Below are 114,849 nucleotides of genomic sequence, written 5' to 3' on the forward strand. Positions count from 1 at the left end.
TCGATCAACGCGATCACCTGGTTCGTCCGGGTCGCCTTCTTCGTCGCGCCCGCGCTCGCCTACGTCGTCACGAAGCGGATCTGCCTGGGCCTGCAGCGCCGCGACCGCGACAAGGTGCTGCACGGGCGCGAGTCCGGCCTCATCAAACGGCTCCCGCACGGCGAGTACGTCGAGGTCCACGAACCGCTCACGCAGGCACAGCGGTTCACCCTCACCCAGCACGAGCAGGCGCCGCCGTACGAGGTGGGGCCGCTCGTCGACGCGAACGGCGTGGTCCGCCGGGTGGGCCCCTCACGCCGGCTGCGCGCCCGGCTGGCGCGCGCCCTGTACGGACCCGGCACGCAGATCCCGAAGCCCACGGTCGAGGAGTACCGGGAGCTCACGAGCGGGGACCACCACCACTGAGGACCGCGGCCCGGCACTGGGCGGGCGTGCCCCACGCCGTCCGCAGGGCGCGGGCCTTGGTCAGCCACAGGGACAGGTCGTACTCCGCCGTGTAGCCGATCGCGCCGTGCAACTGGAGCGCCGTACGGGCCGTGGCGTACGCCGCCTCACAGGCCGTGACCTTGGCGGCGGCCACGTCCGCCGGTGTCATCGACAGAGCGGCGCCGAACAGCAGCGGCCGCGCGAACTCCAGGCCGATCAGCGCGTCGGCGAGCCGATGCTTGACGGCCTGGAACGAGCCGACCGGCACCCCGAACTGGCTGCGCCGCTTGACGTGGTCGACGGTCCGGTCGAGGAGGGCCAGCCCCACCCCGAGGGCTTGAGCGGCGGTGGCGAGCCGGGCCCAGGCGAGGGCGTGGGCGGCGGCGCGGGTGACGCGGGGGCCGGTGGCGAGGATCTCACCGCCCGGCAGGGGGCGGGTGAGACGGCGGGCGGGGTCGAGGGAGGGGCGGGGGGTGAGCGGCGGCGCGGTGCGGCTGGGGCGGGGGGTGAGCGGCGGCGCGGTGCGGGGCGGGCCGGGGACAGGCGGAGGCCCAGCGTGACCGGATGCTCCCACGCCCGTTCTGCCGCTGCCGCTGCCGCTGCCGCTGCCGCTGCCGCTGCCGCTGCCGCTGCCGCTGCCGCTGCCGCTGCCGCTGCCGCTGCCGCTGCCGCTGCCACCTGGTGGTGGGGTGGTCGGTGTGGTCGGTGTGGGTGTGTGTGCCGGCGTGCGCGTCAGGGTGAGTTCCGCCGTCTCGGCGGTGATCCCCCGTACCGTCAGGTGGACGTCCGCCGCGCCCCCGTCGAGCACGTACGGCCCCCCGCCCGGCAGGGCCACCGTCGCGATCGCCTCGCCCGAGACGAGCATGGGCAGGAGCCGCTTGGCGGGGCCCGACTCGTCGAGCCCGGAGAGCAGCGCGGCCGCCGCGACCGACTCCACCAGCGGTCCCGGCACGCCGTGGCGGCCCAACTCGACGAAAGCGATGGCGAGTTCGACGGGCAGGGCGCCCGCCCCCTCGTACGCCTCCGGTATCGCCAGCGCGAAGACGCCGGCGTCGGCCAGGCGGGACCACAGGGCACGGCCCGGGGTGTGGTCGTCCTCGGCCCAGGCGCGGATGACCGAGGGGGTGTGCGCGGAGGTCAGCATCGCGTCCAGGGAGGCGGCGAAGGCGCGCTGCTCGGTGTCGAGGAGGAAGCGCATCAGCGGCGTCCCTTCGGCAGGCCGAGCAGCCGCTCGGCGATGATGTCCCGCTGGATCTCGTTGGTGCCCGCGTAGATGGGCCCGGCGAGCGAGAAGACGTATCCCTCGGCCCAGTCCGTGTCCGCCGACTCGCCCGCCGGGCCCAGGAGATCGAGCGCGGTCTCGTGCACCGCGATGTCGTACTCGGACCAGAAGACCTTGTTCAGGCTGGACTCCGGGCCGATGCTCTCGCCGTCGAGGAAGCGGGAGGCGTTGGCGTAGGTGAAGAGCTGGTAGGCGCGGGCGCCGATCACCGCGTCGGCCACCCGGTCGCGCAGAGCGGTGTCCGAGGGGTCGGCGTGGGCGCGCCAGAGGTCCACCAGCCGGTCGGCGGCGGCGAGGAAGCGGCCCGGCGAGCGCAGCGTCAGCCCGCGTTCGTTGCCCGCCGTCGACATGGCGACCCGCCAGCCCCCGCCCGGCTCGCCGATCACGTCCTCGTCCGGGACGAACACCTCGTCCAGGAAGAGTTCGGCGAAGGCCGGTTTGCCGTCCAGGCGGCCGATCGGGCGGACCGTCACCCCCGGCGCGCGCAGGTCGAACATCAGGTAGGTCAGGCCCTGATGGGGTTTCGGTGTGTCCGGCTCGCTGCGGAACAGGCCGAACGCGCGGTCGGCGAACGCGGCCCGCGACGACCAGGTCTTCTGCCCGCTCAGCAGCCAGCCGCCGTCCGTGCGCACCGCGCGGGACGTCAGTGACGCCAGGTCGGAGCCCGCCTCCGGCTCGGACCAGGCCTGCGCCCAGATCACTTCGCCCGAGGCCATCGACGGCAGCACGCGCGCGCGTTGCTCCGGTGTTCCGTGGTCGAAGAGTGTCGGCGCGAGCAGGTTGATGCCGTTCTGGCCGACTCGGCCCGGGGCGCCTGCCGCGTAGTACTCCTCCTCGAAGACCAGCCACCGCACGATGTCCGCGTCCCGGCCGCCGTACGCCACCGGCCACGACACCACCGACCAGCGGTCCGCGGACAGTTCGGCCTCCCACGCGCGGTGCGCGGCGAAGCCCTCCTCGGTCTCCAGGGAGGGGAGGGGCGCCGGTGGCACATGGGCGGCGAGCCAGGCGCGCGCCTCGGCACGGAAGGTCCGCTCCTGCGGCGTGAAGTCAAGATCCATCAGCGACGATCCTTCCCTAACAAGTGTTTGGTAGGTTAGCGTGGAGCCATGACAGACGTCGAGGGTCCGGAGTACGTACCCGGGCACGGGCTGCTGGAAGGGCGCACCGCAGTCGTCACCGCCGCCGCGGGTGCCGGGATCGGCGGAGCCACGGCCCGTCGCTTCCTGGAGGAGGGCGCGCGCGTGCTGATCAGCGACGCGCACGCGCGGCGGCTGAAGGAGCACGAGGCGGCGCTGGCCGACGAGTTCGGGGCCGAGCGCGTCGCGGCGCGGCCCTGCGACGTCACCGACGAGGCACAGGTGACGGCGCTCTTCGACGCCGCGACACGGACGCACGGCCGACTCGACATCGTGGTCAACAACGCCGGACTCGGCGGTACCGCCGACCTCGTCGACATGACCGACGAGCAGTGGTCCAAGGTCCTGGACATCACGTTGAACGGCACCTTCCGGTGCACCCGGGCCGCTCTGCGCAGACTCAAGGAGCAGGCCCGCGGGGGAGTCCTCGTCAACAACGCCTCCGTGATCGGCTGGCGCGCCCAGGTCGGCCAGGCCCACTACGCCGCCGCGAAGGCCGGTGTCATGGCGCTCACCCGGTGCGCCGCGATCGAGGCCGCCGCGTACGGGGTGCGGGTCAACGCCGTCTCGCCCAGCCTCGCCATGCACCCGCACCTCGCCAAGGTCACCACGCCCGAGCTCCTGGAGGAGCTGACCGCCCGCGAGGCCTACGGGAGGTACGCCGAGCCGTGGGAGGTCGCCAACGTGATCGTGTTCCTGGCATCCGGCTACTCCTCGTACATGACGGGCGAGGTCGTCTCCGTCAGCAGCCAGCATGCGTAGGGGCGGGGTGGTGACCGGCGTGTGCGGTGACCGGGCGGCGGCCGGTGGGGTTCGCGGCCTGGCGGTGTGCGGCGTGCGTCGGGGCTTGGCGGTGGCCGGCGCGCGGGGCGGACGGGCGGTGGGCGGTGTGCGGGGCTGCCTGGCAGTGGCCGGCGCGCGAGGGGGGCCGGGGGCGCCCGGCATGCGGGGCCCGGAGGGCCGCGGGACCACAATGGACCCGTGCCTACCAAGAAGAAGCCCCAGGTGACCGCCTCCCCGGAGCGGCGCCGTGAACTGCTCGGCACCGCCGCCGAGGTCTTCGCCGAGCAGGGCTACAACGCCACCACCGTACGCAAGATCGCGGACGAGGCCGGGATGCTCGCGGGCAGCCTCTACTACCACTTCGACTCCAAGGAATCGATGCTGGAGGAGATCCTGCGGACCTTCCTCGACGAGCTGTGGGACGGCTACGACGCCGTCCTCGGCGCCGAGCTCGGTCCCCGGGAGACCCTGGAGGCCCTGGTCACCGAGTCCTTCCGGGAGATCGACCGGCACCGCGCCGCCGTCGCGATCTACCAGAAGGAGTCCAAGCACCTCGCGGCCCAGCAGCGCTTCGCGTTCCTCGCCGAGTCGCAGCGCAACTTCGAGAAGGCGTGGCTGAGCACGCTGGAGCGCGGGGTCGCCGCCGAGGTCTTCCGGGCCGACCTCGACATCCGGCTCACCTACCGGTTCGTGCGCGACACGGTGTGGGTCGCCGCGTCCTGGTACCGGCCCGGCGGACAGCACAGCCCGGAGGAGATCGCCCGCCAGTACCTGTCGATGGTCCTCGACGGGATCTCCGTACGCGAACAGCCCATGTCCGCGACAGCCCATGTGCGATAGCCCATGTCTGTGAGGGAGTTGTCATGGCCGAGGCCTACATCGTCGAAGCGGTCCGCACGCCCGTAGGGCGGCGCCGGGGAGGGCTGAGCGGGGTCCACCCCGCCGACCTCGGCGCGCATGTACTGAAGGCACTGGTCGAGCGGTCCGGGGTGGACCCGGCCGCCGTCGAGGACGTGGTCTTCGGCTGTCTGGACACGGTGGGGCCGCAGGCCGGGGACATCGCCCGCACCTGCTGGCTGGCGGCCGGGCTCCCCGAGGAAGTGCCCGGCGTCACCGTCGACCGGCAGTGCGGATCCTCCCAGCAGGCCGTGCACTTCGCCGCCCAGGCGGTCCTGTCCGGCACCCAGGACCTGGTGGTCGCCGGCGGAGTCCAGAACATGTCGCAGATACCCATCGCCTTCGCCTCCCGCCAGGCGGCGGAGCCCCTCGGGCTGACGGCCGGCCCCTTCGCGGGCAGCGAAGGCTGGCGGGCGCGCTACGGCGACCGGCCCGTCAACCAGTTCCACGGCGCCGAGCTGATCGCGGCCAAGTGGAGCATCACCCGCCGCGACCAGGAGGAGTTCGCGCTCCGCTCCCACCAGCGGGCGGTCCGCGCCCTCGACGAGGGCCGCTTCGCGCGCGAGACCGTCGCCTACGGGGAGGTCACGGCCGACGAGGGGCCGCGCCGGGACACCTCCCTGGCGAAGATGGCGGGCCTGAAGCCGGTGCTCGACGGTGGCACCATCACCGCGGCCTGCTCCTCGCAGGTCTCCGACGGCGCCGCCGCGATGCTGCTTGCCTCCGAGCGGGCGGTACGGGAGCACGGGCTGAGGCCGCGGGCGCGCGTCCACCATCTCTCCGTACGCGGCGAGGACCCCATCCGGATGCTGTCCGCGCCCATTCCGGCCACCGCGCACGCCCTGAAGAAGACCGGCATGTCCATCGGCGACATCGACCTCGTCGAGATCAACGAGGCCTTCGCGCCGGTCGTCCTCGCCTGGCTCAAGGAGACCGGCGCCGACCCGGAGAAGGTCAACGTCAACGGCGGCGCGATCGCGCTGGGGCATCCGCTCGGCGCCACGGGTGTGAAGCTGATGACGACGCTGTTGCATGAGCTGGAGCGCACCGGTGGGCGATTCGGCCTCCAGACCATGTGCGAGGGCGGCGGCCAGGCGAACGTGACGATCATCGAGCGGCTCTGAGGAGGCCGGGGGAGGGTGAGTTCCTTCGCCCCCGCCGCCCCTGGCCTCGCCCGTACCTGGGGCTCCGCCCCAGACCCCGTTCGCGCAGTTCCCCGCGTCCCTTGTCAGGGGCGCGGGGAACTGCGCGGTCTTTCAGCGGGGCTGGGCAGGGGCGGCGGGGCGAACGCATCGGGCGACGGCAGGGCCCCCAGCGTCTCGTCGGCCTCCGCCATCACGCGGTCGATCAGCTCCGCGCACGACGGCAGATCTTCGATCACACCCGCCACCTGCCCCGACGCCATCACCCCCAGGTCCGTGCGCCCGTCCACCATCGAGGACTTGAGGAGCATCGGCGTGTTGGCGGCGAGCAGGACCTGGCTCCAGGAGAGGTCCTTGCCGTGCTTCATCGCCAGACCGTCGCGGACCATCTGTGGCCAGGTGAGGCCGGATATCTTCCGGAAACCGGCCGCTTGGCGCACGGCCCGCACGAGGGCCTTCGTCCGGCCGGACTTCTCGAGCGAGTCGACGAGTTCGCTGCGCAGCATGCGGTGCGGGAGTCCGTCGACGGCGGTCGTCACCGTGACGTCCTTGACCGTCGCCGCCAGGTACTTGGCCTTCACCGCGTCCGGGACGGTGGAGTCGGAGGTCAGCAGGAAGCGTGTCCCCATGGCGATGCCCGCCGCCCCATAAGCCAGCGCCGCCACCAGCCCCCGCCCGTCGTGGAAACCCCCCGCCGCCACCACCGGGATGTCCACCGCGTCCACCACCTGCGGCAGCAGCACCGTCGTCGCCACCTCGCCGGTGTGGCCGCCGCCCTCACCGCCCTGCACGATCACCGCGTCCGCGCCCCAGGCGGCCACCTTCTCGGCGTGCCGCCGCGCCCCGACGGACGGGACGACGACCACGCCCGCCTCCTTCAACTCGGCGATCAGCTCGCGCGAGGGGGCGAGCGCGAACGACGCGACGCGCACCCCCTCGTCGATGATGATCCGCACCCGGTCGCCCGCGTCCCCGGCGTCCGCGCGCAGATTTACGCCGAACGGCTCGTCCGTACGGGACTTGACCTCCCGTACGGCGTCCCGCAGCTGGTCGAGCGTCATCGTCGCGGAGGCCAGGATGCCCAGCGCGCCCGCGTTCGCCGCGGCGGAGACCAGGCGCGGGCCCGCGACCCAGCCCATACCGGTCTGCACGACGGGGTGACGGACTCCGACGAGCCGGGTCAGCGCGGTCTCCACCAGCGCCCCGCCTCGCCGGCGCCGGGGGCCTCGCGATCCAGGCCGCCCCTGCCGACGCCCACTCCGGGGGCCTCGCGCTTTCGGCCGCCCGTGCCGACGCCACTTTCGGGGACCTCGCGCTCTCGTATGCCCTTCGGGTCGACGACCTCGCGTATCAACCGCAACTCGCCCGGGGTCGGTGCGCGGGTGTACGGCACCTCGTCCGGGACGGTCAGCTCGAAGCCCGTCGCCGCCCTCACCTGGTCGAGCGTGACGCCCGGGTGCATGGAGGCGAGGCGCATCGCGTGGTCGGGGGTGGCGAAGTCGAGGACGGCGAGGTCGGTCACCACGCGGGGGATGCGGTGGAAGCGGGTGGCGCTCGGCCCCGCCGCGGCGGCGCGGTCGTAACCCACTCCGCACACCATGTCGACGTGCTCGACGAACACGCGCGGGGAGTGCTTCGGGATCCAGTAACTGGTGGGGTTGTTGAGGGTGTTGACCGGTGCTCCGCGTACGCCCAGCAGCTGGCGTGTGGGTCTGGCCCAGTCGCCGATGCAGGAGATGTTCTGGTTGCCGAAGCGGTCGATCTGGCTCGCGCCCATCATCACGTGCCGCCGCCCGCCGGTGACCATGGCCAGATGCCGGCGGTACGGCAGCCAGCCCTCGGGTGTGCCGTCGAGGCCGACGAGCATCGCCTCGCCGTCGGTCAGCAGCAGGTCGGGCGAGAAGGTGCGCTTGGCGAGGCGGGCGCCTATGGACGGGATCACGCCCATCGGACTGGCGAGCACCTCGCCGTTGTCCCGCCAGGCCTCGGCGCAGGCGATCACGCAGTACTCGGCACGGGTGACCGAGGTGGTGGGGCTCATCGCTGCTCCTTGTGCCAGGCCCGCACGGCGGACTGATAGGTCTGCTCGTCACCGCCGAGGAAGCGCTCGGCGAACTCGGCGTACGGCGTGGTCGCGTACAGCTTCTGGAAGGCCTCGTCGCGCCCGTAGTCGGGGACGCACGACGTGAAGTGCGCGCCGTTCGGCGTCTCGGCGACGCCCGTCACGCTCGACCGATTGAGCAGCAGCGTCTGCGGCGCGGCCTCCTTGGTCAGCTCCGCCGTGTCCACGATCCGCTCGCAGGAGACGTACGCCGTGTCCGCCGCCTCGCAGAACAGGTCGTCGAAGTACGGGTCCGGGCCGAGGTACTGGCCGTTGCCCGAGCGGTCCGCGCGGTTCATGTGGACCAGGGCCGCGTCCAGGCGCAGGGCGGGCATGGCGACGAACTCCTCCCGTATTCCTGGGGAGTCCTCCTTCCGTAACCCCGAGGAGTCCTCCTTCCCTGTTCCCGAGGAGCCGGAGCCCTCCTTCCCCTTCCCCGTCCCCGGCGACGCGTCGGCATACGGCGAAGTGACCGTACGCAGGCCGGGGTTGACCCGCATCACGTCCGAGCCGATGCCCGCCCGCACCGGCAGGAACGGCAGCCGGTTCGCGGCGGCGTGCAACCCCCACATGAACATCGCCTCGTCAACGTCCATCAGCTCGAAGGCACCGCTCTCGCGCGCCGCGCGGTAGTGCGGTTCGAGCGGGATCGAGTCGAGGGTGGCGAAGGCGGTGACGAGCTTGCGGATCCGTCCGGCGGCGGCCAGCAGGCCCACGTCCGGGCCGCCGTACGACACCACGGTGAGATCGGTGATCTCGGTGCGGAGCAGTGCTCTCACCAGGGCCATCGGCTTGCGGCGCGAGCCCCAGCCGCCGATGCCGAGGGTCATCCCGCTCTCCAGACGGGCGACGGCTTCCTCGGCCGACATGTTCTTGTCGCTCACTGCGCGGCCTCCTTTCCGAAGGTGTCGCGGACGCGGTCGGCCACCCCGCTGAGGTTCGCCTCGAAGGTGAAGCCCTGCTCGAAGCGGTAGCTGCGGCGCACGTCAACCGGGTCGATTCCGTTGATGGCGGCCTTCGCGAGGCGGAGGAGGTGGCCGTCCTTGGCGGCTATCTCGCGGGCCAACTCCAGGGCCGCCGCGTGCAGTTCCTCGCGCGGTACGACCTTCCACACCGAGCCGTGCGCGTGCAGCTCGGCGGCGGTCGCCGTGCGCGCGGTGTAGTAAAGGACGCGCATCAGGTGCTGGGGGACCAGCCGGGCCAGATGCGTGGCCGCGCCGAGTGCGCCCCGGTCCAGCTCGGGCAGCCCGAAGGTCGCGTCCTCGCTCGCCACGATCGCGTCCGCGTTCCCCACGAGCCCGATTCCGCCGCCCAGGCAGAAGCCCTGCACCGCCGCGACGACGGGCACCTCGCACTCGTACACCGCGGCGAAGGCCTCGAAGCAGCCGCGGTTGGCGCCTATGAGCGCGCGATGCCCGTCCGTCTCACGAAGCCCCTCCCTCTCGCGCTGTATCTCCTTGATGTCCACGCCCGCGTTGAAACCGCGCCCCTCCGCCGTCAGCACGACACAGCGGATCTCGGGGTCGCGGCCCGCCGCGCGGACGGTGTCGGCCAGGTCGAACCAGCCCCGCACCGGCAGTGCGTTCACCGGTGGGAAGTCGACCGTGATGACGGAAATCCCCTTTTCCGGGGACGAGGTGGAGACACCCATGGGCGCATCAGCTACCTTTCCACCAAACGTTTGTTAGGCACATCTCGAAGCTAGCAGCGAACGCATCCGCGCGGGAGGCCCTGTGGAAAACGCGGACACCATGGATCTCGGCGGCAGGACCGTCGTCGTCACGGGCGGCACCCGTGGGGTCGGGGCCGGGATCACGCGGGCGTTCACGCGAGCGGGCGCACACGTCGTCGTCTGTGCGCGCCGGCCGCCCGAAGTTCCCCTGCAGGACGCCGACTTCGTCTCCGTCGACTTGCGTGACCCCACCGCCGTGCACGCCTTCTTCGAGGCGCTGCCCCGGCTCGACGTCCTGGTCAACAACGCGGGCGGCGCGCCCTACCGTCCGCTGGCACGGTCGTCCCCCGAGCGGCACGCACGTGTCATCGAGCTCAACCTCACCGCGCCGCTGACCGCCTCGATCGCCGCGTACGAGCACCTCAAGCGGGCCAAGGGGTCGGTCGTGATGATCGGCAGCGTGAGCGGGACGCGGCCCTCGCCCGGCTCGGCGGCCTACGGGGCGGCCAAGGCGGGCCTGGAGAACCTGGCCCGTTCGATGGCGGTCGAATGGGCCCCCGACATCCGGGTCAACACCCTCGTCGTCGGCATGGTCCGCACCGAGCTGGCGCATCTGCACTACGGCGGCGAGGACGGCGTCGCCGCCGTGGCGCGGACCGTCCCGCTGGGCCGCCTCGCCCAGCCGTCCGACATCGGTGAGGCAGCGGTCTTCCTCGCTTCGGACGCCGCCGCGTACATCAGCGGAGCCTCGCTGCTCGTCCACGGAGGCGGGGAGCGGCCCGCCTTCCTCGATGCCGCGACGGCCAACAAGGACCACAAGGACCAAGAGGACCGAGAGGGAGGCATGGGATGAGCGCAGGGTTGCTGTGCGAGGGACGGGTCGTGATCGTCACGGGCGCGGGCCGTGGGCTCGGCCGGGCGCACGCGCTGGCGTACGCCGCCGAGGGCGCGCGGGTGGTCGTGAACGACCTCGGCGTCGGTCTCGACGGCACGCCGGAGGAGGGAGGCCCGGCCCGGCGGGTGGCCGAGGAGATCCGCGCGGCGGGCGGCGAAGCGGTGGCCCACGGCGGCGACATCGCGACGACCGAGGGCGCCGCGTCGCTCGTACGCACCGCCCTGGCGACGTACGGCCGCCTCGACACTCTCGTCAACAACGCCGGATTCCTGCGCGACCGGATGCTGGTCAACCTCGACGAGGACGACTGGGACGCGGTGCTGCGCGTCCATCTGAAGGGGCACTTCCTGCCGCTCAAGCACGCGGCGGCGTACTGGCGGGCCGAGGCGAAGACGGGGCGGACGCCCGTCGCCCGGGTCGTCAACACCAGTAGCGGAGCGGGGCTGTTGGGGTCGGTCGGGCAGGGGAACTACAGCGCGGCCAAGGCCGGGATCGTCGGCCTGACGCTGGTCGCCGCCGCCGAGCTCGGACGGTACGGCGTCGGGGTCAACGCGGTCGCCCCCGCGGCCCGCACCCGGATGACCGAGCGGACCTTCGCTGACACCATGGCGGCACCCGACGGCGGCTTCGACGCGATGGCCCCCGAGAACGTGTCACCGCTGGTGGTGTGGCTGGGGTCGGCCGCGAGCGCCGGCGTCACCGGCCGCGTCTTCGAGGCCGAGGGCGGCCGCATCACCGTCATGGAAGGCTGGCGTCCGGGCCCGACCGCGGACAAGGGGGCGCGCTGGACACCGACGGAGGCGGGCGAGGCGACCGCGAAACTCCTGGCGGAGGCAGAGGCTCCGGCGGCGGCCTACGGAACGTAGCCACACGCCTCAAGGGCGCGGCGAACTGCGCGACCTTCGAGGAGCGCTGCGAACTGCGCGATCTTCCAGGGGCGCGGGGAACTGCGCGGTCTTTTAGCGGGGGTCTGGGGGCGCAGCCCCCAGGTACGGGAAGGGTAGGGGCGGCGGGGGCGAAAACGTCCTGACCACCCCGCCGCTCAGCGAGCCGTACCCAGGGCCGCCTCCAGCAGCCCGGCTATCTCGGCGTGGCCGGTCTGCTGATCGTCCCCGGCGAAGGGCCGCCCCTCGGCGTCGAGGAGCAGGACCTCGACGGTGATGCCGCCGGCCCCGTCGGCCCCGTCGGCCCCGTCGGTCCCGTCGGCGCCGTCGTCCGCCGGGTAGCGGCGGGTGGAGGAGGGGTGGCCGGCCCCATGGGCCCGGGCCAGGGAGGCACGGAGCTCGGCCTCCACGTCGAGGGCCAGCCAGCGCCGCGCCTCCGCGAGAGCCTCGGGCTTCGCCCCGGCCCCGTACGCGAGGAGCGCCCGTACGCAGCCCGGCGAGCCCCGGCGCGCGGCCGCCACCAGCGGGGGCTCGCCGGTCGGTCCGGGGCGGTCCGGGTCCGCGCCGGCGGCGAGGAGGGCCTCCGTCACCTGAGTGTGCCCCCGCCGCAACGCCCAGGTCAGGGCCGTGAAGCCGAACTCCTCCACGATGTCGGGCCCGGCCCCGGCCGCGAGCAGGGCGCGCACCACCGCCGTATGACCGCCGCAGACCGCCCCGCACAGCGGGGCATCCGTGCCCTGGCTGAGCCGGTCGGGCGCGGCCCCGGTCGCCAGCAGCAGCCGTACGATGCCGGGCTGGTCGCTCACCGCCGCCAGATACAGCGCGGTCTGGCCGTCCGCGTCCACCGACTCCGGACTCGCGCCGGAGCGCAGCAGCCGTACGACCGCGTCCTCGTCACCTTCGTACACGGCGGTGAGGAGACGCGTGGCGTGGTCGTTCGGGCTCATCCTTCGACCCTCGCTCGCGAAGTGCGCGTGAGGCAAAGTCTTTTGGGGTGTTCTGTCTCACCTCTTACGCCGTGCCACGCACACCTGGTCTCTCAGGTGTCGCACTCCAGCACCGTCCGGCAGAGCGCGCAGCGTGCCCGTACCCGGCCGCGCACCGGCACCCTGATCCGCTGGTGGCAGGTCGGGCAGGGGAAGGAGACGCGCAGCGGGCCGCGGCTGTCGGGGGTGAAGGCGTACGGGACGCCGGGGGGCGGGGCGGGGGAGTGGTGGTCCTGGGCGTGGCGGCGGTCCTTCGCGTAGCGGCGGCGGCCCGCCCAGCCGGCCGCGGTCAGCGGGGGCTGCTGCTCGTCGCGGCGGGCCTGCGCCATGCCCTTGGCGTACGCGGTGTACGCCTGCGGGCTGGTGAACCAGATGGAGGGGTCCTCGCCGAAGACGAGGGCGCGCTTGGCGAGGACGTACCCGAACTCCTCAGGTGTGAGGTAGCCGAGCTTCTGTGAGGACGCCCCGTCCTCGCGGAAGGCGTCGAGGAGCAGCCAGCCCGCGCCGAGGTACGTCGCCGCCGTGTCCGTGAGGATCTCGGTGTCGCGGGTGCCGGGGAAGGAGAGGTCGAGGCGGTGCAGATAGACGTGCATCACCTCGTGGGCGAGGGCGGCGCCGATGTCCCGGCGGTGGGTGCGGAAGCGGTCGTTGAGTTCGATGAAGTACTCGGGGCCCGCGGCGAGTTCGACGTTCGCGGCGTGGGTCATCTCGCGGAAGCCGACGATCATCCGGGCGTCCGGCAGCCGGTAGTGCCGCACCATCTCGCGGGCCACGCGCTGCGCGCCCAGATGCAGGTCGTCGGTGTCGGCGAAGGCCACGTCGGCGGGGGCCACGCTGGTCGCGAAGGTGTGGATGGTGTCGTACGAGAGCCGCTTGTAGAGCGCGGTGATCGAGGCCCGCACCGTGTTCAGATGCGGGTAGCCGTGCTCGACGGGTCCGCCGTTCGCCACGTCCGCACCCCCTGAAGACGCCAGCTCTGAATTCCACTCTAAGCGGGGTTTCTCCCGGCCGCGGGAGGTGCGCGGGCGCGCCGGGCCCCCTCTGGCCGGAATGTGGCCCTTGCCCGGAGTGCGTGTCGGTCCCCATAATCCGCTCCAGCTTGGCATGGGCATGTCAGTAAGCGTCTCTCCCCGTCCCCTGCCTCGCGTTCAACCCCCCACGAAAGGAAGCGCGTTGAAGTCTCTCAAGAAGTTCGGCGTGATCAGAAGACTGCTCGCTGTCAGTGCGGTCGCGCTCGCCGCGATCTCTCTCCAGCCGCTGTCCGCGCAGGCCGCGCCCGCGCCCGTCGTCGGCGGGACCCGGGCCGCGCAGGGCGAGTTCCCGTTCATGGTGCGGCTGTCCATGGGCTGCGGCGGCGCCCTCTACGCCAAGAACATCGTCCTGACCGCCGCGCACTGTGTGAACGGCTCGGGCACCAACACCTCCATCACCGCCACCGCCGGCGTGGTCGACCTGCAGAGCAGCAGTGCGATCAAGGTCAAGTCGACGAAGGTGCTCCAGGCGCCCGGCTACAACGGCAAGGGCAAGGACTGGGCGCTCATCAAGCTCGCCGCACCGATCAACCAGCCCACCCTGAAGATCGCCACCACCACCGCGTACAACAACGGGAACTTCACCGTCGCCGGCTGGGGCGCCGCACGCGAGGGCGGCGCCCAGCAGCGCTACCTGCTCAAGGCCACCGTCCCCTTCGTCGACGACGCCACCTGTCAGCAGGCGTACGGCAGTGATCTCGTCCCCGGTGACGAGATCTGCGCCGGGTTCGTCGCGCAGGGCGGGGTCGACACCTGCCAGGGCGACTCCGGCGGCCCGATGTTCCGCAAGGACGACACGGGCGCCTACATCCAGGTCGGGATCGTCAGCTGGGGCCAGGGCTGCGCGGAGCCCGGCTACCCCGGCGTGTACAGCGAGGTCTCGACGTTCGCGGCCGACATAGCGCGGGCGGCGTCGGGGCTGTAGGCCGGCGCCCGTCGCACGCGTCCCGGTCTTTCGCGTGTGGGTGCGGGCGCCCGTCCCCCCGGTCGGGGGCGCCCCGCTGTGAGTGGCGCCCGGCGGAGTGTGCGTCGTGTGGTGGGGCGGCACCCGGCCCGAAATCCGTCACACAGTGCCCGTGTGCCCAGCGCGAAGTGGCACCGGCCCGGCCCATGAGCCGCCGGCTACTTCCACAAGGCGCCGGAGCCCCAGCTCCGTTAGTCCAACTGCTGTCCCTCCTTTGTCCATGGGCGCGTTCGCCTCGTCCGACGCATGGTGGCCCCATCGAACGCCGCCCCCAGGAGGAGTGCCTTGCAGCCCTCAGACACGTTCGCCCCCAGCCGCCGCGCCGTCGTCGTGGCGGGAGCCGCGGCCGGGATCGGCGCCGCCCTCGGTGCGCCCGGCACGGCCACGGCGGCTCCGGCCGAGGAAGCCGTCATCCGCTCCGCCGCCCTCGACGTCCGCGTCGCCACCGCCTTCCCCCGCATCGTCTCCTACACCGACCGCGCCACCGGCGCCGTCCTGTACGGCCAGGAGGACGAGGTCACCTCCGTCCTCGTCGACGGCATCGAGCGCACCCCGACGGTCACGGCCACGGCGGGCGACACCGCGGTCGCGTACCGTCTCGCCTTCGACGGCGGCACCACGATCGACGTCGAGATCGCGGTGACGGGTCATCAAGTGACCTGGCGTGTCATGGAGATCGCCGAAACCTCGGCTCTCCCCGTCGGCACCCTGCGTATCCCCGGCCTCGCACTCCTGTCCGTCCGCAGTGATCAACCGGGAGCTCACCTCCTCGCCGCCCGGATCCAGTTGGACAAGTCCAAGAGCGGCGACACGCTCGTCGTCCCGACGGCCGACAGCCCGGCCGACGCCGCCACCGGATGCGCGTACGCCGTCGTCGCACACCACGGGCTCGCGGGTGCCGTGGAGACCAACACGGTCTACGACAAGCCAGACAGCACCAGCTCGTGGGAGAACGGCAGGCTCTGGCGCCAGACCATCCGCAGGGACGTCAAGGACGCCAAGGACGCCAAGGACGGAGCGGATGGAGCGGATGGAGCGGGTGGAGCGGGTGGAGCTGGCGGAGCGGGCGGCTACGTCAAGGCGCAGCTCGCCCCCGGTCAGTGGACCCACCGCGCGGCGACCGCGACCGACACCGAGCCCCTCCCGTACGCCACGATCGTCGTCACCGGCGACCGCAACGGCGACGGCGTGATCGACTGGCAGGACGCGGCGATCGCCTTCCGCGACATCATGGTCACCCCGCTCGGCGCCGACGAGACGTATCTGCGCGTCGTCCCGCACATCCCCTTCAACTTCGCCTCGCAGGCCACCAATCCGTTCCTCGCCACCCTCGACAACGTCAAGCGGATCTCACTGGCGACCGACGGGCTGCGGCAGTTCACGCTCCTCAAGGGCTACCAGTCCGAGGGGCACGACTCCGCGCATCCCGACTACGCGGGCAACTACAACCAGCGCGCCGGCGGCCTCGACGACCTCAACACCCTGGTCCGCGAGGGCAAGAAGTGGAACAGCGACTTCGCCGTCCACGTGAACGCCACCGAGTCCTACCCCGTCGCGCACGCCTTCTCCGAGACCCTCGTCGACAAGACCGACGAGCAGTGGGACTGGCTGGACCAGTCGTACCGGATCGACCAGCGCCGTGACCTCGTCTCCGGCGACATCGTCCGCCGCTTCGCCGACCTGCGCCGCGACGCCGACCCGGCCCTCAACTCCCTCTACATCGATGTCTTCCGCGAGTCGGGCTGGACCTCCGACCGCCTGCAGCGCGCCCTGCGCGACCAGGGCTGGCACGTCACCTCCGAGTGGGGCCACGGCCTGGAGCGCTCGTCGCTGTGGTCGCACTGGGCGACCGAGACGGACTACGGCCCCGACACCTCCCGGGGCATCAACTCCCAGCTCATCCGCTTCATCCGCAACCATCAGAAGGACGTCTTCGCCGACAAGTGGCCCACCCTGCTCGGCATCGCCCGGATGGGCAACTTCGAGGGCTGGACCGGCAAGACCGACTGGAGCTACTTCTACGACCTGATCTGGGCGCACTCGCTGCCCGCCAAGTACCTCCAGGCGTACCCGGTCAGGACCTGGGGCGAGCACGAGATCACCTTCGACGGGTCCACGTCCGTCTCCGACGCGGACGGCACCCGCCGCATCACCACCGACGGACGGCTCGTCTACGACGGGGGCCGCTACCTCCTCCCCTGGGACCCGAAGAAGGCCACGAAGCTCTACCACTACAACCCCCGGGGCGGCAGCAGCACCTGGCGGCTCCCGCGCGCGTGGGAGGGCCTGTCCCGGGTCGCCCTGTACCGGCTCACCGACCAGGGCCGGGTGTTCGTCATGTACGTCCCCGTACGCGGCGGCAAGGTCACCCTCGACGCCGCGCCCAAGCAGCCGTACGTCCTCTACCGCACCCTCCCTCAGTCTCGGCTTCGCTCGACCGGCGGGACCCCCGCCTCCGACGCCGCCGACCCCGTCTGGGGGCAGGCCACTCCGCTCCACGACCCCGGCTTCAACTCCGGCTCCCTGAAGGGCTGGACGGTCACCGGCCCCGCCTCCGTCGAGCTCAGCCACCTCGGTGACTACGAGCTGGTGATCGCATCCGGCGGCGCCGCAGCCGTCTCCCAGCGGCTCGGCCGCCTCCAGCCCGGCTCGTACGCCGCCTCCGTCCAGGTCGAGGTCGGCGACAACGCGGACGACATCCGCAAGGCGTCCCTCCAGGTGCGTACCGCGGACGGTGTCACGGCCGTCAACTGGACACGGACGTCCACCGCGGGCAACCACGTCGCCGCCGACCGCAAGCACGGCACCCGCTTCCAGCGGATGTTCACGTACTTCACCGTGCCCGAGGGCGGCGGCCGGGTCGATCTCACGCTGCGCGCCGACGCCGGGCACGCGCGCGTGCGGTTCGACAACGTCCGGGTCGTGCCGGCGCGGCGCAGCGCCAGGCAGGGAACGCTCGTGTTCGAGGACTTCGAGAACGTCCCCCAGGGCTGGGGACCCTTCGTGAAGGGCGACGCGGGCGGTGCCACCGACCCGCGCACCCATATCGCGCAGCGGCACGCGCCGTTCACCCGGCGCGGCTGGAACGGCAAGGCGATCGACGACGTCGTCGACGGCTCCCAGTCCCTCAAGTCACGCGGTGAGAACGACGGCCTGGTCTACCGGACCGTGCCGCACACCGTCCGCTTCGAGCCCGGCCGCCGCTACCGCGTCACCTTCCGCCACGAGAACGAGAAGGCCGGCCAGTACGCCTGGATCACCGGCGTCGATCAAGGGGCGACGACCACGGAACTCTCCCGCACCGACCTTCCCGCGGCCACCGAACCGACCGAACTTGCCTATGAGTTCACCGCGCCGGGTGAGGGGGAGGCCTGGGTGGGGCTCCGCAAGACCGGCGACGACGGCACGGCGGAGTTCGCGCTGGACTCCTTCGAGGTGAGAGAGGTCTCCTGAGACCTGCGGCCCTGCTGGAGCTCCGGAGCTTCCTCAAGCTCCGGGGCCTCCTCAAGCTCCAGGGCCTCCTTGATTTCCGGGGCTTCCTGAAGCTCCAGGGTCTCGTCAAGCTCCGGAGCTTCCTGAAGCTCCAGTACCCACACCTCGTTGGCGCCCTCACGCAGGACGGGACCGGGGACGTACAGCGAACGCTGTGGGCCCACGGACCAGTAGCGTCCGAGGTTGAATCCGTTGATCCACACGAACCCCCTGGTCCAGCCGGGGAGTTCGAGGAGGGCGTCCCCGGCGCCGCGCACCTCGACGGTGCCGTGGTACAGGCCGGGGGCGCCGTCCTCCGGAAGCTCCCCGAAGGGAACACCCCCGACGCCGGTCCCGACGCCGGTCCCGACGCCGGTCCCGAGGCCGGTCCCGATGCCGGTTCCGCCGTCGGTCCCGGCATCGGCCAGCGCGTCCAGCCGCAACCCCCGCGCCCGCACCCCGTGCAGATACTGCCGCTCGTGCAGCACACCACCCGTGACGCCCTTCGCCTCGCCGGTGCGCGGCCCGTAGTTGACCCTCCCCAGGGACTCCACCCACAGCTCCACGCGCGCGTGCCCCGCGACAAGCTCCTTGAGCGTCGGCTCGTCCTCGGTGAGCACCCCGGCCCGCGCGCCGTCGACGTACACCACCGCCAGATCACGCAGCCCGCGCACGGTCAGCGGGTACGGCTGCCGGGGACCGGGCACGGTCACCTCGTACTTGACCAGCCCCTGGTCCACGTCAAGTTCCTCGAACGTGGGCGGCATAGGGTACTCGCCTCCGGGGCCGCCCAGTGTCTCCAGTACGGCGTCCAGGGAGGCCCATTCCCGAAGGGTGACCGGTGTGGCAGAGCCGAGTTGCGCAAGCGGCGGCGGTACGTCGGGCAGCGGCCCGTCCGCGTACGCGGCCAGGATCTCCCTGAAGCGCCAGAACTTCTCGGTGGGGCGGCCGAGTTCATCGATCGGCGCGTCGTAGTCGTACGAGGTGACGTCCGGCTCCAGCGGCCCGTCGTGCAGCGCGCCGCCGCCCCGGTTGGCACCCGCCCAGCCCGCGAAACTGGTGCCCCCGTGCGCCATGTAGAGGTTGACCGACGCCCCGCACTCCAGGATCTCCCGCAGCGCGTCCGCCGCGTCGCCGGGATCGCGTACGACGTGGCCGGCGCCCCAGTGGTCGAACCAGCCGCACCAGAACTCCATGCACATCAGCGGGCCCTCGGGCCGGTGCCGGCGCAGCGTCTCGAAGGCCACGCGCGCGTGGGAGCCGAAATTGGCGGTCGCCAGGACGCCCGGGACCGAGCCGCCGGTGAGCATGTTGTCCTCGGGTCCGTCCGAGGTGAACAGCGGCACGCTCACCCCCTCGGCGCGCAGCAGGTCGGCAAGGCGGCGCAGATACACCTGGTCGGAGCCGTAGCTGCCGTACTCGTTCTCGACCTGCACCATGAGCACCGGCCCGCCGCGGTCGATCTGCCGCGGCACGATCTCGCGCAGCAGCCGCCGGAACCAGCGCTCCACATGCCGCAGATACTCCTCGTCGCGGGTGCGGAGCGTTCCCGTCAGCCAGTGCGGCAGCCCGCCGTTGTCCCACTCCGCGCAGATGTACGGGCCCGGGCGCACGATCGCCCACAGCCCCGCCGCGCGGGCCGCCTCCAGGAAACGGCCCAGTTGCCCGACGTCCCGGAAGCCGCCGGGCCGCGGCTCGTGGAGATTCCACGGGACGTACGTCTCCACACAGTTCAGCCCCATCGCCCGCAGCATCCCGAGCCGGTGCGCCCACTGCTCCTCGTGCACCCGGAAGTAGTGCAGCGCGCCGGACAGCAGCCGCACCGGGCGTCCGTCCAGCAGAAAATCCGTGTCCCCCACCGTGAACTCGCTCATGGGCACACGATCACCCCTGGCGGTGGCCCGGTCCATGGACAAAGATCAGCGCTGATTGGACGCAAGAGCCGCGTGGACACGTGCGAAAGCACGTCAGGGACGCCGAGCGGGCGGGAGGAAAGCGGATGTACCACACCTGGATGCGCTATTTCACCCCCGGGCCCGCCCACCACCGGCTCGGCCTCGTCTGCCTCGGCGTCGGCCTCCAGCACGGCGAACTGCCCGTCGTCGGACCGCGCACCCTCGACCACCACGTCGCCGTCGTGATCAGTGCCGGCGGCGGCTGGTACCGCACCCCCGACGGACACCGCCACCCCGTCACCGCACCCGCCCTCATCTGGCTCACCCCCGACACACCCCACCACTACGGGCCCGACCCGAGCTGGGACGAGTGCTTCGTCGACTTCACCGGGCCCGCGACGGCCCCGTACACCGAACTCGGCTACATCGAACCCGGGCGGCCCGTCGTCCCCCTCGCCGACGCGGGCGCCGCCCGCGCCGTCGTCGGCCGCATCGCCCGCGCCGCCCGCCGCGGCAACCCCCTCCTGGAGGTGGAGACCGGCGCGGCCGTCCACGAACTGCTCGTCGCCCTGCGCCGTGCCCGCGCCGACCTCGCCCCCGACGGCGACGAGGTCCTCCAGGCCCTCGCCCGCGACGCCTTCCAGCCCCTGTCCGTCGCCGAACACGCGGCCCGGCACGGCATGACCCCCGCCGAACTGCGCACCGCCGTCCGCCGCGGCGCCGGATGCAGCCCCAAGGACTACCTCCTCGGCATCCGCCTGGGCCGCGCCAAGGAACTCCTCGCCGCCACCGAACTCCCCGTCGCCGCCGTCGCCCGCCGCGTCGGCTACGACGACCCCGCCTACTTCTCCCGCCTGTTCACCCGCCGCGTCGGCATGGCCCCCGTCCGCTTCCGCGCCCAGCAGGGCCGAACCGTCCCCGGCGGCTGGAGCAACCAGATACCGGACCCCGACGATCCGCCCATGATCGAGCACCTGCACGCCACGTAGGGTTGGATCTCATGACCAGCAGTAAGCCTCAGGAAGTCGACCCCGCCGTCCGCGCCGAGCTCGCCCGGCTGCGCGACAGCATCGACAACATCGACGCCGCCGTCGTCCACATGCTCGCCGAGCGCTTCAAATGCACCCAGCAGGTCGGCCTCCTCAAGGCCGCGCACCAGCTGCCGCCCGCCGACCCGTCCCGCGAGGCCCACCAGATCGCCCGGCTGCGCAGGCTCGCCGAGAACGCCAAGCTGGATCCGGCCTTCGCGGAAAAATTGCTGAATTTCATCATCGCCGAGGTCATCCGGCACCACGAGCGCATCGCGGACGGCGCGGACGACGCCGCGGGCGAGCCGGGGGAGTGACACCGGGCGCCCCGAGCGGGCATCCTGCCTGAGCACTACCTGCCGGGGCGTCAGGACGATCACTCGCTGTCGAACACTCCCTGCCACCCACCACGGATACCGGGCACCACAACCACGGGCGTACGTCGTGAGTCCGTACGGGCATAAGCTGGAATGCCCAAACGAGGGGACGTCGGGCCATGCCGTCGGATGCCAAGATCCTCATCGTCGACGACCATGAGGACACGCTGTACGCCCTGGAGAGCGCCCTGGCCCCGCTGGGCTACCGCGTGGCCCGGGCGACCAGCGGCGACGACGCCCTGAAGGAAGTCCTGCGCGGCCAGGTCGGACTGCTCCTCCTCGACGTCCGCATGCCCGGCGTCAGCGGCCTCGACGTCGTCCGCTACATGCGCCGCCTGGAGCAGACCCAGCACATCCCCATCATCCTGCTCACCGGCTTCGGCCCGGACGCCGAACTCACCTCCATCGCCTTCGGCCTCGGCGTCGCCGACCTCCTCATGAAACCCGTCGACCCCTGGGCGCTGCGCACCAAGGTCCGCTACCTGTACGACACCCACCAGCGCCACCGCGCCCTCGAACGCGAGGTGCGCGAACTGCGCGCCCTGCTCAAGGAACACGGCCCGGCCCCCGCCCTCACGCACCCCGACACCCGCGTCCCCCTCCCGCGCGAACCCCACAGCGAGAAGCTGGAGCAGGACAGCGCCCCCTGACCGGCGGTCCCCTGACCGGCGGTCGGCTCCCGCCTCCGCGGCGCGAGACATACGGCCCGCGACATAAGGCCGCCACATAAGGCCCGCCACACAAGACCCGCCACACAAGACCCGCCACATAAGGCCCGCGGCACAAGGCCCGCGGCACAAGGCCCGCCACACAAGACCCGCGGCATACGGCCCGCGACATAAGGGGCGTACCGGGCCCCCTCTGTGCCCTGTCAGCACCATCAGGCAGCATGGCCCCATGTCCGTACTGACGCGCGACGAAGCGCAGACCCGTGCCAAGCTCCTCGACGTCCACCACTACGGGATCGAACTCGACCTGACCCGCGGGGACGAGACCTTCGACTCCCGCACCGTCATCCGGTTCACCGCCCGCGCCGACGCGGACACCTTCGTCGAGCTGAAGCCCGCCGAGCTGCGCTCCGTCACCCTCGACGGACAGCCCCTCGACCCCCAGACCCTCGTCGAGAACCGGCTGCCGCTGCACGGCCTGACCGCGGGCGAGCACGAACTGCGCGTCGACGCCGCCATGCGCTACTCACGCACCGGCGAGGGCATGCACCGCTTCACCGACCCCACCGACGGCGAGACCTACCTCTACACCCAGCTGTTCATGGAAGACGTCCAGCGCGTCTTCGCCGCCTTCGACCAGCCCGACCTCAAGGCCGTCTTCGAGCTCACCGTCACCGCCCCCGACGGCTGGACCGTCCTCGCCAACGGCGTCACCGAACACCTCGGCCAGGGCCACTGGAAGGCCGCCCCCACCCCGCTGATCTCCACCTACCTCGTCGCCGTCGCCGCCGGACCCTGGCACTCGGTCCGCACCGAACACCACGGCCTGCCCTTCGGCATCCACTGCCGCCGCTCCCTGGCCCCCCACCTGGACGCCGACGCCGACGAGATCCTCGACGTCACGCGCGCGTGCTTCGACCGCTACCACGAGAAGTTCGACGAGCCCTACCCCTTCGACTCCTACGACCAGGCGTTCGTCCCCGAGTTCAACGCCGGCGCCATGGAGAACCCCGGCCTGGTCACCTTCCGCGACGAATTCATCTACCGCTCCGCCGTCACCGACACCGAGCGGCAGACCCGCGCCATGGTCATCGCCCACGAAATGGCCCACATGTGGTTCGGCGACCTCGTCACCCTGCGCTGGTGGGACGACATCTGGCTGAACGAGTCCTTCGCCGAGTACATGGGCTACCAGACCCTCACCGAAGCCACCCGCTTCACCGACACCTGGACCGACTTCGGCGTCGCCCGCAAGGCCTGGGGCTACGACGCCGACCAGCGCCCCTCCACCCACCCCGTCGCCCCCGACCCGGACGCCGTCCCCGACACCGCCTCCGCCATGCTCAACTTCGACGGCATCTCCTACGCCAAGGGCGCCTCCGCGCTACGGCAGTTGGTGGCCTGGCTCGGTGAGAAGGACTTCCTCGCCGGCATCAACACCCACTTCGCCCGCCACAAGTTCGCCAACGCCACCCTCGCCGACTTCATCGACTCCCTCGCCGGAGCCACCGAACGCGACGTACACGCCTGGGCCGAATCCTGGCTGCGCACCACCGGCGTCGACACCCTCACCCCACAGATCACCACAGGCGACGACGGCACCCGCACACTGACCGTCGCCCGCGACGGCAACCGCCCGCACCGCATCGCCGTCGGCCTCTACGACCAGACCCTCACCGGCGAGCGCGGCCTCACCCTCCGCGAGCGCCTCGACATCGACGTCCCGCAGGCCGAACCCGCCGCCATCGGCAAACGCCCCGCCCTGCTCCTCCTCAACGACGGCGACCTCTCCTACGCCAAGGTCCGCTTCGACCCCGAATCCTTCACCACCGTCCGCGACGGCCTCTCCGGCCTGCCCGACCCGCTGACCCGCGCCGTCGTCTGGAACGCCCTGCGCGACGCCGTCCGCGACGGCGAACTGCCCGCCATGGCCTACGTCGACGCCGCCCGCGCCCACCTCCCGCACGAGACCGACCTCGCCCTCGTCCAAGGCGTCCTGTCCTTCGCGTCCGCCCACGTCGCCGACCGCTACCTCCCCGCCGAGGACCGCCCCACCGCCCTCGCCACCCTCACCGACCTGTGCCGCGACCTCATGCGCCGCACCGAGGACGGCTCCCACCCCGGCCTGCGCCTCACCGCCGTACGCCACTACATCGACGTCGCCGCCCACCCCGACACCATCAGCGCCTGGTTCTCCGAAGGCACCGTCCCCGGCGGCCCCGAACTCGACCCCGAGCTGCGCTGGCGCATCCTCGGCCGGCTCGCCGTCCTCGGCGCCATCGACGACGCCGTCATCGACGCCGAACTCGTCCAGGACCCCAGCGCAACCGGCCAGGAAGGCGCCGCCCGCTGCCGCGCCGCCCTGCCCGACCCGCAGGCCAAGCGCGCCGCCTGGGAGTCGATGTTCACCACCGACAACCTCTCCAACTACCTCTTCACCGCCACCGCCCAGGGCTTCTGGCAGCCCGAACAGGCCGACCTCGTACGCGAGTACGTCACCCGGTACTGGCCCGACGCCGTGGCCGTCGCCGCGCGCCGCGGTCCCGCCATCGCCGAGGCCGCGGGCCGCTGGGCCTTCCCCACCCACGCCATCTCCCCCGAAACCCTCACCCTCGGCGAGGCCTGCCTCCGCGACGCCGACCCCATCCCGGCCCTCCGCCGCAAACTCGCCGACCAACTCGACGACCTGAACCGGGCGTTGCGGGTCCGGACGGGCTGATCCTCAGCCCCTCCGGCGGTCGAGTACGAGGCCGAGGCCGTCCAGACCGAACCGGGGGCTGGGGCGGCAGCCCCCCAGGTACGGGACGGGCAGCGGCGGAGGGGGCGAACCCTGTACGGGACGGGCAGGGGTGGAGGGCGCGAACCCTCCACCCCTACCCTCCACCCCTGACCCTCCACGCCTGCTTCCTGCACCCCTGGCCCTCCGCCCCTAGCACCCCCGCCCACCCGGCACATTTCCTCCGCACGGCAGTACCCCCATTCGGGTCGGATCGTTGTCCCATACGGGCGCGCCGACCCGAAATGCGTACAGGCTTGGACTCACCCTGCCGCGCGCCCACCGGAGGACACCCATGAGCACGCCGCCCCTCGCCTCAGGCCCCGAAGGCCCCAGCGCACTGCGGCCGTTGCTCGACACCGTCCTCGACGCACTCCAAGAAGGCGGCGCGGCGCGCGGAGGACCACTTCCGGCGGGAGGACCGGAGGCAGTGGCCCGCCGGATGCGCGAGACCGTCGGCGAGGTGCTCCCGCAACAAGGCACCGACGACGCCCTACGCCTCCTCGTACGCGCACTCGCCGAAGGCTCCGCCGACCCCGCCGACCCCCTGTGCGCCGCCCACCTCCACTGCCCACCCCTCGCCGTCGCCACCGCCGCCGACCTCGCCGCCTCCGCCCTCAACCCCTCCCTCGACTCCTGGGACCAGGCCCCGGCCGCCTCCGCGCTGGAAGCCCTCGTCACCAAGGCCCTCGCGCACGAAGCCCAGATGGCCGACGCCCTCGTCACCACCGGCGGCACCGAGTCCAACCAACTCGCCCTCCTGCTCGCCCGCGAAGCCCACGGCGGAGTGCGACTCGTCTGCGGAGCCAACTCCCACCACTCCCTGCACCGCGCCGCCTGGCTGCTCGGCCTGCCCGACCCCGTCGTCGTGCCCGCCCCCGCAGGAACGATGGACCCCGCCGCTCTCGACGAAGCCCTCACCGAACTCTCCGGCCCACTCCTCGTCACCGCGACCGCCGGCACCACCGACGCCGGACTCATCGACCCGCTGCCCGACATCGCTGACCTGTGCGCCGCCCACGGCGCCCGCCTCCACATCGACGCCGCCTACGGCGGAGGCCTCCTCTTCAGCGACCGGCACCGCGCCCGACTCGACGGACTCGACCGCGCCCACACCGTCACCCTCGACCTGCACAAACTCGGCTGGCAGCCCGTCGCCGCCGGACTCCTCGCGGTAAAGGACCCCCACGACCTCACCGCACTCGCCCACCACGCCGACTACCTCAACGCCGACGACGACACCGAAGCAGGCCTGCCCGACCTCCTCGGCCGCTCCCTGCGCACCACCCGACGCCCCGACATCCTCAAGATCGCCGTCACCCTCAAAACCCTCGGTAGGCACGGCATCGGCCAACTCGTCGACCAAGTCTGCGACCACGCCGAAGAGTTGGCCGACCTCATTGCCGCCCACCCCGGCTTCGAGCTCTACGACCGGCCGACCATCAGCACCGTCCTGTTCCGGCCCACCCACGCCACCGACGACGCCGTCGCCACCGTACGCCGCACCCTCCTGCACGAAGGCCGCGCCGTCCTCGGCCGCGCCACCCTCGACAGCCGCCGCTGGCTCAAAGCCACCCTCCTCAACCCCCACACCCGGCCGGGCGACCTGGCCGCGCTCCTGAAACTGGTGGAAGGACACACACCCCAATGAGCCCGACGCCCATCCCGCCACGCCCCGCCGCCGAAGCACCCCGCGACCTGGTGGGCATCGGCATCGGCCCCTTCAACCTCTCCCTCGCCGCCCTCGCCCACCCCCTCGCCGAACTCGACACCGTCTTCTACGAACAACGCCCCGGCTTCGACTGGCACCCCGGCCTGCTCATCGACGGCGCCACCCTCCAAGTCCCCTTCCTCGCCGACCTGGTCACCCTCGCCGACCCCACCAGCCCCTGGTCCTTCCTCCACTACCTCAAAGCCCGCGAGCGCCTCTTCCCCTTCTACTTCGCCGAGCGCTTCCACATCCAGCGCGCCGAATACGACGCCTACTGCCGCTGGGTCGCCGACAACATCCCAGGCCTCCACTTCGGCCACCAGGTCGACGCCGTCCGCTGGAACCCCGACCGCGCCCTCTTCGAAGTCGACTTCACCCAACTCGACACCGACGGAGAAGCCGAAGCCCTCGGCCGCACCTACACCCGCAACATCGTCCTCGGCGTCGGCACCGCCCCCCACATCCCCGAACCACTCAAACCCCTCGTCGAAGCACCCGGCGTGCCCGTCATCCACGCCGCCGACTACCTCAAGCACCGCGAACAGTTCCTCACCGCCGAACACATCACCGTCATCGGAGCGGGACAGTCCGGCGCCGAAGTCTTCCTCGACCTGCTCCGCAACCGCCCCTCAGGCCGCGAGAACATCCACTGGCTCGCCCGCACCGAAGCCTTCGCACCCATGGAGTACTCCAAGCTCGGCCTCGAACACTTCACCCCCGACTACACCCGCTACTTCCACCACCTCACCGAACCCGTCCGCGACCGGCTCGTCGCCGCCCAATGGCAACTCCACAAAGGCATCGACGCCGACACCATCGCCGCCATCCACGACGAGCTCTACCGCCGCACCCTGCACGGCGGCTGGCCCGACGCCGTCCTCACCCCCGCCGTCACCGTCCGCACCGCCGGACGCGTCGCCACCACCAAAGTCGAACTCCACCTCGAACACGGCCAACAAGGCGCCCGCACCCGCCTCACCACCGACGCCGTCGTCCTCGCCACCGGCTACCGCGAACGCCCCCTCGACCAGATCCTCGCCGGACTCGACCCCTACCTGCGCCGCGACAGCAGCGAACGCCCCCGCATCGACGACCAGTTCCGACTCGTCCTCGACCCCTCCGTCACCGGCCGGGTCCACGTCCAGAACGCCGAACTCCACACCCACGGCGTCGGCGCCCCCGACCTCGGCCTCGCCGCCTGGCGCAGCGCCACCATCCTCAACTCCCTCACCGGCAAAGACCCCTACCCCCTCCCCGCCCGCACCGCCTTCACCACCTTCGGACTCGAGCCCCACCCACAGATCCCCACCGCACGCCAAACGGCCCCCACCCTCACCCCCCTCATCGAGGGGCGATAAGAAGGGGCCGCCGGGAAGACGCACCTCCAGAACCGGAGAAGCAGAAGAAGCAGAAGTAGAAGCAGAAGCAGAAGAAGCAGCCCTAGAAGACGGGCGTGCCCTCCCGCGTCAGCTTCCAGTCCACCGAAGCGAACTCCTTCGGATCGAGCGTGCCCTTCGCGGTCACCCACTCCGCGATCCGCGTACGGATCTCCGTCGACTCCGACCACACCTCGGTCGCGGAAGCGACATGCGGGAAGGCCCCGCCACCATTGGCCCGGTAATTGTTCACCGCCAGCACGAACTGCTGCGCGTCGTCCAGCGCCGCACCGTTGTACGTCAGGTTCTTGATCCGCGAACCCTCCGCCTGCGCGATGTCGATCTCGTACCGAAGACCAGACACATAGTCGTAGTTGTAGTCCGGACGGTTGTTCGCATTCGTCAGCTTCTCCACGTCGACCACGGCCCCCGCCGCCGTCCGCACGAAGTAGTTCGCCGAATACTCCAGGTACGCCCGCACCTGCGCGCCCGTCATCACCTTCGCGACCAGCGTGTTGTCGTACACATACAGACTCGACAGATCCCGGATCGTCACATCCCCCGCCGGAATCTCCGACGTACGCGAGAACGGCGACGCCTGCGCGATCACCGGCAGCGACGCGTACGACGTACCCGCCAGCGCCGCCTTGACCACGTCCTCCTGCACCTTGGTGATCAAGTCGATGATCGGGGCGTCCTTGTAGCGCGCCTCGACCGTCGTCAGCGTCTCCGTCGCCCTCCCGACCACCTGATTCACATACGCCACGACCACGTCATGCTCGTCCTTCAACAACCTGGTGATCCTCGGGTCGTCGGCGACCGAGTTCGCATTGCGGACCGACGCCGCCACCGACTCGACCTCCCACCGCCCCTTCTCGAAGACCAGCTCGAAGTCGAACACCGACAACCGCTCCGCATACGCCAACGGCTCCGACAGCACCACCGTCCTACCCGTCGCCGTATTGGTGACCTTCAACTCCGGGATCTCCACATGCGCGTGACCCACGAGAATCGCGTCGATACCCGGCACCTGCTGCGCCACCAGCGCCGCCGAATTCTCGATGTACGGCAACTGGTCACCGTACGAGGAAGTGCCGGAGGAGCCGGAGTGCGCCGACACGACCACGACGTCCGCACCCATCGACCGCAGCTTCGGCACCCACTTCGCCGCCTGCTCCTCCAGACCCGGGAACGTCAACTTGCCCTGCACATAAGCCTTGTCCCAGATCGCGATACCCGGATTGGTGAGACCCAGGACAGCCACCGTCACCGGCGGAGCACCCGCCACATGGAACTTCTTGATGAAGTACGGCGGGAAAGCCGGCTTCAGCGTCTTCGCGTCCAGCGCGTTCGCACCCAGCAGCGGGAAACGACACTGCGACTCGAACTTCCGCAGCGTCTCGATTCCGTAGTTGAACTCATGATTCCCCAACGCCACCGCGTCATAGCCGATCGCGTTCATCGCCTGCGCCATCGGATGCACCGGACCACCCTTGGCGGTGATCGGATCCACCTTCGCGTAGTAATACGTCAGCGGAGTGCCCTGGATCGTGTCACCCGCGTCCAGCAACAGCGTGTTGCAGCGGCCCTTCTCCTCGCGGATCTCGTTCACCAGCGTCGAAATCCGCGCCAGACCCTGCGCGTTGCCCGCCTTGTCCGTGTACTCCGCGTCCTTGAAGTAATCCCAGTTGAACACGTGCCCGTGCAGATCCGTCGTACCCAGCACCGTCAGCGAATACCGCTTCGGCGCGTTCTCGCCGCCCCGCGCCTCCGCCGCCCGCGCGGACGGAGCCGCCACCGCACCGGTCAACGCCACCCCCGCACCCGTCACGGCGGACTTCTTCAGGAACTTCCGGCGGTTCAACGGCATGTCTACAACTCCTTGGGGAATGGTCAACGACGCGCGTAGATTCTGACCCACACATGACACTCCGGAACAGGCCCAGGAGGTTTCTATCTGGTGACCACCGGACACCACGACCCCCCCTCCGGTGACAGAGTGGGACGTATGGCCACCGCAGAGGAACCCCCACCCGCAGTCCCCTACGGCACCCCCGAATCCCCCCGCATCGCCGTCCGCGGCGAAGCCCACCTCGAAGTCGACCCCGAAATCGCCCGCATCGGCATCACCGTCAGCGCCCGCGGCACCGACAGACGAGAAGCCCTCACCGACCTCACCCGCCGCAACACCACAGCGATGGACCTCGTGAAGTCGTACGGAGAAGCCGTCGAACGCCTCGAAACAGGCGCCTTCTCCATCAGCCCCGAACTCACCAAACACGGCCGCGGCGAACGCATCCGCGCCTACCACGGCCGCGTCCACATCACCGCCGAACTCACCGACTTCACCGCACTCGGCGAACTCACCACCCGACTCGCCGACCTCGACCTCACCCGCGTCGACGGCCCCTGGTGGGCCCTGCGCCCCACCTCACCCTCCCACCGCCAAGCCCGACAACAGGCCGTCCGCGAAGCAGTCCAACGCGCCCGCGAATACGCCGAAGCCCTCGGCACCACCCTCGCCGCCCTCGTCGAACTCGCCGACATCGGCGCCGAGAACCCCCAGCCCTACCCCGCCGCACCCGGCCGCGCCATGCGCTCCATGTCCTACGCGGGGGCCGCCCCCGACGAAGCCGCCCCCCTCGACCTCGAACCCCAACGCCAACACGTCTACGCCCAAGTCAACGCCCGATTCACCATGGCACCACCACAGCTGCGGCCATAGATAAATGCGACCGAATGCGACCGGAGACCCACCCAAAGACCACCCCGCTCATCAGAGCGCCCCCGCGCACAATTCAACAGTTGTCAATAACCCTTCACGCAAAGGTTGTTGGGTAGTCACGCACCACCAATTCTCTACCCACCGGTAAGGCCTAGGCTCAAACCATGCGCCGAGCAAAAATCGTCTGTACATTGGGCCCCGCCACCGACTCGTACGACCAGATCAAAGCCCTGGTCGACGCCGGAATGGACGTAGCCCGCTTCAACCTCAGCCACGGCACCTACGCCGAACACGAGGAGCGCTACCAACACGTGCGAAAGGCCTCCGACGAGACCGGCCGCAGCGTCGGAATCCTCGCCGACCTTCAAGGCCCGAAGATCCGACTCGGCCACTTCAGCGAAGGCCCCGTACTCCTTGAACGCGGAGACACCTTCACCATCACCGTCGAACAAGGCACCGAAGGCGACCGCAACACCTGCGGAACCACCTACGACGGACTCGCCGCAGACGTCACCCCCGGGGAGCGCATCCTCGTCGACGACGGCAAAGTCTGCCTCGAAGTCACCGCCGTCGACGGCCCCCGCGTCCATACCACCGTCGTCGAAGGCGGCATGGTCTCCGACCACAAAGGCCTCAACCTCCCCGGCGTCGCCGTCTCCGTCCCCGCCCTCTCCGACAAGGACGAAGCAGACCTCCGCTGGGCCCTCCGCTCCGGCTTCGACGTCATCGCACTCTCCTTCGTCAGAAGCGGCAAGGACATCGAAGACGTCCACCGCATCATGGACGAAGAAGGCCGCCGCCTCCCCGTGATCGCCAAAGTCGAAAAACCCCAGGCCGTCGACAACATCGACGACATCGTCGCCGCCTTCGACGGCATCATGGTCGCCCGCGGCGACCTCGGCGTCGAAATGCCGCTGGAACAAGTCCCCATCGTCCAAAAACGCGCCATCAAACTCGCCAAACGCAACGCCAAGCCGGTCATCGTCGCCACCCAGATGCTCGACTCGATGATCGAAAACTCCCGCCCCACCCGCGCGGAAGCCTCAGACGTCGCGAACGCGGTCATCGACGGCACCGACGCCGTCATGCTCTCCGGCGAAACGAGCGTCGGCAAATACCCCATCGAAACGGTCCGCACCATGGCCCGCATCGTCGAAGCGGCCGAGGAAGACATCCTCGCCAAGGGACTCCCCCCACTGACCGACCGCAACAAGCCCCGCACCCAAGGCGGCGCCGTAGCCCGCGCCGCAGCCGAAATGGGCGACTTCCTCGGCGCCAAGTTCCTCGTCGCCTTCACACAGTCCGGCGACACCGTCCGACGCCTGTCCCGCTACAGGTCACCCATCCCGCTACTGGCCTTCACCCCGATGCCGGCAACCCGCTCCCAGCTCAACCTCACCTGGGGCGTGGAAACCTTCCTCGGCCCCCACGTCGACTCCACCGACGCCATGGTCGACCAGGTCGACGAACTCCTCCTCACATACGGCCGCTGTCAGAAAGGCGACATCGTCGTCATCACGGCAGGCTCGCCCCCCGGAGTCTCCGGCTCGACAAACCTCGTACGCGTCCACCACATCGGCGAGGACGACAGCCCCAAGTAGTGCGCAAGGGGGCCCTCCTCAAAGGGGCCCCCTTTCTTCCACGGCGGCTCTTCCACTCCTCTACGGCGTCACAATGTTGAAGTCCGCCGTCGGCGTCACGAGCACCGAGAACAACTCGGCGAGCAAGGCGGTGTCACCCGACGTCTCAATCGCACCCAGCCCCTTTCCCGCAAGCAGCTGAAGCAACTGCACCTTGCTCATGGTCAGAGTGAGCCCCGCAGAAGAACTGGCCTTCGCACCGACCGTATACGTCAGCACCCCGTTCTTCAGCCGCAGATGCCAGTACCTACCCTGCCCCGGCAGATACCAGTCGACCGCAAGATCGAGACCCCAGGCCGTCGGCCCGTTCACCCGCACCGACATCGCATCGATGAGCTGATCGACAGACAGAGCCGCCCTCACATCCGCACTGTCCGACGCCCTCGACGGCGCCTTCACACCCTCCCGAAGCTCCATCGCACCCGTGAGATAGAAATTCCGCCACACCGCATTCTCCGTCGCGTACGCCAGCCTCTCGTAAACCTGAGCAAGAAGCCGCTTCGGCCCCTCGGCACCCGGCTCCGCGAAAACACAATGATTGAGCAGAGTCACCGCAAACCGAAGATCACCCTCCCGAACGAACCCCCGAGCCTTCGAAACAGCGGCCGACAACCCACCCAACGCCTTCACATACCGCTCCGCCTCCGCCACCGGCGGATGCTCCCACACATGCGCGGGATTCCCAGAGAACCACCCCATATAACGCTGATAAATCCCCTTCACGTTAAGCGACGTCGACCCGACCGCCGTACAGCCCGATCGCGCTGCCCGGTCGCGGAGACGTACCTGGTCGGCTCAAGGAGTCCGATCGTGCCGGTAGAGATGTTCTGACCGAGCCCGCATCCGATCTGCGCCGCCGGTCCCTTGTCCAGCTGGGCGCCGTACATGTAGACCGAGCGGCGGCTCATGGCCGTCCCCGCGTACACGTTCTCGGAGACGGCGTGCTCCATGAACCCCTCGGGCGCGAGGATCGGCACATCCCCGGCCCCCTCCGGCAGCACGCATCTTGGGCGCGTCGCCCTTCAGGAAGTCGTACGCGTCGTTGTCCCACACCACGCGGCCGGCCGCGTTCTTCACGACGCCCGGTTCGAGCGCCGCGATGAAACCCTTGTCGGCGGCCTCGAAGTCACCGGCATCCGTGCTGCTACCGCCCCCGCTCGCACCGAGTGCGGCGGCGGACTGCGGGTTCAGGGCAACGGCCGCCGCAGCCGCACCGGCGGCCGCGGCGACGAATCCTCGTCGGTTCATCGGAGTCATGCCGCCGAAGATCGCCGCGGGGGCTCACTCCGGTCAACGGTTCTTCCGCGATTTGGGCCAAGTCCCAATCGAGGGCGGGGCAGGCAGTGACGGGTCACATTGCGGTCGGCCCGTGGTCAGTACTTGGGGCCGACGTGGGCGTCCATGAGGGCGACGGAGGCCTTGCGGGCGATCGAGATGTTGAAGGGGTCGCTGCCGCGGGCGAGCGTCGTCCATCCGACGCCGACCTTGTCCAGGGTGTCGGTGAAGAGCTTCCGGATGTCGTCGGACTTGTTGGTGAAGAAGTACCGGGGGTACTCGTAGCGCTTGCGCTCACCGCCGACGAGGCGGGTCGTCCAGTTGGTGATGCGACAGCCGTCCGAGTGGATGAGGCCGCGGATGAACTCCCAGGGGTGGGCATCGACGATTTCCTGCTGCCAGGGTTCAAGGACGATGAGGCGCTCGTGCTTCTTGCCGGGGCCGTGCTGGGGGAACAGGCAGTGTAAGTGCTTCGAGTAGACCTTCACATTGCGGCAGCCGATCCTACGCACGCGGGATACGGAGTTGTCGGGGAACACTGCACGCATGGCTTGCTCGCAGTCGTCCATGAGTCCGGGCCATGACTCAGCGCAGGTGATCATGAGGTTGGGCGCGCGGTGCTCGGCGTAGTGGCTGATGTGGCCGTCGCCCAGGTACAGGCCGAACAGGTAGCTGTACGCGGACTCGTCCAGATGTCGTCCGTCGCACCGGGGACACTTCGGGTCGTGCTTCCCCCGGCACTCGCCACGTTTCGCCCGGTCCATGTGCTTCCAGTAGCTGACCGTGCCGAGCGGGACGTTGAACGTCCGCGCCACGTCCGCGTTCCGCGCACCGCCGCGCAGGAGTGTGAGCGCCTTCTGTCGCACTTCTGTGCCGTAAAAGTTCATGCGAGCACCCTGTGTCACTGATCGTGATCCTGTGCACGAAAAGGCGGATGTTCACGAGAACGTGAACATCCGCTTGCGGGAGCAGACCTTGGAATCGAAGGAAAAGTGCCCCAGGTGGGATTCGAACCCACACTGTCCGCTGTTTGAGAGCGGCCTCTCTAACCAATTGGAGTACTGGGGCCTTAGAAAGGAAGGAGTGCGGCGCCCCCTTGCGCCACCACCTTACCGCAGCTGGGTACGCTCTTGGGAGCAGTACCCCGCCCTGAACGAGGAGCCCCCGTGACCGCCCCCGAGTCGCCCCAGCCCGTAGACGCGCCCGACGACGACAAGTCGCACGTGCCTCCGCTGACGACCCGCGTCGTCATCGCTGAGGACGAGGCGCTGATCCGTCTCGACCTCAAAGAGATGCTGGAGGAAGAGGGCTACAGCGTCGTAGGCGAGGCGGGTGACGGCGAGCAGGCCATCGAGTTGGCTCGTGAGCACCGCCCGGACCTCGTCATCCTCGATGTGAAGATGCCCAAGATGGACGGGATCTCCGCGGCCGAGAAGATCGCCGAGGAGTCCATCGCCCCGGTGCTCATGCTCACCGCGTTCTCGCAGCGCGACCTGGTGGAGCGTGCGCGCGACGCGGGTGCGATGGCGTACTTGGTGAAGCCGTTCAGCAAGAGTGACGTGGTGCCGGCGATCGAGATGGCCGTGTCGCGGTTCACGGAGTTGAAGGCGCTGGAGAAGGAGATCGAGGATCTCACGCAGCGGCTGGAGACGCGGAAGCTGGTGGACCGGGCGAAGTCGGTGCTTCAGACCCAGTACGGGCTGACGGAGCCGGCCGCGTTCCGGTGGATTCAGAAGACGTCGATGGATCGTCGTATGTCGATGCAGCAGGTCGCCGAGGCGGTCATTCAGGACGCCGAGGAGAAGAAGGCCGCGAAGGGCTAGAAGGGCTAGGGGTTGGCCCCAGCCCGCCCCCCCGTACAGCGGAAGAGGCCCGCGTCCCCGACAAGGGGCGCGGGCCTCTTCGTATCAAGGCAGGGGCCTAGTCCTCGCCGAGGTACGCCTTCCGTACGGACTCGTCGTGCAGCAGGTCCTGTCCGCTGCCGGAGAGGACGATGTTGCCGACCTCCATGACGTGTCCTTGGTCGGCGAGGGAGAGCGCGGCTTGGGCGTTCTGCTCGACGAGGAGGATGGTCGTGCCGGAGGCCTTGAGTTCGGCGATGGTGGCCATGATCTTCTGCATCATGATCGGCGAGAGGCCCATGGAGGGTTCGTCGAGCATGAGCAGTTTGGGCTGGGACATGAGGGCCCGGCCCATGGCCAGCATCTGCTGTTCGCCGCCGGAGAGGGTTCCGGCCGCCTGTTTGCGGCGTTCGCCCAGGATGGGGAACAGCTCGTATGCCCGTTGGATGTCCTTTTCGATGCCTGCCTTGTCGGAGCGCAGGAAGGCGCCGAGTTGGAGGTTTTCGGCGATCGTCAGCCGGGGGAAGATGTGGCGTCCCTCGGGGGAGTGGGCGAGGCCGAGGGCGACGATCTTGTGGGCGGGGACTCCGCTGAGGGGTTTGCCGTCGAAGAGGATGCGGCCTGCGCTGGGCTTGAGGAGCCCGGAGAGGGTGCGCAGGGTGGTTGTCTTGCCGGCGCCGTTGGTGCCGATGAGGGTGACGATCTGGCCGGCTTCGACGGTGAAGGAGATGCCCTTGACGGCTTCGATCTTGCCGTAGGCGACCTTGAGGTCTTCGACCTCCAGTAGTGCGGTCACTGGGCGTTTCCTTCCTTGCGGGTGGTGCTCTCTGCCTCTGAAGCGTCGGAAGTGTCTGATGCTTCGGGCGCCTCGGACGTCTCTGAAGCGTCGGACGTTTCGGACGCCTGTGAGGCGTCGGATGCCTCTGCGGTCTCCGTGGCCTCGGCGGGCCCAGAAGGCTCCGCGGTTTCGGGAGCTTCCGCGGCGGCTGCCGCTTCTGATGCGTCCGCTGCCTCCGCCGCTTCCGCTGCCTCCGCCGCTTCGACTTCGGCGACTTCGTCGGCTCCGGGGGCGCCTTCGAAGGGTGTGCCCAGGTAGGCGGCGATGACGCGTTCGTCGCCCTGGACGACTTCCGAGGTTCCCTCGACGAGCTTTTCGCCTTGGACGAGGCAGGCGACGCGGTCGGAGAGGTTGAAGATGAAGCGCATGTCGTGCTCGATGACGAGGACGGCGATGCCTCGGTCGCGGATGGCGAAGACGAGGTCTTCCGTCGCTCGCGTCTCCTGCGGGTTCATGCCGGCGGTGGGCTCGTCGAGGAGCAGGAGGCCCGGCTCGCTTGCCATCGCTCGCGCGATTTCGAGCTTGCGCTGTTCGCCGTAGGGGAGGTTGCGGGAGAGGTGGTCGGCCTTGTGGGCGAGGCCGATGAATTCCAGCAACTCCATGGCGCGTTCGCGGGACGCCGCCTCCGCCTTGCGGAAGCCCGGGCCGCGCAGGAGTGCGGACCAGAGGCCTTCTTTGGTCCTGGTGTGGCGGCCGACAAGGACGTTTTCCAGGACGGTCATGTTGGCGAAGAGCCGGATGTTCTGGAAGGTACGGGCGATGCCGGCGCTGGTGACCAGGTGGGGCTTGGGCGGGAGGACCTTGCCCTTGTAGGAGACCTTGCCCTCGGTCGGGACGTACAGGCCCGTCAGGCAGTTGAAGAAGGTCGTCTTGCCTGCGCCGTTGGGGCCGATGAGGCCGACGATCTCGCCGGTGTTGACGGTGAGGTCGACGCTGCGTACGGCGGTGAGGCCGCCGAAGCGCATGGTGACGCCGCTGGCTTCGAGGACGGGGGTGGGGGCCGTGGTGGTGGTCATGTGGGTCACGCCCCTGCCTTGGTGACGCCGACGGTGGTGTCGGGCAGGCCTTGTTCGGGGATGTCGAGTTGGTCGGTCTCGTGGAATTCGAGCTGGCGGCGGCGGTTGGCGATGATGCCTTCGGGGCGGAAGCGCATGAGGATCACGAGCGCGATGCCGAATGCCAGGAGCTGGTATTCCTTGAGGAAGCTGAGCTTCTCCGGGAGGAGGTAGAGCAGCGTGGCGCCGAGGATGGGGCCGTTGACCGTGCCCATGCCGCCGAGGACGACCGCGGCGAGCAGGAAGGCGGAGTTCGGGGGCACGGAGCCGGCGAACTGGTAGGGGGCCGGGTTGACGCTGTAGCCGACGTGGGCGCTGACTGTGCCGGCGAGGCCTGCCAGTGAGGCGCCGAGTGCGAAGGCGATGAGCTTGACGCGGAAGCCGTTGATGCCCATGGCGGTGGCGGCGGTCTCGTCTTCGCGGATGGCGATCCAGGAGCGGCCGATGCGGGAGTCGGCGGCGCGGTTGAAGACGAGGACGACGAGCGCGGTGATGAGCAGCATCAGCAGGAAGTAGTTGGCGAATCGGCCGAGGGTGATGCCGCCGACGTCGTGGGCGCTTCCGAAGTTGAACCCGAAGATCTTGAGGTCCGGGATCATGGAGATGCCGTTGGGGCCGTTGGTGAGGTTGGGTCCGCTGGAGCCGTCGAGGTTGTTGACGGAGATGCGGAAGATCTCTCCGAAGCCGAGGGTGACGATGGCGAGGTAGTCGCCGCGCAGTCGCAGGGTGGGGGCGCCGATGAGGACGCCGAAGACGAGTGATGCGGCCATGCCGGTGAGCATGGCGGCCCAGAAGGGGAACTGGACGCCGGAGAAGCGGGAGAACTCGGAGCCGGAGACGAGGGCTGCGGCGTAGGCGCCGACGCCGAGGAAGGCGACGTATCCGAGGTCGAGGAGTCCGGTGAGGCCGACGACGATGTTGAGGCCGAGGGCGACGGTGGCGACGACGAGGATGTTCACGCCGAGGTTGGCGTTGTGTTCGTTGTTCTCGACGAAGGGGAAGATCGCCGCGGCGAGGAATGCCATGGAGGTGGCGAATCCCTTGTGGCGGGCGTTGAGTTCGGCGAAGCGGTCGAAGAGTCCGGCGGTGAGCAGGGCCCAGGTGCCGAAGATGACGAGGAGCAGGTAGCCGAGGAACGTTTCGCTTGCGTCGGGGTCGACGCCGATGCCGTAGGTGAAGACGATCAGGGCCACGGCGGTGGCGGCGGTGATGACGAGGCGTTCGCCCCAGCCGGGGAGTTTGGCGGCCGGGGGGATGGTGTCCGGCTTGCTGACCCAGGCTTTGAAGGTGTCGCCGGGCTTGGGGAGTGCCAGGGTGCCGACGAGGGTGATGAGGGAGCCGATGGCGGCGATGTAGGCGCCGGGGTCGAGGGCGACGAGGCCCTTGAGGTCGACGGCGATGGCGATGGCGCTGAACCAGCTGACGGCGAACGCGGAGGTGGCGGCGAGGACGACGGGCTGGGTGGCGCCCGCCGGGTTGAGCCAGCGCAGGCCGCGGATGTCGAAGAGGGTGAGCGCGAAGAGCAGGGTGAGGGCGCCGGCGACGAGGTCGAGGATCTGGAGTCCGGCCGGGGAGCCGTAGTAGGTGAGGTCCCCGGGGAAGTCGGACGTGTAGGTCCAGGACATGAAGGTGCTGGCGATGGTGGCGATGGCGCCGATGGCGATGAGGGCGCGGGCGGCTGTCTGGGGGAGTGCGATCAGTCCGCGGTTTGCCGTGTTCTCGATGGTTGCCATGGTGCTCACGCCCTGTCCGCGACGCGTTCGCCGACTAGGCCTTGTGGCCTGAACAGCAGTACGAGGATGAGGAGTACGAAGGCCCAGACGGAGGACCAGCCGCCGCCGCCGAGCTGCTGCATGCCGGGGATGCCGTCGATGTAGCTGGTGGCCATGGTTTCGGCGAGGCCGAGGACGAGGCCGCCGATCATGGCGCCGTAGATGTTGCCGATGCCGCCGAGGACGGCCGCGGTGAAGGCCTTGAGGCCCATCTGGAAGCCCATGTCGTATTTCACCGTGCCGTAGCGCAGGCCGTAGGCGACTGCTGCGACGGCGGCGAAGAAGCCGCCGATGGCGAAGGCGATGACGATGATGCGGTTGGTGTCGATGCCCATGAGCTGGGCGGTGTCCGGGTCCTGCGCGGTGGCCTGCATGGCGCGGCCGGTGCGGGAGAGGCGGACGAAGAAGGCGAGGGCGGCCATGCAGAGGGGGGCGGCGATGATGACGAAGACGGAGCCGCTCTGGACGCTGATGGAGCCGAGGTGCCAGGGACCGAAGGGCAGTTGCGGGAAGTTGCGGTCGGTCTTGGCGTTGGGGTACCAGTTGAAGATGGCCTGCTGGAGGGCGAGGGAGAGGCCGATCGCGGTGATGAGGGGGGCGAGGCGTGGTGCTCCGCGGAGTGGTCGGTAGGCGAAGCGTTCGGCGCCGACGGCGATGAGGACGGAGACGATTCCGCCGCCTATGAGCATCGCTGGGAGGGCTATCCACATGGATGTGCCGTTGGGCAGGACGTACAGATAGACCGTGAGTGCGCCGAAGCCGCCGGTCATGAAGATTTCGCCGTGGGCGAAGTTGATGAGCTGGACGATGCCGTACACCATCGTGTAGCCGATGGCGATCAGCCCGTACATCGAGCCGAGGAACAGCCCGTTGGCCAGCTGCTGCGGCAGGGTGTTCACCGCATGGCCTCCATGTGGTGGGGAGTGTTGAGCAGGGCGTATGAAGCGGGCCGCGCGGTGACGTGTGGTCAGTGGCCGCGCGGCCCTTTGGTGGTGCTAGCGGCGGTGAGGATCAGCCGTTGAAGGTGCCGCTCTTGACGGCCTTCCACTTGCCGTTGACGACCTGGTAGACGGTGAGCTGCTTGTTGGTGGTGTCGCCGTACTGGTCGAAGGAGACGGGTCCTGCGATGCCGTCGAACTTGGTGTTCTGGACTTCGGTGACGATCTTGGCGCGGGCGTCGCTGGGGATCTTGCCGTCCTTCACGACGTTGCCGATGGCCTTGATGATGGCGGTGGCGGCGTCGTAGGAGTAGCCGCCGTAGGTGCCGTAGTCGCCCTTGAGGCCGGAGGCCTTGTACTTCTTGATGAAGTCGGCGGCGGAGGGCAGGGAGTCGACGGGCTGGCCGACGGAGGTGACGAGGTCGCCTTCGGAGGTCTTGCCGGCGGTCTCGATGTAGGTCGGGGTGAACATGCCGTCGCCGCCGAAGAGCGGGATCTTGGCTCCGCCGTCCTTGAGCTGCTTGGTGAGCTTCTCGGACTCGTCGTACTGGCCGCCGTAGTAGACGAGGTCGGCCTTGGAGTTCTTGATCTTGGTGACGAGGGCGGAGAAGTCGGTGTCACCGGTGTTGACGTGGTCCTGGCCCGCGACCTTGCCGCCGGACTTGGTGAAGCCGGCCTTGAAGAGCTTGGCGAGGCCGGCGCCGTAGGTCTGCTTGTCGTCGACGACGAAGACCTTGCGCTTCTTGAGGGTGTTGTAGGCGTAGTCGGCCGCGAAGCCGCCCTGGAGCGCGTCGGTGGTGGCGGTGCGGAAGTACGTCTTGAAGGGGCGCGACTTCGAGGTCTGCCAGTTCTTGCCCTGGGTGAGCTCGGGCGCGGTGTTGGACGGCGAGATCTGGACCAGGTTGGCGGTGGCGAAGACCTGCTGCATCTGGGTGGCGACGCCGGAGTTCAGCGGGCCGACGACGCCGAGGACCTTGTCGTTCTGGACGAGCTGGGTGGCGTTCTGCTGGCCGCTGGCCGGGATCGCCTTGTCGTCGAGTGCCTGGACCTTGAAGGTCACGCCGGGGACGGTGTTGTTCTTGTTGGCGTCGTCGACGGCGATCTGGACGCCGCCCTGGATGCCGAGGCCCGTGGCGGAGTTCTGACCGGTCAGCGGCGCGTCCACGCCGATGATGATCTCGGTCTTCTTGCTGCTCTTGCTGTCCCCGCCGTTGTCGCGCGAGCCGCAAGCGGTCAGCGTGAGTGCTCCCGTGGTGAGCACGGAGGTAAGGATGACCAAAGAACGGTGTCGCACGTTAAGTCCTCTCCCTGGCGCGGCTCCCCAGGGTGGGGGCCGTGTGTCTCGCCGGGCCGTACTGGGTGGTGCAGGCCGTGCAGCAGACGCGCCCGGCGGCGCGGTGACTGGCCGTGACTATAAGCGCAGGTAGGGGGAGGGGGGAGGAGCGTAGGGAAGGCTGTGACGCTCTTGTTATGCGGGGGCTGTCTTGGCGGGGGCGGGCGGACGATCGGAGCATTTCGGGGTGCCGTCCTGGGGGGCCCGCGTGTTCGCATGGTGAGAACGCCCTGTTCCGGTTCGTGGGGCCGCGCGGCTGTGGCTGTCACGGCGAGCGCTCGGGGCGTTCGGTGGGGCGGGGCGCGGGGGGTGCGGTGTCATGAGCATTGCTTCATTACGGCAGAGGTAACCGACTGTTACCGGCGTGTGAGGGTGCGCGGGGGAATCTTGGCCGCGGAACTGGGCGCGGGGGATGCGGGGTTGGGGAAGCAGGCGGCGCGCAGGTCGGTCCACAGGTCGCGGGGGTAGGTGCCGCCGAAGAGGAAGCTCTGCTGCTGCCGGGCGGTCCTGTTGCTGAGGAGCAGGTCGAGGTGAGGGAGGTCGAGGGCGGGTGGCAGGGCGGCGCACTTGTATACGGTGATGCGTACGGTGATCAGGCGGGGCGATCCGGCCCTCACTGTCAGTGGCAGTGGGGGTGCGGTGGTGGCGCCCAACTCGGGCAGTCCGGCCGTGACTTGGTGGACGGTGACGGGGCTGCCGCGGGCGATGTCGATTTTGAAGCGGAAGGTCGCGGGTGCGGGTCCGCGGCCCTTGTAGTGCAGCGTGGTGACGCCGGCGGGCCAGGGGTAGGGGTTGGGGGCGGCGTGGGTGGCCGGGGTGGGGCGCAGCGTGAGTACGGCGCCGGTGGCGGCCGCGCCGATGGCGAGTGCCTGGAGGAGGCGGCGCCGGAAGCGGGGCAGCGCGGCCCAACGGGCGCTGGCCGGTGAGGAGTTGGACCACAGCAGGTCGGCGGGGCCGTCCTCGTGGGGGCGGCCGTCGGCGTCACCGGGGTGATACGGCTCGACGGGCCCGATGCCGGTCATGCTTCACGCTATGCCGGAGGGTGCGGGTCCGCCAATGGGTGACGGGGGCCAATGGGTTTTGGAGGGTGGGGGGTTGGGCCGCTGCTGGGGTGCTGGGTTGGGGAGTCGCGCGCCGGCTCGTCGGCGCACCGATGACCTCCCCGCCCGCCCGGCATCAGCGGGGCGGATCCGAAGGCCGGCGAGAAGGCGGGCCCGACCGAGCAGTGATCGCCTATGGGGCGCCGCGGCGTCGGTGCCCCGGCGCGTGACCGCTCGTGCCGCGTGGGCCGGCTCGGCCCACGCGACCGCCCTCGCCTCGGCGGGCCGCCACGAGAGACCGGGTGAACCCCCGCACGACGCACGGCGTACGGCGCACCGCGCCCCCGGGTGCCGCGCACCGCCCACGGGAGATGGGCTGCCCACCGGAGATCGGCTGCCCACCGGAGATGGGCTGCCCACCGGAGATCGGCTGCCTTTCGGTGTCAGCCCGTGGGGGCGTCCTTGAGAATGCAGGTCAGGCGGGCGCTGCAGACGCGCTTGCCTGCCTCGTCGGTGATGGCGATCTCGTACGTCGCCGAGGTGCGCCCCCGGTGTACGGGGGTGGCGACGCCGGTGACCAGGCCGGAGCGCACCCCGCGGTGGTGGGTGCAGTTCAGGTCGACGCCCACGGCGATCTTGGAGCTGCCGCCGTGGAGCATGGCGCCGACGGAGCCGATGGTCTCGGCGAGGACGGCGGAGGCACCTCCGTGCAGCAGGCCGTAGGGCTGGGTGTTGCCCTCCACCGGCATGGTGCCCACGACGCGGTCCGCGGAGGCCTCGACGATCTGGACGCCCATGCGGGAGCCGAGGTGGCCCGCGGAGAACAGCGCGGGCAGGTCGACGCCGAGCGCGGCGTACTCGTCGATGACCTCTTGCGGGAACTTCACGGTGTGCTGCTCGCCCATCGGGCCCGGCTCCGTTCGTCGTGGATCACTCGTCGTGGATCACTCTCGCTGAGCAAACGCTCAGTCGGTTGCCGATTGTTCCAGACGTACGACGACGGACTTGCTGGCAGGGGTGTTGCTGGTGTCGGCGGTGGCGTCCAGCGGGACCAGCACGTTGGTCTCCGGGTAGTACGCGGCGGCGCAGCCCCGGGCGGTCGGGTAGTGCACGACGCGGAAGCCGGGCGCGCGCCGGTCCACGCCGTCCTTCCACTCGCTGACGAGGTCGACGTACGAGCCGTCCGAGAGGTTCAGCTCGCGCGCGTCCTCGGGGTTCACGAGGACGACCCGGCGGCCGTTCTTCATCCCTCGGTAGCGGTCGTCCAGGCCGTAGATGGTGGTGTTGTACTGGTCGTGCGAGCGCAGCGTCTGCAGCAGCAGACGGCCCTCGGGGAGCTTCGGGTATTCGACGGGCGCGGCCGTGAAGTTGGCCTTGCCGGTGGCGGTGGGGAAGCGGCGCTCGTCGCGCGGGGCGTGCGGGAGCGCGAAGCCTCCGGGGTGCGCCACGCGCGCGTTGAAGTCGTCGAAGCCGGGGACCACGCGCGCGATGCGGTCGCGGACGGTCGCGTAGTCCTTCTCGAACTCCTCCCAGGGCGTACGCGACTCGTGGCCGAGGACGCGGCGGGCGAGGCGGCACACGATGGCCGGCTCGGACAGCAGATGGGGGCTCGCAGGCTCCAGGCGGCCGCGTGAGGCGTGCACCATGCCCATGGAGTCCTCGACGGTCACGAACTGCTCGCCGCTGCCCTGGAGATCGCGCTCGGTGCGTCCGAGGGTGGGCAGGATCAGGGCGCGCGCGCCGGTGATCGCGTGCGAGCGGTTCAGCTTCGTCGACACGTGCACGGTGAGGCGGGCGCGGCGCATGGCCGCCTCTGTGACCTCGGTGTCGGGGGAGGCGGAGACGAAGTTGCCGCCCATGGCGAAGAAGACCTTCGCGTCGCCGTCGCGCAGTGCGCGGATGGCCCGTACGACGTCGTAGCCGTGCTCGCGGGGCGGCGCGAAGCCGAACTCCTTCTCCAGGGCGTCCAGGAAGGCGGGTGCGGGGCGCTCGAAGATGCCCATGGTGCGGTCGCCCTGCACGTTCGAGTGGCCGCGCACCGGGCACACGCCCGCGCCGGGGCGGCCGATGTTGCCGCGCAGCAGGAGGAAGTTGACGACCTCGCGGATCGTCGGCACGGCGTGCTTGTGCTGGGTGAGGCCCATCGCCCAGCAGACGATGGTGCGCTTCGAGGCGAGGACCATACGGAGGGCCTCGTCGATCTTCTCGCGGGTGAGGCCGGTGGCGGTGCGGGTCTCGTCCCAGTCGGCGGCGCGGGCGGCGGCCCGGAACTCCTCGTAGCCGTGGGTGTGTTCGCGGACGAAGTCCTCGTCGACGGCGCCGTCCGTCTCCAGGATCAGCTTGTTCAGGAGGCGGAAGAGGGCCTGGTCGCCGCCGAGGCGGATCTGCAGGAACAGGTCGGTGAGGGCGGCGCCCTTGAGCATGCCCTGGGGGGTCTGCGGGTTCTTGAAGCGCTCCAGGCCCGCCTCGGGCAGCGGATTGACCGTGATGATCTTCGCGCCGTTGGCCTTGGCCTTCTCCAGCGCGGAGAGCATCCGGGGGTGGTTCGTGCCGGGGTTCTGTCCGGCGACGATGATCAGGTCCGCTTTGTAGAGGTCCTCCAGCAGGACGCTGCCCTTGCCGACGCCGATGGTCTCGGAGAGGGCGGAGCCCGACGACTCGTGGCACATGTTCGAGCAGTCCGGCAGGTTGTTCGTGCCCAGCTCACGGGCGAACAGCTGGTAGAGGAACGCGGCCTCGTTGCTGGTGCGGCCCGAAGTGTAGAAGAGGGCCTCGTCGGGGGAGGAGAGGTGCTTCAGCTCCTCGGCGACGATGTCGAAGGCGCACTCCCACGTGACCGGCTCGTAGTGATCGCCGCCTTCGGGGAGATACATGGGGTGGGTGAGGCGGCCCTGCTGGCCCAGCCAGTAGCCGCTGCGACTGGCGAGGTCGCTCACCGAGTGCGCGGCGAAGAAGTCCGGGGTGACCCGGCGCAGGGTGGCCTCCTCGGCGACCGCCTTCGCGCCGTTCTCACAGAACTCCGCCGCGTGCCGGTGCTCCGGCTCGGGCCAGGCGCACCCGGGGCAGTCGAAGCCGTCCTTCTGATTGACGCGAAGGAGGGTGAGCGCGGTGCGGCGCACGCCCATCTGCTGCTGCGCGATGCGCAGGGTGTGCCCGATGGCGGGCAGCCCGGCCGCGGCGTGCTTCGGCTCGGCGACCTGCGGCGCGTCCTGCACCGGATCACTCTTGGGCGGCTTGCTGGCCATCGCTGAACCCCTTCGCGTGCACACGTCCGCCGTGCGTTTCTCGTACCTCTTCGATCCTCGCACGCGGCGCCGACAACAACCGTGCCGGGCCGCTGCGGCATCGGCCGACGACGCCGTGCCGGTCGGGACCGGCGGCCGACGATGACCTTGCCGGGTCGGAGGGCAACGGCTGACGATGACCATGTCGGGTCAGCGGGCAGCGGCTGACGATGACCATGTCGGGCTGGAGCCGTCGGCCGGCGTCGACCGTGCGGGGTCGGAGGGCATCGGCTGACGGCGACCGTCCCGGGCCGGAACCGTCGGCAGACGATGACCATCCGGGCCGTAGAGCATCGACTGACGATGACCATGCCGGGCCGGAGCCGTCGGCCGGCGGTGACCGTGCGGGGCCGGGGGGCATCGGCTGATGATGGTTATGTCGGGCTGGAGCCGTTGGCCGGCGGTGACCGTGCGGGGTCGGAGGGGCGTAGGCCGCTGATGACCCTGCCGGGGCCGAGGGTGTCGGTCGGCGAGGACGACGGCGGGCCGCGGGGGCTCTCGATGTCAGTGGGCCGTGGCAGGATCGGGGGCGTGGCAGAAACAGCATCGAAGAAGACCGACACAACCGCAGGGACGGGCCGTCCGCGGCTGATGCTCATGGACGGGCACTCGCTGGCGTACCGCGCGTTCTTCGCGCTGCCCGCGGAGAATTTCACCACCGCGACCGGCCAGCCGACGAACGCAATCTATGGTTTCGCGTCGATGCTGGCGAACACGCTGCGCGACGAGGCGCCCACGCATTTCGCGGTGGCGTTCGACGTCTCGCGCAAGACGTGGCGCTCCGAGGAGTTCACCGAGTACAAGGCGAACAGGTCGAAGACCCCGGACGAGTTCAAGGGGCAGGTCGAGCTGATCGGCGAGCTGCTCGACGCGATGCACGCGCAGCGCTTCGCGGTCGACGGCTTCGAGGCCGACGACATCATCGCGACGCTCGCCACGCAGGCCGAGGCCGAGGGCTTCGAGGTGCTGATCGTCACCGGCGACCGCGACTCCTTCCAGCTGGTCTCCGAGCACACGACGGTGCTGTATCCGACGAAGGGCGTCTCGGAGCTGACCCGGTTCACTCCGGAGAAGGTCTTCGAGAAGTACGGGCTGACGCCGGCGCAGTACCCCGACTTCGCCGCGCTGCGCGGCGACCCGTCCGACAACCTGCCGGGCATCCCCGGTGTCGGTGAGAAGACGGCCGCGAAGTGGATCAACCAGTTCGGTTCGTTCGCGGACCTGGTCGAGCGCGTGGACGAGGTCAAGGGCAAGGCCGGGCAGAACCTCCGCGACCATCTGGAGGCGGTGAAGCTCAACCGCCGTCTCACGGAGATGGTGAAGGACGTGGAGCTGCCCAGGACGGTCACCGACCTGGAGCGCGCCGCATACGACCGCAAGGCCGTCGCCCTGGTCCTGGACACCCTGGAGATCCGCAACCCCTCGCTGCGTGAGCGGCTCCTGGCCGTCGACCCGGGTGCCGAGGAGCCCGAGGGGGCGCAGCCGGTCGCCGTCGCCGGTGTGGAGCTGGACGGTTCGGTGCTGGGTGCGGGCGAGCTGAAGCCCTGGCTCGCCGAGCACGGCACCGCGGTGCTGGGCGTGGCCGCGGTCGACTCGTGGGCGCTGGGCACGGGCGCGGTGGCCGAGGTCGCCCTCGCCGCGGCGGACGGCAAGGCGGCGTGGTTCGACCCGTCGCAGCTGGACGAGGCCGATGAGAACGCGTTCGCGAAGTGGCTGGCCGACCCCGAGAAGCCCAAGGTCATGCACAACGCCAAGGGCGCCATGCGGGTCTTCGCCGAGCACGGCTGGAGCATCGAGGGCGTGTCCATGGACACCGCGCTCGCCGCCTATCTGGTCAAGCCGGGCAGGCGCTCCTTCGCGCTGGACACGCTGTCCCTGGAGTACCTCGGCCGGGAGCTGGGGCCCGCCGCCGCGGCGGACGGTCAGCTCGCCTTCGGCACGGACGAGCAGGCCGAGGCCGACGCGCTGATGGTGCAGGCCCGCACGATCCTCGACCTGGGTGAGGCGTTCGGCGAGAAGCTCGAGGAGGTCGGCGCGGCCGACCTGCTGCGCGACATGGAGCTGCCCACGTCGAGCCTGCTGGCCCGCCTGGAGCGGCACGGCATCGCGGCGGACAAGGCCCACCTGGAGGCCATGGAGCAGATGTTCGCGGGCGCCGTGCAGCAGGCGGTGAAGGAGGCGCACGCGGCCGCCGGGCACGAGTTCAACCTGGGCTCGCCCAAGCAGCTTCAGGAAGTCCTCTTCGGCGAGCTGGCTCTGCCGAGGACGAAGAAGACGAAGACCGGTTACACGACGGACGCCGACGCGCTGGCATGGCTCGCGACGCAGACGGACAACGAACTGCCGGTGATCATGCTCCGCCACCGTGAGCAGGCCAAGCTGCGGTCCACCGTCGAGGGCCTGATCAAGACGGTCGCCGCGGACGGTCGCATCCACACGACGTTCAACCAGACGGTGGCGGCGACCGGCCGCCTCTCCTCCACCGACCCGAACCTTCAGAACATCCCGGTCCGCACGGACGAGGGCCGCGCCATCCGGCGCGGTTTCGTGGTCGGTGAGGGCTTCGAGTCCCTCATGACCGCGGACTACAGCCAGATCGAGCTGCGGGTGATGGCCCATCTGTCCGAGGACGAGGGCCTGTTGGAGGCGTTCACCTCCGGCGAGGACCTGCACACCACCGTCGCCTCCCAGGTGTTCTCCGTCGAGCGGTCCGCCGTCGACGCGGAGATGCGACGCAAGATCAAGGCGATGTCGTACGGGCTGGCGTACGGGCTGTCGGCGTTCGGCCTCTCCCAGCAGCTGAATATCGAGGCGGGTGAGGCCCGTGCGCTGATGGACACGTACTTCGAGCGCTTCGGCGGCGTACGGGACTATCTGCGGCGCGCGGTCGACGAGGCGAGGGCGACCGGCTACACGGCGACGCTCTTCGGGCGCCGCCGCTACCTGCCGGACCTCAACAGCGACAACCGGCAGCGCCGTGAGGCGGCCGAGCGCATGGCCCTCAACGCCCCCATCCAGGGCACGGCCGCTGACATCGTCAAGATCGCCATGCTCCACGTGGACAAGGCGCTGCGCGAAGCGGGCCTCAAGTCCCGCATGCTCCTCCAGGTCCACGACGAAATCGTGCTGGAGATCGCCCCGGGCGAGCGCGCCAGGACCGAGAAGCTCCTCCGCCACGAGATGGCGAACGCCGTCCAGCTCCGGGCGCCCCTGGACGTCTCCGTCGGCCACGGCCCGGACTGGGAGTCGGCGGCGCACTAGCCTCCGGCGGGCCGTGGGCCCGCGTGGCTTCGGCGGAGGGGACTTACCGGCAGGCGGTAGGTCCCCTCCGCCGCTACGGCCCGCAACGAGCACGGCGCTGCCGCCGGTGCCGCACCAACCAGAACCGGCGTGCCCCGGGCCCCTGGGGCAAGCCCCCCGGCAGGCAGCCGCACCACAGGGCGAGGATCGGCATCCCAGCGCGGCCGCAGGGCGAACCTCGGCCCCCCATCCCGGTCGCAGGACGAGCCTCGGCACCCCACGGCAAGCCCCAGGCAGCCAGCCACAGGGCGAACCTCCACGCCACGGTGACCGAAAGACAGGACGCCGGCCCCCCGGCGACCGCCGGTGCGCGAGCCCCGTAAGCGGGCGCCCCCCCGAAGGGGATCGTCACCCGCGTGGCCCCCGCGAAAGCGCCCTCCGCCCCGGGGGCCCGTAAGGATGCGGGCATGGGTATACGCATGCTTCACGGCCGTACGGCCATAGCCACGGCCGTCGTCTTCGCAGCCACTGCTGTCGCCTCGGCGCTGCTCGCGCCGATACCCGCGGTCGCCGCGGAAGCCGGCACCGCGCAGGTGCCCGTGGACTGCAGCTCCACCCGAGACCCCGACCTCGCCGCCCAGATGTCACGCGACATCCAGGCGGCGTTGTCGTCCCGCCAGGGCACCGTCTCGGTGGCGGTGCGCGACGACGAGACCGGCCTGACCTGCTCCCTCGCCAGCGAACGGCAATACGACTCGGCGAGCGTCGCCAAGGTCATGATCATGGAAGGCGTCCTTCGTCGCGCCCAGGAGCTCGGCCGCAAGCTCACCACCTGGGAGCTGGCCAACATCCGCCCCATGATCACCCAGTCGGACAACGACTCCGCCCTGCGGCTGTGGACCGACCTCGGTCACGCCTACCTCAACCGTCTCCTCACCCGCGTGGGGACGACCGGCACCGTCCTCGGCCCGAACGGTTACTGGGGCCTGACCCGCACCACGGCCGCCGACCAGATGCGGTTCCTCGACGTGCTCACCAACGCCCGCTCGTTCCTGACGAGCCGCGCCGACGGCCTGAAGCTGATGAGCGAGGTCCGCAGCGACCAGCGCTGGGGGGTGACCTCCGGCATGCCCACCGGCCTCACGGCGCACATCAAGAACGGCTGGCTGCCCCGGGCCACGCACGGCTGGCGCGTGCACAGCGTCGGCGCGTTCACGGGCTCCGCCCGCACCTACCACATCGTCGTCCTGACGCACGACAACCCGACGATGGCGTACGGGGTCCGCACCATCGAGCGCATCGCGCAGGCCGTGCACCGCGGCCTCAACCAAGGCCGCGGCCGGATCGAGAGCCCCGTCCCGGAGAGCGCGGTCAGCGAGCAGTCGGACGGCTCGGCTCCGTACGAGCAGCTGCCGGGCCGGGACGAGCCGGAGCCGGACGCCACACCCTGACGCCCACGGCGTACAGCCCGAGCCCGAGCACCAGGCCCGCGCCCCCGCCGAAACACAGCGCCGGGATCACCTCCCAGGGCTTCGCGCCGGTGCCCCCGTCGGCCCACCAGCGTGAAGCCCGCTGTACGGCGCCCACCAGCGCGCAGCACCCGAGTACGGCGCCCGCCGACCACCGGTCGGAGACGGACAACACGGGTACGCCGACGGCTTCGCCGGTGGGCGTCCGGCGTACCGCGACCACCACGAAGGCCGCGATGACGACGGCCCCCACCGCCGAACTGCCGTACTGCGCGTACGAGAACAGCGGCATGCCCCCGACCTCCCGCCCCAGCGCGGGAATCAGCCGCACGCCCCACCGGTCGTGATGGGTGAACGCGTCCCAGACGACATGGGTCAGCGCGCCGAGGGCAGCGGAGACGTACCACCGCAAGACCGTTGACGGGCGCGGGCGTCGACGGGGTGACCCGCAGCGCAGCAGCCGCGCCGGACGCCCCTGCCGGGCCGCCGGGAGCAGCGCCACCAGCGGCTCGCGCAGCACCAGCCAGGCGCCCACCAGCACCCAGGCGATGAGCACGTCGACGGTGAACACCCCGGTGAACGAGTGCGTGAAGGTGCCGAACTCCATGGCCCCGGGCAGCACACTCGCCGCGTAGTAGGTCATGTCGGGAGCGAACGAACCGGCGACCAGGACGGCGGGAACCAGTCGGCCGCGCCCGCTTCCGTCACCGCGCACGGCGGGCAGTACGGCCGCCGCATGGCTGAGAGTGAAGGGCAAGTGGTCCCCCTACGGCTAACGTTGGCCGGGTATTTCCGTGCGCGTGATCACCGAGGGCCAGTATGCGCGACGTCGACACGTGGCCAACTGGTGAATATCGGGCGCGAGCGGGTGCCCGCGCGACGGAAGTTGTCGTAGTGTCACCTGGGTCACCGTGCTGGGGAGCTCGGTCCAACACAGAAGCAGCGCACGGAGAAACACCGGCAAAGGCGCACAGCGGTCGTCCACGGGAGGGGTTCACTCAATGGCGGCGCATTTCGGCAGGAGGCTGCGCAAAGGGGCGGCAACCACCGCCGTGGCCGCGGCCGCGGTCGCGGCCCTGGCCGCGTCCCAGGCCCCGGGAGTGTCCACCGACGACGCCGGCAGACAGACGACCGGCGCCGATGCCGCGCCCGACGCGACCGGCGGCGACGGCACCGCGACCGGCAACTCGCGCTACTACACCGACCTGCCGCCGCTCGACAGCCCCAACCCGTCGCCGACCACGGGCACGACGCCGCCGGTGGTGACAGGCGACGCCGAGGCGGGCATCCCCGCGACCGTCCTGGACGCCTACAAGAAGGCCGAGGCGTCCCTGCGCGACTCCAAGCCGGGCTGCAACCTGCCCTGGCAACTCCTCGCCGCCATCGGCAAGGTCGAGTCGGGCCAGGCCCGCGGCGGCCGCGTGGACGCCGGCGGTACGACGTACTCGCCGATCCTCGGCCCGGTCCTCAACGGCAACGGCTTCGCGAACATCAGCGACACCGACCACGGCCTGTACGACGGCGACTCCACCCACGACCGCGCGGTCGGACCGATGCAGTTCATCCCGTCCACCTGGGCGTGGGCGGGCCGCGACGGCAACGGAGACGGCAAGAAGGATCCCAACAACGTCTACGACGCGGCGCTCGCCGCCGGCCACTACCTCTGCCGGTTCGACCACGACATGTCGGTCCAGGCGCAGATGAACGCCTCGATCCTCAGCTACAACAACTCGACGGCGTACCTCAACACCGTCCTGTCGTGGCTGGAGTACTACCGCAAGGGCACCCACGAGGTGCCGGACGGCACCGGCGCGCTGCCCTCGCACAACAGCGACGACACCTCCGGCGCGAGCCCCACCCCGACGCCGCCCGCGCCCTCCAGGCCGAGCCCCAAGCCGAGCACTCCCAAGCCCGGCGACGGAGGCTCGACGAGCCCCAGCCCGAAGCCGTCCACGCCGTCCACGCCGTCCACCCCCTCGACGCCGTCGCCGAGTCCGACGCCGCCGACCCCCACCGAGACGGTGGATCACCTGGAGGACGCGGACACCGCGAAGCTCACCGCGACGGCGGGCGACACCTTCGCCCAGAAGATCGCCGTACGGACCGAGACCAAGGCCGGCAAGGCCGTGGCCAAGGTCCGGGTGCGGTTCACGATCGTCGGCGACGCCACGGACGCCACCTTCACCGGCGGCGAGACCGTCGCCACGGTCGTCACCGACAGCGCGGGCAAGGCCACCGCGCCCGCGCTCGTGGCGGGCGAGAAGACCGGCGACTTCACGGTCCGCGCCACCGTCGTCGGCCGGGTCATGGCCGGCCTCGACTACACGGCCACCGTCACCCCGCGCCAGGCCGACACCCTCACCCGTACCAGCGACACCGCATTGACCTGTGTGCCGGGCGGCGAGTTCGCCGACCAGGTCGAGGTGAAGGCCACCTACAAGGGTGCCGTCGCGGACAAGGTCGCCGCCACCGCGACCCTCATCAAGTCGGCGGACGACGCGACCGAGAACGACAAGGGCCCCTACTTCAAGGACGCGGACGGCAAGACCGTCCGCACCCTGACGGACCTCACCACGGACGCCGACGGCGTCCTCAAGCTGCCGAAGCTGTACGCGGACGACACCACCGGCACGTTCCTGCTCCGCGTCAACACCACGGGCGGCGCGACACTGACCGTCGAGCTGAAGGTGGCCGCGGCCACCTCGTAGTCCGTACGCGGTGGCCGCGGCCACCTCGTAGTCCGTACGCGCGTCCAGGGCGCCCCTCCGCTTTCCGGCGGAGGGGCGCCCTCGTCCGTGCCCTCTCTCTGCCCGCGTCTGTGTGTGCAACGTGTTCTCATCTCGCCCCGCCGTTGCTACGGTGCCGGACCTGACGATGTATCAGCTCCTTGCCCTCGGGAGGCCCGCATGCGTGCCCTCATCGCCGCCGCGACCGGTCTCGCCGTGGCGGTCGCCCTGGTGCTGACCATGACGGCCATGGGCTCACACGCAGGCAAGACATCACCGAAACCGCTGCTGACGACCGTGCCCGCACATCCGTAGACCGTGCCCGCACCTTCGTGGACGGTGCCCGCACGCCCGTGGACCGCGCCCGCGCACCCGCACACCGTGCTCGCGGTCCAGCAACTCCCAGGGAGGGACGCCGAGATGCGCCGCAAGGCAAGCCTGATCCTGCTCGCCTTCGCCGTGTTCTTCACGGCGCTGTCCCCGCTGCTGCGCTGGTACGCCTTCCCGCGCCTGGCGAAGATCCCCGCCAACCAGTACCAGGACATGGTCCTGGAGGCGAAGGACGCCACCCTCCTCGACTACGGCACCATGAAGGCCAAGAAGGTCCCCAAGGTCACCATCGTGCAGACCCTCAAGGGCAACGTCGGGGCCTCCGACAGCATCGAGAAGACCGCGGGCCGCGACGTCGTCGTCTGGGACTCCCTGTCCTACGTCCAGGGCCCCGACGGCAAGATGGTCTCCAAGCTGCCCGAGCGCTACATCTTCGACGCGCACAGCCAGGAACCCGTCCACGCCACCGGCGAGTCCGTCGACGGCGACCCGGTCACCCGCGAGGGCATCGAGTTCAAGTGGCCCTTCCAGACGGAGAAACGGGACTACGAGTACTTCGACGCGCAGACCCGCACCTCGGCCCCCATCCACTACAAGGGCACCCAGACCTTCCGCGGCGTCAAGGTCTACTACTTCGAGCAGACCATCCCCTGGACGAAGGTCGCGTTCCCCAAGATCATGCCCGTCCAGGGCATCACCCCGGAGTCCGTCGCCAAGACCGGCACCACCCGCTGGTACACCACCGTCCGCAAATTCTGGGTGGAACCGGTGACCGGGGCGCCCGTCTATGGCGAGGAGATCCACAAGGAGGAACTCCGCGGCGGCACCCTGCTCGGCGGCCGGGACAAGGTGACCGCCTTCTCCGGGCACGTGAAGATGCGCGAGGACTACATCGAGCACACGGTCGACCTGGTCAAGTCGAACCGCACGCTGGTCCTCATGATGACGTCGTACCTGCCCTGGGGCTTCCTGTTCCTGGGCGCGGCCCTGCTGTCCCTCTCCCTGTACCTGGAGGCGCGCCACCGCAGGCCCGGAGACCCGGCACCGGCCCAGCCCGCGGAACCCGAGCCGGTCAACGCCTGAGCCGCGCGTTCGTGTACCGCGTCGGCTCGGCGGTCGCCGGGTCCTCGGGCCACGGGTGCTTGGGGTACCGCCCCCGCAGTTCGCTGCGTACGGCCCGGTAGCCGTCCCTCCAGAAGGAGGCCAGGTCGGCCGTGACGGCGGCGGGCCGGCCGGCGGGGGAGAGCAGATGCACGAGCACCGGTATGCCGGCCACACGGGGCGTCTCGGCCAGCCCGAACATCTCCTGCAACTTCACGGCGAGGACCGGCCGGTCGGGGTTCTCGTAGTCGATCCGGATTCTGGACCCGCTCGGCACCTCGATCCGCTCCGGAGCGAGCTCGTCGAGCCGCGCGGCGTCACCGGTGGCCCAGGGCAGCAGCCGGCCGAGCCCCTGCCCGGCATCGATCCGCGCCAGATCGCTCCGCCGGCGCGCCCGGCCGAGCTCCGGCTCCAACCACTCCTCCACGCGCGCGTGCAGGGCGTCGTCGCAGACGTCGGGCCAGGGAGCGCCGAGGTGGTGGTACAGAAAGGCGAGCCGCTGTCGCAACGTCTCCGCGTCCCGCGTCCACCGCAACAGCCCCAGCCCCTCCTCCCGCAGCCCTTCCACGAGCGCCTCCCGTACGAGCCCGGGGTCCGCGTCCTTCATGGGCCGGACCGCCAGCTCCACGGCCCCCAGCCGCTCCACCCGCCGCGCGACGACGTCCCCCTCGGCCCAGTGGACCTCGGCACCCTCGGAGCGGAGCCCGGCGGCGGCCCACCGTGCCGTCTCCTCGTCGATCACGCCCGCCAGCCGCACGCGCGCGTGCCCGGCACCCACGGGCCGATCCGCCACGGCGACGGCGAGCCACGGAGCCCCCCGCAACCCTGTCCCGTCCCCGAGCTCGGCCCGCGTCCCGGAGGCCATGAGATAGGAGCCGCCGTGCCCCCGCGCAACCCGCTCGGGAAACGCCAGCGCGGCCACGAGCCCGACGACCCGGTCGTCCCCGGCGCTTGCCCGCTCACCCGCCCTGGAGGGAGGCGAGGCGGACGTGGAAGGCGCCTTGGCGGTGCCGGGCCGGGGTTCGGCGATGCCCGTTTCCGTCACGGGGTCGACGAGCGTTTCCAGCAGGGGGCCACGGAGGGGTGGGCGGGAAAGGTCCCGCGCCACAGGAGCGGGGCTGGTCGCGGCCCGCAGACGCCGGGCCTCCGCGCGCCAGCGGCCGGCATAGGCGTCGCCCCCGCGCCGGGCGGCACGCCAGGCCGCGGCGAGATCGTCGCCGTACTCGCGCGGCGGCTCCTCGCTCAGGAGGGCGACCACCTCGGCGGCCCGGTTCACCCCGACCTCGGGCACCGCGTCCAGCAGGGCCCGGGCGAGCCGGGGGTGCAGCCCGAGCCGGGACATGCGCACCCCCCGCTCCGTCGCCCGCCCCGCGGAGTCCACCGCACCGATCGCCGACAAGACCGAGCGCGCCGCCGCCATCGCCCCACCCGGCGGCGGGTCGAGGAGCGCGAGGCCCGTCGCGTCCGGGTCGCCCCAGCAGGCCGCCTGCAGGGCGAACGCCGTCAGGTCGGCCACCTTGATCTCCGGCGCGGGGAAGCGGACCAGACGCGCGTCCTCCGCCTCCGTCCAGCACCGGTACACCGCTCCCGGCGCCTCACGCCCGGCCCGCCCCGCCCGCTGCCGCCCGGCCGCCTGCGAGGCCCGTACCGTCGTCAGCGCGCTCAGCCCGCGCGCGTGATCCACTCGCGGCTCCCGCGCGAGCCCCGAGTCGACGACCACCCGCACCCCGGGAACGGTCAGCGACGACTCGGCCACCGAGGTCGCGAGGACCACCCGGCGCCCGGCACCCGGCGACAGCACCGCGTCCTGGACGGCGGCGGGTGCCCGCCCGTGCACCTGGAGTACGTCGACCGGACCCAGATCCCCCAGCTGACCCGCCACCCGCGCGATCTCCCCGACCCCGGGCAGAAAGCACAGCACGTCCCCCTCGCGCTCGGCCAGCGCCCGCCGCACCACCGACGCCACATGCGTCAGCAGCGCCGGGTCCACCCGCATCCCGTGCGGCGGCCGTACGGGCCGCACCGGCGGCGCCCACACCACCTCGACCGGATACGAGACACCCCGCGCCTCGACGACCGGCGCGCCACCCAGCAGCCGGGCCCACCCCTCGGCGTCCGTCGTCGCGGACGCGGCCACCAGGCGCAGTTCGGGGCGGAGCGCGGCCCGCACGTCCCACAGGAAGGCGGCCACCGTGTCGGCGTCCAGATGCCGTTCGTGACACTCGTCGAGAACGACCACGTCGACGCCCGGCAACTCCTGGTCCCGCTGCAGCCGCTGCAACAGGACACCGGTCGTGACGACCTCCACGCGCGCGTGCCGGCCGACCACCCGCTCCCCGCGCACGGTGTAGCCGACGCTCTCACCGGCCTTCTCGCCCAGCAGCCACGCCATCCGCCGGGCGGCGGCCCGGGCCGCGATGCGCCGGGGCTCGGCGACGACGATCCGGCGGGCCGGCCGCCCGTCGTCCAGGAGACCGGCGAGCGCCAGCGGCACGAGGGTCGTCTTGCCGGTGCCGGGCGGCGCCACGAGCACGGCGCTGCCGTCACCCTCCAGGGCGTCGTGCAGACCGGGCAGGGCGCCGCGCACGGGCAACAGGTCCAGGGCGTCGTAACGGATCACGCCCCCAGTCTCGTACGAGCGTCAAACCGCTCTCGCACGAGCTGCGGGAGTCGCAGTCGCGGTACCGCCCACCGCACGCGCACGGGGCGCGGTACCGCCCACCGCACGTGCACGGGCGGTGGCACGCGCACGCGCAGTCCACAGCCCCGCACGCGCGCACGTTCAGCCCCACCCGCACGCGCGCGTGCCGCATGCGCGCGTGCGGTCAAGAACGTCCTCCTCGCGCGCGTGGAGCTATGACACCCACCACGCGCGCGTGGACTCGCCACCGCCCGTCACGCGCGCGTGAACCCAGCACCGCCCGTCGTCACGCGCGCGTGGACCCAGCACCGCCCGTCACGTGCGCGTGGGCTCGGCACCGCCCCGTCCACGCCCGCGTGGACTTCGCATCCCTCCGCGCGTCAGTCCCGCTCGCACACGAAGATCGCCGTCCCCGGGATCAGATTCCCGCGCAACGGGGACCAGCCGCCCCACTCCTGGGTGTTCCAGGCGGGCCACTCCGGCTCGACGAGGTCGATCAGGCGGAAGCCACCCGCCACGACGTCGCGGACGCGGTCCCCGACGGTCCTGTGGTGCTCGACGTACACCGCGCGGCCCTCCTCGTCCTGCTCCACGTACGGAGTGCGGTCGAAGTAGGAGGCGGACACCGACAGGCCCTCGGGCCCCGGCTCGTCCGGGAACGCCCAGCGGACCGGGTGGGTCACCGAGAAGACGAAGCGGCCCCCGGGGCGCAGCACCCGGTGCACCTCGCGCAGGACGCGGACCGGGTCGGCGACGAACGGCAGCGCGCCGTACGCCGAGCAGGCGAGGTCGAAGGAGCCGTCGGCGAACGGCAGGGCGCCCGCGTCGGCCTCCACCAGAGGCACGCCCCCGCCGATGCGCAGGGCGTGCTGGAGCTGGCGGTGGGAGAGGTCCAGGGCCACCGGACGCGCGCCCTGGCCGGCCAGCCAGCGCGAGCACTGGGCCGCCCCGGCGCCGATCTCCAGGACGTCCTTGCCCTTCAGGTCCTCCGGCGGGCCGAGCAGCTCGGCCTCCACCTCGTCGAGGCCCTCGGGACCCCACACGAAGCGGTCGTCCCCGAGAAACGTGCCGTGCTCGATCTGGTACTCGTCCGCGTTCCGGTCCCACCAGCCCCGGTTGGCCCGGGAACTCTCCGTGACGTTCGCGTCACGTCGGGTGGCTTCGGGTTCGAACGGTTCGGGCTCTTGGATGATCGGCTCCCTCGTCGTACTCTTCCGTCCAACCCGTCTCGGGGTGTCACGACAGAGGCGCGCCATGGCCCGCGTGGCCTCGTGAGACAGGTCTTGTGCCGGGTATGCGGCGATCCGCCCCGGGTGTGCGCCTTCGCGCATTGACCCTGCCCGGCTGCCCCCGTATGCTACAAGTTGCGCTGCGGGCCTGCGCTCCTCAGACGTAGCAGGCTGCGCTCGCATCTGTATGTATGTCCCCTCGGTTTTCGAGGCGCCACTGGTGTGTGCTTGTCAAGGCACCGGCCAGGCTGGGCGCTTCCTTGGCTGTCCGGCCTTCTGCAGAGCGAAACGGGCTCCCGGCGTAAGCAGTACCTACGACTCACTGTCCGTACCGGAGCCCTTTCCCACATGACGAGCAGCACCGAGACCACCGCCACCACCCCGCAGGTTGCGGTCAACGACATCGGTAACGAGGAAGCCTTCCTCGCCGCGATCGACGAGACGATCAAGTACTTCAACGACGGCGACATCGTCGACGGCGTCATCGTGAAGGTCGACCGGGACGAGGTCCTGCTCGACATCGGTTACAAGACCGAAGGCGTCATCCCGAGCCGCGAACTCTCCATCAAGCACGACGTCGACCCGAACGAGGTCGTCGCCGTCGGTGACGAGATCGAAGCCCTCGTTCTCCAGAAGGAGGACAAGGAAGGCCGTCTGATCCTGTCCAAGAAGCGCGCTCAGTACGAGCGGGCCTGGGGCACGATCGAGAAGATCAAGGAAGAAGACGGCATCGTCACCGGTACCGTCATCGAGGTCGTCAAGGGTGGTCTCATCCTCGACATCGGCCTCCGTGGCTTCCTGCCGGCCTCCCTCGTCGAGATGCGCCGCGTTCGCGACCTCCAGCCGTACGTGGGCAAGGAGCTCGAGGCCAAGATCATCGAGCTGGACAAGAACCGCAACAACGTGGTCCTGTCCCGCCGTGCCTGGCTCGAGCAGACCCAGTCCGAGGTTCGCCAGACGTTCCTCACCACCCTCCAGAAGGGTCAGGTCCGCTCCGGCGTCGTGTCCTCGATCGTCAACTTCGGTGCCTTCGTGGACCTGGGTGGCGTCGACGGTCTCGTCCACGTCTCCGAGCTCTCCTGGAAGCACATCGACCACCCCTCCGAGGTTGTCGAGGTCGGCCAGGAAGTCACCGTCGAGGTCCTCGACGTCGACATGGACCGCGAGCGCGTCTCCCTGTCGCTCAAGGCGACGCAGGAAGACCCGTGGCAGCAGTTCGCCCGTACGCACCAGATCGGTCAGGTCGTCCCGGGTAAGGTCACCAAGCTCGTTCCGTTCGGTGCGTTCGTCCGCGTGGACGAGGGCATCGAGGGTCTGGTCCACATCTCCGAGCTGGCCGAGCGCCACGTGGAGATCCCGGAGCAGGTCGTCCAGGTCAACGACGAGATCTTCGTCAAGGTCATCGACATCGACCTCGAGCGCCGTCGCATCAGCCTCTCGCTGAAGCAGGCCAACGAGTCCTTCGGTGCCGACCCGGCCTCGGTCGAGTTCGACCCGACCCTGTACGGCATGGCCGCGTCGTACGACGACCAGGGCAACTACATCTACCCCGAGGGCTTCGACCCCGAGACCAACGACTGGCTCGAGGGCTACGAGACCCAGCGGGAGGCGTGGGAGCACCAGTACGCCGAGGCGCAGCAGCGCTTCGAGCAGCACCAGGCGCAGGTCATCAAGTCCCGCGAGGCGGACGCGCAGGCCGAGGCCGAGGGCGCTGCCGCCCCCGCCGCCGGTTCCGGTGCGGGCGTCTCGGGCGGTTCGTACTCCTCGGAGTCGGACGACAACTCCGGCGCCCTGGCGTCGGACGAGGCCCTCGCCGCGCTTCGCGAGAAGCTTGCGGGTGGCCAGAGCTGAACCGTCTAGGTTCCGCTAGCCAGTAGTTCGGTGGGCCGCACCCCTTACGGGGGGTGCGGCCCACCGGTCTTTTGTCCGCGGGCTGTGAGGGTTGGTCGCACAGGTCCCCGCGCGCCTGACGGGCGCTTCTCCGGGATGACGCTATGGCGTGACGGTGATGTTCGTGAGGCCCTTGCCGCCCGTCACCGTGTTCGACGCGTACACCGTCGTCTTGCAGCTCGTGCCGTAGTTGGTCACGTTGATCGCGAGTTGTTTGTCGCCCGTCGCGCCCGTCAGGTTCGAGGTGTTGCCCCGGAACACCGCGCCGCAGCCCCAGCCGGACTGCTGGGTGTGGGTCTCGTAGCCGTCGTTCGTCGTGGCCGTGCCTTTGTTGTTCTCCACGAGGACGTCGTTGCCCTTCACGTCGACCCAGGAGTCGTCGTAGTTGGCGCCGGTGAGGCCGCTGCCGTCGAAAGTGTTGCCCGTGATGCGCGCGCCCGTGGTGCCCTCCTTGATGTCGACGTTCTCGCCGCCCACGTCCGGGCCGATGGTGTTGCCGGTGATCTCGATGCGGTCGCTCTTGTCGGAGGTGCCGCCGGCCGTGCCCACGTACACGCCCTCGCCCATCCCGCGGCCGTCGTTGCCGGTGTCGTAGATCTTCGAGTTCTTGATCACGCCGTCCGTGCTGGAGTTGCGGAAATGGACGCCCTCCATGTCGAGTCCATGGACGGTGACCGTGTCGACGACGACGCCCTGCGCCGAGTCGATCATGATGCCCTTCTGGCCGCCGGTGACGGTGATACCGCGGACCGTCCAGTACGAGGCGCCGTCGAGGTGCAGGCCGTAGCCGCCACCGGCCTTCAGGACGGCCTTCGAGGAGCCGGTGAGCGTGATCCGTGACGCCGAGGTCCCGTCGAGCGTGGTTGTGAAATTGCCGCTGTACGTGCCGTCCGCGAGGTGGATCGTGTCGCCGGAGGACGCCGAGGTGAGCGCCGACTTCAGCTGGGCGGCGGTGGAGACCTCGATGACCTGGGCCGCCGAGGCGGAGGGAGCGGTCAGGATCGCGCCGGCCGTGGCCGTCGTCGCGGCGATCAGGGGGAGGAGGAGCGTGCGTCGGATGCGCATGTGGGGGTGACCTTCCCGTCGGTTCGCATAGAAGCGTGTTCCTGTACGTGAACTTTGGGTGCCCATATGAACGTAAGGGGGCCGCATGGTTGCGTCAAGGTCCGGACCGGTTCCGGGTGTGCGGGGAGGGAAACGTGGTGGATACACGAGTAACTCCCGTGCCGTAACAGGCCGTTGCCAGGATCCCCGCGTCATTCAAGATCGTGAGGGGAGCCGAAGTCATGGCAGCACAGCAGCGATCGGGTACACACGCGAGCCGGCGCGCCTTTCTCCGCAACGTCGGTCTCACCGGGGGCGCGGGCGCGATGTTCGCCACCATGGGAGCCCTCGGGCTCGCGCCCACCGCCCAGGCGGCAGGGCGTGAACAGTCCTTCCGCGCACCGAAGTCGAGCGATTTCACGCTCACCGGACGCGGCGCCGCCAAGGTCGTGATCGTCGGCGGCGGCATCGCGGGACTGGCGTCCGCGTACGAACTCGGCAAGGCGGGCTACGACTGTACGGTCCTGGAGGCCAGGGACCGCACCGGTGGCCGCAACTTCACCGTGCGCGGCGGCGATTCGACCACCGACCTCTACGGCAACACACAGACGGCCCGCTTCGGGGAGGGCCACTACATGAACGCGGGTCCGGCCCGCCTGCCGCAGTGGATGGTCACCCTCGACTACTGCCGCGAACTCGGCGTTCCGATCGAAGTGTTCACGAATACGAACGCGGACGCGTACCTCTACAACGAGTCGAGCGGCATGACCAAGCCGGTGCGCTACCGCACCGCGAAGGCCGATGTGTACGGCTACGTCTCCGAGTTGCTCGCCAAGGCCACCGACAAGGGCGCCCTCGACAAGGAGCTGACCGCCACCGACCAGGAGAAGCTCGTCGAGTTCCTCAAGGACTTCGGCGAACTCGGCGACAAGCTGACGTACGGGGGCGGAGAGCGCCGCGGCTACACCACCGTCCCGGCGGCCGCGGGCACCCCCGGTGTCCTGCTCGGTGACATCCCCTCCGCCTCGGAGGTGTTCGCCAGCGGAGTCGGCCGCTACTTCTCCTTCGAGTTCGGCTTCGACCAGGCGATGCTGATGTTCCAGCCGGTGGGAGGGATGGACCGGATACCGAGGGCGCTGACGAGGGAGATCGGGGCCCATCGCGTCCGTACAGGGGCCGCGGTCTCCAGAATCACCGACAAGGGGAATGGCGTCACCGTCACCTACACCCAGGGCGGCCGCACGAAGTCCATCGACGCCGACTACTGCATAGGCGCCCTCCCGCCCAACATCCTCGCCAGGATCCCGCACAACCTCGGATCCGGCGTCCAGAGCGCCCTGGAGGCGATCACTCCGCAGTCCGCCGCCAAGATCGGTCTGGAGTACCGTTCGCGCTGGTGGGAACTCGACCACGGCATCTACGGCGGTATCACCGAGACCGACCAGGACGTCACCCACATCTGGCACCCCTCGTACGGCTTCCACGGCGAGCGCGGTGTGCTGATCGGCTACTACAACTACGGCGGCGACGCGGACTCGTACGCCAAGCTCACCCCCGAGGAGCGCGAGAAGCGCGCGGTCGCCGCGGGCGTGAAGATCTACGGCGAGAAGTACCGCACCGAACTCGCGTCCTCCTTCTCCCACCACTGGCGCCAGACGCCCCACCTGGAGGCCGCCTGGCACGACACCCCCGGCGGCCCCGACGACGCCCGCTACAAGCCGCTGAACGAGCCCACCGGGCGGGTCTACTTCGCGGGCGACTGGCTCAGCTACACCGACGCCTGGCAGCACGGCGCGTTCACATCCGCCCGCAAGGCGGTCACCACACTCCACGCGCGCGTGCTGTCCGCATAACCGTCCCCAGGCGTCCTCATGGCCGCCGACGGAGGACTTTGAGCCGCTCGTGGCGGCTGAGACGTCGGAAAGAGGCGGCGGTGCGCGGCGCGGGCCGGGAATGCCCGCGCCGCGCACCACGTTGTGCAGTACGAACACGAGGAGGAGCGGTCACAGTGCTTGATCCGCAGGGTTTGTACGCATGGGAGCCGAAGGGCTTGGCCGTGGTCGACATGGCACTCGCCCAGGAGTCGGCCGGTCTTGTCATGCTCTACCACTTCGACGGATACATCGACGCGGGCGAAACCGGCGACCAGATCGTCGACCGGCTGCTCGACTCGCTGCCCCACCAGGTCGTGGCCCGTTTCGACCACGACCGGCTCGTGGACTACCGGGCCCGCCGTCCGCTGCTGACGTTCAAGCGCGACCGCTGGACCGATTACGAAGAGCCCACTCTCGACGTACGCCTGGTGCAGGACGCCACGGGCGCGCCGTTCCTGCTGCTGTCCGGTCCCGAGCCGGACGTGGAGTGGGAGCGCTTCGCCGCCGCCGTCCAGCAGATCGTGGAGCGGCTCGGCGTCCGCCTCTCGGTGAACTTCCACGGCATCCCCATGGGCGTCCCGCACACGCGACCCGTGGGCCTCACCCCGCACGGCAACCGCACCGAGCTGGTGCCCGGCCACCGCAGCCCCTTCGACGAGGCACAGGTGCCCGGAAGCGCCGAGTCCCTCGTCGAGTACCGCCTCATGGAGGCCGGACACGACGTCCTCGGCGTCGCCGCACACGTGCCGCACTACATCGCCCGCTCCCCGTACCCGGACGCCGCGTTGACCGTCCTGGAGTCGATCACCGCCGCGACCGGCCTGGTACTGCCCGGCATCGCGCACTCCTTGCGCACCGAGGCGCACCGCACGCAGACCGAGATCGACCGGCAGATCCAGGAGGGCGACGAGGAACTCGTCGCTCTCGTCCAGGGCCTCGAGCACCAGTACGACGCCGCGGCGGGCGCCGAAACGCGGGGCAACATGCTCGCGGAGCCCGTGGATATCCCGTCGGCCGACGAGATCGGGCTGGAGTTCGAGCGGTTCCTGGCGGAGCGCGAGGGCGACGGCTGACCTTCGGGCCCACTCACGGTCCGCTCCCGGGCCCGCACATGGCGCTGTCGGAGGCAGGCCCTAAGCTTCCGGTCATGCTGAAGGTGGGCCTGACCGGTGGTATCGGCGCCGGCAAGAGCGAGGTGTCGCGGCTCCTCGTCGAGCGCGGCGCGGTGCTGATCGACGCGGACAGGATCGCGCGGGAGGTCGTCGCGCCCGGAACTCCCGGGCTGGCGGCGGTCGTCGACGCCTTCGGCGAGGACGTGCTCGCACCGGACGGCAGCCTGGACCGGCCCAAGCTGGGCTCGATCGTCTTCGCCGACCCGGAGAAGCTCGCCGTCCTCAACGCGATCGTGCACCCTCTGGTGGGCGCCCGCTCCCGGGAACTCGAGAACGCCGCCTCCGAGGATGCCGTCGTCGTGCACGACGTCCCCCTGCTCGCGGAAAACGGCCTCGCATCGCTGTACGACGTCGTGATCGTCGTCGACGCCCGCCCCGAGACCCAGCTCGATCGCCTCGTACGGCTGCGCGGCATGGCCGAGGAGGACGCCCGCGCCCGCATGGCCGCCCAGGCCCCACGCGACAAGCGCCTGGAGATCGCGGACATCGTGATCGACAACGACGTACCCCTGGAGGAGCTGCAGCGGCGCGTACGGGACGTATGGGCGGATCTCGTACACAGAACGCGGCGGCCCCAGGAATAGCGGGCCCCCGAGGGGGCGTTGAACCCTTGGAGTGAGGGAAGGACTCTGCCGTGCCCGAGACCAGCGGTTCGACCGGACGTACACCGGAGACGCATGTCATCGACTTCCGCGCCGCCGAGCGACTGCTCGCCGCGCGGGACCCACGGGGCGCGGTGAAACTGCTCGACCCGGTCATCGCCGCGCACCCGGAGAACACCGCGGCCCGGCTGCTGCGCGCCCGAGCCTTCTTCGCCGCCGCGCAACTGCGCCCCGCCGAGCTGGAGTTCACGATCGTCCTGGAGCGCGAGCCGGACAACGCGTTCGCGCACTTCGCGCTCGCCCGCACCTATGAGCGCCAGCGACGCCCCGAGCAGGCGAAGCGGCACTTCAGACTGGCGGCGGCGCTCGACCCGAAGCCGCAGTATCTGGAAGCGGCACGCTTCGACTCGTGAGTCGTCGGTCCCACTCGCCGCCCGGTGACGGGTGACATACGTGCCGTGAACCGCGTCGTACGCCGGGTCGCTGTCAGGGATGGCGGTGTTGCGGCGGCCGGAACGTAGGCCGGTGCCGTGAGGGCCGAGGTCCCGGCGGCTCCGGCGGCTCCGGCGGTTGATACGGCGGGACGTCGCGGCCCGGCTGATAGTGCGGCCCCTGATGGATGTGCCGCAGGATCATGATCATGTCTACGGTGACGATCAGCCACAGCACCCCGCACGCGGCCGCCCAGCCGGGCCGCCCGACCAGGGCGAACGCCGCCGTTCCGGCCATCGCCCAGATCAGCCCCCACAGGCTCAGCCAGAAGCGCAGCCGCAGAGCACTGCGCGCTGTCACCGGTTCACTGCCCGTACGCATTCGGATCACTACTCCTACTGGGAAACGTACTCTTCGTGGTGCACGTTCACCATGGGAGAGCGGTCGGAGCGACGATCGATGGGGGAGGCGACGGTGCTGCTGGAGGCGCTGCGGGCGGACGCGAGGCTCGCGGAGTGGCTGAGGGATCTGGAGAGCGAGGGCGCTCCCCGCGTGGAAGCGGTGCTTCCGGACGCGGCCGAGCTGCCGGACGTCCTGCTGGACCTGACCGTGGCCCACGAGCACATCAATGAACTCGTCGCGCTGCGCGACGAGTTGGCGGCGGATCCGGAGACCATGGCGCTTCTCTCCCGCTGCGTCGCCCGCTTCGTACGCGACATGGGGGAGATCGGAAAGGGCTGGGAGCCGCCCGCGTTCCCCGCGTCGACGGGGGCGCTCGGGCGGTGCTTCCACGTGTACGTCTTCATCGCGGCGCTTCCGTACGTGCGGGCGTACCACCGGGAGCGCGGAGTCCCGGAGGACGTGTCGCGGCGCACCCTCGCCGATCTCGGCCGGCACGTGGCCGTCCACCACAGACGGCTCGGTACCCCTGGGCTGCTGTTCCCCTGGTGGATAGCCCTGCACTTCCATGGCGAGCTGTTCCAGCTGGGCCGGCTCCAGTTCCAGCGGGCGCGGCTCGGCCAACGCACGGGCCGGGCCGTCGCGGCGGCGGGCCTGGATCTGGGCCCCGGCGACCCCTACCTGAGCCTGCACATCACCGACTTCCGCGGCCCGCTGTCCCCGTCCGCCTGCGACCGGTCGCTCGCGCTGGCACTGGAGTTCTTCGCCCGCCACTACCCCGACGAGCGCCATGACGTCGCCGTCTGCCACTCCTGGCTGCTCGACACCCAGCTCAAGCGGTATCTGCCGGCAGAATCCAACATCATCCGCTTCCAGGACCGGTTCGAGCTCGTGTACCAGAATCAGACCCCGGACGACGGAGTGCCCGTCGGTTTCGTCTTCGGCGACCCGGAGCTGGCGGTGGAGGAGCTGCCACGACGCAACAGTGTCGAGCGCGCGGTGGGGGATCATCTGCGCGCGGGCGGCCACTGGTATGGCGGGCAAGGGTGGTTCGCACTGTAGCTCGCCACTCGAACGGGTGAATGGGGGCGGGGTGGGAACGCGTCGGCGGAGGCCGCCCGTTGGACGGGTATGAGGATCGAGAAGCGTCAGGGACACGAGGGAACCGGCCCCGGTGCCATCACACCGGACGGCTGCGCGGTCGAGCTGTACACGCGCCTGCCCGTCGGAGACGAGCCGGACATCATCACCGCGGCGGTGCCCGCGGGCGCGCACATCCTGGAGCTGGGCAGCGGAGTGGGCCGGATGACCCACCCCCTCCTGGAGCGCGGGTTCACGGTCACGGCGGTGGACGAGTCGCCCGAGATGCTGCAGCGGATTCGCGGGGCCCGCACGATATGCAGCACGATCGAGGACCTCCATCTCGACCGCGACCCCGGCGAGACCTTCGACGTGGTGATGCTCGCGTCGTTCCTCGTCCACACCGGTGATCCCGAGGAACGGCGGGCGATCCTGAGGTCGTGCGCCCGCCATGTGGCCGAGGGCGGCTGCGTGTTGATCCAGCGCGAGGGAGAGGACTGGCACACGAACGTGCCCCGCGAGCGGGTCGACCCCTCCGGCTTCACCCTACGGATCGTCTCCGCGGAGCCGGTGGGAGACGGGGTGAACTCGGTCCACGCGGAGTACGAATTCCCGGACGCCACCTGGACCCAGACCTTCCTGGCCCGCCCCTTGACGAGAGACCAATTCGAGGAAGCGCTGCGGGAGGCGGGGTTGCGGGTGGACCGGTATCTGACGGGGGACGGGGTGTGGGTGAGGGCGGTGAAGGGCTGACTCGGGGCACCCGCACACCGATGAGTTCCGGCCCTCCACCCGGTCTACCTCTGTGAAAGCGACAGCTACCGCTCACACAGGAGACCTCCATGTCCGAGACCGCCCTCCCCACCTCCGCCACGGCCCCCGGCACTTTCCGCACCGGCACCCCCCGCACCCGCCGAGCCCGCATCTCCCTCACGGCCCTGCAGATCGTCCTCGGTCTCTTCTACGCGATCGCGAGCGCCCTCCCCAAGCTGATCGCCCACCCCTCCGCCGTCGAGTCCTTCGACAAGCTCGGCTGGGGCCACACGGGCATGTACATCATCGGCGCGCTCGAACTCGCCGGAGGGATCGCCCTGTTGACCCCGCTCCTGGACTCCGTGGCAGCGGTGGCGCTCAGCGCGCTGATGGTCGGCGCGTTCATCGTGAACGTCACCGCCATCCACGGCCCGTACGTGGCGACCCCGCTGATCCTGATCCTGCCGCTCGCCCTGATCGCGTGGGCCAGGCGCGGTCACACCACCGATCTGCTCCGCCGGGTGCGCCGGAGGGCGTGACGCGTGGGGCGTGCGCGCCGTACGAGACGAAGGGCTCCCCCTTTCAGCAGGGGGAGCCCTGAACGTCGTACGGCGGCACACGCGGGGTCAGGAGCCTGCCTCGGCGGAACCGGGGGAACCGGCGGAGCCGGGAGAGCCGGGGGAACCGGGGGAGCCGCTCGACCTGGAGGAGCGGGTGGATCCGGTGGACCTGGGGGTTTGGGTGGACCTGGGGGTTTGGGTGGGCCCGGTTGGCCCGGGCGAGCCGAAGAAACCGGGTGAACCGGCGGCGAGCCCCCGCAAGCGCTCCAGGTCGCGCCGGTCCCGCTTGGTCGGCCGTCCCGCCCCCCGGTCGCGGATCCCGGCCGGCGCGACCGCCTCGCGCGGCGGAGGCGGCGGACTGTTGTCGACGTAGCACTCGACGGCGACGGGCGCCCCGACCCGCTTGCGGATCACCCGCTTCACCACGACGACCCGCTCCCGCCCGTCGTGCCGCAGGCGCACCTCGTCGCCGACCCGAACGGCATGCGCGGGCTTGACGCGCTCGCCGTTCACCCGGACATGCCCGCCGCGGCAGGCGGTGGCGCCCATCGAGCGGGTCTTGACGAGACGGACGGACCAGATCCAGCTGTCGACGCGCACGCTCTCGCCGCCCGCGGGAGCGGCGGCCTCGGCCGCGGCCACCGCGTCGCCGGAGCCGCGCGTACCGCCCGCACTTCCGGCACCCGTCACCTTCTTCTCCCCGTCAGCACCCTGAGAAGCCATGCCCTCGACTTTAGTCCCCGCGGCCCCGGCCGCCGGGTGGATTTCCCCTCGCACGGGCCACCGCATGGACCACCCCGCGGGCCACAGCACGGACCACTGCACGGGCTACCGCATGGGACCACTCGGCGGGCCACCGCACGGACTACTCGGCGGGCCACCGCACGGACCACTCCGGATGCGACCGCCCTCCGGAGCCCTGAGGCTGTTGCGTGAGGTCGTTTGCGTGAGGTCGTCCAGGGTGCATGAGGGAACAGCGGAGGGGCCCGTCGTGGAGATGGCAGCGAAGGTCGACGCGTTGATGGAAGGCCTTCGCGCCGATCTGGAGCGGCTTGCCGCGATGGCTTCGGTCACCTTCCCGGGCCTCCCGGTCGAGCCCGTGCCGGCGGACCTTCGCCATGGGGGCGGGGAGCACGCGGCGGACCTCCGGCATGGGGACGGGGAGCACATGGTGGACCTTCGGGCCGACGCGGATGACGGGGTCCGGCCCGGGGGCGCCGGATGACCCTCACCCCGGACGCCGGGCGAGCCACCGACGAGCCGCCGCACCGGAGCAGATTCACCTTTCCCAGCGCCCTCACCGTGCTCGCCGTCGTCACGATCGTGGTGTGGCTGCTCGCCTTCCTCATCCCGGCGGGGCAGTACGACCGCACGGCGTCGGGGGCGCCGATCCAAGGCACGTACCATCGGGTCGACTCCGGTGAGAGCTTTGTCGAGCGGCTCAACGACCTTTTTCTCTCGCCGGTCAACGGTCTTTACGGCATCCGGGACCGGAAGAGCGGCCAAGTCGGGCCGGACCTGGCCGGGGAACTGTACGGCAGCGCGGGCGTGTTCCTCTTCGTGCTCGCCATCGGCGCGTTCATCACGGTGGTGTTCGCGACGGGTGCGCTCGACCGGGGCATCGGCCGGCTCGCTCACCGGCTGCGGGCGCGTGGGGCGCTGCTCATCGCCGGCATCATGGTGGTGTTCTCGGTGCTCGGCACCGTGGAGGGCTTCGCCGAGGAGACACTGGGTTTCTACGGGCTGATCGTGCCGTTGATGCTGGCGCTCGGGTACGACCGGATGGTGGCGGTCGGCACGATCATCCTGGGCGCCGGAATCGGCGTGCTGTGCTCGACGGTCAACCCCTTCGCGACGGGCGTGGCTTCCTCCGCGGCCGACATCTCGCTCGGTGACGGCATCGCTCTGCGCTTCGTGATGTGGCTGGTGCTGACGGCGGTGACGGTCGTGTACGTCATCCGGTACGCGCGGCGCGTACAGAAGAATCCGGACCGGTCGCTCACCGGATTCCTGCCCGGGGACCGGGAGCACGCCCAGGAGGCGGCCGGTGAGGTCCCTGAACTGACCGGCCTGCACAAGGCGGTCCTGGCCACCACGGCGCTGGTCTTCGCCTTCATGATCTTCTCTGTCGTGCCCTGGTCCAGTGCGCTCACCGGCAAGGCGGACGCGATCCCGTACGGCTTCGAACTCGACTGGTCCTTCCCGGAGTTGGCCGCGCTGTTCCTGTGCGCGGCCGTGCTGGTCGGGCTCGTCGCGCGCATGGGTGAGCAGAGGCTGAGTTCGACGATCATCCAGGGCGCGGCGGACTTCATGTCGCCCGCGCTGGTGATCGTGCTGGCACGCGGGGTCACCGTGATCATGAACAACTCGAAGATCACCGACACGGTCCTGCACTCGATCGAGGGGGTCGTGAGGGAGACGTCCTCCAGCGTCTTCGCGATCATCGTGTTCGTCGTGAACCTGCCGCTGGCCTTCCTCATCCCCTCCACCTCCGGCCACGCGACCCTCGCCATGCCGATCCTCGCCCCGCTCGCCGACTTCGCCGGCGTCTCCCGCGCCGTCGTCGTCACCGCCTGGCAGTCCGCGAGCGGCTGGATGAACCTCTGGGTGCCGACGACCGCGGTGACCATCGGCGGGGTGGCCCTGGCCAAGGTCGGTTACGACAAGTACCTGCGCTTCGTCTGGCCGCTGCTCGCCCTCCTGTTCCTGCTGATCTGCGGGTTTGTGGCCGTCGGGGCGGCGACGGCGTAGCCGCGCGGGGCGCGCGTGGTCGTATGAGGAATGCGTGTGGCGGGGCGTGCGCGTGGTGGTGAGGGGCGCGTGTGGCCGTACGGTGGTGGCATGGACGGCGACGGCCTGGCCGAACTGGACGCGCGGATCACCGGGTGCCGCGCCTGTCCGCGCCTGGTCGAGTGGCGCGAGGAGGTGGCCCGCACCAAGCGCGCCGCCTTCGCCGACCAGACGTACTGGGGGCGGCCGGTCGCCGGCTTCGGACCGTCCGACGCCGCGCTGCTCATCGTCGGACTCGCGCCCGCCGCGCACGGCGGGAACCGGACCGGACGGATGTTCACGGGGGACCGGTCCGGAGAGGTGCTCTACGCGGCGCTGCACGACGTGGGGCTGGCATCGCGGGGAACGTCGGTGAGCGTGGACGACGGGCTTGAGCTCTACGGCGTACGCGTCACCTCACCCGTGCACTGCGCGCCGCCCGCCAACAAGCCGACGCCAACGGAGCGGGACACCTGCCGCCCTTGGCTGGTAAGGGAGTTGGAGCTTCTGCGGCCCTCGCTGCGGGCGGTGGTGGTGCTCGGCGCCTTCGGGTGGCAGGCCGCGTTGCCCGCCTTGGCGGAAGCGGGCTGGGCCGTGCCCAGGCCGCGGCCGGTCTTCACGCACGGAGCCCATGTGCTGCTGGACGGCCGCCTGGACGGGCCGGACGGTCAGGAGGGGCCGGAGGGGTTGAAGGGGCTGGAACTCTTCGGGTGTTTCCATGTCAGTCAGCGGAACATCTTCACCGGGCGGCTGACCCCCGCCATGCTGCGGGACGTACTGCGGACAGCGGCGCGGGCGGCGGGGCTGACGACCCTGCCGGATCCGGGTTAGCCCTCGGGCGTTGGCGTTGGCGTTGGCGTTGGAGTTGGGGCTGGGGCTGGAGCGGATGATGCGGCCGTGCGCGGGCTAGCCTCGGGCGATGGGCTTGTATCCGGAGATCGAACCGCACGTCGACGTCGAGCAGCTCTTCGACGCCCAGCCGGGATCGCCGTACTACTACCGCAGCGTCAACCCCAAGGCGCTGTGGGCCTTCCTGCCCTCGGCGGCCGTCGCCGCGGTTCTCGCCCTGGTGAAGGACTTCAGCGACGTGGCCCCGTACTCCTGGTTCATCGGGACGGCGTCGGCGGCCGGACTGTACGCGGTGCTGTGCCGCTCGGTCGGCCTGCCGGCGGGCGACCTGAGGCGGGCAACCCGAGGTGGTCGGCCGGGCGGTGGCAGGCGGTGACCTCACCCGCCCGGCGAGGCGTTGCGTTTCTCAGGTATCGCCCGGGCGGACGGCATCGCGCTCGACGTCTCGAGCTGACGGACCGACGCGGCCGGCAGGGCCTTACCCCTAGGCGCGGTCGGGTTCGGACACGTCCGCGTGCTCCGGCACCGGCTCGGGCACGACGGCGGTTGCCGTGATCTCCACGAGCTGTCCGGTGTACCCGAGGCAGGCCACCCCGATCAGCGTGGACGAGTGCGGGCCGATGCTCAGCCCGGACGCCTCGACGACATCCCAGACCGCCGACAGCACCGCCGGTTCACTGCCGACGACATACACGTCGGTCGACACGACGTGCGTCATGTCGCTGCCGACCGCCCGCAGTTGCTCCTCGAGATTGGCCAGCACCTGTTCGGCCTGCCGTACGGGATCGCCCTCGCCGACCACCTTCCCGTCGGCGTCGAGCGGCACGGAACCAGCGAGGAAGGCGAGCTTCGTCCCGGCCTCGACGACGGTTGCGTGGGAGTAGCGGGGCGGCGTGAAGAGGCTGGGGACGGTGATGCGCTGGACCATGGGGGCCTCCCTGTGGATCGGTCGACGGACAACCTGCCGATGATGCGGGTGGGGTGACCGGCCCCGCATCCCCATTTCGCCGGCCACTTCACCAGGGCGGTGGTCCCAGCCCTTCCACGTTCTGTGACGACAAAATCACTTAATAGCGGGCACCACTGACAATCGCCGGAGCCGAGCGACCGGGGCCGCGGCCGACGGACACCCCGCAGCCCACGGGAATGCTGACGTACGCCCTGCCGCCTCCGGACTACGGTAGGTACCCGCAACTGCGAAGAAGGGGCCCGGTGGACGAGTTGACGGAGCTGGCGGTGGCCGGAGCGACCGCACTGGTGACGCAGATGGTGAGCGATGGCCGGGCGCAGGTGCGCGATCGCCTCGTCGCGATTCTCACGCGGGGGAGCGGTGACGAGGAGGTCGTCCAGGGCGAGTTGGAGACCGCACGGGCCGAGTTGGTCGCCGCGGGGGAAGCCGGCGACGCGCGGGCGGCGGACGACGTCCTGGTCGAGTGGCGCAACCGGCTCCGCCGCACACCGCGGGCCGACCCAGAGGTCGCAGCAGAACTCCGCTCACTGCTCGATGAGTTGGAGCGCGCCGCGGACGAGCAGCCCAGGGGCAACGTCTACAACGCCATCGACGGTGGCATGCACCGCGGTTCGGTCGTCCAGGCCCAGTCGATCGGAAACCTCACCATCGGAGAGCCGTGCCGTTGAACGCCGACGACGAGAAGTTCCTCGCCCACGTGGTCGATCGCCTCGCCGCCCTCCCCACCGTCCGCGCCGTAGCCCTCGGCGGCTCCCGCGCGCAAGGCACCCATGGTCCCGACAGTGATTGGGATATGGCGATCTACTACCGGGGAGAGTTCGATCCCGAGGACCTCAGAGCCGTCGGCTGGCCGGGCGAGGTCTCCGAGATCGGCGGCTGGGGCGGCGGCGTGTTCAACGGCGGCGCCTGGCTGACCATCGACGACCGCCGCGTCGACGTCCACTACCGCGACCTCGACGTCGTCGAACACGAGCTGGCGGAGGCGGAGGCCGGTCGCTTCCACGTGGAGCCTCTCCTCTTCCACCTCGCGGGCATCCCCAGTTACTTGATCGTCGCCGAGCTGGCCATCAACCGCGTCCTGCGGGGCGAACTTCCCCGCCCGGCCGCCTACCCCGGCAAGCTCCGCACCTCCGCTGCCGAACGCTGGTACGGCACTGCTCGCGCCACTCTCGCGTACGCGAAGGCCAACCATGCGCCGGCTGGCCGTCTCACGGAGGTCGCTGGGGCCCTGGCGACGGCAGCCATGCAGGCCGCACACGCGGTGCTGGCGGCGCGCGGGGAATGGGTGACGAACGAGAAGCGGCTGTTGGAGCGGGCGGGACTGAGAGGTGTGGACGACCTCCTGGCGGGAGCGCAGCAGGACCCTGGATCTCTCGCCTCCGTCATCTCCGACGGCGAGACGCTCTTCAGCGCGGCACTGGAGTCCGAGCCGTTCCGGGTGTGATCCGGACTTCGGCGGAGAGACCCGGCCCGGCCCGGCTAGGCCTGCGTCGTGCGATCCTCGCCGTCCAGTACTCCGGTTGCCCTGCGACTTCCCGGCCCGCACGGCTGCCGATGCTGTCCCCCAGCGACATGTGTCCGTTTCCCACCCGGAGTGGCTCTGTGCCCGTCGCCTTCGATTCTGCCTGATTCAGGCACCCCGGAGCCTAGGTACGCGCTCATCCGTGCTCATCCGTGCTCATCCGTGCTTCCCGGCCGTGGCGGTTCACCTGCGAGGAATCAGACATTCCAGGGTAAAGAAACCACCACAGGGCAACGCGACGTTCGTATGCGATCTCTTGGTCCTCGAGCTGACCCGACCAGTCGGCCCGTGATCACAGGGGGATTCATGCGCATCGCGCAGCACAGACAGACCGTCGTCGCGGCCACAGCCGTGGCGACTTTCGCGCTCGTCGGCATACCGGCCGGCGCCCAGCCCGCTTCCGCCGCCGAGCCGGCCACGGCGAGCGCCGACACCACGGCACTGGCCGGGCTCGCCGAGGGCTATCTGCAACAGCGGGCCGACATGCTGACGACGTCTCCGCCCACGGCTCGGGCCGCGCTCGCCCACGTCCGGGCCACTGGGGCGATGGCCGCCCAGACGCGGGACGACCTCGCCGCACTCGCCGAGAAGGGCAGGCGGTACAAGGAGGTCGACGGCGGCTACACGCAGGCGCAGGTCGACGTGAAGGTCGACGACACGACCGTGGACGGCGGGACGGCGACGCTTCGGCTGACCGAACACACCCGCCTCCGGCTGCCGTTCACGGCCCAGGAGGTCGAGGAGGGCGCGCCGGAGTACGAAGAACTGTCGCTCCCGCACACCGTGAAGTTCACCCAGGGCTCCGACGGTGCGTGGCTGTTGTCGTCGGACAAGGCCGACGCCGAGGGCGGGCCGACTCCGACGACGCAGGTGGCCGACACGGACGCCGAGGCCACCGCCGACGACGGGGGCGGCGCACCGGACGAGGACGAGGGGGGCAAGTACGACGCGGCCGACACCACCCCGCTGCCCGACAGCGGCGCGTCCGACGCCGTCAAGTCGGGGGTCTCGGCCGCCTACAGCTACAACAAGATGGTGGCCTACGCCGACAGGTACTGGGACCACCACAACGGCGCGTACCGGAACTACGGCAACGACTGCACCAACTCATCTCCCAGGCGATGCTGGCCGGCGGATGGGGCCCCAAGGGCGGCGCCCTCATCCAGCGGACCAGTAACAAGTACTGGTTCTACGGGCCGTCGAAGGTCTTCACCAGCTACACCTGGGCGGGCGCCGAGAACTGGTACTGGTTCGCGAAGAAACACGCGAAGAGAACCAAGATCCTGGGCAACGTGTGGCAACTGGCCAAGTCGGACGTGCTCCAGGCGGACTGGACCAGAAACAACAACATCGACCACTCGATGATCGTCACGAAGAAGTACCAGGGCACGCCGTACCTGACCTACCACACCGGCGACACCCACAACAAAAGCCTGCGCAAGCTCCTGTCCGACCACCCTCGTGCCTGGTGGTACGCACACCGCACCTGACAGGCTGCCACCCCCCGCAGGAGAACCCGCAGATGAACAAGGAGTGCGCTGTGGAACGTCGACGTCTCTTGGCTGTGCTGGCCGCCCTGGCCGTCGCCACCGGCTGCTCGACCCATGACGACAAGGCCGACCCCTCCCAGTCGGCGTCGGCATCCTCCGACGGGGCACGCCATGCCGTCGAGGCCTACGTGGACGCCCTCAACTCCCGTAGCGCCACCGGTCTGATCAGGGTCGGCGGTGTCAAGGACGAGAGCTGGTCGCGACAGGAAGCCGCGCACATCCTCGCGGACCGGGGCGGGCGGGAATGGAAGATCAAGGACGTCCAGATCGACCACGACATGGGTCCTGACACCGGGTCGGCCCGCCTTCTCGCCGAGGGCAAGGCGGGCAAGTCCCTGCGCGACACCTTCACCGTGACACGGGAGAAGGGGGTGTGGCACCTGGCCGTCTTCACCCACCAGCCGAACGGGAAGGGCAAGGAGTCCTCTTCGACCGACAAGCCCGGCTCCTGACCCCAGGAGGCGATGTCTCCGCCCGCCGCCGCCGACCTTCTGTGGCGGGGGGAGGTCGTTCGGTGATACCGAGGCCCCGTGTGTCTGTCTGGTGCCAGGCGTGCCGAGCGGCGATGGGATCGTGGGACTCGGCCCGTACGGATTTCCCGCGCGCAGTACGGCGGGCGAGCACCCCCCAGTCGCCAGCCGGAGCGGAGGGGCTGCCGTGGTGCACATCCGACGCGTGAGCCGTAATGGCCGCTCGCCGCGTAGAGCAGGACCGCGCCGAGCTCGTACACGTCGACGGGTGCCATGAGTGGCTTGACACCGTTGGCCTGCTCGGGAGCCATGCGGGCGGGGGGCCGAGCACGGTGTTCGGGGCGGTGAGCGACACGCTGGATTCGGTGAACGCCGCGAGACCGAAGTCGATTGTCTGCGGGCCGTTCGGTCCGAGGAGGATGTTGGCCGGCTCGAGATCGCGGTGGAGCAAGCCCTGCTCGTGAACTCCGGCCAGAGCTTCGGCGAGCGTGGCACCCACGGAGGCGGCCGGCACCATGGGCAGCGGGCCGTGCGTGTTGATGTGCTTGTGGAGGTCGGGGCCGTCGATGTACTCGGTGGCCGGCCAGGGCTGCTCGGCCTCCGCGTCGGCGTCGAGGAAGGCCGCGATACGAGGACCCCAGATCGTCTTCAGGACCTCGATCTCCTGGGCGAAGCGCAGCCGGGTCCCGGAGTCGACCATCGACGGCTTGATGACCTTGACCGCCGCGGGCTCTCCACCCGGGGACTCACCGAGGTGGACCTGCCCCGTGCCACCGTGACCGATGCGGCCGAGCAGCTCGAATCCGCAGAGTTCGGTCGGGTCCTCGGGACTCAGCGGGGCCGCGTTCACGGGGGCGGTCCTTTCGCCCTGGACAGCCTGTGTATGTCAGCAGACGTAACCGTGGTCCGAGGCAGGGACACCCGGACCCGGTCCTGCCATATCGGGCTTGCCCTCGATCGCGTCCACGTCGATCGCGCCACGTCAATTGCGTTCATAAAGAAAGCGGCATCCCGGCCAAGCGTCACGCCGCCGCAATACGCACGCCCCTTTTTCTCCAGATCCCCGACCTAGTGTGAACACCGCAGCCCGGCCGACGTCGCCCGAAGGCACCCCGCCCGCCCTCGCCCGACAGGAGCCCTGTGCACTTCCCGAGCGTCGCCGTACCGCCCTGGCTCGCCCATGCCCTGCGTGCCCAGCGTGGGCCCGTGCCCTGGAGCGCGGTGCTGCGGGGTGCCCTCGCTGCCGGGCCGCTGCTGCTCGTGGCCGTCCTGAGCGGGCGTACCTCACTCGGGGTCGTCGCCGCCCTCGGTGCCATGCTCGCCGGGATCAACGATCGGCCCGGGAGCCGACGGGCCGCCGTCAAGCGGCTCGGGGTTCCCGCCCTGGCCGGGGCCTCGGGGCTGCTCGTCGGGTCGTACGCCGGACAGCACGTCGATGGTGTGACACTCACCCTCCTCTTCACCGGACTCGGGCTCGCGGCCGGAGCCGTCAGCGCCATCGGGCCCGTCGCCTCGGGAGCCGGGACGCAGCTGCTCGTCGCCGCGGCCATCGGGGCCGGGATGCCGCTGCCCGAGCCGGGGTGGCAGCGGGCGCTCTTCTTCCTGGGCGGGGCCGGGTGGCTGCTCGCCCTGCGGCTCGCGCTGCCGACGACCGGGGTCAGTGCCGGGGACTACCGGTTCGACGGGGAGCGGGACGCGGTCGGCGCCGTGTACGACGCGATCGCGGCGCTCCTCGAAGCGGTGGGGGGACCGCACGCGAGCGCGCGGCGGGTCGCCCTGACCGCCGCGCTCGATCATGCGCAGGACGCGCTCGCCGGGCCCCGGCTGCGGCCGTATGCCAGTTCGTCGGCCGAGCGGCGGCTGCACGCGCAGTACGCCGCCGCCCTGCCGCTCGCCGAGGCCGCCACCGCGCTCGCCTGGGCGGACGAGGCCGTGCCCGAGCGGGCTGCCGAGGGGCCGCGGCGGCTCGCGGTCGCCGTCCGCGGCGGCACCCACACCGGGCCGCTGCCCGCGCCGGCCAGGTCCGGCCCCGCGCTGCGCGCCCTCGACGACGCGCTGCTGCACGCCGCCGACGTCTTCGACCGGGGGTGGGGCGGCGGCGCCGCAACCACCCTGCACACCCGGCGCCGTACAGCCGTCTCTTTCATCCGCTCGGCGGTACGCACCGGGTTCGGGCCCGGCGGGCGCGAGTACGGGCTACGGGTCGCCCTCTGCTTCGGCGCCAGCGCGGCCGTCGCGCAGGCCCTGCACCACGCCCGCTGGTACGGGAACCACTCCCACTGGTACTGGCTCCCCGCGACCGCCGTCTTCCTCGTCAAGCCCGATCTCGGCCCGCTCGCCTCGCGCGTGGTGTGCCGGGCGGCCGGGACCGTGCTCGGCGCGGTCGTCTTCGCCGGGCTCGCGGCGCTGCTGCCACGGCCGGAAGGACTCGTCGTCCTGGTGGCGATCAGCGGCGCGCTGATCCCCGTCGCCATACGCCACTTCGCGGCGCAGACCGCCGTCGTCACCGTCCTCGTGCTCGCCCTCGTCATGGTGGGAGGAGAGCCACAGGCCTCCTGGAGCCGGATCGGCGAGACACTGCTGGCCTGCGGGATCGTGCTGCTCGTCGGGCATTTGCCGGCGCTCGGGCAGCGCGGCGGGACGGTACGGGCGCGGCTCGTCCGCGCCGTGGAGGCGGCGGACGCCTATCTCGCCCACGTGCTCGGCGACGGCACGACGGACGACCGGGCCGGCCGGTGGATCCTGCGCCGCGAGGCCTATCGCGCGTTGGCCGAGGCCCGCGCCGCGATCGACCTCGCCGCCGCCGAACTCCCCGCCCTGGCACGGCACGCCGAGGGTACGGACGCGGTCGCGGCCACCCTCGAACGGCTCGTCGACACGACCACCGCGTGTGCCGTCCAGCTCGACGACACCGGGCGGCTCACGCCCCGCCACACGGCCCGTATCGCCGAACTCCTCGACGAACTGGCCGAGCGCCGGAAGCGGGCGGGGCTACCGGCGCCCGAATTCCGCGTCACCGTCTGACACCCCGCAAGCCCGCCCACACCAACGGACACCCTGGCCGGTCGCCAGGGCCGCACCCGGGTGGGCCGGTGGCCAGGGCTGTACCTGGGTGGGCCGGTCGTCAGGGCCGTACCTGGGTGGGCTGGTGGCCAGGGCTGTACTGGGTGGGCCGGTCGTCAGGGCCGTACCTGGGTGGGCTGGTGGCCAAGGCCGCACCTGGGCGGGCCGGTGGCCAGGGCTGTACCCGGGCGGGCCGGTCGTCAGGGCTGTACCCGGGTGGGCCGGTCGCCAAGGTCGTACCCGGGTGCTGACACGGGCCTCGTCGTCCGGCCCGAAGCGCGCTTCAGGGCCCCCGCGGCCCGACACCGTCGTACGGTGACGCCATGACGCCGCCTCCCGTCACGCCGCCACCCGTCACGCCGCCACCCGTGCCACCGGCTCCCACGACACCCTCCACCGCGGGCCCCGCCGATCTCGTCATCACCGGTTGCACCGCCCTCGTGCATGACGATCACGAGCGGATCGGGTTCGTCGAGAACGCCTCGATCGTCGTACGAGGAGGGGTCATCGAGGCCCTCACCGGCGACCAAGTGGGTCTCGAGGCCGTCGAGCGCATCGACGCCCGCGGGCAGGTGGCGATGCCAGGCCTGATCAACTGCCACACCCACGCGCCGATGGTCGCGCTGCGCGGCATCGCCGAGGACCTGCCGGCCGAGGAGTGGTTCAACGACTTCATCTGGCCCATCGAGTCCAATCTCACCGAAAAAGACGTGGAGTTGGGCGCGCGGCTCGCCTGCGCCGAGATGATCCGCGGTGGGGTCACCTGCTTCGCTGACCACTACTTCTCGATGGACACCGTCGCCGCCGTGACGGCAGACAGCGGGCTGCGCGCGCATCTGGGACAGGCCTTCTTCTCCTCCCAGGGGGCCGAAGGGCGGGAGAGGTCAGTGGAGTTCGCGCTGCGGCACCGGGGTGGTGCCGAAGGGCGCATCACCACCGCCCTCGCCCCGCACGCCCCCTACACCGTGGCCGACGCCGACCTGGCCGCGACCGCCGAACTCGCCCGAGAGCACGCTCTGCCCGTGCATCTGCACGCCTCCGAGAGCCGCGACCAGACGGACAACAGCCTGGCCCGGTACGGCCGTACGCCGATCGAGATCCTGGAGCGCACCGGGCTCCTCGACACCGAGATCCTCATCGCGCACGGCACCGGCATCATCGAGCGCGACCTTCCCGTACTGGCGCGCGCGACGGGGCAGGTCGCCGTCGCGACCGCGCCGCGCGGCTACTTGAAGTTCGCCTGGGACCCGACACCTGTACGAGCGCTGCGCGAGATCGGCGTCCCCGTCGGGCTCGCCACGGACGGAGCGGCCTCGAACAACTCCCTCGACGTGTGGGAGTCGATGGCGCTCACGGCCCTCGTGCAGAAGTCCGCCGAGGGCGACCCCCGCTGGCTGACGTCTCGTCAAGCACTGCACCATGCCACGCTCCAGAGCGCGCGCGCCGTCGGGCTGGGGGAGCGGATCGGCAGTCTCGCGCCGGGGCGCCGGGCCGACATCATCCTGGTCGACCTCACCGGCCCGCACACCCAGCCCGTCCACGACCTCGCGGCCACGCTCGTGCACAGCGCCCGCGCCGGCGACGTACGGACGACGATCGTCGACGGGCGGCTACTGTTGCGGGACCGTGAACTCCTCACCATCGATCTTCCGTCCACGGTACGGGAGTTGGGGGAGCGGCTGCCCGCACTCGTCGACCGTGGACACGGCAAGAGGATCCAGGAGTACGACACTTGATCCACCGTGCCTAGGCTGGAGCCCATGCCCATGCCTATGCCCATGCCCATGGGTCAGGACCCCGCAGCCGGCCTCATCGACGACCCGTACGCCGTCTACGCCCGCCTCCGCGAGACCGCGCCCGTGCACCGCGTCGCCGGACCCGACGGCAGCCCGGCCTGGCTGGTCACGCGGTACGAGGACGTGCGCGAGGCCCTGGCGAACCCCCTGCTCTCGCTGGACAAGAGGCATGCGCTGCCGGGGAGTTACCAGGGCTTCACCCTCCCGCCGGCCCTCGACGCCAACCTCCTGAACATGGATCCGCCCGACCACACCCGCATCCGGCGTCTGGTCGGCCGGGCCTTCACACCGCGCCGCGTCGAGCAACTGCGGGCGCCCATCCGGGAGACCGCGGACCGGCTCCTCGACGCGCTGGGCCCGCACGGCAGTACGGACCTGATCGCCTCCTATGCTGCGCCGCTGCCGATCGCCGTCATCTGCGACCTGCTCGGCGTTCCGGACGAACACCGGCGGGACTTCCGGGCCTGGACGGACGCGCTCGTCGCCCCCGATCCGGCGCGCCCCGGCGCCGCGAAGGAGGCGATCGGGGCGATGCTCGGGTTCTTCGCCGGGCTCCTCGCGGCCAAGCGCAAGGAGCCGGCGGACGACCTGCTCTCCGATCTGATCGCGGTGCGGGACGAGAACGACCGGCTCGCCGTGGGAAGCCGGCGCGGTGAGGGCGACCGGCTCACCGAGGACGAGTTGATGTCGCTCGCCTTCCTCATCCTCTTCGCGGGATACGAGAACACGGTGCAGCTCATCGGGAACGCCGTCCTTGGGCTGCTCACCCACCCTGGTCAGCTGACCGGACCGGAGGGCATACCGGCCGCCATCGAGGAGTTCGCCCGTTACGACGGTCCCGCCCTGCTCGCCATCCGCCGCTTCCCCCTCCAGGACGTGACGATCGGCGGGGTCTCCGTACCCGCGGGCGAGACCGTCCTGCTGTCCCTGTCCGCCGCCAACCGCGACCCGCGCCGCCTCGATCTCGGCCGCGACGCCTCAGGACATCTCGCACTCGGCCACGGCATCCACTACTGCCTGGGCGCCCCACTGGCCCGCCTGGAGACCGAGATCGCCCTGTCCGCCCTCCTGGAACGCCTCCCCGACCTCGCCCTCGCCGCGGACCCGGCCGAGCTGCGGTGGCGGCCCTCCCTGCGAGCCCGCGGCCTGCTCGCGCTTCCGGTGACGTACTGAGAGGTGACAGATGGAGAGCGACGTACGGAGAGCGACGTACGGAGAGCGACGTACCGAGAGGCGACGTACCGAGTGGCGACGTACGCAGAAAGAATCTTGGCCGTACGCCGATGAGTTCCGCTCCCTCCACCGGTCCACCCCCACAGAAGGCCCCGTCGGACAGGCAGAGCAGGGCAGGCTGGGCAGGAGGAACACATGACGCTTCCGCAGATCGTCTCGCGCGAGGAGTGGCGCGCCGCGCGCGAGAAGCTGCTGGTCAAGGAGAAGGCCGCCACACGCGCGCGGGACGCGCTCAACGCGGAGCGGCGTCGGCTGCCGATGGTCGAGATCGACACGGAGTACGTCTTCGAGGGCGGCGACGGGAAGGCGACGTTGCTCGATCTCTTCCGTGGGCGGCACCAACTCGTCGTCTACCACTTCATGTTCGCGCCGGAGTGGGCCGCGGGCTGCCGCAGCTGCTCGGCGTTCCTCGACCAGATCGGGCACCTCGCGCATCTGCGGGCCCGCGGGACCGAGTTCGCCGCCGTGTCCAGGGCGCCGTACACGAAGATCCTGCCCTTCAAGGCGCGGATGGGCTGGACGGTGCCCTGGTATTCGTCGTACGACAGCGACTTCACCTACGACTTCCAGGCATCCTTCGGCGGGGACGAGCCCTACGAACGGCCGGGGGTGAGCTGTTTCCTGCGGGACCGCGACCGCGTCTTCCACACGTACTCCACATATGAGCGCGGCCTGGACGGCCTCGGCTCCACGACCACCTTCCTCGATCTCACCGCGCTGGGGCGGCAGGAGGAGTGGGAGGAGCCCAAGGGGCGCGCGTCCGCGCTGGGGGCGCCCGCGGGCAGTGAGCGCGTCCGGTACCACGACGAGTACGAGGACTGAGGGCGCTGAGGGGACCGAGAGGACTGCCAGGTACCTCGTATCCGGCCTGCGACCAAGTGTCGACTACGTCTCAGTACCGTCACTTCCCGAGCCGTTCACCCCATGTCAGGCGTTTAACTCTACGAGAGCAGCGCTACATGGAGGTGCAGGGTGAACGGGCGAACGGTGCTGGAGCGCTTTCCCGCCGGTGGGCCGCGAGGATCCTGGCCCGCGGAGGAGTTCGCACAGGCGCGCCGCCAGGAGGGTCAGACGGTGGAGGTCGTCATGGACCTGTCCACGGACGCCTTCCTGGTGGTCGTACGAGGTGTCGACGCCGTCGAGTGAGGGCGGCCGGACCTGGACGCAGGTGAGCCGCAAGTGAAGGGTGAATTGCCCGATGAGCCCGTGCCTGGTCAACCCGTTCCCGGTCAGCCGGCTTCCCCGGTGGACACCTTCGTCGTGAACTGCTCTGCCTGGAGCGCGTACAACTCCGCGTAGACGCCGCCCGTGGCCAGGAGTTCCTGCGGACTGCCGGACTCCACGAGGCGGCCCTGGTCGAGGACGTGCACCAGGTCGGCGTGGCGTACGGACGCCAGCCGGTGCGTGATGAGGATGACCGTCTGGCCGGTGCCCGCCAGGGCCCTGATCTTCTCGAAGACCTCCAGTTCGGCCCGGGCGTCGAGCGCGGCGGTGGGCTCGTCCACGATGAGGATGGCGCCGCGCCGGTACGCGGCCCGCGCGATGCCGAGGCGCTGCCACTGACCGCCCGACAGCTCGTGCCCGCCGCTGAAGCCGCGGGCCAGGAGGGTGTCCAGACCGCGCGGCAGATCCGCGACCACGTCCTCCGCCCCGGCCTCCGCCACCGACGTGGCGAGACGATCGTTCGTCAGCGGGGCCGAGGCGCGGCCGACCGCGACGTTGACACGGGCCGTGAACGGCCAGCGCTTGAAGTCCTGCGCCACCATCGCGATGCGCTCGGCGAGTTGATGCCGGTCCGCGGTCGCCGTGTCCACGTCGTCCCACAGGATCCGGCCGCGCTCGGGCGCGTACAGGCCCGCGAGCAGTTTCACCAGGGTCGTCTTGCCCGATCCGTTCTCGCCGACCAGTGCCACGATCTTGCCGAGCGGCACGCTGAGGGTGACGTCCGCGAGCGCGGGCCGGGTCGAGGCGCCCGGATAGGTGAACGTGACGTTCTCGAAGCGGATTTCGCTCGGGTCGGCGGGGAGCGGATCGCCGCCCACCGGAATCGCGCGCTCCGCCGCCTCGACGTACAGGCGTTGCAGATCACCCACGAACAGGGCTTCTTCGTGCAGGGAGTTGACCTCCAGGACCAGGGTGTCGAGGCTCGCGGAGCCGGTGCGGATCGCGATCACGGCCGTACCCGCGACGGAGAGCGCCATCGCGCCGGCCAGCAGCAGCCCGCCGAGCGTCGCGTACGTCGCCACCGTGGCGAGTCCCGTCCAGGCGGCGGCGATCAGACCGGTGCGGGCCGAGAGCCGGGCCAGTCGCGCCTGTTCCGCCTCGGCGGTCTCCGACATCGAACGGAAGTGGCGCAGCAGGAACGGCCCGACGCCGTGCACGCGGATCTCCGGGGCCGCGCCCGGCTCCGTGAGCAGACTGCTGATCAGATGCCCGGCGCGGGCGTGCTGCACCCAGGTGTGGAACGACTCGTAGCGGCGCCGGGCGATCGTCAGGGCGCTCCAGGCGCTCGGCAGGGTCATCGTGGCGAGCAGCGGCAGCAGGGCGGGGTGCAGCACCGTCAGGACGCCCGCCGCCGCGCACAGCGAGATCATCGCGTTCACGACCCGGGTGGCGATCGTGATCATGCTCCGGGCGGACCGGGCACCGTACTGGGCGGTGTCCAGCAGCTTGTGGAACGCGTCGTCCTCGATCGCGGCCAGCTCCACGGCCGCCGCGCGCTCCAGGTACAGCTCGGTCGCCACCCGCTCGACCTTCGGCTCCAGGCGGCCGGTGGCGTACGTCGACGCGGCCCGCAGCAGTGCTGCGACCAGCATCACGGCAGCGACCGTGACCAGGGCGGGGAGCGCGCCCCGCAACCGGTCCTCGACCGGGCCGCCCGCCATCAGCCGCCCCAGCACGCTGTTGACCGCCAGCAGGCTGACCGCCTGGGCTCCGCCGCGAGCCAGCTCGGCGGCCAGCACGACCCGAGCGGCGCGCGGATCCGCCTTCCAGGCGAGGCGGAAACTGGACGCGAGCAGCGACGGCAACCGCGTCACCATCGCCCGAAAGTTCAACTCCATGAAGGCGTCGGCGTGTTGGGACCACCCCATGTCGTACCGGAGCGGCCCCCCGAAGAGCAGATGCTCCGAGTCGGAGGGCGGCGGCTCGTCCTGACCGCGCCGCTCTGCGCCGACGGCCTGTTCCGGTGATTGCCCAGCGGGTCTGGCCGCACATTCCGCCCAGGGTTCCGCCGCTGGATTCCCCGGGGGCTCTGCCGCTGCTTCCCTAGCGGGTGCTGCGGTCGTGTCCCCCGTGGGTGCTGTGGTCGTGCCCCTCGTGGGTGCTGTGGTCGTGTCCCCCATGGGCTCTGCGGCCGTGCCCCCCGCGGGTGCTGTGGTCGTGTCCCCAGCCGGCTCCGCCGCCCCAGCGGGCTCCGCCGTCGGCTTTCCCGCAGACTCCCGCGCACGCTTCCGGCCCGGCTTCCCCGCAGACTCCGCCGCACGTTTCCCGCCCGGCTTTCCCGCCCGATTCCCCACCAATGGCCTCCCCCAGGACTGGACGAACGGTGCATTCCCCAGGAAGGCGGCGTTCCACCCGTGGTGGCGAGGGGGTTTTGGGGCGAGGGGCGCACTTCGGACAGTGCAGGAGTGCGCCGGGGCACTCCGGGCAGGGGGCAGCCCCGGCCCGGATGCCTCACGCGCTGATGGGACGCGACCAGACGGGTGTAGTTCCCATCACCCGGCACACGGCCAGATAGAGGGGGATCGGCGGGGTGTACGGAACGGTACTCTCCGGTTTGTGGATGAGCCCCGGTACGCCGGGAGCATCCGGGACGACCGCCCCCGTGGCGTAGTGCGCGGGCGCCGGCCAGTCCAGCGCCACGTCGGAGTCGGACGGCACGAGCCACCACCAATGCGCCCCGTCGGCGTAGACACACCCCACGCGCGGCAGCCGCGGCAGCAGCAGCGGTCCGAACCTGGCGGGCACCGACACCGCGTCGCAGCCCAGCGGCACGGTCATGCCCTCGGGTACGAGGAGACGCCTCGGTGGCCCCGGCGTCCGCTGCCCGCGCTTCATGCGCACCAGCGTGTCCAGGCTCAGGACCCGCGCTCCGGGCCCCACCGCCGACGTACCGCTCACACCCTCCCCCAATCCCGGCCTCGCTCGATCGGGGGGACCCCCGCGGTCCTCGTTCCCCAGCACGCTTCCGTCCCGGCGCCCCGACCGTCGGCCGGTGGTTTCTTCGCTGTCCAGCCCAGGTCGGACCGGGCTTCGATGTCCGGGTCGGGCCCTGCTTCGGCGTCGGCGCAGACCGGCGCCTCGGTGGTCGAGGCGCGCTCCAGCTCCGCCCAGACAAGCAGGCCCGGCCCGGTGTCCTGGGCCCCCCAGGCCCTGGACACAGCCGCGACGAGGAACAATCCCCTCCCGTGCTCCTCATCGGGCCGCTGCGGGGAGGGGTGTGGCTCACCTGGAGCGCATCCCTCGTCACGTACGGCTATCCGCACCACGTCGTCGCTGTCGTGCAACTCGCACACGACGCGCTCGCCCGCGGCGTGCACGATCGCGTTGGTGACCAGCTCGGAGACGACGAGAGCCGCCGTCTCGCAGGTGTCCTCGCACACCGCCCAGCCGGACAACCGGGCCCGCGCCAGGTGTCTGGCCCGGGCCACGGAGCCCGGGTGTGCGGCCAGCTCGAAGCGAAACCGGCGCTCGGCGGCCGTGCCGGGGCGGGGCCCTGCGGCGGCGGCGCTGAGACCGATCCGGTCATCGGCCGCACGGAGACCGATCCGGTCTTCGGCGGCGTCTGTTCCTAACGGCGCGGACGGAATCACGCTTGCCACTATCGCCCCGCCGTGAACACTTGGCAAGTGTCACTCTGAAAAATGCAGAGTGCTGTGTGACTCCGTGGGGGCGCGTGGCACACTGCTCGCAACAGCATGTCGAGCGGCGCCAGTTGGGACGGTCGGAAGAGACCCCGAACGGCGCCGCCCGGGCTGTCCGGACACAGTGGAGGTGGGATGTGAGCGAACCGCGGTCCGCGCCGACGGTCGGTCAGGTCGTCCTCGGCCGGCGCCTGCTGGACCTGCGGGAACGCGCGGGTCTCAAGCGTGAGGAGGCCGCGCGCATCCTGCGCGTCGCGCCCGCCACGGTCCGCCGTATGGAGATGGCCGAGGTCTCCCTCAAAATCCCGTACCTCCAGCTCCTGCTGAAGTCGTACGGCGTCAGCGACGAGGAGGCCGAGGCCTTCGTCCAGCTGGCCGAGGAGGCCAACAAGCCCGGCTGGTGGCAGCGGTTCCACGACATCCTGCCGGACTGGTTCTCCATGCATGTGAGCCTGGAGGGCGCGGCCGCCCTGATCCGCTCCTACGAACCCCACTTCGTGCCCGGACTGCTGCAGACCGAGGACTACGCGCGTGGCGTCCTGAAGGCGGGCGCCATCGGCCAGACCAGACCCGAGGACATCGAGCGGCATGTGGCGCTGCGCATGCAACGCCAGGCTCTGCTCACGCGTGAGGACGCGCCCCGGATCTGGGCCGTGATGGACGAGACGGCCCTGCTGCGTCCCATCGGCGGCCCCGAGGTGATGCGCGCTCAGATCGACAAGTTGCTCCAGGTCACGAAGCTGCCCAATGTGACGTTGCAGGTGATCCCGTTCTCCTCGGGCCCGCACCCCGGCACGTACGGGCCCTTCGTGCTGTTCCGCTTTGCCGTGCCGGAACTCCCGGACATGGTCTACAGCGAGTACCTGACCGGCGCCGTCTACCTGGACGCGCGCTCGGAGGTGGCGACCCACCTCGAGGTCATGGACCGCATGGCGGCTCAGGCCGCTACGGCACACCGCACGAAGGAGATCCTCCGGGATCTCCGCAAGGAGCTGTGAATGGAACGCATCAGGCCGCGGATACGCAATGTGCGCATCTACAACGGAATGCCAGCCCGGGAACTGGGCAACGAGGGCTGGCACAAGCCGTGGAGCGGCGGCAACGGCGGCAACTGCCTGGAGGCGATGAAACTCGCCGACGGGCGCATCGCGGTCCGCCAGTCGGCGGACCCGGACGGCCCCGCCCTGATCTACACGCCCGGTGAGATGACCGCGTTCATCCAGGGGGCGAAGGCGGGAGAGGCGGACTTCCTTCTCTCCTGACCCACTTGCGTTCCTTCTTTTCCCCATTTCCCTGATATTGGTACTGAGTTGATCACTTACCCCGCAATGGACTTCTTACGGAGACGGTCATGACGGGCCAGACCCCCTTCGAGATCGACACGAGCACACCGCACCCCGCGCGGATGTACGACTGGTACCTCGGCGGCAAGGACAACTACCCCGTCGACGAGGAGATGGGCCGGCAGATGCTCGCCCTCGACCCGAGGGTGCCGGTCATGGCACGAGTCAACCGCGCGTTCATGCACCGCGCCACGCACTGGCTGGCGCAGCACGGCGTACGGCAGTTCCTGGACATCGGCACCGGTATCCCGACGGAGCCGAACCTGCACCAGATAGCCCAGCGCCTCGCGCCCGACGCGCGCGTCGTCTACTGCGACAACGACCCGATCGTGCTGGCCCACGCGGAGGCCCTGCTGCGCAGCACGCCCGAGGGGGCGACCGAGTATCTGCAGGCCGACGTGCGTGACCCGGACGCCATCCTCGACGGGGCGCGGAAGGTCCTGGACTTCAGCCGGCCCGTGGCGCTCTCACTCATCGCGCTGCTGCACTTCATCTCCGACGAGGACGGCGCGCACGCCCTGGTCGACCGGCTGCTGTCCGAACTCCCTTCCGGCAGCTACCTGATGATGACCCACGCCACGGCGGACTTCACGCCGGAGGAGTCGGCGGCGGCGATCGAGAAGCTCAAGGCGGCCGGCGTCACCCTGGCCCTGCGCTCCCGCGACGAGTTCGCCCACTTCTTCCACGGCCTCGATCTCGTCGAGCCCGGTGTCGCGGTGCCGCATCACTGGCATCCCGAGCTGGGCGAGCCGGTTCCCGGGCAGGAGGACGGGGTCATTCCCGGGTACGGGGCGGTGGGGCGGAAGCCGTAGAGGAAGTCTTAGAGGGGCGCGGCGCTCGTGAAGGGGCGTTCGTGAAGGAGCGCTTGTGAAGGGGCTGTGCCGCAGCTCGTAGCGCCTTTCAGCCGGGTGGAAGCACCCCGCGGGTGTCCTCCGCGAGGGCGTCGACGACTCGTGTTGTCACTCCGGTGGCAGCACCCCGCAGAGCGCCTCCAGCGCCGCCCCGTACGCGTGCTCCGCCGGCGTCGCGTACCCCACCACCAGGCCGTCCGGTGCGGCCGTCACCGCATCCGGATGCTGGAACCCGGCGAGGCCGTCCAGCGCGACGCCCTGCCAGACCGCCGCCTTGACCGTCGACTGCTCGGTCCCCGGCGGCAGCCGCAGCACCGCGTGCAGCCCGGCCGCGATTCCGGTGACCTCGATGTGCGGCGCCTGCGCGGCGAGCGCGGCGACGAGCCGGTCCCGTCGACCCCGGTACCGCTGCCGCATGCGCCGTACATGGCGGTCGTACGAGCCGGAGACGATGAAGTCCGCGAGCGTCAGCTGCTCCAACGCGCTGGCCCAGCCCTCCCGTTCGCCCTTGACGGCCAGTACGGCATCGACGTACCGCTCCGGAAGGACCATCCAGCCCAGCCGCAACGCGGGTGACAGACTCTTGCTGACCGAGCCGATGTGGACGACCCTCTCCGGATCCAGACCCTGGACGGCGCCGACGGGCTTGCGGTCGTAGCGGAACTCCCCGTCGTAGTCGTCCTCCAGAATCACCCCTCCACGCGTGCGTGCCCAGTCGACGACGGCGGCCCGCCGCTCGGGCCGCAGTGGACCACCGGTCGGGAACTGGTGTGCGGGCGTGAGCAGGACGGCCCGCTCCCGGCCCAACTCGCCCACCTGGGCACCGTCTTCGTCCAGGGGCAACGGCACCGTCCGTACGGATGCCGCGGCCAGCAGCTCGCGGTGGAAGCCCAGGCCGTACGACTCGACGGCCAGCGGGCCCCGCAGGACCTGTGGGAAGAGCAGCCGCAGGGCGTGTGCGAAGCCGGAGCAGATCACGATCCGTCCGGGCTCCGTGCGTACGCCACGCACGCGTGCCAGGTACTCGGCGAGAGCCTCACGCAGTTCGACGCGCCCCGCCGGATCGCCGGGCCCGAATGCCTCGTTGGGCGCCTGCTGAAGAGCGCGGCGGTACGACGCGAGCCAGGCGGCGCGCGGGAACGACGACGCGTCCGGTGTGCCCTGCCTCAGGTCGTGCCGCGGCCCACGCGCGCGGGGAGGTGCCTTTTTGGGTACGCGCGCGGGGGCGCCCGGCGGTGCGGCGCGCTCGGCGACCCGGGTGCCCGAGCCCTGCAGGGCGGTGAGCCACCCCTCGGCGACCAGCTCGGCATACGCGTCGGCGACCGTGTTGCGCGCGACGCCCAGGTCGGCGGCGAGCGAGCGGTACGGCGGCAGCCGGGTGCCCGGGGCGAGCCTGCCACTGCGTACGGCCTCGCGCAGCGCGCGGATCAGCGCGGCCCGTCGCCCGCCCGAACCCGACAGCTCCAGATGCAGATCGGCGCCGATCCGCTGCGCAGAATTGACCCATGATTCCGCCATGGAAATGCACCCTACAGCCGGTCTTTCCGACCCGTAGATTCATGGTCATGAGGACGAACACGACGCACACGACGAATCCGATCAACGCGACGGACGCGACGAACACGCAGGCCGGAACCACTGTTGTTCCGGGCGGGGCGGCCGTGGCCGAAAACCTGCGCCTCGACTTCGCGAAGTCCGCCCCGAAGGTCTTCCGGGCCCTCGTCGGCTTCGACGCGGCGGCCCGCGAGGGCCTCGACCCGGCCCTGGTCGAGCTGATCCAGATCCGCGCCTCACACCTCAACCACTGCGCCTACTGCCTCCACATGCACACCAACGACGCCCGCAAAGCCGGTGAGAGCGAGGACCGGCTGCACATGGTCGCGGTGTGGCGCGAGGCCCGGCACTTCTTCACGCCCCGGGAACAGGCGGCTCTCGCGCTGACGGAGGCGGTCACGCGGGTCGCCGACGCGGGCGTGCCCGACGACGTGTACGCGCGTGCCGCCGCCCACTTCGACGAGCAGGAGCTCGCCCACGTGCTGGCCCTGATCCTGACGATCAACACCTGGAACCGGGTGGCGCTGTCGACGGCGAAGGTGGCGGGCACGGACGGGCGCGGCTGACACGTGGGGACGAGGGTCGCTGACGCGCGGGGACGAGCGCCGCTGAGGTGCAGGGACGAGCCCCGGTGACACGCGGGGACGAGCGCCGCTGAGGTGCAGGGACGAGCCCCGTTGACACTCGTGGACGAGGCTCGCCGACGCGCAGGGACAAGCGCCGTCGGCGGGCACGGTTAGGCGGCCGCCGGCGCCCATGGCTTGGCCGGCACATCGCTGTACCGCGCCTACACGGTCATCGGCCGGTCGTAGGGGCCGATCGGGGCCGGCAGGCGCGACGCCCCGGTCAGCGCGCGGTCCACGGCCGCGGCCACCGCGCGGCCTTCGGCGATGGCCCAGACGATGAGGGACTGCCCGCGGGCCGCGTCTCCGGCGGCGTACACCCCGGGGACGTTGGTCGCGAAGTCCGCGTCGCGTGCGATCGTCCCGCGCGGTTCGAGGGTGAGGCCGAGCTGGTCGATCAGGCCGTCGTGGCGGTCGGGGCCGGAGAAGCCGAGTGCGAGCAGCACCAGGTCGGCGGGGAGGGTCCGCCCGGAGCCGGAGACCGGGCGGCGCCGCTCGTCGACCTCGACGACGTGCAGGGAGCGCACATGCCCGTCGGCGTCCCCGGTGAAGCGGAGCGTGGACGCCGCGAAGAGCCGCGCGTCCGCGTCGGCCGCGGGCGCCGTCCCCAGCACGCCGGCTTCCTCGTGCGCGGCGGAGAGCCGGTAGATCTTCGGGTAGGTCGGCCAGGGCTCGACGTCCTCGTCGCGCGCCGCCTCCGGCTGGGCGTAGATGTCCAGCTGGGTCACGGACGCCGCGCGGTCGCGTACCGCCGTCCCCAGGCAGTCGGCGCCCGTGTCACCGCCGCCGACGATCACGACATGCTTGCCGGCCGCGGACAGCGGCGAGACCTCCAGATCGCCCTCGCACACCCGGTCGGCCAGCGGCAGATACTCCATCGCCTGATGGATTCCGCTCAACTCCCGCCCTGGTACGTCCAGTTCACGCCAGGCCGTGGCGCCCACAGCGAGTATCACCGCGTCGTAGCGCGCTCTGAGGTCGGCGGCGCGGATGTCGGTGCCGATCGCCGTCGAGGTACGGAACTTGGTTCCCTCCGCCCGCATCTGCTCCAGTCGCCGGTCCAGGTGGCGCTTCTCCATCTTGAACGCGGGGATCCCGTACCGCAGCAGCCCGCCGATCCGGTCGGCCCGCTCGTACACCGCGACCGTATGGCCGGCCCGCGTCAACTGCTGTGCCGCGGCGAGCCCCGTGGGGCCCGACCCGATCACCGCGATCGTCCGCCCGGAGAGCCGGTCCGGCGGCCGCGGCGGCGTGAAACCGTCCTCCCAGGCGCGGTCGGCGATGGCCACTTCGACGTTCTTGATGGTGACCGCGGGCTGGTTGATCGCGAGGACACAGCCCGCCTCGCACGGCGCGGGACACAACCGACCGGTGAATTCGGGAAAGTTGTTCGTGGCGTGCAGCCGGTCGCTCGCGGCGCGCCAGTCGTCGCGCGAGACGAGGTCGTTCCACTCGGGGATCAGATTGCCCAGCGGGCACGCGTCGTGGCAGAACGGGATGCCGCAGTCCATGCAGCGGTCTGCCTGCTTGTTGATGATCGGCAGCAGCGCACCCGGGACATACACCTCGTTCCAGTCCCGCACCCGCTCCTCGATGGGCCGGCGCGGGTACTCCTCGCGCGGTGTGGTCATGAATCCCTTGGGATCGGCCATGGCCGTCTCCCTCACGTACGCCTGCCGGTACGGAGCCGCGCCGACGGTCGGACGTCATCGGCCCACATCGGCCCACGGCCTTCGGACGGCACTCCTTTCCCGCCACGATACGTCGCCGCCGTCAGCTACGCCGCTCAGCTGCGCGGCACGAGAACCCTCAGGTGAGGGGCTCGCGAGCCGGCAGGGACGAGGGGGAAACGCGCCCTCAGACGAGCGGGTCGGAGATCACAGGCGAGCGGGTCGGGGACCACAGGCGAGCGGGTCAGGAACCCTCATGTGAGCGCCAGGGTGTACGACACTGCCGCGGCGGCCGACGCGACTGTGCGGACGTGGTTCCACATCGTCCACTCACGCACATACGTACGCCAGTACACGGCGGCCTCCGGTGTCCCGGGCTCCATCTTGAGCAGCGCCTCGTTGCGCGGCACATTCGCCACGACCGTCACTCCGAACGACCCGAACAGATACAGCGCGCTGCCCAGCAGCAGCTGCACCGTCCCGTCGTCCGGCAACAGCACGAACGTCACGACGGCGAGCACCGCGCACAGCCCCGCCGACCCGAGGAACACCAGCATGAAGGGCGGTCGCAACGCGGCGACATTGATCGCGTTCATCGCCGCGACCCCCTGCGCCGGCGGCAACTCGGCGAGCCCCCTCATCACGAACGTCGAGAACCCGCAGAACACTCCGGCCACCAGCCCGCAGCCCAGCACCCCCAACACCGTCAGCGCGAAGTACGGTCCATCGATCATGTCCACTCCCGCGTCGCCCCCCCGAAGCCAAAGATCCTGCCCGGCACCAACCGTCACCACAAGTGAAATCCCGCATGGCCACAGTGACCATGGTCGAGCCCCGCAGACGCATACGCGAGCGTCCACAAGCGGACAGGGCGAACTCTGATCCCGGGCCGACGAGGTCGCGAGCCCGCCCGGTCCCGGGGCAGGCGTGACCGGCGGCGCTCCGGTCACGCGGGCGCCGTGAGCTCATCGCGCCACCCCCTGAGCCGCGCCTCCACCACGGCCTCGATCCGGTGCCGCGCTTCGTGCCGCGGCACCCCGCTCATCAGCAACTGGTCGTACGGCGTGTCCGTGTGGCGCACGGACGCCCGGACCGCCGCCGTCACGGCAGCCTCGGAGAGCGCACGGCCTGCCGCGCTGCGCCCGACCCGCCCGCTCCCGCGCACCGAGGCGTGCGCCGCGACCGCCCGGGCCCGGTCTGCCGGGCAGCCGGGAAACAGTCGGCGTATCTCCCGCGCGAAGGCGTCCGTGAACCGAAGATCCTCCGCCTCCCGTCGTCGCGCGTCCCGCACCCGGCGTCGCCGCCGCGCCTCCGCGTCGGCCAGACATCGCTCCTCGGCCCGGGCCAGTGCCGTCTCCTCCACAAGCACGCCCTGCCGCTCGTACCGGCTCCGTCGGCGGTTGAACCGCACCACCACCGCCGACAGCGCACTGCCTTCCCGCGACCTCCGCGTGAGGGCGGTGTCCCCCCGCGGCAGGAACACCAGATGCCCGAGATCCGCGCAGTCCAGACACCGCGGCGCCCCCTCCTCCAGCACCAGCAGTGCCAGAGGCCCGGTCCGGCACTCGGCACAGTGCCGCTTCTTGAGCGGCTGAACGACGAGGAGCCCGGTGCGGTGCGGGGACGTTGCGATCGCTGCCATACGCGGTTCATTCCCCGGTCCCACCCAAGAGCTACGTCGCCGACGAACCCAGGGTGACCTCCGGCCGGCTCCCCGCATCGCACGCGGGCCGCCACGCCCACCGGGACGCTTCCTGATCGCGGCATCATGGGCCCTGTGCGACTTGAAGCGATCACCTGGGAACGGCTCGGCGACCTGCTGGCCGAGCGCCTGCTCGATCTGAAGCCGGACGACGGCAGCCCCTGGCCACGCGTCGCCTTCGACGGGGCGCCGGCCGCCCGCCCGGGCGACCTCGCGCAGCGCGTCTCCGAGGCGCTGCGCATACGCGGCCGGTCCTCTCTCGTCGTCGGGGCGGAGGGCTTCCTGCGCCCCGCGTCGCTCCGGCTCGAGTACGGCCACCAGGACGTCGATGCCTATTACGACGGCTGGTACGACACCGGCGCCCTCTGGCGCGAGGTCTTCGCCCCCCTCGAAGCGGGCGGTAACGGCCACGTCCTCCCCGATCTTTGGGACCCGACCACCGACCGCGCCACCCGCAGCCCCTACGTCCAACTCCCGCCCGACGGCCTCCTGTTGCTGCACGGCCCCCTCCTTCTGCGCCACTGGTTCCCCTTCGACCTCAGCGTTCATGTGCTCCTGTCCCCGGGCGCCCTCCGCCGCCGTACCCCCGAGGCCGAGCACTGGACTCTCCCCGCTTTCGAGCGCTACGAGAGCGAAGCGGACCCCGGCGCCACGGCCGACGTCCTGGTGCGGGCCGACGACCCGCGCCACCCGGCGTGGAACGGCTGATAGGCCCGTCCGCCCGTCCGCCCGTCCGCCCGCCCGCCCGTCCGCCGGTCAGTGATCGGCCGGTCAACTGATCGAAAGTGCCGACCCCTAAAGCCTTTTATATGCACGTGCATGTAGTTAGCCTGTGCCCATGACGCTCTTCGCTGACAACCCGGCCTCCTTCGACGACTCCGTACGCACCCTCCTCGACGGCAAGAACTTCGCCAGCGTCGCCACCCTCGGCCCGGACGGTGCTCCCCAGAACTCGGTGGTCTGGATCAAACGCGAGGCCGACACCGTCCTTTTCTCCTCGACCGCCGGACGCCAGAAGGTGCGCAACCTCCGACGTGACCCCCGTATCAGCCTCTCTGTCTTCGACCTCGCCAACCCTTACACCTCGGTCGAGATCCGCGGCACCGCCGAGATCCTCCCCGACGACGCCAAGCGCCTTCCGTACGAGCTCTCCCACAAGTACCTCGGCATCGATCCTCCGGCGGAGAAGGACGACGAGGTCCGTGTGATCATCCGCGTGGTCCCGAGGAAGATCGTCGGATTCTCGGCCTGACCCGGGCGGGGTGGGAGTGGCGGGGTGAGCCTGGCGGACCCCCTTGGTCACCACTGACTTCCGGGTGCACATCCCTGGGGACGCGGCAAGAATGTAGGACGCCGGGACTAGCGGTGTGTTCCGCGCCGCGCCGGCCGTCCGGCACCGGGAGGTACTTCATGACCACCGCCGGAGAAATCATGCACCGTGGTGCCCAGTGGATACCCGCTCACGAGACCCTGGACCGCGCCGCCCAGCTGATGCGCGAGCTCAACGTGGGCGCCCTGCCCATCAGTGACGAGAACGAACGGCTCTGCGGCATCCTCACGGACCGCGACATCGTCGTCGGCTGCGTGGCCATGGGCCACGACCCGGCACGGGTCACCGCGGGCGAGCTGGCCCAGGGCACTCCGCGCTGGATCGAGTCCGGCGCCGATGTCGGCGAGGTGCTCCAGGAGATGAAGGGGCACCAGATCCGCCGACTCCCCGTGATCGAGAACAAGCGACTGGTCGGCATGATCAGCGAGGCCGACCTGGCCCAGCACCTGACGGACGAACAACTCGCCGCCTGGGTCGAGAGCGTCTACGCGAGGGGCGCGACGAGCTGACCTCGTCGGTTCTCCCCCCACTCCCGGAAGGACCGGGAGATCCGCTCGATCCGGGCGCTCCCGGAAGGACCGGGAGACCCGCTCGACCCGCGCGACTCTGATCCCGCTGTCCAGCCGCTCCCGCATATGAGTGCGCGCTCTCGTCCGGCCCGCGGTGCCGGGCGAGGGGCGTCTCAGAGCCAGCCGTTGCGCCTGAATCCCCGGTACAGCACGAGGCAGGCCAGGGATATCACGCCGATGACGATGGGGTAGCCGAACCTCCAGTGCAGCTCCGGCATGTTGTCGAAGTTCATGCCGTACACCCCGCAGACCATCGTCGGTACGGCGATGACGGCCGCCCATGCCGTGATCTTGCGCATGTCCTCGTTCTGCGCCACCGTCACCTGCGCGAGGTGCGCCTGCAGGATCGAGTTGAGCAGTTCGTCGAAGGCGGCGATCTGCTCGGTGACCCGCAGCAGATGGTCGGAGACGTCCCGGAAGTAGGCCTGTATCTCCGGGTCGACCACTCGTATCGGCCGAGTCGAGAGCTCCTGGACCGGGCGGGCGAGCGGGACCACGGCTCGCTTCAGCTCAAGGAGTTCACGCTTGAGCTGGTAGATGCGCCCGGCGTCGGCCCGTGCGCCGTTCTCGGCGAACACGTCGGCCTCGACCTGGTCGATGTCCGCCTGGACCGAATCCGTGACGTTCACATAGTCGTCGACCACGTGGTCCGCGATCGCGTGCAGTACCGCGGCCGGCCCCTTGGAGAGCTGATACGTGTCGGCTTCCAATTCCTCGCGCAGCGGTCCCAGGGAGCCATGCCGCCCATGTCGCACGGTGATGACGAAGTCGGGCCCGACGAAGACCATGATCTCGCCGGTGTTCACCACCTCGCTGGTCGCCGTCAGTTCCTTGTGCTCGACGTAGCAGACCGTCTTGAACACGGCGAACAGTGTGTCGCCGTAGCGCTCGAGCTTCGGGCGCTGATGTGCCTCGACCGCGTCTTCGACGGCCAGGGGGTGCAGGTCGAAGAGCTCGGCGATGCCGGCGAACTCCTGGTCCGTCGGTTCGTGCAGTCCGAGCCAGACGAATCCCTCGTCGCTCTTGCGGATCCGCTCCACGGTGTCCACCAGATCGCGGCCCCCGGGGACTCGGGTGCCGTCCTGGTAGGCGACGCAGTTCACCACCGCGGAGCCCAGCGGAGACCGGGCGGGGTGACTCAGGTCGACACGGGTGCGCCGCCGTGTCAGCCGCGCCACCTTGCGGAGGCCGCCGACCGCCCCGAGGGTCGTGACCTTCCGCAGATTCACTGCCATGGACATCTGGATCTCCTCGCGTGCATCTCCTCGCGCCGCACTTTGCGCCTTGGCGCGCCAGTCTGCCAGGCCTGATCAAGTCCCGGAAAAGCCTGTGGGAATGGAACATTCCGTTCCGCGACTTGCTGATTGCGCTCGCTTGCGTGTGTGTTTGGGTTTGGGCTTTGGCTTGCGCTTGAGCGGGTAGGCGTCGTCGGCGGATCGCGCAGGTGCCGACGGCAGGACCGTCGGCGGAGTGCGCGATCCGTCGACGGCATGACCGTCGACGGATCGCGCAGGTGTCGACAACGGGAGCGTCGGCGATTCCGGACAAGCTGCCCAACTGGGATGATCGCCTCATGACGCGAACCGACGGGTATCTCCTCGACAACCGACAGACCGAGGCGGGGCAGCGCTTCGACGCCTTCGCCGCTCTCTTCGACCCCACGACGTTCCGGCACATCGAGCGCTTCGGCATCGGGTCCGGCTGGCGCTGCTGGGAGGTCGGCGCGGGCGGCACGTCCGTGGTGTCCTGGCTGGCCAAGAAGGTCGGCCCGACCGGGCGGGTCGTCGCGACCGACATCGACACCTCGTGGGCGGCCTCCGCGGCCCGCCCGCCGGTCGAGCTCCGCGTCCACGACGTGGGTGCCGAGGAACCGCCGGGGGACGGCTTCGACCTCGTGCACGCCCGGCTCGTCCTCGTCCATGTGCCCGACCGTGAACGGGCGTTGCGGTCGATGATCAAGGCCCTGCGGCCCGGCGGCCGTCTTCTCGTCGAGGACGCCGACCCCGCACTGCAGCCCCTGCTCTGCCCCGACGAGTCCGGCCCCGAACAGCAGCTCGCGAACCGGCTGCGCCAGGGCTTCCGCAGTCTGCTCGCTGAGCGCGGCGCCGACCTCGCGTACGGCCGCAAGCTCCCGCGTCTGCTCCGCCAGGCGGGGCTGCGCGGCGTGGAGGCCGATGCGTACTTCCCCGTCACCTCGCCGGCCTGCGCCGCCCTGGAGTCCGCGACGATCCGCCAGATCCGCGACCAGCTCGTCACCGCGGGCCTGGCCACCCACCAGGACATCGACCGCCACCTGTCCAACGTCGCCACCGGCTCCATGGACCTGGCGACCGCGCCGATGATCTCGGCGTGGGGACGTAAGTAGGAGAGGTGGAGCTGGGGAGAGGGGGCAGAGACGGAAAGGGAGCCGGCACCCGCTGCGCGCGGGGCCCGGGCACGCCGCGTTGACGTGGGCGGGGCGGGAGCACGGGTCACACGCCCCCGTGCGCGGTACGCCGTCACGGCCCCGTGGGCGGTCGCCCCCCGACCCGCTCCACCGCCGTCGCCCCCGCCCCGCACCCCTCGGCCGCCGCCTCCTCGGGTTCCGCGCCCCCGAGCAGGGCGGCGAGGAACGCCCCGGTGAAGGCGTCGCCGGCGCCCGTGGTGTCGCGGGGGGTGGCGGGTAGCGCGGGGACATGGGCACGGACGGTTCCGGAGCGGGCGACCACGGCCCCGTCGGCGCCCTGCTTGGCGACGACCAGGGGGACGTGACGGCTCAATTTGGCCGCCGCGTCGGCGGGATCGGGCAGCCCCGTCAGCAGGTACGCCTCGTCACGGCTGGGCAGCAGGACATCTACGCCGTCGACGAGTTCGAGGAAGCGGTCCACCCCCAACTCGGTGAGGAACCCAGCGGACGCCGGGTCCAGGCTCACCCGTACGCCACGCGCGCGTGCCGACTCCAGTGCCACCGACACCAGCGCCCGGCTCGGCTCGGAGAAGAACAGGTAGCCCGACAGATGCAGGTGCGCGACACCGTCGAGCAGCGCCGGTGACCAGTCCTCGGGTGCGAGCCGCAGGGACGCCCCGCTGTCCGTGAGGAACGTACGCTCCGCCGAAGCGCCCGTGTCCACCAGGCAGATCACCGTCCCCGTCGGTGCCTCCGGATCGACGACGAGAAGGGGACGTACACCGCAGGCCACGAGCTCGCGCTCGTGCCACGCGGCCGCGTCCGCTCCCACCCGGCCGAGCAGCCGTACGTCCGCGCAACCCGAATGCGCCGCCCAGCAGGCGACATTGGCGCCTGCGCCGCCCGGCAGGGTGCGGATCGCGGCGGCCGTGTCGGTGCCCGCGGCGAGCGGTCCGCGGTGCCGGGCGACGACATCCGTGACCACGTCCCCGACGACGAGCAGGGCGCCCATGGACACCCGTGGGTCCGGCCCGGCGGCGCCCCCGCGATCCGTCCCGCTCACGCCCCGGCCCAGGCCGCAGCGATCCGCGCAGCGAGCCGTACGTTGCCGCGCACCGCCGCCAGGTTGGCGCTCAGCGAGGCGCCATCGGTGTGCCGCACCAGATAGTCGAGCAGGAACGGCGTCACGGCCTGCCCGGTCACGCCCGCCGCCTCGCACGCGTGCAGCGCGTCGGCGAGCACGCGCGCGTGGAGCGCGGGATCGAGCTGCTCCTCTTCAGGGACAGGGTTCGCGACGATGAGCGCCGACTCGGGAGCGTCCAGCGCGTCCTGCGCGCGCATGACATCCGCCACCTGCCCCGGCGACTCCAGCGTCCAGTCGACCGGATAGCCGGAGTCGGACAGATAGAAGCCGGGGAAGCGTTCCGTGCCGTACCCGGCGACCGCCACGCCCAGCGTCTCCAGGCGTTGCAGGGTCGCGGGCACGTCCAGAATCGACTTCACGCCCGCGCACACCACCGTGATCCGGGTGCGCGCCAGCAGGCCCAGGTCGGCCGACTCGTCCTGGGTCACCGTCCACTCCCGGTGCACTCCGCCGAGCCCACCCGTCGCGAACACCCGTACGCCCGCGCTCGCTGCCAGCAGGGCCGTCGCGGACACGGTCGTCGCGCCGCTCGCGCCCGCCGCCACCGCGAGCGGCAGATCGCGGTGCCCCAGCTTGCGGATCCCGTCCTCGTTCGCGACGCGTTCCAGCTGCTCTTTGTCCAGGCCAACGTGGGGCTGCCCGTCGAGCACGGCGATCGTCGCGGGGACGGCACCCTCGTGCCGTACGACATCCTCCAGCTCCAGCGCGACCTGCAGATTGCGCGGGCGCGGCAGCCCGTGGGCGATGATCGTCGACTCCAGGGCCACCACCGGCCGGTGCGCGTCGAGCGCCTCCCGCACCTCTTCGGACAACGCGATCACGTGTCTGCCTCCTGTCGGTCGACGTTCGTCGGTCTCTGGATCTCTGGCGGGCGGCGCGCCCGGCCAAACCCTTGCGACCTGCGGCGTACGACACCAGCCTGGGGGCATGACGGACAACTCGACACGTCTCGACCATGTCGTCCTCTGGGTGCGTGATCCGGTGGCGTCGGCCGACTTCTACGAGAAGGCGGTCGGCCTGGAGCCCCTGCGAGTCACCGAATTCGCCGCCGGAAAGGCGTCGTTCCCCTCCGTGCGACTCAATGATGAGACCATTTTCGACCTCGCGCCCCTGCCTCTGGCGGAGTACATGAACATGGTCCCCGGAGGGGCCGACAGTGCCGGGCACCCGGTCAACCACGTGTGCCTGTCCCTCCGGGGAGGCGATTTCGAAGCGCTGCGGGCACGTCTGGAGGAGCGGTCCGTCCCCCTCTCGGGCTTCTCGTACGACTCCTACGGTGCTCGTGGGATGGCCAAACGCAGCTTCTACTTCCGTGACCCGGACGGAAACGTCTTCGAGGCACGGCACTACGACTAGCGGTACGACCAGCACGCGCGCAGCGCTCGGGCAGCTCTCGGGCAGGAGGAAAGGGTGCTCCCACGCGCGCGGGAGCACCCTTCCGGGAGTGAGGCTTTGCGCCGAGAGCGATGGCTTCGCGCCCACCCAGCCGCCCATGCCGACTCAGCCGTACGCCGCCCTCGGACGAGCCGGGTTGACGTCCAGGCGGATGCCGGTCTGGCGCTCCTGGGGCCACCCTCCGCGCGAGGCCTGTCTCGGGTGCCTTTAGGGTGACCGCTCATGACCATGAACTCGCAGGCCACCCCGTCCTTCGCCGTGCACATCCCCGACGCCGAGCTGGAACCGGAGCCTCTCGACCCGGCCCAGATCGTCTCCGGCGACCCGGTCGTGACGGGCAAGGTGCTGTGGGAGTCCGCCGACGGCAAGCAGCTGCGCGGCATCTGGCAGATCACGCCCGGCGTGGTGACCGACACGGAGGCGAACGAGCTGTTCGTCGTGGTCAGCGGCCGCGCCACGATCGAGGTCGAGGGCGGCGACGTCATCGAGGTGGGCCCGGGCGACGCGGCGATCCTGCGCGAGGGCGACCGCACGACCTGGACCGTGCATGAGACGCTCCGCAAGGCGTACCACATCAGCCTCTGAAGCCCCGAGAGCGGCCCATGGGCCTCCCGGGACTTCAGAGGCCCCACGGCCTCTCACCGGGAAGACGTGCTCCGCCAGGATCAGGGCAGAGCCGTCGGACCTGCGGTCCGGATTTCAGGGGAGAGCCGTCGGAGCAGCGGCTCCGGATCAAGGAAACCCGTCAGACCTGTGGTCCGGATTTCCGGGCAGAGCCCTCGGGAACACCGGCTCCCGATCATGGGAGAGCGCCGTCAGAACAGCGGCTCCGGAAGGACACCCTCCAGCGCGAGCAGCTTCCGCTTGGTCTCCAGACCGCCCCCGAAGCCGCCGATGCCGCCGTCGCTCTCGACCACCCGGTGGCACGCCACGACGACCGGCAGTGGATTCGAGCCCATGGCCACCCCCACGGCCTGCGCCGCACCCGGCTGGCCGACCCGCCCGGCCAGATCGCCGTAGCCCACGACCGAGCCGTACGGGACGCCGGACGCCAGCTCACGCAGCACCTGCCGGTTGAACCCGGAGATCAGCGACCAGTCGAGGGGCAGCTCGAAGTCGCGCCGCTCGCCCGCGAAGTACGCCGCGACCTGGCGTATCGCCTCGGCCAGCAGCGGGGACTCGGGTGCCTCGACGGGCTCGCTGCCCAGTCGCGACGCGAGCCGGTCGAGCGCCTTCTCACGCACCGCGTCCGTGGCGTGGAACACCACGTTCACCAGCCCGTCGCGTGTCGCCGCCAGCAGCAGCGGACCGATGTCCGTGGCCACGACGGTCCACACGACCTGCTGCTCGTACTCCCCATGGCTGTCCATGCGACCCACCGTACGGCCCGCCACTGACAACGCCCGTGGCGCGGACGCCGGAGCGCCTTCGCACCACGGGCGAGGGAACAGCGGGCAGCTACCGCAGTGCCCCTTGGACCACGTCGGGCACGTTGGTGATGATGCCGGCCACGCGCAAGCCGGCCACCCGCCGGGCAGTAGTCGCGTCGTTCACGGTCCAGGCGAAGACCTCCATGGGCCTGCCGTGCGGTCCGTGGAGCACGTGGACGGCGGAGACGTAATCGGACGAGAGGGAGGTGTGATCCGAATTGATCTGATCGGCGAATCGGGCGTACTGCGGGAGCTGGGCGATCGGCGGCGTGCCCAGGAAGGCCGTCGTGATCCCGGGGCGCAGATCGTGGACCGCCCGCACACTGTCCGCGCTGAAGCTCTGGACGATCAACCTGCTCTTCAGATGCGCCGGATCGAGCCAGCCCTCGTTGCTCAGGAGCTTGAGGGTCTGTTGCTCGATGCCCGGATAGAGCTGGGGGTTCTTGATCTCCAGGACGAGCTTCTGGTGGTTGTGCGAGACGCGGCTCATGTACTGCTTCAGCGTGGGCAAGCGCGCGCCCGCGTACCTGGGGCCGAACCAGCTCCCGGCGTCCAGGCGAGCGATCTCCGCGGCGGTGAAGTCCTTGACCTTCCAGGGAGCCCGCTGGGGATAGAGCTGCTCGACATCGGTCGTACGCGCCAGCGAAGCATCGTGGAGGACGACGAGCTCACCGTCCTTGGTGCGCTGGACGTCGTTCTCGACCCAGAGGAATCCCATCGCGGCCGCCTTGTCGATGGCGGCCAGGGTGTTCTCGGGCGCGTAGGCGGAGGCGCCGCGGTGGGAGACGATCACCAGGTCGGTGCTCCGCACCGCCCCGGCCCGGGCGTGTGGGCCGGGCAGTATCAGAACGGTGCCCCCCAGAAGCGCGACGGTCGTGGCGGCGGCTACGCGCGCGTGCATGCGTACTCCTCACGTCGAGCGATCACGTACAGCACCAGACTGACAGCAGAGGGTAAGTGAAAGAGGCGTGTCGGAGGGGCGCAGATTGAAAGGAGTTGTCCAAGTCCGCTCACTGGCGCCGCACAGGTGGGGCGGGGCTGTGATTCTTTGCCGGAAAATCGTTCGACCAATCCGGTGGGAGTCATACTCTCTGCCTCGGCCCCGTCCGCTCTTGCGGTCCCGAGGGTGGGGACATTCCGGGGTTTTTCAGGGCAACAGGGCGGAAAGGGCAGCCGCGCATGCAGGGCACCGTCGACGGCTTCACTTACGGACTCGTCACACCGCTGGTGGCGTACCTCATGGCCTGCCTGGGCGGAGCGCTGGGCCTGCGCTGCACCACCAGATCGATGCTCGTCGCCCGCTCCTGGCGCGCCGGCTGGCTCGCGCTCGGCTCCGCCGCGATCGGCTCCGGCATATGGACCATGCACTTCATCGCGATGATGGGGTTCACGGTCAAGGAGGCCCCGGTCCACTACGACAAGCCGACGACGTTCGCGAGCCTGGGCGTGGCCATCGTGATGGTCGGCGTCGGGATCTTCATCGTCGGCTACCGGGGGGCCACCGGAACGGCGCTCTTCACCGGAGGCACCCTCACAGGTCTGGGCGTCGCCTCGATGCACTACCTGGGCATGGCCGGCATGCGCCTCAACGGGAAGCTCGAATACAACACACTCACCGTTTCCGCCTCGGTCGTCATAGCCGTCGCCGCCGCCACCACCGCTCTGTGGGCGGCGGGACAGGTCCGCGGATTCCTCTGGAGCGTGGGCGCCAGCCTCGTCATGGGGCTCGCCGTCAGCGGCATGCACTACACCGGCATGGCCGCCCTCAGCGTGCATCTGCACGGCTCGACCAGCACCCCCGGCGGCGACTCACCGGCCGCCCTGCTCGCGCCCATGATGATCGGCCCGCTGGTCTTTCTCTGTCTGGCGGGCGTCGTGGTGATGTTCGACCCGATGATGGTCATGGGCAAGCCCGACTGGAGGCCCGCGGAGAAGAGGCCGGGCATCCCGGCGCACCCGGTCGTCCCGCACACCCGCCGTCCGTCGCCCCGCCCGTGGCGGAACCGTGGACACCGCGGTTCCCGCGCTCCGCAGAGCTGGTGATCCGGCCCCGTTGTCAGTGCGGGGTCGTACGGTTGACTTCATGCGGCCCGTATCCAAGATCGAACGTTCGGTGGCGCCCTTCGAGGTCGTCAGCCCCTACCGGCCCAGTGGTGACCAACCCACGGCCATCGCCGAGCTCGAAAAGCGCGTTCGCGCAGGTGAGAAGGATGTCGTCCTGCTGGGTGCGACCGGCACCGGCAAGTCCGCCACCACGGCGTGGATGATCGAGAAGCTCCAGCGCCCCACCCTGGTGATGGCCCCGAACAAGACCCTGGCCGCCCAGCTGGCGAACGAGTTCCGCGAGCTGCTCCCGAACAACGCGGTCGAGTACTTCGTCTCGTACTACGACTACTACCAGCCCGAGGCATACGTCCCGCAGTCGGACACCTACATCGAGAAGGACTCCTCGATCAACGAGGAGGTCGAGCGGCTGCGCCACTCCGCGACCAACTCGCTGCTGACACGCCGGGACGTCGTCGTGGTCGCCTCGGTCTCCTGCATCTACGGCCTGGGCACACCGCAGGAGTACGTGGACCGGATGGTCTCGCTCAAGGTCGGCGACGAGATCGACCGTGACGACCTGCTGCGCCGCTTCGTCGACATCCAGTACACGCGCAACGACATGGCGTTCGCGCGCGGCACCTTCCGGGTGCGCGGCGACACCATCGAGATCTTCCCGGTCTACGAGGAGCTGGCCGTCCGCATCGAGATGTTCGGCGACGAGATCGAGGCCCTCTCCACGCTGCACCCGCTCACCGGTGAGGTCATCAGCGACGACAACCAGGTCTATGTGTTCCCGGCGTCCCACTACGTGGCGGGCCCCGAGCGCATGGAGCGCGCCGTGAACGACATCGAGAAGGAGCTGGGGGAGCGCCTCGCCGAGCTGGAGAAGCAGGGCAAGCTCCTGGAGGCCCAGCGCCTGCGTATGCGCACGACGTACGACCTCGAGATGCTCCGCCAGATCGGCTCCTGCTCCGGTGTCGAGAACTACTCGATGCACTTCGACGGCCGCGAACCAGGCTCCCCGCCGAACACGCTGATCGACTACTTCCCGGACGACTTCCTGCTCGTCATCGACGAGTCGCACGTCACCGTGCCCCAGATCGGCGCGATGTACGAGGGCGACGCGTCCCGCAAGCGCACCCTCGTGGACCACGGCTTCCGGCTGCCGTCCGCGCTGGACAACCGCCCCCTGAAGTGGGAGGAGTTCCAGGAGCGCATCGGCCAGACGGTCTACCTCTCCGCCACCCCGGGGCAGTACGAGCTCTCCCGCTCCGACGGCCAGGTCGAGCAGATCATCCGCCCCACCGGCCTGATCGACCCCGAGGTCGTCGTCAAGCCCACCGAGGGCCAGATCGACGACCTGGTGCACGAGATCCGCAAGCGCACCGAGAAGGACGAGCGCGTCCTGGTCACCACGCTCACCAAGAAGATGGCCGAGGACCTCACCGACTACTTCCTGGAACTCGGCATCCAGGTGCGCTATCTCCACAGCGACGTCGACACCCTGCGCCGCGTCGAGCTGCTGCGCGAGCTGCGCGCCGGGGAATACGACGTCCTGGTCGGCATCAACCTCCTGAGGGAGGGCCTCGACCTGCCCGAGGTCTCCCTGGTGGCCATTCTCGACGCCGACAAGGAGGGCTTCCTGCGGTCGGGCACCTCGCTGATCCAGACCATCGGCCGCGCGGCCCGCAACGTCTCCGGCCAGGTCCACATGTACGCCGACAAGGTCACCCCGGCGATGGAGAAGGCCATCGAGGAGACCAATCGCCGGCGGGAGAAGCAGGTCGCGTACAACAAGGAGCGGGGCCTCGACCCGCAGCCCCTGCGCAAGAAGATCAACGACATCGTGGCGCAGATCGCCCGCGAGGACGTCGACACGGAGCAGTTGCTCGGCTCGGGCTACCGCAGCGCGAAGGACGGCAAGGGTGCCAAGGCTCCCGTGCCCTCGCTGGGAACCAAGGCGGCCAAGTCCGCCAAGGGCAAGAGCAAGACCAAGGAGACGGTGCCGACCGACCGCCCGGCAGCCGAACTCGCCGAGCAGATCGAGGAGATGACAGCGCGGATGCGCGCTGCCGCGGCCGACCTCCAGTTCGAGATCGCGGCCCGGCTGCGTGACGAGGTCTCCGAGATGAAGAAGGAGCTGCGCCAGATGAAGGAGGCGGGCATCGCCTGACACCCTCACGGGCGGTGCCGGACCTCGGCACGGGCGCGCTGTGTTGCAAGACCGACACAAAGCGCGCCCCAGGGTTCGGCACTGTCAGTGCCGCTGCGTAGTGTTCTGGTCATCCGCGGACTCCGCGGCAACAGGGGACAGTTCGAGAGGGGAACAGCGCGTGACGGTCAACATGACCAAGGGTCAGGCCATCAGTCTGCAGAAGAACGACGGGGGCACCCTGACCGCGGTGCGCATGGGGCTTGGCTGGCAGGCGGCTCCCCGCCGCGGCCTGTTCGGCTCGCGCACCCGGGAGATCGACCTCGACGCGTCCGCCGTGCTGTTCGCGGACAAGCAGCCCGTCGACGTGGTGTTCTTCCGCCACCTCGTCAGCGACGACGGCTCCGTACGGCACACGGGTGACAATCTCGTCGGCGGCGTGGGCCAGGGCGGCGACGACGAGGCGATCCTCGTCGACCTGCAGCGCGTCCCGGTCCACATCGACCAGATCATCTTCACCGTGAACTCCTTCACCGGGCAGACGTTCCAGGAAGTGCAGAACGCGTTCTGCCGTCTGGTCGACGAGACGAACGGTCAGGAGCTGGCGCGCTACACGCTCGCGGGCGGCGGCCAGTACACGGCCCAGATCATGGCGAAGGTGCACCGCGCGGGCCCGGGCTGGCAGATGACGGCTCTGGGTACGCCGGCCAACGGGCGCACGTTCCAGGACCTGATGCCCGCGATCCTGCCGCACCTGTAGGCAGCTCGGGGCGCACCGTACGAAGCGACATAGGGGGACAAGGCGATGACGGCCGAGCTGGTCCGGGGGCAGAACCATCCGCTCTCGCAGGTCCGTCTTGAGGTCCGGGTTTCGGCCGGCAAACCGGTCGTGGTGGGTGCCACGCTCGGCGACGAGCAGGGCAAGGTCCGCGGTGTCGAGTGGGTGGCCCACCCGGGCGCGCCCACGCTGCCCGGACTGGAGGTCTCCAAGCAGGCGGCGGCCGACCACCGTCTGGCCTTCGACCTGGACGCCCTGCCCGTCAGCGTGCACCGGGTCAATGTGCTGCTCGCGCTGCCGTCCGGCGTCGGCGGTCCGGTCCGGTTCGGCGCCGTCGCCGCCCCCTTCGTCGCGGTCACCGGCCTGGACGGCTCCGAGGTCGCCAGCTACACCCTCACGGGTCTGGACGCCGAGTCCGCCGTGGTCGCCCTCGAGCTCTACCGCAGGCAGGGCGCCTGGAAGGTTCGCGCGGTCGGCCAGGGCTATGCGGGCGGCCTCGCCGAACTCCTCACCGACCAGGGCCTGCCCGAGGCTCAGCAACTCGCCGGCAGCATCCACGAGGCGGTGGCTCACGGCCTGGCCCGCTCGGTCGCGGCGCCCCCGCCCCGTACGCCTGACGGGGACCGGTCACGACAGGCGGCCGCGTCGACGACAGGACCGGACCAGCCGTACCCCGGACCCCAGGCCGCCGCCGGGAACGGAGCGCAGGGCGGCCAGTCCTCGTCTCCGTACGACACGCCAGGTCCGCAAGGCTCCGCGGTGCCGCAGGGAAGCCACCCCTCGGACCCCTCCGCGGTCACCCAGCCCGCCGCTCCCACGGCGGGCGGCTCGGTCAACTACAGCCACCCCGGACGGCAGACCGCGGCCCCGCCTCCGCCCCCGCCGACCGCACCACCGGCTCCGCCCGGGCAGCCCGCACAGCCCGTCGCGGGCGACGCGACCGGCTGGTCCATGGAAGAGCGGCTCTACAACCAGGTGTGGGGCATGTTCGAGGACCTGGCCCGCACCACCGCCGCGTATCGCAGTGCCGTCGACTTCGCCGACTCGCGGATGGAGCAGGAGCTCGACAGGGTCCTGTCCGACCCGCGCAGCCGGATCGGCGGCCAGGGCGACGCCGCGCGCGAGGCGGCCCGGGCCAAGCACGCCGATCTGGTCGACCAGGCACGCGCGGCGCTCGACCGGGACCTCGCCCAGCTCACCGCCGAAGTTGAGGTCGTCGAGCCCGCGCTGCCTCCGGCGTACGCGCGCTGGGACAACCCGGTCTGGCACGCCTACCGGGCGCCGATGGAGATCCCCATGGCACTGCGCCTCGGCGATCTCCATCTGCCCGAGAGCGACGGCCTGAGTATCCCGATGCTGGTCAGGCTGCCGCTGGAGCGCGGGCTGTGGATAGACAGCGGCCGCTCCGGCCTCGAAGACTCGCTCGCCGACTCCGATGAGCTGCGACGCCTTGCCATGGACACGGCTGTGGCGCACGCCGCGCGACTGCTCGCCGTCTATCCGGCGGGCGAGTTCACGGTGCATGTCATCGACGCGGCCGGTGCGGGTGCCGCGTCTCTGACGCCGCTGGTGCAGTCCGGGGTGCTCGACGGCCCGCCCGCCGTCGGTGCCGTGGGGGTGGCTGACGTCCTGGCCCGGCTCACCCAGCGCGTCGACCTGGTGCAGATGGCGGTGCGCGGCGGAGCGGCCGACTCACTGCCGCCGGGCTTCGACACCGCCGAGCAACTGCTGATCGTCAACGACTTCCCGCACGGCTTCGACGACCGCGCCGTGACCCAACTGCGCTATCTCGCGGACGAGGGCCCTGCCGTCGGCGTCCATCTGATGATGGTGGCCGACCGCGAGGACGCCGCCGCCTACGGGCCGCTGCTCGATCCGCTCTGGCGTTCGCTGATGCGCCTCACCCCGGTACCCGACGACCACTTGGCCGACCCGTGGGTCGGCCACGCCTGGACATACGAGCCTGCCCTTGTGCCCTCGGGCAGCCAGGTGCTCCAGCAGGTGCTCGCACAGGTGGCGGCGGCCCGCCGTTCCTGGAACCGCTGACGTCTCAAAGATGCGCCAAGGGTCTTTCGTCAAGCGTCAGTAAACCGCTCTGACCAGGAGACTTGGTCTTTCTTTTACTAACTGCTTTACCTTTCCTTGGTGATTCGGGTACTCTTTTCCGTACGGAGGGGAGTACTCCCTACCTGCTGCGGCGTACCCGTCAATACGGATCAGGCCAGATCCCGGGGCGTCGGCCCGTGAACGCCACGGGTGGAAGAGACCTCCGGTAGCGACGACGCTGAAATCTGCCGTTACGTACTGCCGGAGGCGCAGTGGATGTTTCCCTGACCCTGTGGGTCCTGACCATCGTGGGTCTCGCGGCCCTGATCGCGGTCGACTTCTTCATCGGCCGCAAGCCGCACGACGTATCGATCAAGGAAGCCGGAATCTGGACCATCGTCTGGATCGTCCTGGCCGGACTGTTCGGACTCGGACTGCTCATCTTCTCCGGCGGCGAGCCCGCCGGAGAGTTCTTCGCCGGCTTCATCACCGAGAAGTCGCTGAGCGTCGACAACCTCTTCGTCTTCGTCCTGATCATGGCGAAATTCGCGGTGCCCTCGCAGTACCAACAGCGAGTGCTGCTCGTCGGAGTGCTCATAGCCCTCGTCCTGCGCGCGATATTCATCGCCGCGGGAGCCGCGATCATCGCGAGCTTCGCGTGGGTCTTCTACATCTTCGGCGCCTTCCTCATCTACACCGCCTGGAAGCTGATCCAGGAGGCCCGGGCCGACGAGGAGGACGAGGAGTTCGAGGAGAACCGGCTGCTCAAGGCCGCCGAGCGACGCTTCGGCGTGGCCGACCGGTACCACGGCACCAAGCTGTGGATCCAGCAGAACGGCAAGCGCGTCATGACGCCGATGCTGGTCGTGATGCTGGCGATCGGCACCACCGATGTGCTCTTCGCGCTGGACTCGATCCCCGCGATCTTCGGTCTGACTCAGGACCCGTACATCGTCTTCACGGCCAACGCGTTCGCGCTGATGGGGCTGCGCCAGCTGTACTTCCTCATCGGCGGCCTGCTCAGGAAGCTGGTCCACCTCAGCTACGGCCTGTCGGTGATCCTCGGCTTCATCGGCGTCAAGCTGGTGCTGCACGCCCTGCACGAGTCCGGCGTCCATGTCCCCGAGATCTCCATCCCGGTCTCGCTCGGCGTGATCTGCGCGGTCCTGGTGGTCACCACGATCACCAGTCTGATCGCCTCCAAGAAGCAGGCGGCGCTGAACGACGCCAAGAGCGCGCCGAAGGACAGCGTCGACGTCTGATCCCCCGGCCGGGGCGGCGACCACCCCCGGGAGCGGTGTACGGCGCATTGCCGGCCACCGCTCCCGGTGCTTGTGCGGGCTCCGAGCGTCCGCCGGCCAGGCGCCCCGCCGGGGGACGGCGGAGCGTTCGCCCGCGAGATTCACCTTCGCCGGACGGCCGCCCTTCACCGACCGCAACCCACGGGAGATGACCGATGCGACGTACGGGAGACGACCGAGCAGACGTGGCGATTCCCGGAACGGGACCTCCTCGGCCATACGCGAGCGGGCGTCGCACGATCGGAGTGCGGGGCCCGCGTACGCCTGCGACGATCGCAGCATGATCGTTCGGCTCCGGTCACTCGTGACGCGGTGGACGGTCGTCATGCCCGTGATCGCGGTGGTCCTGCTGGCCTGCACCTGGGGCCGCGACCTGCCCGCCGCAGTCGTGGCGCTGGTGACCGTGGTCCTCGCCGGAGCCGTGCTGGCCGCGGTCCATCACGCCGAGGTGATCGCGCACCGCGTCGGCGAACCCTTCGGCTCCCTCGTCCTAGCCGTCGCCGTCACGATCATCGAGGTCGCGCTGATCGTCACCCTGATGGCGGACGGTGGTGACAAGAGCTCGACGCTGGCCCGCGACACGGTGTTCGCGGCCGTGATGATCACCTGCAACGGCATCGTCGGGATCTGTCTGCTCGTCGCCTCCCTGCGGCACGGCCTCGCCGTCTTCAACGCGGAGGGCACCGGCGCGGCCGTCGCGACCGTCGCGACGCTCGCCACACTCAGCCTGGTCTTCCCGACGTTCACCACCAGCAAGCCCGGCCCGGAGTTCTCCTCGGCCCAGCTCACCTTCGCCGCGCTCGCCTCGCTCGTCCTCTACGGCCTCTTCGTGGCGACCCAGACCGTGCGGCACCGGGACTACTTCCTGCCGATCACCCGGCAGGGTGAGGTGATCGACGCGGACGAACACGCCGACGCCCCGTCCGCCCGCCAAGCCGGGATCAGCGTGGCGCTGCTCGGCCTGGCCCTCGTCGGAGTGGTCGGCCTCGCCAAGGGCGTGTCGCCCACCATCGAGTCAGGCGTCGAGGCGGTCGGAATGCCGCACTCCGTGGTCGGTGTGATCATCGCGCTGCTCGTCCTGCTTCCCGAGACCATCGCCGCGCTGCGGTCGGCCCGCCGTGACCGGGTGCAGACCAGCCTGAACCTCGCCCTCGGCTCCGCGATGGCCAGCATCGGCCTGACCATCCCCGCCGTCGCCCTGGCCTCCGTCTGGCTCTCCGGACCGCTCGTCCTCGGCCTCGGCTCCACCCACATGGTGCTACTCGCACTGACTGTGGTGGTGAGTTCCCTGACGGTGGTTCCCGGACGAGCGACCCCCCTCCAGGGAGGCGTGCATCTGGTGGTCTTCGCGGCCTACCTGGAACTGGCGATCAATCCCTAGGGGGGGCAGCCGCGCACTGGCCGTACGGCGGCTTGGCTCGTCCCCGCGTCGTCACTCCGTCGCCTGGACGACCACCAGCCGCGATACCGGCCGGGTCTCCGGAAGCAGCGCGAAGCACCCCAGGCTGAGCAGCGCGATCCCGGTGAGATACGCGGCCACGCCCCACGGGACGCGCTCCCCGCTCGCCAGGGCCGTCGCCACGATCGGCGTGAGCGCGCCCCCCAGGACCCCGCCCAGGTTGTAGCCCACCGCCGCGCCCGTGCAGCGCACCCGGGGCTCGTACAACTCCGGCAGATACGCGGCGATCACCGCGAACATCGTGATGAACGCGAGCAGCGCGACCAGGAAACCGAGGAACATCAGCAGCGGTTCGCCGGTCGACAACAGCGCGACCATCGGGAACATCCACAGCGCGGCGCCGGTGCATCCCGCCAGGCACAGCGGCCGTCGCCCGTAGCGGTCGCCGAGGAGGGCCACCAGGGGCGTCAGGGAACCCTTCACCACCACAGCGGCCATGATGCAGGCCAGCATGACGGTACGGCTCACACCGAGCCGTTCGACGCCGTAGGCGAGCGCCCACGTGGTCACCGCGTAGAAGACGGCGTAGCCGACCGCGAGTCCGCCGGCCGTCAGCAGCACCAGCCGCCAGTGGTCGCGCACCACCTCGGCGAGCGGCACGCGCGCGTGGTCGCGCATTTCCAGGAAGCTCGGGCTTTCGGCGAGCGAGCTGCGCAGCCACAGCCCCGCCGCCGCGAGCACCCCCGCCGCCCAGAACGGCACCCGCCACCCCCAGGCCGCGAACTGCGCGTCGGACAGCGTCGCCGACAGCACCAGCATCACGCCGTTGGCCAGCACGAACCCCAGTGAGGGGCCGATCTGGGGAAAGCTCGACCACAGTCCGCGCCGCTCGGCCGGCGCGTGCTCCGCGGTCAGCAGCACCGCCCCGCCCCACTCCCCGCCGAGTCCGAGACCCTGGAGAAAGCGCAGCACGAGAAGGAGCACGGGAGCGGCCACCCCGATGCGGTCGTACGTCGGCACAAAGCCGACCGCGACCGTCGCAGCGCCGGTCAGCAGCAGCGAGGCGATCAGAACGGGACGCCGACCGCGCCGGTCACCGATGTGCCCGAAGAACACCGAGCCGAGCGGACGGGCGATGAACCCGACGCCGAACGTCGCGAAGGCCGCCAGCGTCCCCGCCAGCGGCGAGAAGGTCGGGAAGAACAGCGGTCCGAGGACCAGCGCGGCCGCGGTCCCGTAGACGAAGAAGTCGTAGAACTCGATGGCCGTCCCGGCGAGCGAGGCGGCCGCGAGCCGCAGCATGGAGGGCGCCCTTACGGTGCGTACGTCGTGCATGCCGCGTCAACTACCCACGGTGATCAACGGTTACGGGGGCGCATGGTGGTGAGACTCGCGTCAATAGGTGACGGTGATGCGCCGGGCGGATCCGTCGACGCGGATCGTGCCTCCATAGGGGATGACGAGTTGCGGATCCGTGTGTCCGAAGTCCACGTCGAACACGGTCAAGATGTTGGGGGCGTACATCCGCAGCGCGCGGAGCACAGCCTCACGCTGCTCGGCCGCGTAACGCACCCCTTCCTCCGGGCTGTTGGGGTGTTCGAAGGACCAGGTCTTGGCGCGGCCCATCAGCAGCGCGGAGAAGCGCTGGAGCAGTCCTCGCTCGCCCATGTTCCGGAGGGTGCGGAAGACTTCCCGGGCGCTCGGCAACTCCTCCGAGGTCTCCAGGAACAGCACTCCGCCGTCGTACTCGCTGAGGTCGTGAGGGATCTCGCGGCCGGCCATCAGCAGCCAGCCGAGGATCTCCAGGTTGCCGCCCCAACTGCGGCCCTCGACCAGCCGGTCGGCGTTCAGCCAGGTCCAGCCGGTGCCGGGCCGGGTCTCCGGTTCCGCGTCGAAGGTCGCGGGATCCGCCCAGTCGCGGTTGACGTCGCCCCAGCGCTCGGCCGCCCCGAGCTCGTACGCACCCGAGGTGAACAGTGCGGCCCGCAGGGATTCGGCGGTCTGGGGGTGCATGGCGCCGGGGCGGCCCAGCTCGCACATGACCGTCGCGCCGTGGTAGCCGACGATGCCGGTGTTGCGCAGGTACAGGAGCAGGTTCGTGTTGTCGCTCATCCCGAAGAACGGCTTCGGGTTCGCGCGGATCAACTCCCTGTCCAGCAGCGGCAGCACGGTGATCTGGTCATCGCCACCGATCGACGCGATGACCGCCTTGATCGTCGGATCGGCGAACGCCGCGTGGATGTCGTCGGCGCGCTC

Annotated in this window: 99 protein-coding genes, 1 tRNA gene and 3 pseudogenes (2 of these 103 cut by a window edge); 59 read left to right on the forward strand and 44 right to left on the reverse strand. The window is 70.5% G+C overall.

Going from position 1 to position 114,849, the window contains the following annotated elements:
• Positions 1-405 carry the end of a cytochrome bc complex cytochrome b subunit gene (locus ACFVXA_RS13395; protein ID WP_390025013.1) on the forward strand. 1,248 nt of this gene lie to the left of the window's left edge, so 405 of the gene's 1,653 nt are visible here — the last part of the coding sequence; its start codon lies beyond the left edge, outside the window; it ends in the stop codon at positions 403-405.
• Here the strand turns inward: ACFVXA_RS13395 and ACFVXA_RS13400 are convergent.
• Complete coding sequence (locus tag ACFVXA_RS13400; RefSeq protein WP_390025015.1) at positions 380-1,624, reverse strand: acyl-CoA dehydrogenase family protein; 1,245 nt, start codon at positions 1,622-1,624, stop codon at positions 380-382. The genes ACFVXA_RS13395 and ACFVXA_RS13400 overlap by 26 nt on opposite strands.
• Positions 1,624-2,769 (reverse strand): acyl-CoA dehydrogenase family protein, encoded by a 1,146-nt coding sequence (locus ACFVXA_RS13405; RefSeq protein WP_384404268.1) that lies wholly within the window; start codon positions 2,767-2,769, stop codon positions 1,624-1,626. The genes ACFVXA_RS13400 and ACFVXA_RS13405 overlap by 1 nt, the downstream gene beginning before the upstream one ends.
• A 48-nt stretch (positions 2,770-2,817) precedes the next feature.
• Between ACFVXA_RS13405 and ACFVXA_RS13410 the strand changes: the two genes are divergently transcribed.
• The 3 genes from ACFVXA_RS13410 to ACFVXA_RS13420 all read left to right on the forward strand — a co-directional run bounded on the left by ACFVXA_RS13410 (position 2,818) and on the right by ACFVXA_RS13420 (position 5,651).
• Positions 2,818-3,609: an SDR family oxidoreductase gene (locus ACFVXA_RS13410; RefSeq protein WP_383747863.1), complete on the forward strand. Its 792-nt coding sequence runs from the start codon at positions 2,818-2,820 to the stop codon at positions 3,607-3,609.
• A 219-nt stretch (positions 3,610-3,828) separates the two neighbouring features.
• Positions 3,829-4,470, forward strand: coding sequence for a TetR/AcrR family transcriptional regulator (locus tag ACFVXA_RS13415; RefSeq protein WP_362031786.1), 642 nt, complete (start codon positions 3,829-3,831; stop codon positions 4,468-4,470).
• Positions 4,471-4,493: 23 nt separating this feature from the next.
• A complete protein-coding gene (locus tag ACFVXA_RS13420; protein ID WP_390025017.1) occupies positions 4,494-5,651 on the forward strand; it encodes an acetyl-CoA C-acetyltransferase in 1,158 nt (385 codons plus the stop codon).
• A gap of 104 nt (positions 5,652-5,755) precedes the next feature.
• On the opposite strand, the gene ACFVXA_RS13425 is transcribed toward ACFVXA_RS13420, so the two are convergent.
• From ACFVXA_RS13425 to ACFVXA_RS13440, 4 genes and pseudogenes are all read right to left on the reverse strand, one after another.
• A complete protein-coding gene (locus ACFVXA_RS13425) occupies positions 5,756-6,865 on the reverse strand; it encodes an NAD(P)H-dependent flavin oxidoreductase (RefSeq protein ID WP_390025019.1) in 1,110 nt (369 codons plus the stop codon).
• 110 nt (positions 6,866-6,975) lie between these two features.
• Positions 6,976-7,710 (reverse strand): annotated as a pseudogene (locus ACFVXA_RS13430) (CoA-transferase subunit beta); the annotation flags it as partial.
• A complete protein-coding gene (locus ACFVXA_RS13435; RefSeq protein ID WP_390025021.1) occupies positions 7,707-8,654 on the reverse strand; it encodes a CoA transferase subunit A in 948 nt (315 codons plus the stop codon). The gene ACFVXA_RS13435 and the pseudogene ACFVXA_RS13430, both read right to left, overlap by 4 nt.
• Positions 8,651-9,421, reverse strand: a complete 771-nt coding sequence (locus ACFVXA_RS13440; RefSeq protein ID WP_390025022.1) for an enoyl-CoA hydratase family protein — start codon at positions 9,419-9,421, stop codon at positions 8,651-8,653. Before ACFVXA_RS13440 ends, ACFVXA_RS13435 begins: the two co-directional genes overlap by 4 nt.
• Positions 9,422-9,521: 100 nt before the next feature.
• Between ACFVXA_RS13440 and ACFVXA_RS13445 the strand changes: the two genes are divergently transcribed.
• Together ACFVXA_RS13445 and ACFVXA_RS13450 are read left to right on the forward strand one after the other, a co-directional pair.
• Entirely contained in the window at positions 9,522-10,295 is a 774-nt protein-coding gene (locus ACFVXA_RS13445; RefSeq protein ID WP_390025093.1) for an SDR family oxidoreductase, read from the forward strand.
• On the forward strand, positions 10,292-11,203 hold the full coding sequence (locus ACFVXA_RS13450) for an SDR family oxidoreductase (protein ID WP_362034299.1): 912 nt from the start codon (positions 10,292-10,294) through the stop codon (positions 11,201-11,203). Before ACFVXA_RS13445 ends, ACFVXA_RS13450 begins: the two co-directional genes overlap by 4 nt.
• Before the next feature lie 176 nt (positions 11,204-11,379).
• Here the strand turns inward: ACFVXA_RS13450 and ACFVXA_RS13455 are convergent, their stop codons facing one another.
• Entirely contained in the window at positions 11,380-12,168 is a 789-nt protein-coding gene (locus ACFVXA_RS13455) for an ankyrin repeat domain-containing protein (protein WP_390025024.1), read from the reverse strand.
• A 92-nt stretch (positions 12,169-12,260) separates the two neighbouring features.
• The gene (locus ACFVXA_RS13460; protein WP_390025026.1) at positions 12,261-13,157 is read right to left on the reverse strand and encodes a hypothetical protein; all 897 of its coding nucleotides are present in this window, start codon (positions 13,155-13,157) and stop codon (positions 12,261-12,263) included.
• Positions 13,158-13,380: 223 nt separating this feature from the next.
• Between ACFVXA_RS13460 and ACFVXA_RS13465 the strand changes: the two genes are divergently transcribed.
• Positions 13,381-14,163 (forward strand): serine protease, encoded by a 783-nt coding sequence (locus tag ACFVXA_RS13465; RefSeq protein WP_362034308.1) that lies wholly within the window; start codon positions 13,381-13,383, stop codon positions 14,161-14,163.
• A 285-nt stretch (positions 14,164-14,448) separates the two neighbouring features.
• Positions 14,449-17,655, forward strand: coding sequence for an endo-alpha-N-acetylgalactosaminidase family protein (locus ACFVXA_RS13470; RefSeq protein ID WP_390025028.1), 3,207 nt, complete (start codon positions 14,449-14,451; stop codon positions 17,653-17,655).
• Here ACFVXA_RS13470 and ACFVXA_RS13475 read toward each other — a convergent pair.
• The gene (locus ACFVXA_RS13475) at positions 17,541-19,547 is read right to left on the reverse strand and encodes a beta-galactosidase family protein (protein WP_390025030.1); all 2,007 of its coding nucleotides are present in this window, start codon (positions 19,545-19,547) and stop codon (positions 17,541-17,543) included. The genes ACFVXA_RS13470 and ACFVXA_RS13475 overlap by 115 nt on opposite strands.
• A gap of 125 nt (positions 19,548-19,672) precedes the next feature.
• Between ACFVXA_RS13475 and ACFVXA_RS13480 the strand changes: the two genes are divergently transcribed.
• The 6 genes from ACFVXA_RS13480 to ACFVXA_RS13505 all read left to right on the forward strand — a co-directional run bounded on the left by ACFVXA_RS13480 (position 19,673) and on the right by ACFVXA_RS13505 (position 27,486).
• Positions 19,673-20,557, forward strand: coding sequence for a helix-turn-helix domain-containing protein (locus ACFVXA_RS13480; RefSeq protein ID WP_390025032.1), 885 nt, complete (start codon positions 19,673-19,675; stop codon positions 20,555-20,557).
• An 11-nt stretch (positions 20,558-20,568) separates the two neighbouring features.
• The gene (locus ACFVXA_RS13485) at positions 20,569-20,913 is read left to right on the forward strand and encodes a chorismate mutase (protein ID WP_362025449.1); all 345 of its coding nucleotides are present in this window, start codon (positions 20,569-20,571) and stop codon (positions 20,911-20,913) included.
• A gap of 179 nt (positions 20,914-21,092) precedes the next feature.
• Positions 21,093-21,623 (forward strand): response regulator, encoded by a 531-nt coding sequence (locus ACFVXA_RS13490; RefSeq protein ID WP_362025452.1) that lies wholly within the window; start codon positions 21,093-21,095, stop codon positions 21,621-21,623.
• Between the two features lie 247 nt (positions 21,624-21,870).
• Positions 21,871-24,360, forward strand: a complete 2,490-nt coding sequence (gene pepN, locus ACFVXA_RS13495; RefSeq protein ID WP_389467309.1) for an aminopeptidase N — start codon at positions 21,871-21,873, stop codon at positions 24,358-24,360.
• A gap of 352 nt (positions 24,361-24,712) precedes the next feature.
• Positions 24,713-26,068 carry a pyridoxal phosphate-dependent decarboxylase family protein gene (locus tag ACFVXA_RS13500; protein WP_390025034.1) on the forward strand — a complete coding sequence of 452 codons (1,356 nt, stop codon included), beginning with the start codon at positions 24,713-24,715 and terminating at the stop codon, positions 26,066-26,068.
• On the forward strand, positions 26,065-27,486 hold the full coding sequence (locus ACFVXA_RS13505; RefSeq protein ID WP_362025462.1) for a SidA/IucD/PvdA family monooxygenase: 1,422 nt from the start codon (positions 26,065-26,067) through the stop codon (positions 27,484-27,486). The genes ACFVXA_RS13500 and ACFVXA_RS13505 overlap by 4 nt, the downstream gene beginning before the upstream one ends.
• Positions 27,487-27,568: 82 nt before the next feature.
• Here the strand turns inward: ACFVXA_RS13505 and ACFVXA_RS13510 are convergent, their stop codons facing one another.
• Positions 27,569-29,374 (reverse strand): bifunctional metallophosphatase/5'-nucleotidase, encoded by a 1,806-nt coding sequence (locus ACFVXA_RS13510; RefSeq protein WP_389749315.1) that lies wholly within the window; start codon positions 29,372-29,374, stop codon positions 27,569-27,571.
• Positions 29,375-29,512: 138 nt separating this feature from the next.
• Between ACFVXA_RS13510 and ACFVXA_RS13515 the strand changes: the two genes are divergently transcribed.
• Both ACFVXA_RS13515 and pyk read left to right on the forward strand, forming a co-directional pair.
• Positions 29,513-30,229 carry an SIMPL domain-containing protein gene (locus ACFVXA_RS13515; RefSeq protein WP_362025468.1) on the forward strand — a complete coding sequence of 239 codons (717 nt, stop codon included), beginning with the start codon at positions 29,513-29,515 and terminating at the stop codon, positions 30,227-30,229.
• A 164-nt stretch (positions 30,230-30,393) separates the two neighbouring features.
• Positions 30,394-31,830: a pyruvate kinase gene (gene pyk, locus ACFVXA_RS13520; protein ID WP_383746279.1), complete on the forward strand. Its 1,437-nt coding sequence runs from the start codon at positions 30,394-30,396 to the stop codon at positions 31,828-31,830.
• A gap of 60 nt (positions 31,831-31,890) precedes the next feature.
• Here the strand turns inward: pyk and ACFVXA_RS13525 are convergent, their stop codons facing one another.
• From ACFVXA_RS13525 to ACFVXA_RS13540, 4 genes and pseudogenes are all read right to left on the reverse strand, one after another.
• Positions 31,891-32,286 carry an alkyl sulfatase C-terminal domain-containing protein gene (locus tag ACFVXA_RS13525; RefSeq protein WP_390025095.1) on the reverse strand — a complete coding sequence of 132 codons (396 nt, stop codon included), beginning with the start codon at positions 32,284-32,286 and terminating at the stop codon, positions 31,891-31,893.
• Positions 32,281-32,598, reverse strand: a pseudogene (locus ACFVXA_RS13530) (alkyl sulfatase dimerization domain-containing protein); the annotation flags it as partial. The pseudogene ACFVXA_RS13530 and the gene ACFVXA_RS13525, both read right to left, overlap by 6 nt.
• A 644-nt stretch (positions 32,599-33,242) precedes the next feature.
• On the reverse strand, positions 33,243-34,031 hold the full coding sequence (locus ACFVXA_RS13535; protein ID WP_383746277.1) for a helix-turn-helix domain-containing protein: 789 nt from the start codon (positions 34,029-34,031) through the stop codon (positions 33,243-33,245).
• Between the two features lie 106 nt (positions 34,032-34,137).
• Positions 34,138-34,212: transfer RNA gene (locus tag ACFVXA_RS13540), tRNA-Leu, on the reverse strand.
• 98 nt (positions 34,213-34,310) lie between these two features.
• Here ACFVXA_RS13540 and ACFVXA_RS13545 point away from each other — a divergent pair.
• Entirely contained in the window at positions 34,311-34,967 is a 657-nt protein-coding gene (locus ACFVXA_RS13545; protein ID WP_362025477.1) for a response regulator, read from the forward strand.
• Between the two features lie 97 nt (positions 34,968-35,064).
• Here the strand turns inward: ACFVXA_RS13545 and ACFVXA_RS13550 are convergent, their stop codons facing one another.
• From ACFVXA_RS13550 to ACFVXA_RS13585, 8 genes are all read right to left on the reverse strand, one after another.
• On the reverse strand, positions 35,065-35,781 hold the full coding sequence (locus ACFVXA_RS13550) for an ABC transporter ATP-binding protein (protein ID WP_362025480.1): 717 nt from the start codon (positions 35,779-35,781) through the stop codon (positions 35,065-35,067).
• Positions 35,778-36,839: an ABC transporter ATP-binding protein gene (locus tag ACFVXA_RS13555; protein ID WP_383746274.1), complete on the reverse strand. Its 1,062-nt coding sequence runs from the start codon at positions 36,837-36,839 to the stop codon at positions 35,778-35,780. The genes ACFVXA_RS13550 and ACFVXA_RS13555 overlap by 4 nt, the downstream gene beginning before the upstream one ends.
• A 5-nt stretch (positions 36,840-36,844) precedes the next feature.
• Positions 36,845-38,611 (reverse strand): branched-chain amino acid ABC transporter permease, encoded by a 1,767-nt coding sequence (locus tag ACFVXA_RS13560; protein WP_383906891.1) that lies wholly within the window; start codon positions 38,609-38,611, stop codon positions 36,845-36,847.
• Positions 38,612-38,616: 5 nt separating this feature from the next.
• Positions 38,617-39,549 carry a branched-chain amino acid ABC transporter permease gene (locus ACFVXA_RS13565; protein ID WP_362025486.1) on the reverse strand — a complete coding sequence of 311 codons (933 nt, stop codon included), beginning with the start codon at positions 39,547-39,549 and terminating at the stop codon, positions 38,617-38,619.
• 112 nt (positions 39,550-39,661) lie between these two features.
• Entirely contained in the window at positions 39,662-40,882 is a 1,221-nt protein-coding gene (locus tag ACFVXA_RS13570) for a branched-chain amino acid ABC transporter substrate-binding protein (RefSeq protein ID WP_362025489.1), read from the reverse strand.
• Between the two features lie 395 nt (positions 40,883-41,277).
• Entirely contained in the window at positions 41,278-41,943 is a 666-nt protein-coding gene (locus tag ACFVXA_RS13575) for a hypothetical protein (RefSeq protein ID WP_390025036.1), read from the reverse strand.
• A gap of 461 nt (positions 41,944-42,404) precedes the next feature.
• Entirely contained in the window at positions 42,405-42,866 is a 462-nt protein-coding gene (locus tag ACFVXA_RS13580; RefSeq protein ID WP_362025494.1) for a hotdog fold thioesterase, read from the reverse strand.
• 60 nt (positions 42,867-42,926) lie between these two features.
• Entirely contained in the window at positions 42,927-45,206 is a 2,280-nt protein-coding gene (locus ACFVXA_RS13585; protein WP_390025038.1) for an FdhF/YdeP family oxidoreductase, read from the reverse strand.
• 570 nt (positions 45,207-45,776) lie between these two features.
• On the opposite strand from ACFVXA_RS13585, the gene polA reads away from it, so the two are divergent.
• A complete protein-coding gene (gene polA / locus ACFVXA_RS13590) occupies positions 45,777-48,506 on the forward strand; it encodes a DNA polymerase I (RefSeq protein WP_390025040.1) in 2,730 nt (909 codons plus the stop codon).
• A gap of 446 nt (positions 48,507-48,952) precedes the next feature.
• Positions 48,953-49,936, forward strand: a complete 984-nt coding sequence (locus ACFVXA_RS13595; RefSeq protein WP_390025042.1) for a serine hydrolase — start codon at positions 48,953-48,955, stop codon at positions 49,934-49,936.
• Here ACFVXA_RS13595 and ACFVXA_RS13600 read toward each other — a convergent pair.
• Entirely contained in the window at positions 49,857-50,711 is an 855-nt protein-coding gene (locus ACFVXA_RS13600; RefSeq protein WP_390025044.1) for a DUF4184 family protein, read from the reverse strand. The two genes, ACFVXA_RS13595 and ACFVXA_RS13600, sit on opposite strands and share 80 nt — an antisense overlap.
• A gap of 244 nt (positions 50,712-50,955) precedes the next feature.
• Here ACFVXA_RS13600 and ACFVXA_RS13605 point away from each other — a divergent pair, with 244 nt between their 5' ends.
• From ACFVXA_RS13605 to ACFVXA_RS13615, 3 genes are all read left to right on the forward strand, one after another.
• A complete protein-coding gene (locus ACFVXA_RS13605; protein ID WP_390025046.1) occupies positions 50,956-52,662 on the forward strand; it encodes a lytic murein transglycosylase in 1,707 nt (568 codons plus the stop codon).
• Between the two features lie 198 nt (positions 52,663-52,860).
• Positions 52,861-52,995 carry an SPW_0924 family protein gene (locus ACFVXA_RS13610; RefSeq protein WP_390025048.1) on the forward strand — a complete coding sequence of 45 codons (135 nt, stop codon included), beginning with the start codon at positions 52,861-52,863 and terminating at the stop codon, positions 52,993-52,995.
• Between the two features lie 105 nt (positions 52,996-53,100).
• Positions 53,101-54,093 carry a DUF3068 domain-containing protein gene (locus ACFVXA_RS13615; protein ID WP_362025726.1) on the forward strand — a complete coding sequence of 331 codons (993 nt, stop codon included), beginning with the start codon at positions 53,101-53,103 and terminating at the stop codon, positions 54,091-54,093.
• On the opposite strand, the gene ACFVXA_RS13620 is transcribed toward ACFVXA_RS13615, so the two are convergent.
• Positions 54,083-56,731: an ATP-dependent RNA helicase gene (locus tag ACFVXA_RS13620; RefSeq protein ID WP_390025050.1), complete on the reverse strand. Its 2,649-nt coding sequence runs from the start codon at positions 56,729-56,731 to the stop codon at positions 54,083-54,085. The two genes, ACFVXA_RS13615 and ACFVXA_RS13620, sit on opposite strands and share 11 nt — an antisense overlap.
• Before the next feature lie 401 nt (positions 56,732-57,132).
• A complete protein-coding gene (locus ACFVXA_RS13625; RefSeq protein WP_384020214.1) occupies positions 57,133-58,008 on the reverse strand; it encodes a class I SAM-dependent methyltransferase in 876 nt (291 codons plus the stop codon).
• A 321-nt stretch (positions 58,009-58,329) separates the two neighbouring features.
• Between ACFVXA_RS13625 and rpsA the strand changes: the two genes are divergently transcribed.
• Positions 58,330-59,832 (forward strand): 30S ribosomal protein S1, encoded by a 1,503-nt coding sequence (rpsA, locus tag ACFVXA_RS13630; protein WP_362025519.1) that lies wholly within the window; start codon positions 58,330-58,332, stop codon positions 59,830-59,832.
• Positions 59,833-59,973: 141 nt separating this feature from the next.
• Here the strand turns inward: rpsA and ACFVXA_RS13635 are convergent, their stop codons facing one another.
• The gene (locus ACFVXA_RS13635; protein ID WP_362025522.1) at positions 59,974-60,936 is read right to left on the reverse strand and encodes a right-handed parallel beta-helix repeat-containing protein; all 963 of its coding nucleotides are present in this window, start codon (positions 60,934-60,936) and stop codon (positions 59,974-59,976) included.
• A gap of 305 nt (positions 60,937-61,241) precedes the next feature.
• Between ACFVXA_RS13635 and ACFVXA_RS13640 the strand changes: the two genes are divergently transcribed.
• The 4 genes from ACFVXA_RS13640 to ACFVXA_RS13655 all read left to right on the forward strand — a co-directional run bounded on the left by ACFVXA_RS13640 (position 61,242) and on the right by ACFVXA_RS13655 (position 64,976).
• Complete coding sequence (locus ACFVXA_RS13640; protein ID WP_390025097.1) at positions 61,242-62,768, forward strand: flavin monoamine oxidase family protein; 1,527 nt, start codon at positions 61,242-61,244, stop codon at positions 62,766-62,768.
• Between the two features lie 155 nt (positions 62,769-62,923).
• Complete coding sequence (locus ACFVXA_RS13645; RefSeq protein ID WP_362025524.1) at positions 62,924-63,862, forward strand: PAC2 family protein; 939 nt, start codon at positions 62,924-62,926, stop codon at positions 63,860-63,862.
• Positions 63,863-63,936: 74 nt separating this feature from the next.
• Positions 63,937-64,545 carry a dephospho-CoA kinase gene (gene coaE / locus ACFVXA_RS13650; RefSeq protein WP_384399147.1) on the forward strand — a complete coding sequence of 203 codons (609 nt, stop codon included), beginning with the start codon at positions 63,937-63,939 and terminating at the stop codon, positions 64,543-64,545.
• 50 nt (positions 64,546-64,595) lie between these two features.
• Positions 64,596-64,976 carry a tetratricopeptide repeat protein gene (locus tag ACFVXA_RS13655; protein ID WP_362025530.1) on the forward strand — a complete coding sequence of 127 codons (381 nt, stop codon included), beginning with the start codon at positions 64,596-64,598 and terminating at the stop codon, positions 64,974-64,976.
• A 73-nt stretch (positions 64,977-65,049) separates the two neighbouring features.
• Here the strand turns inward: ACFVXA_RS13655 and ACFVXA_RS13660 are convergent, their stop codons facing one another.
• Positions 65,050-65,376 (reverse strand): DUF6343 family protein, encoded by a 327-nt coding sequence (locus ACFVXA_RS13660; RefSeq protein ID WP_390025052.1) that lies wholly within the window; start codon positions 65,374-65,376, stop codon positions 65,050-65,052.
• Between the two features lie 180 nt (positions 65,377-65,556).
• Between ACFVXA_RS13660 and ACFVXA_RS13665 the strand changes: the two genes are divergently transcribed.
• The 3 genes from ACFVXA_RS13665 (at position 65,557) to ACFVXA_RS13675 (ending at position 67,766) form a co-directional block, all read left to right on the forward strand.
• Positions 65,557-66,456 carry an acyltransferase domain-containing protein gene (locus ACFVXA_RS13665; RefSeq protein ID WP_390025099.1) on the forward strand — a complete coding sequence of 300 codons (900 nt, stop codon included), beginning with the start codon at positions 65,557-65,559 and terminating at the stop codon, positions 66,454-66,456.
• 69 nt (positions 66,457-66,525) lie between these two features.
• Positions 66,526-67,227 carry a class I SAM-dependent methyltransferase gene (locus tag ACFVXA_RS13670; protein ID WP_362025535.1) on the forward strand — a complete coding sequence of 234 codons (702 nt, stop codon included), beginning with the start codon at positions 66,526-66,528 and terminating at the stop codon, positions 67,225-67,227.
• A gap of 89 nt (positions 67,228-67,316) precedes the next feature.
• A complete protein-coding gene (locus tag ACFVXA_RS13675; RefSeq protein WP_383745527.1) occupies positions 67,317-67,766 on the forward strand; it encodes a DoxX family protein in 450 nt (149 codons plus the stop codon).
• Between the two features lie 87 nt (positions 67,767-67,853).
• On the opposite strand, the gene ACFVXA_RS13680 is transcribed toward ACFVXA_RS13675, so the two are convergent.
• Entirely contained in the window at positions 67,854-68,510 is a 657-nt protein-coding gene (locus ACFVXA_RS13680; RefSeq protein WP_390025054.1) for an RNA-binding S4 domain-containing protein, read from the reverse strand.
• Between the two features lie 268 nt (positions 68,511-68,778).
• Between ACFVXA_RS13680 and ACFVXA_RS13685 the strand changes: the two genes are divergently transcribed.
• From ACFVXA_RS13685 to ACFVXA_RS13700, 4 genes and pseudogenes are all read left to right on the forward strand, one after another.
• A complete protein-coding gene (locus ACFVXA_RS13685) occupies positions 68,779-69,012 on the forward strand; it encodes a hypothetical protein (RefSeq protein ID WP_362025544.1) in 234 nt (77 codons plus the stop codon).
• Positions 69,009-70,538, forward strand: coding sequence for a YfcC family protein (locus tag ACFVXA_RS13690; protein WP_389757954.1), 1,530 nt, complete (start codon positions 69,009-69,011; stop codon positions 70,536-70,538). Before ACFVXA_RS13685 ends, ACFVXA_RS13690 begins: the two co-directional genes overlap by 4 nt.
• A gap of 90 nt (positions 70,539-70,628) precedes the next feature.
• Positions 70,629-71,387, forward strand: a complete 759-nt coding sequence (locus tag ACFVXA_RS13695; RefSeq protein WP_390025056.1) for a uracil-DNA glycosylase — start codon at positions 70,629-70,631, stop codon at positions 71,385-71,387.
• A 118-nt stretch (positions 71,388-71,505) separates the two neighbouring features.
• Positions 71,506-71,781: pseudogene (locus ACFVXA_RS13700) on the forward strand (hypothetical protein); the annotation flags it as partial.
• A gap of 108 nt (positions 71,782-71,889) precedes the next feature.
• Here the strand turns inward: ACFVXA_RS13700 and ACFVXA_RS13705 are convergent.
• A complete protein-coding gene (locus ACFVXA_RS13705) occupies positions 71,890-72,333 on the reverse strand; it encodes a RidA family protein (protein ID WP_389514552.1) in 444 nt (147 codons plus the stop codon).
• Between the two features lie 284 nt (positions 72,334-72,617).
• Between ACFVXA_RS13705 and ACFVXA_RS13710 the strand changes: the two genes are divergently transcribed.
• The 4 genes from ACFVXA_RS13710 (at position 72,618) to ACFVXA_RS13725 (ending at position 75,899) form a co-directional block, all read left to right on the forward strand.
• Entirely contained in the window at positions 72,618-73,043 is a 426-nt protein-coding gene (locus ACFVXA_RS13710) for a hypothetical protein (protein ID WP_384020244.1), read from the forward strand.
• On the forward strand, positions 73,034-73,819 hold the full coding sequence (locus tag ACFVXA_RS13715) for a nucleotidyltransferase domain-containing protein (RefSeq protein WP_390025058.1): 786 nt from the start codon (positions 73,034-73,036) through the stop codon (positions 73,817-73,819). The genes ACFVXA_RS13710 and ACFVXA_RS13715 overlap by 10 nt, the downstream gene beginning before the upstream one ends.
• A gap of 1,199 nt (positions 73,820-75,018) precedes the next feature.
• Positions 75,019-75,387, forward strand: a complete 369-nt coding sequence (locus ACFVXA_RS13720) for an amidase domain-containing protein (RefSeq protein WP_390025060.1) — start codon at positions 75,019-75,021, stop codon at positions 75,385-75,387.
• A 50-nt stretch (positions 75,388-75,437) separates the two neighbouring features.
• Positions 75,438-75,899 (forward strand): hypothetical protein, encoded by a 462-nt coding sequence (locus tag ACFVXA_RS13725; protein ID WP_383745513.1) that lies wholly within the window; start codon positions 75,438-75,440, stop codon positions 75,897-75,899.
• Here the strand turns inward: ACFVXA_RS13725 and ACFVXA_RS13730 are convergent.
• Positions 75,838-76,767 carry a protein kinase gene (locus ACFVXA_RS13730; protein ID WP_390025062.1) on the reverse strand — a complete coding sequence of 310 codons (930 nt, stop codon included), beginning with the start codon at positions 76,765-76,767 and terminating at the stop codon, positions 75,838-75,840. The two genes, ACFVXA_RS13725 and ACFVXA_RS13730, sit on opposite strands and share 62 nt — an antisense overlap.
• A 290-nt stretch (positions 76,768-77,057) precedes the next feature.
• Between ACFVXA_RS13730 and ACFVXA_RS13735 the strand changes: the two genes are divergently transcribed.
• The 5 genes from ACFVXA_RS13735 to ACFVXA_RS13755 all read left to right on the forward strand — a co-directional run bounded on the left by ACFVXA_RS13735 (position 77,058) and on the right by ACFVXA_RS13755 (position 83,155).
• Positions 77,058-78,941, forward strand: a complete 1,884-nt coding sequence (locus ACFVXA_RS13735; RefSeq protein WP_390025064.1) for an FUSC family protein — start codon at positions 77,058-77,060, stop codon at positions 78,939-78,941.
• 362 nt (positions 78,942-79,303) lie between these two features.
• Positions 79,304-80,716: an amidohydrolase gene (locus ACFVXA_RS13740; protein WP_390025066.1), complete on the forward strand. Its 1,413-nt coding sequence runs from the start codon at positions 79,304-79,306 to the stop codon at positions 80,714-80,716.
• A gap of 24 nt (positions 80,717-80,740) precedes the next feature.
• Positions 80,741-81,949: a cytochrome P450 gene (locus ACFVXA_RS13745; protein ID WP_390025068.1), complete on the forward strand. Its 1,209-nt coding sequence runs from the start codon at positions 80,741-80,743 to the stop codon at positions 81,947-81,949.
• Between the two features lie 195 nt (positions 81,950-82,144).
• Positions 82,145-82,831 carry a DUF899 domain-containing protein gene (locus ACFVXA_RS13750; protein ID WP_383906803.1) on the forward strand — a complete coding sequence of 229 codons (687 nt, stop codon included), beginning with the start codon at positions 82,145-82,147 and terminating at the stop codon, positions 82,829-82,831.
• A 150-nt stretch (positions 82,832-82,981) separates the two neighbouring features.
• Positions 82,982-83,155: a hypothetical protein gene (locus tag ACFVXA_RS13755; protein ID WP_362025575.1), complete on the forward strand. Its 174-nt coding sequence runs from the start codon at positions 82,982-82,984 to the stop codon at positions 83,153-83,155.
• 83 nt (positions 83,156-83,238) lie between these two features.
• Here ACFVXA_RS13755 and ACFVXA_RS13760 read toward each other — a convergent pair whose 3' ends face one another.
• The 3 genes from ACFVXA_RS13760 to ACFVXA_RS13770 form a co-directional block, all read right to left on the reverse strand.
• Positions 83,239-85,101, reverse strand: a complete 1,863-nt coding sequence (locus ACFVXA_RS13760; protein ID WP_389748212.1) for an ABC transporter ATP-binding protein — start codon at positions 85,099-85,101, stop codon at positions 83,239-83,241.
• A gap of 583 nt (positions 85,102-85,684) precedes the next feature.
• The gene (locus tag ACFVXA_RS13765; RefSeq protein WP_362025735.1) at positions 85,685-86,068 is read right to left on the reverse strand and encodes a hypothetical protein; all 384 of its coding nucleotides are present in this window, start codon (positions 86,066-86,068) and stop codon (positions 85,685-85,687) included.
• A gap of 59 nt (positions 86,069-86,127) precedes the next feature.
• A complete protein-coding gene (locus ACFVXA_RS13770) occupies positions 86,128-86,832 on the reverse strand; it encodes an ATP-binding protein (protein ID WP_384399124.1) in 705 nt (234 codons plus the stop codon).
• 179 nt (positions 86,833-87,011) lie between these two features.
• Here ACFVXA_RS13770 and ACFVXA_RS13775 point away from each other — a divergent pair, with 179 nt between their 5' ends.
• From ACFVXA_RS13775 to ACFVXA_RS13785, 3 genes are all read left to right on the forward strand, one after another.
• Complete coding sequence (locus tag ACFVXA_RS13775) at positions 87,012-87,872, forward strand: helix-turn-helix transcriptional regulator (protein WP_362025584.1); 861 nt, start codon at positions 87,012-87,014, stop codon at positions 87,870-87,872.
• Positions 87,873-88,136, forward strand: coding sequence for a DUF397 domain-containing protein (locus ACFVXA_RS13780; protein WP_362025587.1), 264 nt, complete (start codon positions 87,873-87,875; stop codon positions 88,134-88,136).
• A gap of 89 nt (positions 88,137-88,225) precedes the next feature.
• Positions 88,226-89,029, forward strand: a complete 804-nt coding sequence (locus tag ACFVXA_RS13785) for an SAM-dependent methyltransferase (RefSeq protein WP_389757928.1) — start codon at positions 88,226-88,228, stop codon at positions 89,027-89,029.
• A 147-nt stretch (positions 89,030-89,176) separates the two neighbouring features.
• Here the strand turns inward: ACFVXA_RS13785 and ACFVXA_RS13790 are convergent, their stop codons facing one another.
• Positions 89,177-90,586 carry a PLP-dependent aminotransferase family protein gene (locus ACFVXA_RS13790; RefSeq protein WP_390025070.1) on the reverse strand — a complete coding sequence of 470 codons (1,410 nt, stop codon included), beginning with the start codon at positions 90,584-90,586 and terminating at the stop codon, positions 89,177-89,179.
• Between the two features lie 41 nt (positions 90,587-90,627).
• Here ACFVXA_RS13790 and ACFVXA_RS13795 point away from each other — a divergent pair, with 41 nt between their 5' ends.
• Positions 90,628-91,188, forward strand: a complete 561-nt coding sequence (locus ACFVXA_RS13795) for a carboxymuconolactone decarboxylase family protein (protein WP_390025072.1) — start codon at positions 90,628-90,630, stop codon at positions 91,186-91,188.
• Between the two features lie 221 nt (positions 91,189-91,409).
• On the opposite strand, the gene ACFVXA_RS13800 is transcribed toward ACFVXA_RS13795, so the two are convergent.
• The 3 genes from ACFVXA_RS13800 to ACFVXA_RS13810 form a co-directional block, all read right to left on the reverse strand.
• Positions 91,410-92,897 (reverse strand): glutamate synthase subunit beta, encoded by a 1,488-nt coding sequence (locus ACFVXA_RS13800; RefSeq protein WP_362025597.1) that lies wholly within the window; start codon positions 92,895-92,897, stop codon positions 91,410-91,412.
• A 272-nt stretch (positions 92,898-93,169) separates the two neighbouring features.
• Positions 93,170-93,649: a DUF1772 domain-containing protein gene (locus ACFVXA_RS13805; protein WP_383745495.1), complete on the reverse strand. Its 480-nt coding sequence runs from the start codon at positions 93,647-93,649 to the stop codon at positions 93,170-93,172.
• A 212-nt stretch (positions 93,650-93,861) separates the two neighbouring features.
• The gene (locus tag ACFVXA_RS13810) at positions 93,862-94,557 is read right to left on the reverse strand and encodes a DUF2293 domain-containing protein (RefSeq protein ID WP_383745494.1); all 696 of its coding nucleotides are present in this window, start codon (positions 94,555-94,557) and stop codon (positions 93,862-93,864) included.
• A 126-nt stretch (positions 94,558-94,683) separates the two neighbouring features.
• Between ACFVXA_RS13810 and ACFVXA_RS13815 the strand changes: the two genes are divergently transcribed.
• The 3 genes from ACFVXA_RS13815 (at position 94,684) to ACFVXA_RS13825 (ending at position 96,456) form a co-directional block, all read left to right on the forward strand.
• Positions 94,684-95,325, forward strand: coding sequence for a uridine kinase (locus tag ACFVXA_RS13815; RefSeq protein WP_362025606.1), 642 nt, complete (start codon positions 94,684-94,686; stop codon positions 95,323-95,325).
• Between the two features lie 130 nt (positions 95,326-95,455).
• On the forward strand, positions 95,456-95,869 hold the full coding sequence (locus ACFVXA_RS13820) for a PPOX class F420-dependent oxidoreductase (RefSeq protein ID WP_389757922.1): 414 nt from the start codon (positions 95,456-95,458) through the stop codon (positions 95,867-95,869).
• Positions 95,870-96,027: 158 nt separating this feature from the next.
• Positions 96,028-96,456: a CBS domain-containing protein gene (locus ACFVXA_RS13825; protein ID WP_362025612.1), complete on the forward strand. Its 429-nt coding sequence runs from the start codon at positions 96,028-96,030 to the stop codon at positions 96,454-96,456.
• Between the two features lie 173 nt (positions 96,457-96,629).
• Here ACFVXA_RS13825 and corA read toward each other — a convergent pair whose 3' ends face one another.
• Positions 96,630-97,757, reverse strand: coding sequence for a magnesium/cobalt transporter CorA (gene corA, locus ACFVXA_RS13830; RefSeq protein WP_362025615.1), 1,128 nt, complete (start codon positions 97,755-97,757; stop codon positions 96,630-96,632).
• A 332-nt stretch (positions 97,758-98,089) separates the two neighbouring features.
• Between corA and ACFVXA_RS13835 the strand changes: the two genes are divergently transcribed.
• The gene (locus tag ACFVXA_RS13835) at positions 98,090-98,881 is read left to right on the forward strand and encodes a methyltransferase domain-containing protein (protein WP_362025618.1); all 792 of its coding nucleotides are present in this window, start codon (positions 98,090-98,092) and stop codon (positions 98,879-98,881) included.
• A 133-nt stretch (positions 98,882-99,014) separates the two neighbouring features.
• Here the strand turns inward: ACFVXA_RS13835 and ACFVXA_RS13840 are convergent, their stop codons facing one another.
• A complete protein-coding gene (locus ACFVXA_RS13840) occupies positions 99,015-99,914 on the reverse strand; it encodes a carbohydrate kinase family protein (protein ID WP_384020355.1) in 900 nt (299 codons plus the stop codon).
• A 47-nt stretch (positions 99,915-99,961) separates the two neighbouring features.
• Positions 99,962-100,867 (reverse strand): pseudouridine-5'-phosphate glycosidase, encoded by a 906-nt coding sequence (locus ACFVXA_RS13845; protein WP_362025621.1) that lies wholly within the window; start codon positions 100,865-100,867, stop codon positions 99,962-99,964.
• 106 nt (positions 100,868-100,973) lie between these two features.
• On the opposite strand from ACFVXA_RS13845, the gene ACFVXA_RS13850 reads away from it, so the two are divergent.
• Together ACFVXA_RS13850 and ACFVXA_RS13855 are read left to right on the forward strand one after the other, a co-directional pair.
• Positions 100,974-101,402, forward strand: coding sequence for a VOC family protein (locus tag ACFVXA_RS13850; RefSeq protein ID WP_362025624.1), 429 nt, complete (start codon positions 100,974-100,976; stop codon positions 101,400-101,402).
• A gap of 261 nt (positions 101,403-101,663) precedes the next feature.
• Positions 101,664-102,026: a cupin domain-containing protein gene (locus ACFVXA_RS13855; RefSeq protein WP_362025627.1), complete on the forward strand. Its 363-nt coding sequence runs from the start codon at positions 101,664-101,666 to the stop codon at positions 102,024-102,026.
• Positions 102,027-102,256: 230 nt separating this feature from the next.
• Here the strand turns inward: ACFVXA_RS13855 and ACFVXA_RS13860 are convergent, their stop codons facing one another.
• Both ACFVXA_RS13860 and ACFVXA_RS13865 read right to left on the reverse strand, forming a co-directional pair.
• Complete coding sequence (locus tag ACFVXA_RS13860) at positions 102,257-102,811, reverse strand: methylated-DNA--[protein]-cysteine S-methyltransferase (protein WP_362025740.1); 555 nt, start codon at positions 102,809-102,811, stop codon at positions 102,257-102,259.
• A gap of 88 nt (positions 102,812-102,899) precedes the next feature.
• On the reverse strand, positions 102,900-103,772 hold the full coding sequence (locus ACFVXA_RS13865) for a glycerophosphodiester phosphodiesterase (RefSeq protein WP_384020275.1): 873 nt from the start codon (positions 103,770-103,772) through the stop codon (positions 102,900-102,902).
• A gap of 278 nt (positions 103,773-104,050) precedes the next feature.
• Here ACFVXA_RS13865 and ACFVXA_RS13870 point away from each other — a divergent pair, with 278 nt between their 5' ends.
• From ACFVXA_RS13870 to ACFVXA_RS13895, 6 genes are all read left to right on the forward strand, one after another.
• On the forward strand, positions 104,051-104,914 hold the full coding sequence (locus ACFVXA_RS13870) for an MHYT domain-containing protein (protein WP_390025074.1): 864 nt from the start codon (positions 104,051-104,053) through the stop codon (positions 104,912-104,914).
• A 40-nt stretch (positions 104,915-104,954) separates the two neighbouring features.
• Positions 104,955-107,090 carry an excinuclease ABC subunit UvrB gene (uvrB, locus tag ACFVXA_RS13875; RefSeq protein WP_362025633.1) on the forward strand — a complete coding sequence of 712 codons (2,136 nt, stop codon included), beginning with the start codon at positions 104,955-104,957 and terminating at the stop codon, positions 107,088-107,090.
• A gap of 160 nt (positions 107,091-107,250) precedes the next feature.
• Complete coding sequence (locus tag ACFVXA_RS13880) at positions 107,251-107,829, forward strand: TerD family protein (RefSeq protein WP_054235941.1); 579 nt, start codon at positions 107,251-107,253, stop codon at positions 107,827-107,829.
• Positions 107,830-107,874: 45 nt separating this feature from the next.
• Complete coding sequence (locus ACFVXA_RS13885) at positions 107,875-109,893, forward strand: TerD family protein (protein ID WP_383745481.1); 2,019 nt, start codon at positions 107,875-107,877, stop codon at positions 109,891-109,893.
• Positions 109,894-110,165: 272 nt separating this feature from the next.
• On the forward strand, positions 110,166-111,155 hold the full coding sequence (locus tag ACFVXA_RS13890; protein ID WP_383745479.1) for a TerC/Alx family metal homeostasis membrane protein: 990 nt from the start codon (positions 110,166-110,168) through the stop codon (positions 111,153-111,155).
• A 319-nt stretch (positions 111,156-111,474) separates the two neighbouring features.
• Positions 111,475-112,575 (forward strand): calcium:proton antiporter, encoded by a 1,101-nt coding sequence (locus ACFVXA_RS13895; protein ID WP_390025075.1) that lies wholly within the window; start codon positions 111,475-111,477, stop codon positions 112,573-112,575.
• Between the two features lie 51 nt (positions 112,576-112,626).
• Here the strand turns inward: ACFVXA_RS13895 and ACFVXA_RS13900 are convergent, their stop codons facing one another.
• Entirely contained in the window at positions 112,627-113,928 is a 1,302-nt protein-coding gene (locus tag ACFVXA_RS13900; protein WP_383745476.1) for an MFS transporter, read from the reverse strand.
• A gap of 60 nt (positions 113,929-113,988) precedes the next feature.
• Positions 113,989-114,849, reverse strand: the 3' portion of a protein-coding gene (locus tag ACFVXA_RS13905; protein ID WP_383745473.1) for a S66 peptidase family protein. The gene runs 189 nt beyond the window's last position; 861 of the gene's 1,050 nt are visible here — the last part of the coding sequence; its start codon lies beyond the right edge, outside the window — the gene reads right to left on this strand; the stop codon is at positions 113,989-113,991.

Source organism: Streptomyces sp. NPDC058246 (genome assembly GCF_042881985.1).
Classification (GTDB): domain Bacteria; phylum Actinomycetota; class Actinomycetes; order Streptomycetales; family Streptomycetaceae; genus Streptomyces.

Bases quoted from the DNA above. Each gene is read 5' to 3' on its own strand.
- ACFVXA_RS13400 (WP_390025015.1), bottom strand. From the start codon at position 1,624: ATGCGCTTCCTCCTCGACACCGAGCAGCGCGCCTTCGCCGCCTCCCTG.
- ACFVXA_RS13405 (WP_384404268.1), bottom strand. From the start codon at position 2,769: ATGGATCTTGACTTCACGCCGCAGGAGCGGACCTTCCGTGCCGAGGCG.
- ACFVXA_RS13410 (WP_383747863.1), top strand. From the start codon at position 2,818: ATGACAGACGTCGAGGGTCCGGAGTACGTACCCGGGCACGGGCTGCTG.
- ACFVXA_RS13420 (WP_390025017.1), top strand. From the start codon at position 4,494: ATGGCCGAGGCCTACATCGTCGAAGCGGTCCGCACGCCCGTAGGGCGG.
- ACFVXA_RS13440 (WP_390025022.1), bottom strand. From the start codon at position 9,421: ATGGGTGTCTCCACCTCGTCCCCGGAAAAGGGGATTTCCGTCATCACG.
- ACFVXA_RS13445 (WP_390025093.1), top strand. From the start codon at position 9,522: ATGGATCTCGGCGGCAGGACCGTCGTCGTCACGGGCGGCACCCGTGGG.
- ACFVXA_RS13450 (WP_362034299.1), top strand. From the start codon at position 10,292: ATGAGCGCAGGGTTGCTGTGCGAGGGACGGGTCGTGATCGTCACGGGC.
- ACFVXA_RS13455 (WP_390025024.1), bottom strand. From the start codon at position 12,168: ATGAGCCCGAACGACCACGCCACGCGTCTCCTCACCGCCGTGTACGAA.
- ACFVXA_RS13470 (WP_390025028.1), top strand. From the start codon at position 14,449: ATGGTGGCCCCATCGAACGCCGCCCCCAGGAGGAGTGCCTTGCAGCCC.
- ACFVXA_RS13475 (WP_390025030.1), bottom strand. From the start codon at position 19,547: ATGAGCGAGTTCACGGTGGGGGACACGGATTTTCTGCTGGACGGACGC.
- ACFVXA_RS13480 (WP_390025032.1), top strand. From the start codon at position 19,673: ATGTACCACACCTGGATGCGCTATTTCACCCCCGGGCCCGCCCACCAC.
- ACFVXA_RS13485 (WP_362025449.1), top strand. From the start codon at position 20,569: ATGACCAGCAGTAAGCCTCAGGAAGTCGACCCCGCCGTCCGCGCCGAG.
- ACFVXA_RS13490 (WP_362025452.1), top strand. From the start codon at position 21,093: ATGCCGTCGGATGCCAAGATCCTCATCGTCGACGACCATGAGGACACG.
- pepN (WP_389467309.1), top strand. From the start codon at position 21,871: ATGTCCGTACTGACGCGCGACGAAGCGCAGACCCGTGCCAAGCTCCTC.
- ACFVXA_RS13500 (WP_390025034.1), top strand. From the start codon at position 24,713: ATGAGCACGCCGCCCCTCGCCTCAGGCCCCGAAGGCCCCAGCGCACTG.
- ACFVXA_RS13505 (WP_362025462.1), top strand. From the start codon at position 26,065: ATGAGCCCGACGCCCATCCCGCCACGCCCCGCCGCCGAAGCACCCCGC.
- ACFVXA_RS13510 (WP_389749315.1), bottom strand. From the start codon at position 29,374: ATGCCGTTGAACCGCCGGAAGTTCCTGAAGAAGTCCGCCGTGACGGGT.
- ACFVXA_RS13515 (WP_362025468.1), top strand. From the start codon at position 29,513: ATGGCCACCGCAGAGGAACCCCCACCCGCAGTCCCCTACGGCACCCCC.
- pyk (WP_383746279.1), top strand. From the start codon at position 30,394: ATGCGCCGAGCAAAAATCGTCTGTACATTGGGCCCCGCCACCGACTCG.
- ACFVXA_RS13525 (WP_390025095.1), bottom strand. From the start codon at position 32,286: ATGGAGCTTCGGGAGGGTGTGAAGGCGCCGTCGAGGGCGTCGGACAGT.
- ACFVXA_RS13535 (WP_383746277.1), bottom strand. From the start codon at position 34,031: ATGAACTTTTACGGCACAGAAGTGCGACAGAAGGCGCTCACACTCCTG.
- ACFVXA_RS13555 (WP_383746274.1), bottom strand. From the start codon at position 36,839: ATGACCACCACCACGGCCCCCACCCCCGTCCTCGAAGCCAGCGGCGTC.
- ACFVXA_RS13560 (WP_383906891.1), bottom strand. From the start codon at position 38,611: ATGGCAACCATCGAGAACACGGCAAACCGCGGACTGATCGCACTCCCC.
- ACFVXA_RS13575 (WP_390025036.1), bottom strand. From the start codon at position 41,943: ATGACCGGCATCGGGCCCGTCGAGCCGTATCACCCCGGTGACGCCGAC.
- ACFVXA_RS13580 (WP_362025494.1), bottom strand. From the start codon at position 42,866: ATGGGCGAGCAGCACACCGTGAAGTTCCCGCAAGAGGTCATCGACGAG.
- ACFVXA_RS13585 (WP_390025038.1), bottom strand. From the start codon at position 45,206: ATGGCCAGCAAGCCGCCCAAGAGTGATCCGGTGCAGGACGCGCCGCAG.
- ACFVXA_RS13595 (WP_390025042.1), top strand. From the start codon at position 48,953: ATGGGTATACGCATGCTTCACGGCCGTACGGCCATAGCCACGGCCGTC.
- ACFVXA_RS13605 (WP_390025046.1), top strand. From the start codon at position 50,956: ATGGCGGCGCATTTCGGCAGGAGGCTGCGCAAAGGGGCGGCAACCACC.
- ACFVXA_RS13610 (WP_390025048.1), top strand. From the start codon at position 52,861: ATGCGTGCCCTCATCGCCGCCGCGACCGGTCTCGCCGTGGCGGTCGCC.
- ACFVXA_RS13615 (WP_362025726.1), top strand. From the start codon at position 53,101: ATGCGCCGCAAGGCAAGCCTGATCCTGCTCGCCTTCGCCGTGTTCTTC.
- ACFVXA_RS13625 (WP_384020214.1), bottom strand. From the start codon at position 58,008: ATGGCGCGCCTCTGTCGTGACACCCCGAGACGGGTTGGACGGAAGAGT.
- rpsA (WP_362025519.1), top strand. From the start codon at position 58,330: ATGACGAGCAGCACCGAGACCACCGCCACCACCCCGCAGGTTGCGGTC.
- ACFVXA_RS13635 (WP_362025522.1), bottom strand. From the start codon at position 60,936: ATGCGCATCCGACGCACGCTCCTCCTCCCCCTGATCGCCGCGACGACG.
- ACFVXA_RS13640 (WP_390025097.1), top strand. From the start codon at position 61,242: ATGTTCGCCACCATGGGAGCCCTCGGGCTCGCGCCCACCGCCCAGGCG.
- coaE (WP_384399147.1), top strand. From the start codon at position 63,937: ATGCTGAAGGTGGGCCTGACCGGTGGTATCGGCGCCGGCAAGAGCGAG.
- ACFVXA_RS13660 (WP_390025052.1), bottom strand. From the start codon at position 65,376: ATGCGTACGGGCAGTGAACCGGTGACAGCGCGCAGTGCTCTGCGGCTG.
- ACFVXA_RS13670 (WP_362025535.1), top strand. From the start codon at position 66,526: ATGAGGATCGAGAAGCGTCAGGGACACGAGGGAACCGGCCCCGGTGCC.
- ACFVXA_RS13675 (WP_383745527.1), top strand. From the start codon at position 67,317: ATGTCCGAGACCGCCCTCCCCACCTCCGCCACGGCCCCCGGCACTTTC.
- ACFVXA_RS13680 (WP_390025054.1), bottom strand. From the start codon at position 68,510: ATGGCTTCTCAGGGTGCTGACGGGGAGAAGAAGGTGACGGGTGCCGGA.
- ACFVXA_RS13690 (WP_389757954.1), top strand. From the start codon at position 69,009: ATGACCCTCACCCCGGACGCCGGGCGAGCCACCGACGAGCCGCCGCAC.
- ACFVXA_RS13695 (WP_390025056.1), top strand. From the start codon at position 70,629: ATGGACGGCGACGGCCTGGCCGAACTGGACGCGCGGATCACCGGGTGC.
- ACFVXA_RS13705 (WP_389514552.1), bottom strand. From the start codon at position 72,333: ATGGTCCAGCGCATCACCGTCCCCAGCCTCTTCACGCCGCCCCGCTAC.
- ACFVXA_RS13720 (WP_390025060.1), top strand. From the start codon at position 75,019: ATGCTGGCCGGCGGATGGGGCCCCAAGGGCGGCGCCCTCATCCAGCGG.
- ACFVXA_RS13740 (WP_390025066.1), top strand. From the start codon at position 79,304: ATGACGCCGCCTCCCGTCACGCCGCCACCCGTCACGCCGCCACCCGTG.
- ACFVXA_RS13745 (WP_390025068.1), top strand. From the start codon at position 80,741: ATGCCCATGCCTATGCCCATGCCCATGGGTCAGGACCCCGCAGCCGGC.
- ACFVXA_RS13750 (WP_383906803.1), top strand. From the start codon at position 82,145: ATGACGCTTCCGCAGATCGTCTCGCGCGAGGAGTGGCGCGCCGCGCGC.
- ACFVXA_RS13760 (WP_389748212.1), bottom strand. From the start codon at position 85,101: ATGGGGTGGTCCCAACACGCCGACGCCTTCATGGAGTTGAACTTTCGG.
- ACFVXA_RS13765 (WP_362025735.1), bottom strand. From the start codon at position 86,068: ATGAAGCGCGGGCAGCGGACGCCGGGGCCACCGAGGCGTCTCCTCGTA.
- ACFVXA_RS13780 (WP_362025587.1), top strand. From the start codon at position 87,873: ATGGAACGCATCAGGCCGCGGATACGCAATGTGCGCATCTACAACGGA.
- ACFVXA_RS13785 (WP_389757928.1), top strand. From the start codon at position 88,226: ATGACGGGCCAGACCCCCTTCGAGATCGACACGAGCACACCGCACCCC.
- ACFVXA_RS13790 (WP_390025070.1), bottom strand. From the start codon at position 90,586: ATGGCGGAATCATGGGTCAATTCTGCGCAGCGGATCGGCGCCGATCTG.
- ACFVXA_RS13795 (WP_390025072.1), top strand. From the start codon at position 90,628: ATGGTCATGAGGACGAACACGACGCACACGACGAATCCGATCAACGCG.
- ACFVXA_RS13800 (WP_362025597.1), bottom strand. From the start codon at position 92,897: ATGGCCGATCCCAAGGGATTCATGACCACACCGCGCGAGGAGTACCCG.
- ACFVXA_RS13805 (WP_383745495.1), bottom strand. From the start codon at position 93,649: ATGATCGATGGACCGTACTTCGCGCTGACGGTGTTGGGGGTGCTGGGC.
- ACFVXA_RS13810 (WP_383745494.1), bottom strand. From the start codon at position 94,557: ATGGCAGCGATCGCAACGTCCCCGCACCGCACCGGGCTCCTCGTCGTT.
- ACFVXA_RS13815 (WP_362025606.1), top strand. From the start codon at position 94,684: ATGGGCCCTGTGCGACTTGAAGCGATCACCTGGGAACGGCTCGGCGAC.
- ACFVXA_RS13820 (WP_389757922.1), top strand. From the start codon at position 95,456: ATGACGCTCTTCGCTGACAACCCGGCCTCCTTCGACGACTCCGTACGC.
- ACFVXA_RS13825 (WP_362025612.1), top strand. From the start codon at position 96,028: ATGACCACCGCCGGAGAAATCATGCACCGTGGTGCCCAGTGGATACCC.
- corA (WP_362025615.1), bottom strand. From the start codon at position 97,757: ATGTCCATGGCAGTGAATCTGCGGAAGGTCACGACCCTCGGGGCGGTC.
- ACFVXA_RS13835 (WP_362025618.1), top strand. From the start codon at position 98,090: ATGACGCGAACCGACGGGTATCTCCTCGACAACCGACAGACCGAGGCG.
- ACFVXA_RS13840 (WP_384020355.1), bottom strand. From the start codon at position 99,914: ATGGGCGCCCTGCTCGTCGTCGGGGACGTGGTCACGGATGTCGTCGCC.
- ACFVXA_RS13850 (WP_362025624.1), top strand. From the start codon at position 100,974: ATGACGGACAACTCGACACGTCTCGACCATGTCGTCCTCTGGGTGCGT.
- ACFVXA_RS13855 (WP_362025627.1), top strand. From the start codon at position 101,664: ATGACCATGAACTCGCAGGCCACCCCGTCCTTCGCCGTGCACATCCCC.
- ACFVXA_RS13860 (WP_362025740.1), bottom strand. From the start codon at position 102,811: ATGGACAGCCATGGGGAGTACGAGCAGCAGGTCGTGTGGACCGTCGTG.
- ACFVXA_RS13865 (WP_384020275.1), bottom strand. From the start codon at position 103,772: ATGCACGCGCGCGTAGCCGCCGCCACGACCGTCGCGCTTCTGGGGGGC.
- ACFVXA_RS13870 (WP_390025074.1), top strand. From the start codon at position 104,051: ATGCAGGGCACCGTCGACGGCTTCACTTACGGACTCGTCACACCGCTG.
- uvrB (WP_362025633.1), top strand. From the start codon at position 104,955: ATGCGGCCCGTATCCAAGATCGAACGTTCGGTGGCGCCCTTCGAGGTC.
- ACFVXA_RS13885 (WP_383745481.1), top strand. From the start codon at position 107,875: ATGACGGCCGAGCTGGTCCGGGGGCAGAACCATCCGCTCTCGCAGGTC.
- ACFVXA_RS13895 (WP_390025075.1), top strand. From the start codon at position 111,475: ATGATCGTTCGGCTCCGGTCACTCGTGACGCGGTGGACGGTCGTCATG.
- ACFVXA_RS13900 (WP_383745476.1), bottom strand. From the start codon at position 113,928: ATGCACGACGTACGCACCGTAAGGGCGCCCTCCATGCTGCGGCTCGCG.